This is a genomic window from Companilactobacillus sp. HBUAS59699 (genome assembly GCF_036913575.1).
Classification (GTDB): Bacteria; Bacillota; Bacilli; order Lactobacillales; family Lactobacillaceae; genus Companilactobacillus.
In genome coordinates this window covers 57,672-173,014 of record NZ_JAYKTV010000003.1, presented here as the reverse complement: position 1 = coordinate 173,014, position 115,343 = coordinate 57,672, and the positions used below count along the sequence as shown (strand labels likewise).

The following is a 115,343-nucleotide window of genomic DNA, read 5'->3' as shown; positions in this document are numbered from 1 at the left end:
TCCTTTACTTCAGCCTTACTATTCTTCAAGAACTTGATCGAGATCACATTCGATTCTCCCTGATCTTGGAACAAGTACCATGTCTTAGTCGTATCAACGACTTGGGCATTATCTTTTTTGCCACATCCAGCGATCATGATAAACAAAAACAATATTCCCAATATTGCAAAAAGTTTTTTCCTCATTGATGCATTCTCCTACAGACTCTGTATCCTATTTACGTATAATTATACAACGTGCAGTTATCTTTTAGGAAAAAAAGAAACTAGCTTGGGTGGTGAGGCTAGCGTTCGAATGCCACTGGCGGTGGTCAACAACTTCATCTGCCGTGGACCGGCCTCAGTCTTCGTCTTCGGCCTCGCTTTGAAGCCTGTAGTCTTCAAAGTCGTCCAGTGTTCTAAGCGATAAATCGCTAAGAACACTTTTACGGCGGATTCCGTTGCTGACCTCCACCAGCTGGGTTTGTTTTTCTTCTATATTAGTATTTACCTCTATTCACGTATCTACTTCCTATTAGCTTATTAATAATTCATTTTCAAATTTTATAAGCACATCTAAATACTAAAAAAGGTACGTCCGACAATCTTGTCGTAACGTACCTTCTCATAAGAATCACTAAATTAGCTGGAGGTCAGCAGTAATGGAATCCGTGGCGATTGTGGTGTTAATGCGGGTGGTTTTCCCGCATTTACACCACGGACGTCTTTCTTGATTTGCGGGTTTATGCAAAGCAAGAAAGCGAGATTTTAGACCGCCTTTTGGCTAAAATCGGTCCCGCCACAGATGGAATTACTGCTGACCGGAAGCGGAAAACAAAAAACTAAATAACATACTGTGTTGATACCCACTCGTTTGTTGCGACACGACGATATGTAATACCATTGTATTCTCTAGTCTTGTCTGTATACCAAGGAGTGTTGTTCATCAAAGCACGGTTTGTTACTGTCTTAACTGAACCGTCATTTTGGAATGCAACGATTGGAACATAACTACCATTTGAGTTGTTAACATTGATAGTATTGCTATCTGTAACACCAGTATCAGTATCTGGGGTGTTGTTTCCACCACCGTTAGTTACTGAACCGTTGTTCTTCATATTATTGTAGTAACTACCGATCAATTCATAGAATTGATCCATGCTGTAACCCCATTTAGCAAAGTAGCCGACTGGATCAGTATGATTAGTATCACCATAACGTTGTGAAACATCATTATGTGACAAAACAGTTGTACCAGCAGTAAATGGCAAGTTGTATTGGATCAACTTACTTGCAATGTAATATGCATCGTTAGATACTGAACGAGCAAATTGATCAGTTGTACTTACTTCACACAATTCGACTTGGATGTACTTAGAGTTAGCTGTTGGACCAGCACCCCATACACCGTAATCAGTATTATGAATATTGATGATTTCATTATTATCAACGAATGCGTGAACGTATGAATACATATTTGACCATTCACGGTTGAAATATGTAACTTCGTTTCTAGCTGTAGCACCAGGAGTAGCTGTCTCGTGGACTACGACACCTTCAGGTTTGCCGACCCCGTTTTCATAACCAAACCATTGGCTGAATGTACCTTCTTCATTTTGAATAGATACAGGTTGAATGTTGTTATTTGCAATATAATCATTGATTGCTGAAGCAGCTTGAACATTTTGAATTCCTACATTAGGAACTACATTTTGAACAGTCACATATCCAGCACCAGCTAGTGTAGCAGCTGTAGCCAAACTGACCATAAATTTCTTTTTTGATACCATAATAGATAATTCCTTCCCACCGTTAATTTTCTTAACTCTTAAATTATAACAAGATTTTTCATGAATTGAGTGAAAGTAACATATCTGTAACCAGATAGTAACCTTTATGCCGTTATACTCGCACGTAATTTTACCAAAAGCCTATTGCGATGGTATCTGAGATTACGTGTACTGTATCCATAACGCCGTGCCAATATTACTAAGCTTTTATTGTGAATGAAATGTTCCTGAAATATTTGCGTTTCTAAGACTGTCAAGTTCTTTAAATTCAGGCTTTCCAGCAAATTGTTAGTTTCCTGACCAATTGTCGTGAAATCAAATTCTTCCAGAGAATGTATCTCTGAATATTTCATTTCTTGACGCAATAAGTCTGTCATTCGCCAGCGTAATTTTTGGAAAATATAACTCTTAAATTTAGCTTCATCGTTATGCTCAGACATGAATTTCTCATAAGTCAGTGCATAGATGATGATTGCTTCCTGAAAATAATCCTCATATTCTGTACGACTTGGATAGACATGAATTTGCTTCAAAACACCATGGATCAGGCGTTGATTCTCAAGTGCGTGTGCGAAACCTTCTTCAATTAAATTCAATTACTAAACCCGTAATTCCTAATACTCATAAGCGCTTATGGCATCTACTACAATATCTGATTGAATAATTTTTGTTTAGTTGCCGTTTGATGTCAGAAAGTACCGGTATATCAAGGTTTTACTTTTTACACATAAACTAAAAAGCGCCCCACAGCAGTGAGGCGCACGCGATATCAGTAAAGTTTTTTTAGCCGATATATTTTTTGGTGATAGATTTCTTGCGTAATATTGGACTCGATCTCTCCCTTAGTTATCTCATTCAACAAATAACGTTCAAAACTATCAAACCTACTACTTACATCGGCCCACTTTACTGGTATCTCTTTATGGAACAGGCATCGGCAGTCATCGTACTTACGCAATAGACCAACGTATTTTGGCGGAAACATACACATATTACCCTTAGAAACGATTGAATTAAGTGTCTCTATCTGATGTTCACTCAAGAAACAAACATCATGAACTCGATCGTGCAGATTTCCGTTAGGAAAATCCATTTGTATAACCAATCCCGTGTCCGTTTTAAACTTGGCATGGGTTCCGTACTGACGAGCATCGTTCAGCCAATGAATTGCGATCCAGTCCGTGCAATTTCGGCTGCCTCCACTCATTGGCATGTACGAACAGTAACCAAATACCATCGGAATGTTACGTTTAAGATTAAAATACTTCATTAGCGATTTCGATAATAAGAATCCTACTTTGTTGAATTTTACAAACTCATTCATAAGCTGCTTCGTTGTTCGTTTAACAAAGAATATCCCGAATTCTTCATGGATCACAATAGTGTTGCCAGTAATCATTCGTGGCATCTTGCTCACATCTAACAAAGCGATGATCTCATTATCGACTTCGAAGTCGTCCTTACTAAATAATAAATTAATACCTTTGTTCAGCAGATAGCTGGATGTAATCACTACATCTTTGTATTTACTAGTGTTCAAACAACCGGTTCCTTTCGGGGTCATTAGTTCTTAGCACTGCTATTTACGATACAAAAAAAGACGCTTCTGCGTCCTTTAATTAGAGGTAAATATGCAATACTTGCCATTGACCCAACCAGAAGATACTCTATACCAGGTCTGTCCGTCAACTATTTGTTGCGAAGTAACTTGCCATGTTGTACCGTCCGCTAAACGAGTCCCGGTGAAGCGATTATTGGCGGCTGGACTATTGTATACATTGACACCATAGCCCGGAATATAGTTGATCTTAACTGATCCTTCGACGGTCTTAACGTAGTTAGAACCCTTGACTTGAACATCATTAGAGTTGACCCATTGGCCAGTTGCCACACGATACCAGACTGAACCGTCTGAGTGTGTCGACTTCTTGTCGATCTTCCAATCAGTATTGTTCAATAAGCTGACTGCTAGTGCCGTGTGCTTGTCATTGTAGACCTTGGCGCTAGGAGTAGCTGTAACGTGGATAATATCTGGATATGAGACGATTTGATCTTGTTTGTAATCTTCATTTGGTTGTTCTGACTTCAAAGTTACGTCGTCAGCAGAGATGTATGAATTAGTTCCAACGAAGTAGAATTTCTTGCCATTCTTGTCCAAGACGTACTTCGTTGTGATCCATTCTGACTGATAAGGCAAGACACGACTAGTTACTGCATTAGTATCTGCTTCACTGTATACCTTGGCACCAGTACCTTTAACAACTATCGCTGTATCAGAAATAGACACAGGCGGCTGTGTTGGTGTAGTAGTCTCTTGAGATTTAAGCTGTACATCTTCAGCCTTAACATACTCTGTTGATGAGACCTTGTAATATGTCTGACCATCATCAGTGACGACCTTTGCCGTTATTACCCAAGGAGTTTGATATCCAAGAGCACGATTGGCGGGTTTGTTTGGGTCAGCATTTAAATAGAGCATAGCACTCTTTTGATTAGTTACTGTAACAACATCGTTCATCTTAGTTACAGTACCATTGACTTGTTGGCTCGTATTATCACCTGAATTATTATTTGATCCACTATCAGTAGAGGCATTGCCATCGTATTGAGTCAAATTATACTGTTCAATAATACCGTTTAGAGTTTGAGCATAAATTGGACTTGTGGCGTATTTTCCCTGCAAGGCAGCTGTCGCATCACGATATGACGAAGCATTCTCCTTCCAAGTTCCACTGTAGTAGCTGGTATTAAATGATACACCATTACGTAGTTTATCTCCATTATCTGCGAACGATTCGTAGTAACTTGGATACTTTCTGAAGTTGGCATAGATCACATAGTAACCTTGGTCTTGGCTCCACTCTTGCGTGGGATAGTTAACGTAAGCCCCGTTGTAATCACCCTTGATCCCGAATAAGTTGTGAGCTTGTGTAGCTAGGTCAGATTGACCCCAGCCACTCTCAACGATCGATTGAGCCAACATGACCGAAGCAAACAAGCCATATTTAGAAGCGGCCTTTTGTGCCATCGGTACAGCTTCATTCAAGAATGCTTGTTGAGTTGTAGCACTAACAGCACTAGCGTTGGATTGAGTCAAAGCGGTGGCAGCACTTTTTGACATCACACTAGAAGATTTAGCAGAATCGATCGCATCGGCAGTTGATTCTGAAATTGGTGCACCAGAATCGTCCATTACACTGGCAACGGATGAATCTTTGGCAGTAGACATTTGATCAGTTTGATCTTGATTATCATTATTATCGTCATTACTAGTTACAGCAGCACGAACGTGTGTGTTATTGGAAGATATACCGACCGCTGCCAATACACTGGCTAGAGCGGTGGAAGCGACCCATTTTTTGTTCATAATCATACTCCCCCTTGGTTCTACGTCTAACTCCAAGCCTACTATGTATTGTCATTCTCTTCAATTAAATCTTAAGAAATCTAACGTTTTTTAAACATTTAATTACAAAAAAACAGACCCTCACAGGTCTGCCCATCTAATCATCCATCTTAATAAAGTCAACATATTCAGCTTCGATCCATTCGCCATCTTGGGCGATACGGTAGAATGACTTGCCGTCATCACCAGTACCCTTGGCATCAGTATACCAAGTAGATTCACCCTTAACGAACTTATCTTGAAGCATCTTGCGATCCATTTCGTATGAATCGAATAAGAACACAACATAGCGACTATTTTGATTTACTTTTACAATACCATTTACGTTTTCGAGCATCGAAAATACCACCTTTTAGATATTCTAGTTTAATTATACCCTACTTGAAGAAAGCCTCATAAGATTTGTTAAAATTAAAATACATTTTCATTTGATAAAAATGAATTACTGTATAATTTAAATAATAAAAACTACAAAGGAACTTACGCATGAGACGAAAGAGAATTATATACATAGATGTAATACGAGTGGTTGCTATGATAGCTGTCGTCTTTGCTCACACATGTAGCAGTGTGCTAATAAAGGGATCATCTGCTCCACTATGGACACCAGCAAATATACTTGTAACCATAACTGAAATAGCCGTGCCACTATTCTACATGATAAGTGGTGCAACGATACTCAATAGTAGCAACACCAAAGATTTGAATTATCTATTCAAACATAGATTGATCAGAATTCTGATTCCATTCCTGGCTTGGTCGATTATCTCCGCCTTTTTCTTCCAATTAATCAATAACGGACCGCACTTCCAACAAGCTGTTCATAATATCAGCTTGCTCTACCATCAACCGGTCCTAACCGCCTTCTGGTTCATTTACCCATTAATAGGATTCTATCTAGTATCCCCTGCATTGAAAGCGTTCGTCGATAATGTACCAGAATCTACTATTAATTATATTCTGATATTGTGGTTTATCACTAATATCTTCCTACCCAATTTGTCCAAGTCACTGCCACCACAATATGGACAATATTTTGAAGCTTATGGATTCGCCAGTCTGATATTCTTATCAAAGATGATTGGTTACTTCATTTTGGGGTACAAATTGTCGAATATAACAGCGGAAAAAATAAATTTAAAATTAAACTTAAGTATCTTCATTGTCGGCACATTGCTTGCCATCATAAACATGTATGTAATTAGTCGATATGCATTGCAAACCAAGCCCCTGGCTGGATTCTTAACCCCAGTATTATTGCCATTCTTAGCTGGAACTTCGTTCCTGTGTCTTAAAAAGTTTGAAAGTAACTATTCAATGAGATTCCAAAGCATTATCGAATCTATTGCCCCATTGACATATGGAATCTATCTGTCTCATGGAATAATTATTGAATTAGTAAGTCACGTTATTGATCCAATGAATTACTTCGGCGTGTTCTCTGTATCTATAGTAGTGTGCTTGGTATTGATGTGGGCTCTTAGTAATATACCGTTTGTTAATAAGTATTTGATGTAAAAAACAACACTTCACATAAACAAATTTCCGATATGGAACACGCTTATCACTCAAGAGGTCCTGTTCACTTACTCTAATCAAATCAACTTGATAATTTTAACTACCATTTATACATATAAACACCAGCGGATATTACTACAAACAATCAATCAGTTATACCCACAATTAAAGTAATCAAACTGATTAACTTAGGATGACTATAATCATACTAAGACCATTATTATAGATTGCTAGATATATCAACAAGAGCGTAGCTGTAGAAGCACAGTTTATGAAGCCCTCGTTCCAAGCCAATATATTGTTGATATGACCAGCCGACGACCATTACTGCTTCCGTAGTATATCAGATTGGTGCTAAAGGCATTAAATACTTGCCTTACCATCCAAGAATAATCATCTGCCGATGGTATTAAATAGTAAATGATATTAATCCTCTGAGAATTACTATTGGTAACACTCAGAAGATTAATAGTAAGTCATAATTATAAAATACCACTGAACAAAATAAAAAATCGGATGTGACTTAAAATGAATTTACTAAATAAAGATGTGCTAATGGAAGGATTCAAATTAACTACGGTAACTTTTATTTTCGCATGCTTTTTTCATGATATTTTTAATAAAATGTTATACAAATATTTTTTAAACAAATCAATTATACAAAGCTCTGTGTTAAAAAGAAGTGCAAAAAATTGATTTTATAAAAAAAGCTGACACTATAACAGTATCAGCATCAATCCTTGCATTATATTTTATTGTATTCTCTGTATCAAATAATCACAAAGAAAAAAGATCTAATAAACTCTATTGGGGAAAAAGTATCAACAGCAATTACTATAAGTTGATTTTATTAGAGGAATGGGAAAAGGAAATATTTTTCAAACTAATTCTATTCTACTCGTCCTTCTATTTTATAATATCAAAGCTTTTTCCCACAAATTTATGTGTTTATGGATTCTATCTATGGGAGACTTCAATAATATTCTTTATCCTAACAATATTATTGAATTTCATATGGAGACTTGAAGAAAAAAACTTTTTGAATAAAAATTACGAAGAAATATTCGAAGAAGATTTTAAAATCCTAATTAGGAATACCACATTCTTAAAAATGATATCTGACTTTCATTCTGATTTATTCTCGTATAAAGGTAAATTAACGAATTATTCACAAAATTTCCTTCGAAATATATCTCCTGAAGAGGATTTTGAAGATCTATTAATTAATATATACAGTGAAATAAGTTTAGAATTATGTAAAAAATATTCAATTCCGTCACAAAAAGACAACAAAAAAAATCTAAATATTCTAAGAGTAAAAATATGCACACTGAGATTGTGTTTTATGAACGGTCAATATATTAAGCATTTATACATTTCTTTGTGGAATTTATTAGAATCTAAAGTTAGATTTTCTTCATCGACTGATTATTATTGTCAATTGGAATTATATGAAAAGTCCATTCGTGTGCTATCAAAAATTTCTAGTAACAATTTACTAATTGATTACACTATATCGTTCGAAAAGGATAACTATTCTGCAGACAAAAAAAGCATATTGTTTCCAAATTTAATATTTAATAGTGCCATTACCAATATTGATTACTGGTTATCTATCAATTCAATCCTTAATCAGGATAATAAATATCTAAATATCAAAAATTCACTTTTCAATAATGATTTTTATTTTAGATAGAAAGCAATTAAGTACTCATTATACGTGCTTGAACAGGATGAAATAATTATTACTTCCTGGGAAAATAACATTTATAATTTTGTAGAACGCGAATTGAATCAAATTACACTTAACTCACTGAATTCAAGGAATACCAAAATATCTGAAGAAGAATATAAATATTTGATTTATACATTAATACAAATAGATGAAAAATATATAATCGATATGCTAAAAAAATCAAGATTGATGGATAAAGTTGGAGATAGAGAATCAATGATAATTAAAAGTGTCATATCAGAGTCTAATTAACATTAAAATTATGAAATTTATAATTCTATATAATTTAATCCCTTAAATTTTTCTTTAAATTTTTGTAAAAACATACAATTACTTTTTGTATTTATGTAGATGGCTAGATTTGATTTAGCTCTTGTTATACCCACATAAAACAAATAAAACATGATATCTGATTCTATATTTTTTTTATCATTTTCATTATGATTGAAATTAATGAAATCCCAATTTCTATCATGATAGAATCCATAATCAATATTTAAAATCACATCGTCAAATTCCCTTCCTTTTGCAGAAAAAATGGTCATATTATTAGTATTAATATCCTCTAATGAATCATAAAAATCGTACACTCTATTTGAATCACTATTTGTAAATTTCTTTATTAGTGATTTTATATTTTTCAATTCAGGATTTAATTTTAATCCAAGTTCCAAAAATTCATTTATATCAGATCGTTCTCTATCCTTTTGACTTTCTATAAGGTTTTTAATCGATATTAATGATACATTTTTTATGGAATCTTTAGAAAATATCGAAAATAAAGCACTTACAGTTTCATAATCACTACCATAAAATATAGTACTATAATTCCAAATAGTCTTAACATTACCATTCAATTGATCCAATCTTAACACTTGAGTCCAATCAAGTGGTCTCCTGCCAGAACCACAATTTCTAAGTTTATTAGCAATATCACTAAATCCAGCAATATCGGTGCGCAATCTATTTGTAAGCGAAAGAATAACCGGATTCTTAAAGTCTTTTTGATTAGCTATGGCCTTTACATTTCCTTCTAGCAATCGACCGTGTCTGATAAAAACACTTATATTACCAATGGTTTTATCAGATTCTTGCTGCCTTATACCATCAAAGCTCTCTCTTGTTTTATTAAATAAATCGACCAAGTTTTTTTTTGAACGAAAATTACTATTTAATTTTTTCTGAAATATATTATGTTTGTCTTTCTCTTCTTCAATATTTATGGGATCAATATTCTTATTAAGATATACTGATTGACAAGGATCTCCATATATACCAACAACTAGTGATTTTGAAAGATTATCAAATACCTCCCTAAGAAAATCACCATTTGTATCCTGATATTCATCAATAAGAATATAATCAAATGAACCAGCAATAATATTTGGAAAATTATGAATATTGTCCAAAGAAAAAATAAATAATTTTATGACATCATCATGTGATAACCACAGTTCACCACTATTTTTATTAAAATTAGCGTGTCCAATTTCACCATATTTAATTGTTGTGACATCATTCAGTGCACTTATCTCACAGTCTACTAATGCATCGGGTATAAACTCAGTTGATTTTTTCCATTCATTTAAAACACTCATAGAAATTGGTCTAAGTATCTTCCAACAAAAAGAATGTATAGTTGACAACAGTACATCAATATTACCAATTCTAGATCTTAGTTCATCAATCGCAGCGTTAGAGTAACTTATAACTGCGACATGTTTTTTTAATGAATTTAATTTTTTTATATCACCAACTAATTTAGTTGTTTTTCCTGCCCCTGCGGCGCCACGCACCTCATAAATTCCTTCCTTTAAATTTAAATAACTTACATCATTCTCCATCATCAAGCCATTCCAGACCTTTCAAAATATATTTAGGAACTGTATAACCATCTTCTGAAATCAAGTTTAAACTTTCTAGTGCAAAATCGGCTTTCCCTTTACCTGACTTTAGTAACTCTTTTTCAACAAGATTGATTTTATAAGGATTTTCTGACAAAGTAGTTTCAATATTTTCATTTACCAAGTCCGAATTTAAATACATTTTTTTATTTATATCACTATCTGCAACTAACGCACTTTCTAAAGTCCGTGGCCAAAAATTATATCTTGAATTAAAACCCTGAGTGGTAATCATGAATTTATTATTATTAATCGATTCATAATTGGTATCATCAGAAGTCAAAGTATAACTCTTGGTTATCGCATCAATTCTCTCTTTAAAGTAATCTGACAATGACTTATCATTTTCATTATCTCTTAGATATTTTAAATTGCCATTAGTAGTTTTAACTTTTAAAGAATCATTAGGTTCACCACTTTGTCCATCCATTTTAAAATCTATATCTGTTATAAGTAAGATTTTTTCATAATGGAGATCAACAAGTGCATCTTTTATAGAATTAAATGCTGTACCCACAGGTATAAATGCTATCTTTTCACTTAGAAGATTTGGAACACTATTTCTTATAATTGATATTAATATCAATCTTTCAGAGTTTCCCTCATAAGCAATCAACTTATCAGCAAATAACATTTCTGCATTGTAATTGATAATAAGCTTTTTCAATTTATCACGAGATTTGGAATTATTAGCACCTATAGAATCCCAATTAATAAAGTGAGTAGATTGATTCTCCCTACGTCCAATTATCAATTGAAATTTATTTTCAAACGCTGAAGTAGCAATTTCAGATGAATGTGATATTACTAATAATTGATAAGGTATTTTTAACTTAGTAGCCTCCTTTTTAATGAACCTAGATATCTGTTGAATAAATATATGTTGTAATTGTGGATGAGTAAAAGCCTCTGGCTCCTCGATGGCAAATAATGTTGGATTATGCATATCGTTCTTTTGCATTTTGGAAAACAGAGCCGAAATTCTCGCAACAATATTATAAATATTTTGATATCCTAATCCTTGTGATCTCAATGGTAATTCGAACCCTGCTAAATCATCAAATTTCTGTGCAATTCTAACTTTAGGATTACGCATCCATTCATCAACTGTTAGAATTGCTTCCAATGGATTCTTAGGATTTCGTGGATAGGCAAAATCTTTTAGTTCATCTTGAAAAGACTTCATTCTAGGTGCCACTTTGTCATCTATTTCTTTTTGTATCTTCTCGAATGTTTCCTTTACATCATCAACTTCAGAAATCATACTAGATATTTTTGTTGAAAATTGATTAGCCGTGGCCTCATCATTACTATTCTTTCCAGAATCTACATATCTAAATGCCATAATCGGACATAAAAGTAATTCCCCCTTTTGAACATAATCAATGTCAGATTTTGGCAATGGTAAATATTTTTTTAATGGAACTTTCGATGGAAGTGGTGTAAGTCTATTCTTCAATGCATCGTCTTCAGATCCAATCCAAGCTTGACGTTCAAATAGATTTATTAAATCATTAACATTATCAATTTCTTTTAACATCGAATAATTCTCACTAGGGATAGAATACTTTATTAAGACCACAGTCTTACCACTACTTGAGATTGAACTTAATAATGACCAATAATCAGAATTTAAATCCTTCCATTCGTAGGCAACCTTTAAACACATGCAATCATTTTTTTCGATTCTTTCAGGATTATTTTTATTTATCATGATTTTTTGCAAAAGTTCGATATTCACATCTGTTATTTTAAGATGATTATCAAATGCTGAAAACACATCTAATAAGCTAGTTTTACCAATATTATTCTTACCCAAAAGTACATTGTTATCTCCTAATTTGATCTTACTATTCTTTATTGCTCGAAAGTTTTCTATTTGAATTTCTGATATTTTAATTTTCATTATAATTCTTAAACTCCCAATTATTTTTTGTGAAATCCATCATTTTAATTATACATTATTTAACTCAAATCAGATTAATAAAAAGCGTTATATTACATAGAGATGAAATCATATGCCATAAGCTTACTAGTTTTAAACATTAAAAAACGTCATCAGAGGTATTCTTCTTTACGAATACTTCTGATGACGCCTATTATTATTTGATTCCTAAATTTAATCCCAAATAAGTAAACAATGATCTATGATTAATTTCAATTGAAGAGTTCTCACGAATAATTGCTTCATAATTGCCATCTTTACTAGATGGTCTAACTTCAATAATCAAAGAAACAGCTGGTTTCTTTGATGAAAAATCCAAATACTCTTTCAATTGTTTCATTCGATCAAATTCACCAATGGATTCTCCAACAAAATAATCCTCGTAGAAACTCACGATTTGATATTTGCCCCTAAAACCAATAACAAAATCAATACGGTTATTACGTAAAATTTTAATTTCTTCTAAAAATCCACCAAATTCCAACGTATCACCAATAAAATTATTGTCCAGATCACCTGGGAACTTATACTGCAATCTAATGGTTCGTTTCTGACCATTCATGTCAGATTCTGAGACTGACTTAATGTGCTTGTTTGTCGTAGGAGCAAGTTTAATTCTTTTACTCTTCTTAGTATTCTTGCCCCTAATTTTTTCAGTCTTATCTTTGTTAATATCTGGAGATGATTTTTGCGGCATTACACCGTTATTTTCGATCAGATCAAACATATGCCTATGTTTACTACGCTTCTCATTATCAGATAAATGATAATTTTCAGTCTCTCCGTTAACAATTTCAACTTCTTTTTCAACTCTTTTGAAATAGTCTTTGCAATTCTGTTTATGTGGCTCTCCACGATAAGTTCGCAAATATGCATGTGACTTGGATGTTTCACTACTAAATGTCAGTAAGCATCCACAAACGGGGCATTCTAAGTTTCCTTTAAAAGTGATACTAGGACCAGCTTTCACTAGCTCCTCTAACGTCATATCAACGTTTAAACTTCGTACATGTGCTTTTTTAATTTTCATTTAAAGCATTTCCTTTCTGGAAATGCAAAAAAATCAGTTAGGAATTTAAATCCCAAGAGTAATTTGTTATAATTGGTTTGTAGACAAGTATATTATCATATACTGAGGTCAATTCCTGTTGACTTCTGCATTTCCGAGTCAAGTAAGCTGCAACTTACTTGACTCTTTTTTTATATTCTTATTATACCATATGTTGTTGTTACAGTAATGCTACAAAACACACTTTTTGGACATATAAGACTTTTTTAGCCATTAACACCATTCCTACTAAATATGACTAAAAGTCCTTTAAAAAGCTTATAGAGTTAAAAATATGGTATTTATTTTGATTGATGTATTACGTTTTATATCAAATAAATTGCAAATACCATATATTGTGGTACAGATCTAGGCAGGACTAAATTTTCTGATGTTTGTTAGTAATTATCAATACACTTTTTATCACAATTTAAGAATTAAAAAGAAGCACATCAAAAGATGTGCTTCAGGTGTGATTTAGATCTACCAACACTATTTGACGTAGACTTTAATTAAAATCTACCAATATTATTTAACATTTTTAATCTTAACTTGATACTTCTTCAAACTAATCTTACCCTTGTACAACTTCTGACTCTTAGCATACTTAAAGGCCTTGTTGAAGTCAGACTTCTTAACCTTATGAACCTTCTTCATTGAAACATCTTCCTTACCCAAGTAACCACGGGCCTTATCAGATGTACCGAAGTCAGCTAAGATGTTGTAAGTCCAAGCGAAACCATTCTTATTGAACGCTTTGATACCTTGGTTAGCAGTGTCGATCAAGATTCTAGTTGAACTAGCATTCTTACTCAAGAAGTCCTTAGAGAAGATCAATACGTTTCCGTTATCCTTCTTCAAAGATTGCTTGTTAAGAATCTTAGCACCGTTAGCCTTAGCTTCACTGATCCATGGGTCAGCAGCAACAATAGCGTCAACTGATCCATCCTTCAAGTCACTCACACGAGTTGCTTCAGGATCAACGTACTTAAGCTTAACGTCCTTGAGCTTCATCTTGTTCTTCTTAAGAAGTTGCTTCAAATAATACTTACTACCATCATTCTTATTAACGGCAATGGTCTTACCCTTTAACTTCTTAACGTTCTTATACTTCTTGTTAGCAGCTAAACCGTAGTAACCAGGCATTGTACTACCGATCTTCCAGTTAGCCTTCTTGGCGAATGAAGCATAATTTACCAAATCTGTGACAGCAACGTTGACTTCGCCACCAGTAATGGCATTGTCTAAGTCTGCAGTTGAATCATACGACTTCAATTCAACTTCAATGTTATTTGTTTGGAACAAATTAGCTTGCTTAGCAATGTACAATGGCAATGCTGAAACATCCTTAGTTGTACCAATAACTATCTTGGTCTCACCTGCCGCATCAGCAGCTTGAGCAGTCTTAACATTCATCAATGATAATGAACCCAGAACCATGACAAGCGTTGCCAAAATCAATCCTATTTTTTTAATAATACGTGACATACAGATTATTCTCCTCTCGCATTCACTAGTATTTATCATACCAGTTTGCGAAAATATTGGCACCGTTGTTGAACAAAAATAATAATAAATAATCGCAGTTTTATTTTTTTAAACAATTACTTATCAATATTTCATGACGAGAACCATCTGGAGAAACAAATGCTGATTCTTCATTTTCTGGTGAAGCAGTTACCGGTAAACCATACTCTTTAGCCACTTCTAAAATTTTATCTCTATCATACATAAGTTTCACCTCCATAATAATTATATTGTACATATATTCTTAGCGAAATATGCCTGAAATGCTCAAAACAAATAAAAAATTTCTCAATATTAACTATCGAGAAATCCACATCAACTTTACATGAAATACTTATTAACCAGCGGTATCTTACTCATGATCCAAACTGAAATAATACATACTACTATCGAGATACCAAAGACCGCAATATAATTCATCGGATTGACAATACTCTGGGCTAGGGCAATCACGATCCCGTGTATCAAGTAAATACCATACGTCAATGGAGCAAGCCACTCTACAACTACTTGTACTTTAACCGGATACTTACCTTCAAACTTCTTCAAGATCAAGAACAATGAACTGGCCAAGATCGGCAACAAGATCGAAGTTGGAAATCCTGACAATGGCATCTGTTGTAACGAATATCTAGCAACGATGTACATATTGATGATAGCCACTAACATACCAATACTGAAGATACTTACGTGTAACTTCAAGTTGATCTTCTCTTTGGCAATATTAGATAATTTATAACCCAAGATGAAGTAACCACCCATATTAGATAGGAACATCAAGCCATTGCCGTAAGCATTGAAGTACGTACCCATTTCTGGAGGCAATGAATTGACCATACCTGACAGAACGATATTAGTGATATACCACAAGATCAAGATATAGTTGATCGTCGACTTATTAGCACCGTCCACGAATGTCTTGATAGCTGGCGAAAGCAAATAGAACCCTAACAATGGATACAGGAACCAATATGCCGTGATCACAGGCTGATTGTAGATCATCGCAATCTTCTTCAAGATCAGATCCAACTTGAAGCCGTCACCGACTATCTGGAAGAAGAATGCCGAAATAATCGTCCAAATCACAAATGGCACCCCGATCCTAACTAGACGATGCTTGAATAAATACTTCAGATCCTTAGTCCTAGAACTGTTCAGGATCGTTACCCCACTGATCATATAGAACAACGGTACCGCTACTTCCGAGACCGTCTCCAAAATATTAGCCGGTGCCCACAATCTAGAACCTTGCCCCGAAACTATCATATTAGTACACGTGTGAACAAAGACCACGGCCAACATAGCCACGTCCCTGATCACGTCAATATAAATAACCCTCTTATTTCTCATACTTTCTAAAAATTCCCCATGTTTAATATTAATAATTATACATGATATTCATGAAGAAAATCCAAGAAATTAAGGCAAAGCTGCCGATTTGTAAAAAAGTATTAGATTCTTCCACCGCTCGATTAACCAAAACCCAAATTACTGTATAATTGAATAATACTAAAAATATATCGAGGCTCTAATTTATGAAACGTAAAAGGATCATCTATATTGATATAATCAGAGTCGTTGCCATGTTGGCGGTCGTCTTCGCCCATTCATGTGCCAACATCCTGATTGCAGGACCGAGGGCAAGTCTGTGGGCGCCCGCGAATATCTTAGTAACAGTTACTGAAATAGCCGTGCCGCTCTTCTACATGATCAGCGGGGCAACAATTCTCAATAGTAACAGAACCAAAGACTTGAAGTATTTATTCAAACATCGATTAGTCAGGATCATCCTACCCTTCGTGATCTGGACGATTATCTCAGCTGTCTTCTTCCAGACGATCAACGAAGGCCTCAATCTCCACGCTATCGTAACAAAAGTAGCAATGATCTATCATCAACCAGTACTGATGGCATTCTGGTTCCTCTATCCATTGATTGGATTCTACCTAGTGTCACCTGCTATCAAAGCATTCATCGATAACACCAATAAGTCAACGATTAATTACATCTTGATCCTGTGGTACATCACCAATATCGTCTTACCGGGAATGGTCAATTCACTACCCGATACGACCGGTGCTTACTTCAGTGCCTATGGCAATGGCTTAATGTTCCTATCTAACAAGATCGGCTACTTCATCTTAGGTTATGTCTTGTCAAACCTTGCCAATGATAAGATCAAGTTAAAACTACACCTAAGCGTCTTCAGTATTGGCATGCTAGTGGCTATCATCAATATGTATGTGATCAGTCGATACTCCTTACAACAAAAACCACTGGCAGGATTCCCTACCGCAATTCTCTTACCAATTCTAGCAAGTTCACTCTTCTTGATCCTGAAGAAGTTCGAGAATAATTATCCAATGAAACTACAAAGCCCCATTGAATCAATTGCTCCATTGACTTACGGCGTCTACCTGTCACACGGAATCGTGATCGATCTCGTACAACGGATTATCGATCCACTGATTATCTACTAGTGTTCCCAATCGCAATCATTATCTGTCTAGCCTTAGTCTGGGCATTGAGTAACATACCATTTATTAACAAGTACTTCATATAGTAAAAGGAAGACCAAAATTTCTGATGTTGGTGAGTAATCATCAACATCTTTTTTGTTTTTTTAAATTAAATGTAAACAAAAAATCATAATTGCTTAATTAATTATTATATGCAATATAAGTGGTATTGGTAAAAGTGGAACAAATAAATAACAATTATAAATGGGAATATAACCATTTAAAAGACTATAAATCTAACAGAATATGTAAAAATCATTCAATTCATATTTATATCATAATATTAAAGAATTCAATTGATTCAAGAATAAAAAGAAGTACATCATTTGATGTACTTCTAGTGTGATTTAGATCTACCAACACTATTAATATAAACTACGAAAACAACATTGGATAATTTTTCACACAATTTCATATATTTAAAGAAAGCATTGAATACGCTAATTATCATTTTTCTTCTTTGAATTATCTTCAAGTTTCTTCAAACGTTTATTTCTATTAATGAGAGATATTTTCTCAGATCTTGTTAAATAATCTATAAGCTCATCATAACTTATATCTTGAATAACTTTAATAAGATAATCATGATCGGTATATCCTTGATTTCTTATCCATTTCTTAAATTCTCCAATATTCATTTCATCTAAACCATTCTTGACGTTCATTGCATTAAATTTTGGTCTCCAAAACTTATAAAGAAAGTTTGATGCTGAATATGGCAATTCTTTTACAAGCAATTCTTCAGGTACTATTAAATGAAATTCTTTTTTACCAGGGCATTTTGCGATTGTTATCAATATTTTATCCCATTTTTCTGTTTCGGAATTCCATGCCTTTGTCTCTTTTTGAAGAGTAGACAAACCATATTGGTTTGCAACTAATTCAGTATAATCACTAATTTGCTTTATCATCAACACAATCAGTAAATCCGAATTCATATCGGGACCATAACCATAAACAAAAACCGGTGAAAAAATATTTCCATGTAATAGTTTGATGATATCACCCTTATCCTTGAATAAATCTAGAATCTCAAAGAACTTATCGTCTGCAATTCCTCGACCATTACTACCATTTTTAGAATGTCCTAGACAAGGATAGTAGCTTTTCTCGGATAGATTAGAAAAATTATGGACAACCGTCTCTTTTTGATTTAATTCATATTTTCGGCCATTGTATTCCATAAAGTTATCAATATTCAATCGTGCGTCTTTACCATCAAAGCCATTACATGATAATACCAAATTGTAATCAACATATAGTAGATCATCTGAATTATCAGAATTAATATGATATTTATATTTATTCATTACGTTATCTCCTTATTACTAATTTATAATATGAAAATAAAAACGTAAAATTTAGGTAAAGGGCTTTAATTATCCTAATTTATCTAGTAGTATAATTATGTAAAAGTTAACTATACTATTTACTTGCGGAGTTCACTAGACTTCGCTTTTTTATTTTCATTTTTAATATGTTTTTAAATTTATTTAAAATTAATTACAGCATTAAACCACCCCCTAAAATCAATTAATTGAATCTTACTTATTCCAATCAACATCTAAGTCTTCATTTACGGTTTGGTAAATATTAACTCTTTGATCTACATCAATGCGATTGACCAACCAACCTTTTAGGCTGAATTTTTGTATAAAATCTTCAATCCTATTAGTGCCATTTATTTCCTTTAACGTAACTACAACTCCAAATTTTATATCTTCACCATCTCCAGCACGCAATCTTTCTTTGGTCTTAATACTCATGCCCCACATTTCATCGTTAGAATGATAAACTTTACGCGCCACTGGGGTATCTTTGATTACATCACTTATATGTTTAACATTATCCCATTTTTTAAACATCTTACGTGCGTCTTTCTCAGTTAAATACCCTAATTCATTATCAAGACTTTGCCGGTTCTTATCGACACTGTCAATATCCCCATTATTCTTTATTCTTCCGAAATAAATATCCAATTCAGTATTAGTATAGTCTACACCCTGGTTTCTTGAGCATTTTGGAAAGTAGCACATTGTAACTTTAGTCAGAAATGGATATTTATCTTTATAAGTTGGAATCGGAAAATTATAAGCATAGGTATTATATTTTTCTGACTTTCCAGATATGAAAAATTTTATCTCGTCACTTGGGGAATTCAATATGTTTTCAATTCTAACCGGTACAATTCCATGGCCCAGCAATATATTTGCTGAGTCTCTTTTTTTATTCCAGCCAATGGCCGCATCAACTATCAATGCTTTAGCAACTTCTCGATCAATTCCTATAACATCTATCATATAAGATAGTTTTCTAGCAATCCATGGTGCTGCAAATGATGTCCCACTCACTGGGCGAACTCTAGAATCATAGTATGCATAGAGTGGTTCATCTTCAGTACCTCCATAATAACTAACATCAGGCTTAACAAAGAACGACAAAACAGGACCTTTTCTTGAATAATCTGCTGGATTACCACTTCTATCAACCGAATTAACTACCAAAGAATTTATAGAATCAGCCGGTGCACCTATTCGTATGATATTAGTCGTAGCATCACTTAGATTAGTGCCGGATATAACAAAAATGACACCGTAATCAAACTGTATTTGATCTAATATTGCTCCCTCGGCAGATATAAAATCTCTTTCTATTTCCTTCTTATCTCCCAATGAAAAATTCCACACATTTATGTCAGGATTAGATGCGACTATTTCTTTAACACTTTGAATTATGCTGAAAGAAGAGAAAGATTTTCCAAGTGAAACTCCAAAATGCCTTACCTTGAATCTTCCACATCCATCATCTAAATCTGGGTTCAAGTTTGGTCCATCAACAATTATTGAGGTTACAGCGGTTCCATGGAAGTAATCGGAATCGGTTGTTGAAATATTTCTATTAATTTTTTTATCATATTGTACCCAATCCGCAAAATAGGAATTTGTATCAAACAACGTATCTATAACACCAATAGTAGGTTCATTATCAGGAACGGGTATATCAGGTATATCATTATTTGACATCTCAACGTCAAAATCACTAGGATCCAGCTTAGTTAAGTCTTCGGTCGCCATTGCAACTAAATAGGGAGCATTCTGTAACAGAATCCTTAAATTATTTTCATCCAAAAGTACAGTAGTTCCATTCATAATGTTATTATCTGAAATATTAATACCAATACTTTTCAGCATATCTATTACATTCGTATTAGTATCATAAAGCGAAATAATTGATTTTCCTTTCACATCTGATACATCTTTATCTAGATAAAATTTCTCCACAAAGTATGAGTCAACCACTATTTTTTGAAAATTTGATTTTGCTAAACCATATTTTTTAAAATCAATTTGTTCATGTGTTAATGGTGAATTAAAAGTATCATTGTCTACTTTTCCGTTAAACTCATTATCCATAATATCGATGGCTTTATTCAATTCCATCAACGAATTATTTAAGTTATCCAATTGAATATAGTGAGTAATGATATGTTTCATTTTCTTCTTATCGTTAAAATTGTTAAACTTTGCCCCAACAACCGTATCATTAGGAAGAATTTTACCTTTATTAGAGAATAACCTACTAATACGATTACTTTTTGCTGCAACTTTAATATACAAAATACTAATTAAGGCTCCTTGTATGATCTTATTATTATTCCAATATTTAAGTAGTCCATTTAACTCGTCAAGTAATTTTCTCATCTTTTCAGAAGATATGGTACTTCCGACAGGTAACTTAGGAGCTCCCGGACGACCACTATTTGCTTTTTGAGTAAATTGACCTTTTAACTCTAAAATATCGTTCATACTATTATCCCCTTAATTCTCTAGAGATTTGGCTTTTTGAAATCCCCGTTAGAATTTCCATTTCTCTAAGTGTAAATCCCAAATCATGCAATTCGTATAAATCAAAATCCCCATTTTTTTTAACGGCATCTTTTAATAATCTATTCAAATAGTCATACTTGTTAGAAGGATCACTAAATGCTAATGCAATTTTAATATCATTTTTTAATTCACCTGGACTTGGTATAGGATTAATCAATTTTACGATTTTCTTAAATAATTTCATATCCCTACCTGCATCTTTAAAAAATTTTAGTTGGTTCTCCAGTATACTTACTGCTATTGAAACCAAGTCATCCTCCGAATATCTATCAAAACTTATCACTTTATCAAAGCGTCTAGTAATTGCCCTGTCAAAATTTGAATATAAATTTGTCGTTCCCATAAGTAATATTTCCGGATTAAGAATATCTAACTCTTTTAGAACTGTTGATGTTACCCTCCCCATTTCCCTAGAGTCATTATCATTCATCCTATCCAATGCAATTGCATCGAATTCGTCAAATAACACAATTATTCGATCAGGTCTTGGAGCTTTATTTATCTCATTAAAGACTTCGACAATGTTTTTAGGTGTTTGTCCAAGCTTGCTATCCACTAACTGGCTAAGTTCAACGGTATAAAGTTGCCTTCTAAGTAACCTTGCTATCTGCTTAACTGTTTCTGTCTTGCCAGTACCAGGAGCTCCTTCCAATAAAAATTTATTCACTCCAACATGGTGATTGACGGCATTGATTACACCTTGTATATCTTCTGAAATAGATTTAGGCAGTGGTAATGGTGAGGGTTCTTCATCATCAACTTTTCTTAGAAATTTACTCTCAAATACAGTTCCTTGGGGAACAAAATTATTTGTTGTAGAAATTAATCCTATAATATATTGTGACAGCTGGCTATCACCAATAGAATCAAAATATCTTGCCATATTAATGGATGTATTTCTAAATTGAATGTCATTATTTTCAAAATGAAATCTTATTAAATCGATGATATCCTTCTTCTTCAATGTCATACTTACTCACCTCAGTTGCCATAATATCAAATTTTAAACACTATGTAAAGTTTTGGGACAAACTAAATTCATAATGGGACACATTACTAATAAAACACTCATGATTTAATCCTATCAACACCATTTGGCGTAGATCAAAAAAAGCATCTCCAGAAGGAGATGCCTTTAAGTTCAAAATCACTCATCAATACGATTTGACAAAGAGCAAAAAAAAAGAATCCACAAAAGTGGATTCTTTAAATCAAAAACTAACCATAGACTAGTTATTTGAGTAGTTAACACCTGTACCTTGTTGTAGCCATTCGTTTGTAGCTACACGGTAGTATGTATTACCTTCTGCATCTTTAGCAGTATTAATTACGTGCCATGCAGTACCAGGCATCAATGAACGGTTTGTAAGAACCTTACCATCCTTGTTGTATAGGAAGTATACATAGTTACCAGCATCTAATGTAGCAGTGCCGTCAACCTTTGTAATATCTGTTAATGCACCAGTTGATGTTGATGTGTCTCCATCTTTAACAAATGTTACACTATCAGCGTCGATCCATTCACCAGTAGCAACACGATATTGTTTGTTGCCGTTAGCATCTGTACGAACGGCATTTGTCTTCCATGCAGTATTTGGTTGTAATGCACGGTTTGTGATTGTCTTGTTATCATTGTTTTGTAGTGTATAGTATGAAGCATCATTCTTTGTTGTAACAACACCAGAAACTTTTTCTGTTGTCCAGCTTGCATTTTGTGAAACTTTAACTTCACGAACAAATGTTAATGTATTGTCATCAGTAGCATTCAATGAAGCTTCTGTTTGAGCTGACATTGTTGCACCATTAACTGTTACAGAGTAGTTGTCTTCACCAGCAAGGTAGTTATCAACGATACTCTTAGCAGTAACTACGTTACCTTCTGAATCGTTGCCTAACTTACCAGACTTAAGTGTGATTGTAACTGGTTGGTAATATGTAACATCAGCATTTCCAAATGTTGAGTCTGAATATACATCAGTTTTTTCGTCATTTGTGATAGCTGCTTTAAGGTTCTTGTACAATAGACCTGCTTTTGTAGTAGTTGCATCGTTATCTAATTCAATTGTGTTTCCATTTTGATCCTTAACAACACCATCAATTGTTGATGATAATTGTGTATCAACAGTCTTTGAACCATATGCAACATCAAGTGGGTTTGTGTATGAAACATTCAATGCCTTAACTTCTGAATAATTGTTATCATTTGTTAATGTGAATGTACCTGTTAGTGGTGTTTGAGCATCACCATCTTTGTCACCATACTTAATTGTGTATGCATACTTGATGCTACCATTATCTTTAGCAACAGCAGCAGCTAATGTTGTGTAATCATTTGAGTTGATCTTGTTGTTGTTTGAATCAACTGCATAAACTTTAACTTGTGCATCAACATTCTCGTCAGCCAAAACAGCTGAGTTTGATGCTGAAATACTACCATTTGTAATACCTAATGCTAAGAAGTCAGCAGCTGACATATATGTGTCATATTGAGCGTCTGTCAAAGCAGTTGGGTATGTACCGTTAGTACTGTTATCACCATAAGTTGTGTTAACCATAACACCCTTAAGTGCATTTACAGCAGTAGTAATATTATCGTTTGTGATTTCATTTGCAGTAGCAGCAGCAGTAGTAGTATCTTCTGTGCCTGCAGCTTGTGATACAACAGGAGCAGCAACTGGGGCAACAGTTAGAAGTGTTGCAGCAGCGATTCCTGCATATTTAATAGATTTTTTCAATGTTAATCCTCCCCTGGACTACAAGAATTTATTATTTAATTTGTTCAGTGGGCTATCCCACTGACAATCATTATATGAAACTCCGGCTCTTGAATCAACCATTAATTGAAAAAGGTTAGCATTTGTAATATTTCTGTATTATAACTAACAATTTTGTAACATTCCTGTATTAACAGGACTCACAAAGCGCAGAAACATTATTATGCTACTCTTCTTTATTAATGGCTTGTTCAAACTGCCTACTCTTATAATAGTCGATTCAGGACAATCCCTCAAGGTTAATCCATGAATTATTTAATTTTTTTTGGATTTATAAACATCATTTGGTATTACTAAGTAGATCCACGCTAACAGTGATATAACGGCAACACTCAAATAGACAGTTCTATTCGCATAATTTGTAGTTAGCGTCACGTTAGTATAGGCATGATCTGCCTGCCAGCGTAATCCTCCTCGACTGCTTCGACTAGCTGGGACTTTTTCACCGTTTATTTTTAGTATCGTTCCACGATAATAAGCTACTGGTAGATCGATAACTGTCTGTGATTTGATATTCTCGAATTGATACTGATTACCTTCAGGTGTAATAGCAGGCTTCATTGTCAGCTTCTTGCCATCGACAATTGCTACATGCTGTTCTATCTGGGCAATCGACTGTTGAGACTTCTTAGGAATGTATTGTTCCAAGTAAGAATCAGGAATCTCGCCTTTATTGATCATTTCATTAGTGATCACTAGATCATCCCTAGACAGCAGTGTCTGATCGATCGACTTATTAAATGACAGCGACCACAGACTGCAATTGATAACCACAAACATCCCTGCAACTATCCACCAAATTTTAAAACTATAATTCTGAACAGATAACTCGATCACCTTGGCAGCAATCACACTAGTGAACAAGGTCGTAAACATCAAGATCCTAAATGGGAATTGAATAGCGTGGATCGGGGTATGTTGCAATAAGCTCCACGGGAAGGTATTCGTTGCCAGCAAGAAACTCACGATCGAAATCCAATAGATTATTCGATATTTCTTCTCGAATTGCTTGTAGAACAATAATCCGATAACTAATGTTAATAACAAAATCGTTCCAATATTATATACATTACCCTCAATAGCTCGATAGCTAGTGTTCTGAAAACTAGCAGTCACAAGTGCGGTTATACTCTCACCCTTCAAGCGATAAGTACTGAAGTTGTACACTACTGCGAAGATGATCGCCTGCTTGGTAGAATGTGAGAATGACTTCATCGAATAATGACTGATCAAAAAAGAAATAAAAAAGAAAAACGCTAATCCTGCGTAATATATAGTAACGGGATCAGTTATCAAGAACGAGATCATTGCGAATGGCAGCAACGTGACCCACGGATAGAAGATGTTGATTCCATAGCCGATCAGACCAAAGTTGTTGATCGATATCGTAGGTATCGTATGCGCATCCCTGATCGAATAGATGATATTTTGCATTCGTTGAAATTGATAGTAAATATCGTCCCCATTCCAAACAAAGCTCCTCTTGATCGTTAGCAGCATAAAAAGCGTCAGCCCGAGATATAAAAGACCGAGCAAAACTATTGAAGTCCCCCGACTACGTGTTATTTTTTTCAAAATTGTTCCCCTAAGCATATTTGTTATCTTTAATTCTATATTACTTGTAAAGTGATTAATACTTTTTAATGAGAAAAAGCCCACAACTGGTTGGTTGTGGGCTTGGGGTTGGGTTGTGGTTCTATTCTGAAATGAATTGCACAAAACAACTTCTTCCGCTTACTACGGATAAGTGATGCACCAACTGTGTTGGCACCTCCCTTATCTTAGGCAGTGCTCAGAATCTCCCGGCTTTCTCCGCTCTCTAGCGTTTAAACAGCCAAATCTTCTGAAAACAAATGCGTTTCAGTACGTTCCACATATTTGGCAGCAGAGACTTTTGTATATAAGCCAATACCGTCTTTTTCAAATAATTGGCTAGCCACGATCTTGTCCATGGCCTTTCTAACTGTGGGTGTGTCGAGATCATCACGCACGTAGTTCAATACTAAGTTGCGCTTTTGACCTTTTGATGTCTTGAATGTTAGTTGTAGTTTCTTCATATAATATGTCCTCTTTTCTTATTTTGAATTAGTCAGTTGCAATGTCTGTGTGCTTAACGATTTCTGCTTTAACAAATGTATCTCCATCAGAGAGCATTGCTAAGGCATCAGAGAATAGTGCAATTTGTTCCTTAGTTGGCTCTTGGACTACATTGTTGAACGGCTTAACCTTCTTACCGCCAATATATTTGTCGTTCGCCATTGTTACATTAATAGAAGTTCTTTTCCAGCTCATTTGATTTACCTCGATTTTTTAATTTAGTAAGGAACTTATCGGCCGTTTAAGTTGCTTACATAAATAGTAACGAGTGAGAGTGGCAAAAACGGAAATGATTTTTGAATTTTTTTTAATTGTAGTTTGCGGATTCTGCTGTTAGAATGTGCGTGTATTAAAAATACGATAAAAAAGTGTGTCCTACCGTCACAGCTCCACATAAGTGGTGACAAAGATAAGCATCTAAAAAATATAGACCACGACCTCTGACAGTCTAGGTGGTCTATTTTTTTATATCTTTTTACACATTCCTATACTTAAAAGCAATCCTTACTTTAACAACCCCATTTAGCTGGAGGACAGCAGTAATGGAATCAGTAGCAAAAGTGGTGTTAATGCGGGTGGTTTCCCAGCATTTACAGCACTGGACGTCTTTCTTGATTTGCGGTCCATGCAAAGCAAGAAAGCAAAGTCTGAGACCGCTTTGTGGCTCAGACTGGTCCTGCTACAGATGGAATTACTGCTGTCCGGAAGCGGAATCCCTCCACCAACAAAACCGCCAGATATTTTTGAATAACAACTTAACATGGTATAATTCAGTCAGCATCTTTAGGAGGAATTATATGAAAAAAGCACTAGCACTACTCGCAACAACTGCTGTTGGTATCTTGCTCGTTGGTTGCAGCAACGGATCATCGTCTGCCTCATCATCAAGTTCTAACAACAATAATGAATACAAAACTGAGATGTCTAAGGGTAACAAGGCTGTAAATAAAAAAGATTATGAAACCGCAGCCGACCATTTCGAATCCGCAAATGAAGCTAAAAACACTAAAAAATCCAAGGCATCTAAGATCCAAGCCGACAAGTTAGCTGACGCTATCGAGGATATGAACGACCGTGAATTCTCTGATGCGAAGAAGTCATTAACTACCGCTAAGAATCAAACTAACGGTAACGAAAAAATGACTAGTCATTCTAAGAAGTTGTTATCACAAGTCAAGACTATTATGAGAAGACGTAGTGATTACAAGGCTAACATCAAGACCGCTAAGGAATTGATCAAGGCCAACAACAATGACCAAGCTCGTACATTACTTGAACAAGTAACTAAGGCTGATGGCATCAAAGGCAAGTATTACTCAGATCTTTACAAGAAGGCTAAGAAGTTACTAGATAACCTTCCAGCTAGTTCTGCTACTTCTGAGAATTCTACTGCTGATAGTAACAGTAACAACGATTCTGAGAACTCAGACGCTAGCGCTACTAACTCAAATGACAACAACACCGATGACAGCAACAACCCTGCTGCTAACGGTGACTTCGATGTTGAAAAACGTGAAGTTGACGGTAACAAGATCACTGACGCCGACATCGCTAAAGCTAGACAAGATCTAACTGATCAAGGTGTTAAGAACGTTGCAGCTTGGAGTGACAATGATATCGTTCGTGCAATCAAGAACGCTGCCGCTGACGGTAGATCAACTATCAAAGCTTCAGACGCACAAGTAAGATAATTTATAGATATTAAAGGAGCAAGCCAAATGACTTGCTCCTTTTGTGTTTAATAATGATCCATTATTGAAAAAATATATAATTGATTATCCTTTACAAGGTACACCAGTCGATGTTCCACAGTAATTCTTCTTGACCATTTACCTGTCAAACTATACTTCAATGGTTCCGGCTTACCTAATCCATCAAATAGATGTCTATCAATATCTTTTATCAAATTATTTATTTTTCGAATTAGTTTTTTATTACCTTGATCTAACAAATACATATATTGATTCCAGGCTTCATCTGACCACGTTTTTTTCATCTTTGTCCTCAATTAATTCGTGCTCTTTAAACTTACCCTCAGCAAATTGCTTATCTGCCTTACGTAATCTTTCCATTAATTTCGTATTAGACATAATTCTCATTGTCTCAGTCATAGAATCATAATCATCTTTTGACATAACTACAACATCATCCTCTTCTTTCTTATTAGTAACGATTAACGGCTCTGAATTCTGGTTTACTTGTTTAAAATACTTTTTTAAATTTTGACGAAAATTTGAATAAGATACGGCTTCCATATCATTTACCTCTTACACATATTTGTACAATTTTTAAAAACCATTTTCAACAATTGTAAATCAAAAGTCCCGTCTAAAAAATTACGAAATTTCTTGTAAAAAATATTCCAAAACCTTAAAGAATCATAAAGAAATCCCCGATTAATTGTTTAAATTTCAGCAAGGTAATACGATGAAGCTAGATATGCGCAATTAGGAGGGAATTTTATCATGAAGAAGAAATCGCTACTTCTTGGTACGGCAATGGCAGTCTTGCTGTCACCGGGAATATTAAATAACTTATCAGCTCAAAATACTGATGCAGCTTCCAACTTAGTCGGTGTCGTCAAACGTGGTGGCGGTACGCTCTATGATGCAAATGGTAAGGCCATCGGTCGCAGCCTTGATAACTTCACTTCTTGGCAACTTGGTCAATCAACCGTTGTTGGTGGAGTTACCTATTATAAGGTCGCAACTAACGAATGGCTGCGGGCTGATGCTATCGAGATCCAAGGTAGTACCGGTACTAATACCAATGCCAACACCACTACAACAGCAACTAAAACACCGGGATACATCGGACGTATCCTCAAGGGTGGAACTGTTTCCGTCGATGACAACGGCAAGTACACCGGACAAGTCTTCGCCAACTACACTGCTTGGCAATTGAGTGCTAAGAAGACTATCAACGGTGAAACTTACTACAAAGTTGCCACTAATCAATGGATCAACGCTTCGGCGATGACTGTTCGTGATGCTGGTGGCGTTCTGGTCAATGAGTCGATCAATTCAACCACGATCACTAAGACTCCAGGCTACATCGGAACTGTCAACAAAGGTGGAACTTTGTCGTATGACGACAACGGCAATCTGACAACTAACGCCTTTGGCAACTACACTTCTTGGAAGCTAGATGCCAAGAAAGTCGTCAACGGTATTACCTACTATCGTGTTGCCACTAATCAGTGGATCAACGCTTCGGCAATGACTGTCAATGATAGTACTGGCAAAGTTATCAACGCTACCGATACAACTGACCCAAGTGTTGACCCAAACGCCAATGCTTCTACTGGCATAACCAAGACAACTGGCTATATCGGCGCTGTGATCTCAGGAACTAATTCCTACGATGACAATGGTAACCCGACCGGCAAGTTCTACAATCAAAGTTCCAGATGGCAACTAACCGGCACTAAGTCGATCAACGGGGCACAATATTACCGTATCGCTACCCACGAATGGCTCTTAGCTTCATCGATCAACGTTTACGATGCTTCCGGCAATGCTGTTAACAATTCAACATCAACTTCATCTAATAAAGTCGGCAAAGTTATCAACTACGCTGAAATATTTAACGATCAAGGTGTCTCAACTCAGTACGTCCTAACTAAAGATACCGAATGGAACATTGTCGATTCGAAGACTATCAACGGCGTATTGTATTACAAAGTTGCTGACAACGAATGGATCAAATCCGACACCGTCACCGTTTCAAACGTCGACAACACAACATCGCCAACTGTTAAGTACACCATAACCACATTAGCCGGTGCTCAAATCTATGACACTTCAACTAATTCATTCTCATCAGATACCAATCCATCCGGAACAACTTACAACGTTCTAAACGTTACTTATAATAAGAACAAAGAATATTTCTTCCAGATCGGACCTAACACTTGGATCTCAGCCAAGTATGCTTCAGTCAAGGATAATGATATTTATCAAAACGCAAACTACGAACCAGAATTCTCATTGAGTGCTACTGGCGGTTCTACGAATACAAATACCAATACAACCGTTACAGCCAAAGTCGGTACTGTCATCAATGGCGGAACTTACTTCTACAACGATTCAACTAACGGCTACGAGACAACACCAGTAGCTGCGGGAACCAGCTGGCAGATCTTCCGGATCGTCAAGAATTCCAAAGGTGAACTATTCTTCAAAGTCGGCAGTCACGAATGGTTAGACGGTGCTCATTCCACTTTGAATTTCAATCTGAGTGACGTAACAATCGAAACAGACAGTAATTTTGGTATTACTAATAATTAATTTTTGATACTTCACAGATTCTTCACAGATGGGGTTTATATTATAAATATAAACAAACTACAAATAATAAAGTATTAAGGATTTCTCCCTGATATAGCAAGACACCTCTTTCATGTTGGAGGTGTCTTTTTTTATGCCGCCTCCGGGAAAAAACACGGAAGCCGCAATGTGGACCGAATCAAGCCAAGGTCTTGATTCTCGATTTTGAACTTTGCATAAACCGCAAATTTCAAAATACGTCCAGTTATGTAGGCGATAAATCGCCAACATAACTCTCACTGCGGGCTTCCGTGTTTTTTTCCTCCGGCTAGTTTGGCTGTTATTTCTATTTAAAAAAGATGCTTAAACCACTTAATTTGAGTTTAAGCATCTTTTTTAGATTTAAATCTTTTTCATCCAGTAAACTGCATAACCCTACCAAATCTAGTTCTAACCACAAAAAAACTATAAGAAAAAATCCGCCAACGGCGGATTTTAGAATTATAAAAGGTAAACACTACCTAGCCGAAGGGTGAAAATGATGAGGCCTGCAGTGGCAGTGGAGTTAGCGATTTATCGCTTACTCCACAAGACGTATTTTGAAATTCACGGTCTGCGTGAAGTTCAAAATCGAGGGACAAGACCTTGGCTTGTCCCGGTCTCACAGCAGCCTCATCGCTTTCACCCGTAGGCGGCATAGAAATAAACAATTAATTATCAATCCTCAACAACATCATCAACCTTACCAGCAGCCTCTTCCTTCTTAGCCTTCTTGCCAAGATAAGAATGACGCATACCATAAGAGAAGTAGATAACCAAACCAAGTGCAAACCAGATCCCAGCATATAGCTTAGCGTCGTAATCCAAACCCCAGAAAACGAATAAAGCGCCTAAGAACCCAAGAGCTGGCATAACTGGATAGAATGGCATCTTGAATGCAGGAACCGGCAAGTCCTTACCTTCACGTCTGCGCAAAGCGTAGATACCTAGAGAAACAAACATAAAGGCAATCAAAGTACCAGCTGAGATCAACTGTGCTAAGAATGCGAATGGACACAAAGCACCGATGATGATACCGATAATCGTTAAAGCAGATAGAGCGTGATTAGGAAGATTGTTCTTGTTCAACTTACCTAACCAGCCTGGTAACATACCATCACGTCCGAATGAATAGATCAAACGTGATCCAGCTAACATCATTCCGATCAAAGCAGTGAACATACCAATAACGGCAATCGCTTGAATCGTACTAGCAATAACTGGATGTCCGGCATGACGTAGTGCCCAGCCAACAGGTTCAGCATTGTTAGCGTAATCTGAATAATGGAACATCCCTACTAGAACCAAGGCAACAGCCACGAACAAGACAACGGCGATTGCAAGTGAACCTAGGATACCACGTGGCATTGTTTTGCCAGGATCCTTAGCTTCAGCGGAATTAGCGGCGATCGAATCAAATCCGATATATGATAAGAAGATCATTGAAACACCGGCATAAATTCCTTGCCAACCACCAAAGGCAGTTCCGTCAGCATTAACGTGATACTTAGGAATGAATGGAACGTAATTTTGAATATGAATGGCAGTCAAACCAACGACGATAAAAGTCAATACAGCTAAAACCTTTAGAACAACTAAGATATTCTCAACCTTAGCCGCACCAGAAACACCTTTTGACAACAACCAGGCAACGGCTGCTAGAACGATAACGGCAGTGATATCGAGGATCCCACCGTTGACACCCATTGTATTAGAGATGGCGTTCGGGAACTTGATTCCTAACGGCAACAACAGTCCTCTGAAGTTGGCCGATAATCCCGAGGCAACGAACGCCACGGCAATGAAGTACTCAGCTAACAGTGCCCAACCGGCGACCCAGCCGAAGAATTCACCAAACATAACATTGATCCACGAATACGCAGACCCTGCGAACGGCATGGCTGCAGCCATTTCCGCATAAGCGAAAGCAACAAGTCCGGCAACGATTGCGGCTACCAAGAATGAAATGGCAACGGCAGGACCGGCATGTTGTGCGGCAACAACTCCGGGCAGTGTGAAGATAGAAGTTGAAACAATTGTTCCGACACCTAAGGCTAAGAAATCCTTAACTGTTAAGACACGCACCAAATGTGAGTCCTTATCTTCGTAAATACTCGGATCTTCTTTTAATGTTAATCGTTTAAAAAAACCACTCATATAATTTCCTCCTAAAATTATCCTATTATATGTTTACCAGCCGACTTTTCCTGCTGGTACAACTACCTCATCATTTTCAGCAGCGGTGATGGCTGCTTCTAGAACGTCTAGGACTTTGTCCAGTTGCGCTCTTGTAATTACCAACGGTGGTTGGAATCTCAGAATGTTTCCTTTCAGAGTAATGATGACTACTCCGTGTTGGAAGGCGTAATAGATAACTTTGGTAGCAAAATCTGAATCGGGAGCCTTGGACTCTTTGTCCGTAACTAATTCAATTCCGCCATTCAAGCCATACATTCTGACATCGCCGATTTCTTCGAATTTTTGTTGCATATCTAAGAAACGCTTCTTAACATATTCCCCGTCTTCGGCTGATTTTTCAAGTAATTTTTTCTCATCTAGGACATTTAGTGTTGCCAGTGCCGCTGCACAACAGACAGGATTACCAGAAGTTGTGAAGAGATGGGCTGGAGAATCGAGACTCTCCATGACTTCCTTCTTACCGATAACGGCACTCAGTGGCATCCCTGAAGCAAGTGATTTACCAACAGACATCAAGTCGGGTTCGATGTCTTTGAATTGTTGAATACTCCACATTTTTCCAGTGCGTCCCATGCCTTGATTGATCTCATCAACGGCGAAGAGGATCCCATTCTCGTGGCAGAATTGATAAACCAACTGCATGAATTCTTCTGGAGCTTTGCGAATACCTCCATCCCCTTGAATCGGTTCGATCAGTACACAAGCTGTTTCATCAGCTGGCAAGAAAGTTTCGAATGGTTGTTTGAACTCTTCAAAATATCTCATTGCCACATCGTGAACTGTTTCGCCAGGTAAGCGACGATACAAATCTGGATAAGGAACGTGAACTACTCCGGGAAGTAGTGGTCCCATCTTGCGTGTCATATTCAAACTAACTCCGGAAAGTGTCATGGAGCCGTAAGTAGAACCATGATATGAGTCCATAAACGACACGATGTAAGGACGACCTGTGTAAGCACGGGCAAATTTGATAATAGCATCGTTAGCATCTGAACCTGAATTACCAAATGTGACTTGCTTAGGTGAGCCCGGCACGAGCTTAGACAGTCGTTCCGCCAACTCTTGTTCTGGTTGATGGTGGAAATAACCTGGAGTATAGTGAATCAGCTTTTGGGCTTGATCTTGAATCGCCTTGACGACTTCTTCATTTGTATGTCCGACGTTGATTGCTGAAGCACTCGCCAGGACATCAATATACTCATTTCCATCGACATCAACTAATGTTGCATCGTGTGCGTGGTCGATTACTAAATCGTAGTAATCCATCCGAGCTGATTTAGCGTAAAATTTATTTTCACGTTGAATCAATCGGTGAGCCTCCTCATGATCATGATCTACTTTTTGCGCATCCATAATGACACCCCCTGTATTGTTTGGTTGAAATATTGTTATTCTAATAGTTTTCTAATTTACTTGCAATAGTTTTTATTAATTTGTAATAATTCACTTGAATTTAGGGGAATAAAAAAGGGAAATCACATTAGATTGTGATTCCCCTTTTATTAGATTTAATTTAATTTAGCTTATAAGAAAGATCTGAGGATCTCTTTCATTGGTGGCAATTCTGGCATCGACTTCTGATCGATCAAGTGACCCATGCCGAACTTAGCGTAACCCTTGGCTTCGTCCATAACGATCTTACCAGGCAATGGTGCTTCATCAGTTACGGCGACATTTAGAACGACTGGACGATCAGTATTCTTATACTTCTCCAGTGCTTGTTCGTATTCTTCGTTAGTTGTGATGTTCTCACCGATTCCGCCACAAGCTTCAGCGAACTTAGCGAAGTCAATATCTGGCAGGCTAATACCATAATTCTGTTGTCCAGCTGATTGTTGTTCGTACTCGATGAAGGCCAACAACTTGTTATTCAAGACTGTGATCACCATTGGTAACTTGTATCTGACTGCTGTCGCAAAGTCTTGCATGACCATGGAGAAGGCACCGTCACCGGCGACAGCATAGACTGGGCGATCAGGCATCGTCATCTTAGCTGCGATCGCACCAGGTAAGGCGCAACCCATCGTTCCTAACCAAGCTGAGATAGTGTATTTTTGAGTTGGTTTGGCATCGATGAATCTGGCACCAAAGGCTGTTGAAGTTCCGACATCGATTGAGAAGACAGCATTGTCAGGAGCTACAGTTGATAAGTCGTGGAACATCTTAGATGGCAAGACACCCTTGTGTGACTTGCTGTAAACATCTTTCATCCATGAACGCCACTGTGCCATATGGCTGACAGCTGTGTTCAAGAAAGGACGTTCTTCAACTTCATCACCGAGTTCCAGCATCCGTTTGAGGACTTTTTGAGTCTCACCTTGAATGGCGACATTAACACGATGACGTTTACCGAGTTTATCACCATTGATATCGACTTGAATCGCATCGATCTTGTGATTTAAGTATGGTGCGTAAGGATAGTCAGTTCCAAGCATGATCAAGAGATCAGCTTTTTGCATCATCTCATAGGCGGCTTTGGTGCCCAGTTTACCTAATTGTCCCAAGTTATATGGGTGGTCATCAGCGACCATTCCTTTGGCAGGCATTGTTTGAATGATCGGCAGCTTGAACTTCTCAATGAATTCAAGTGTCTCCTTCTTGGCATTTCTAATACCAGTACCGGCTAGAACGATCGGGTTAGAGTGGATCTTCATTAGATCCAAGGCAGCTTTAATCTCCTTGTCATCTACTTGATAATCTTCCATCTTGAAGTTATCAACGTTGGCGGTGAAATTATCAGAGATCATATGATCTGGAATATCATCGGGAATCGTTAATACGGCAACTCCTTGCTTAGAATAGGCGGTACGGATAGCTTCATCCACTATACGTGGCAATGATTGTGGATCCATGATCAGCTTGTTGTAAACTGCCACATCATCGAATAAGACGTGAGTATCAACTTCTTGGAAGAAGTCAGTATTCAACATTTTGGATTGGACTTGTCCTAAGATGGCTAGAACTGGTGCGTGATCCATCTTGGCATCATACAAACCGTTGAGCAAGTGAATGGCACCCGGTCCACCAATCGAGAGACAAACTCCGATTTTACCAGTTAATTTAGCTTGGGCAGCTGCAGACAATGCCGCAACTTCCTCATGCAAAACATGTGTGAATTTGATCTTATCTTGCGCACGATACATGGCGTCGATCGTAGTATCGACCGAATCCCCTGGTAAACCAAAAATATTGTCAATCCCCCATTGACTCATTATGTCGATCATCTTATCTGAAGCACGAACTTTCATATATAGACACTCCCTTAATTTATAATCATGAATACCATACCACAATTATTTCACAATCAAAATAGATAGCTCAAACTATACAAAACGGGCAGTACCATACCATGACAGATATGATTGTGAATTTTTTGTTTTAACCTAACAATATATTTGTGGTAAAATTTTGTTATTATAGAGGTATAGACATTTGGGGGAAGTGAAAAAATGGTCAAACAGTTCCAACTTTATCGTTGGTTGCGTTTTGTTTTTTTGTTGGTGACGGGGATTTTGATCGTCATTGAACCGGTCAAGAGCTTGAATATTATTATTTATTTAGTCTCTGGATACATCGCTATTTATGGAATCCTTTCTATTATGGATGGGGTCAGTATCCGCAAAAAAACTGGCGAAACTAATATCGCCATTGGTCTGGGGGTCGGTGCGTTGGTCTTAGCGGTGGCGATCCCTATCGTTGCCAAGTTGATCGTGGTTTTGGTACCACCTGTCTTAGGGATCATCTTACTAGTCAATGGTATCAACCAGTTTCGAGATTCACACGAGACAAAAAAACAAGTCAAGATAACGCCTTGGCTTGATTATTTTTACTCTGCACTATTGATGCTTGCGGGAATCATGTTCATCCTGCAACCACCAAAGATGATTATTTTTATTTATCAACTATTCGGAATTAGCTTGATCATTCTGGCATTCTTTGAAATCGTCAATTCTCGTCTGTATCACCACTAATTCAACTTAGTTTTCTTCAGGGTTACCGTGCTCATACTATTGCTGATGGCACTGTCTTCCGGATGGGTGATGACTTGCCAAACTTGGATCGAATATCCAATTTTGATTGGTAGAGCTTCAGCAATTAGAGTACCGTTTTTGACCGTATTCAGATGATGTGTCGATATGTCTACTCCAACAGCTACTTCGTCGGCCTCTGATATGTTAAGATTAGCACCAATACTGGCAGCTGTTTCTGCCAAGACCGCGTTGATCCCGCCGTGCATGATCTTGTATGGCTGTAAATGTTTATCTTCTACTTTCATCTGTAAAGTAACACGATTCTTGTTTTGTTCAATTACTTCTATACCCAAATTTTCTAATAAATTCATTATTAACACCTCGGAGGTTATTTTTTATGAGTGAATGGAAAAACATTAAAGATTATCAAGAAATTATTTTTGAACGAATGGGCAAAATTGCCAAGATAACTATCAATCGTCCTGAAAAACGTAACGCCTTTACACCTGTCACTGTACAGGAAATGATTGAGGCTTTCAATATTTGCCGTGACGATGCGACGATCGGTGCCATTATTCTGACTGGACAAGGCGACCTTGCCTTCTGTTCCGGTGGCGATCAAAGTGTCCGCGGTAACGGTGGTTATGTCGGTCCTGATCACATCGCCAGATTGAACGTACTCGACTTGCAACACTTGATTCGTATCATCCCTAAGCCTGTCATCGCTATGGTTCGTGGCTGGTCAGTCGGTGGTGGTAACATCTTACAATTAGTTTGTGATTTGACCATCGCTGCTGACAACGCCAAGTTCATGCAAACAGGACCTAAAGTAGGAAGTTTCGATGCTGGATATGGTTCAGCTTATCTAGCACGCGTCATCGGACACAAACGTGCCAAAGAAGTTTGGTTCCTATGCAAACCATACACAGCCGATGAAGCCTTCCAAATGGGTTGGATCAACAAAGTAGTTCCCCTAGCTGACGTCGAAAAAGAAACCATCGAATGGTGTAACGAGATCCTAAAGAAGTCCCCTACCGCCATCCGCTTCATCAAAGCCGCAATGAATGCCGACACAGACGGAGTAGCCGGACTACAACAATTAGCAGGTGATTCAACCATGTTGTATTATACAACCGATGAAGGAAAAGAAGGCCGAGATGCCTTTTTAGAGAAACGTGATCCTGATTTTGATAAATTCCCGAAATTTCCATAGAGAGTGGAGAAAGGGCGGTTAAACCTTGAGCATTACCTAGGATAAGGAAGGTGCCAACGTAGTTGGTGCATTTCTTATCCGTAGTAAGCGCAGAGGTTTGCCCTTTCGCAACTCGTTTCAGAGAGTGGAACAAAACGGGAAACCCTGAGCACCATCTAAAAAGAAACCCCATCACACTAAACACATTTCAAATACCTGAATCAAAAATCTACCATAAGGAGTAAGAAAGTGGAGAACTGGCTAACTAAACGGGCAAAACTAGATCCAAATAAAACTGCATTGATCATTGAGCATTCAGATTTCACCTTTAGTGAACTTAATTCTACCGTCCAACTTTGCGCTAAAAAGCTGTACAATCACATTCATAAAGGCGAACGTGCAGCGCTTTTTATCAGCAACTCTTTCAACGGTTATATTGCTATTTTAGCGCTTCAACAGATCGGTGCCGAGATTGTTTTTTTGAATTCCAGATTGTCTAGTGATGAATTGAAATTTCAATTGAACGACTCTGGTGCAAAATTATGTTTAGTTGACGACTCCAGTGACTACCACCAAATCAACAAAGTTAATACTAACAAGATTTTCTTATCCGACATCTTGAGCATGCAGCCGAATCATGACTATCAGCCAGTTGCCGAATTCGATAATAATGATGTTACTTCTATTATGTACACTTCGGGCACTTCCGGTCGTCCAAAAGGCGTATTGCAGACATTCGGCAATCACTTTTATTCAGCCATCGGCACTTCATTAAATCTAGGAATAAACGACAAAGACTCATGGGTATTAACCGTGCCACTGTTTCATATTTCCGGATTCTCGATCATGATGCGATCATTGATCTATGGTATTCCCGTCTACTTAATCACTAACTTCAATGAAGAATATATCAACAAGGTTCTAGTGAACGAACGGGCAACCGTGATCTCACTAGTTCCCACGATGCTGAAACGGCTTTTGAATAACTTGCCAACAGACAAACACTACAACAAGTATTTTAAGTGTGTCTTCTTGGGCGGCGGTCCGATCGACAATTGGACTCTATTACGTTGCAACATGTTGCACATTCCCGTTATTCAATCGTACGGTATGACTGAGACGGCTTCGAACGTCGTTGCATTAAACTTCGCTGATGCCGAAAGAAAAGTCGGATCATCTGGCAAAGCCTTGTTCCCTGTTAATTTAAGAATCAATCACGCTGATAGTGATGGTATCGGTGATATCGAGATCAAAGCCCCCAACGTTGCTAAGGGTTACTTGAATAAACAGTCACTCTTCAATAAAAAAATAACTGATGACGGTTTTTATAAAACTGGCGACATCGGTTATTTGGACGATGAGAACTTCCTATACGTCAAAGGACGCAAAGACGATATGATAATTTCCGGTGGTGAAAATATTTATCCCGAAGAAGTGGAGAATATTTATAGCAAGTTGTCAGGATTAGAGAGTATCTTCGTCATCGGTGTTCAAAACGAAGAATGGGGAGAAATCCCCGTTGCCTACGTCACTTTAGATAAAGATGCTTTCCTATCCGGTGTTGATCTGATCGGCTTTGGACGTGAAAAAATGGCACATTACAAAGTTCCTAAGGAATTCCGCTTAATTAAAGAAGTCCCCAGAACTGCTAGTGGCAAAGTACTTCGTCGCAAATTCAAAGATATTGAATATGAAAAAATGTAGAAAAAGAGATTCCGCAATATATTTACGGAATCTCTTTTTCTAGTTACTCTTAAAAAATAGTAATATTCAAAATTAGACGGAGATTGAAAACAAAAAGTCTGCTGTAACAGTGGAGTTGGCGATTTATCGCTTACTCCACTAGACGTATTTTGAAATTCGCAACTTGTGCGAAGTTCAAAATCGAGAATCAAGACCGCTTTCCAGGCTTGATTCGGTCATCACAGCAACTTTTTGTTTTCAATCGGAGTCGGATACTTACTCACAAGATTCTTTTTAGCAACGAATTAATGGCTCTAATATCACTCTTTTTTAAATATGTAATTGGCACGTTTACTTTTAATTCTTCTTTTTCATTAGAGGCAATATTTAATGCCTTGACAAGATTCTTACTATCCCGTTCGTTAAAAACAAATTCTGTTTTAAAACTTTTAGTCGACATTCAAATCACCTCATTTTTATATCAATCATACAAATAATACTCAAAAAAATTAGCAATCTTATCCATCAAACGTGTTTCTACCAAATGCTTAGCCTTGTACCCAGTAATAAAGGCTACTTGCTGTGCGTATGGCTGACCTTGAATACTGTCGAAGAAATCCTTCGATTCTGAATAAGGAATTCGTTCATCGTCCGTTCCGTGCCAGAACAACAGTGGACGATTGTTGATAGTTTCCGGATAATTAGTCAGATCATAATCATCGATCCAGCTCGTCAGACTTTCCATATCAGAAGGAATGTACAAATTATGTTGCTTAGCCGAATCTCGAACCAGTTTAGCGTAAGCGTTCAAATTCGGCGTTCCCATAATAATCGTAGCTGCAGTTATCTCTGGATGTTGCGTCAGTAGCGCCCCAGTCGTCATGCCGCCCATGGAATAGCCACCGACACCGATTTTTTCGTCCAAGACCAATTCACGTTTCAAATAAAAATTCTTGATCAAATCGAATTCAGCGAGATTACCTTGGATGCTGTTCCAAAATGTAAACGAAGGAATCGACGATACATCGTGGCGACGTTGGCCATGATTCATCGCATCCGGCAACACCACCCGAATCTTCTTCTTAGCCAGCTTCCGCGCTTGAGTTAGCACTAATTCCTTATCTGATCTCCAACCATGATAAAAAATCACCAACGGAACCCTGCTATAGCGATATTCTTCTTCAACAACTTCCAGTACCGGCACATCCTGCAATGTCCTTTGATAAATTTTTACCATAATTATCACCTCAAACTTATCTTACTTGATTTGGCATATAAAAAAAAGATTAGGGCAAAAACCCCAATCCTAATATCTACTTGCACGATTGAACGATTGATTGATTTTGAAAATCAATTCGTCAACATCTCGTTCATTAATATGATCTGTTTGTTCATCGTATTTGATTAGATCTCTTCGAAAATCCAATAATGCCGGCTCGAAATCACTGTTTTCAAAGCGATCAAGGTATTGCATAACTAGGCCGATCAGATTTCTCTCGGAAAGCATGTTAAATTCTCCAACAGATTCTTCAATCGTCTGAATTACTTCCTTGCGGTCCATTCTAAGCTCTCTCATTTCCTCCAAGGTATTCCCCGCCTTTCTATTTAGAAATTTTGAACTCCCCTTGTATCTCATTGCGCAGAACTTGTTGTAAAGCTCATGAAGTCATTATCTAACATTTTTTATCACTTTGGAATTCACTTTTATATAATAAAATTATATTTAATTGACTTAAGCCCGTCCTGATAGGGTTTTCCAACCTCTTGACCGGCATCAAATTTTTTTTGGCATACTTTTAAACATTTTTCACCAATTATGAACATTTTTTTAGTAAAACTATTTGCCATTATTGAAATATTTATTAATTAATATAGATATTATAGTATCCGAGCTATATAATAAAGATGTTTATACGGGCGGGGATGTATAAACAAAATAACGAAAGTTATTGATCAAAAGTGGTACTCCTTCTCAACTGCTTAAAGGTTAGAGTTTGTGGTAGGCTCTGATCTTAATTCTCGCAAAGGGGGTAGAGACTCGTGGTAGGTCTCTGCCCTTTCTTTATTTTTAGTTAGATTTCTGTTCTGATTTTGTTTTTGTTTCTGTTTTCCGCTTCCGGCCAGCAGTAATTCCATCTGTGGCAGGACCGATCTGAGCCAAAAAGCGGTCTCAGATCTCGCTTGTCTGCTTTGCACAAACTGCAAATCAGTCAAGACGTCCAGTGCTGTAAATGCGAGAAAATCGCCCGCATTAACACCACTTTTGCCACGGATTCCATTACTGCTGACCTCCAGCTACATTTGATTATTACATCTGATTAATAGTAAAAAATAGCACATCACGACGATTTGGATAATACTTTTTATCCATAAGTCATGATGTGCTATTTAAATCTTATTAATTCAAGATAGATAATCGTGAAGTAGATACCATCAAACCAAAGCTTAGCTGGAGGGATTCAACAATAGAATCAGCCGTAAAAGCTTACTTAGCGACTTATCGCTTAGTAAGCTGGACGACTTTGAAGACTACAGGCTTCAAAGCGAGGTTGAAAACGAAGTTTGAAACCGGTCCTGCGGCAGATGGAATTGTTGAATCCCTTCAGCGGCATCCCCCACCCAAAAACAAAATTAATTATTAGAATCATCCATATCTCGTTCAACATCAATTCCGTATAGCTTATTAACCGGAGCATCTTCAGGAGCTGGGTGAACAACTAGAATTGTCGTTGCACCTTTGCTGCTGACATATCCTACAAAAGTTGTCACTTCTTCAACATAATATGGCAAACCATCGGTATGAATTATGTACTGACCCGCAACAGGCATATTTTCAACAAATACCTTATTCATCCGAATATAGTCATCCCCATCGTGAAGAACGATAAGTACTTTATACATTTTAATCTTCTCTCTCCTTTTTAATGCTTATACAAAAGTTGTAACATACACCAGACACAGATTGATAGTAAATTACTTATGCTTGATCAAACGAGCCCGATAAACTTCTGGTATCTGATCGATCTTTTGTAGTAATTCTGTGCTGTTATCAGCAGCTAAATTATCTACATCAATAATAGTATAAGCCGTATCTTTCTTGGCTGCATTAGACATGCTGGCGATATTGATACCGATATTGGCTAGGATGGTTGTGATCTGACCGACCATATTAGGAACATTCTTATGAATAATGGTAAATCGATATGGCGCTTCAAATGGAATTTTCATCCCTGGCAAATTAACTGACTGCACTGTATCTCCTGTCTCCAAATATCTCATGATCGTATTGGCCGCTTGAGTAGCACCGTTAGACTCAGCTTCAAGTGTTGATCCACCAATATGCGGCGTCACGATGACATTAGGCTGGTCAGCAATGATCGGTTCTCCAAAGTCAGTCACATAGTACTTGATCTTGTGATCCAAAACCGCTTCAAGGGCAACCTCGTTGTCAACGATCCCTAGACGTGAATAGTTGAATAAGATCACGCCTGGCTTCATCGCCGCAATGACATCTCGATCGATCAACTTATCGGTTTCATCATTCTTAGGAACGTGAATTGTTACGTAGTCTGCATCTTGGACCGCTTGCTTGATCGTTCGTGAACGGTCAACGTGATTATTGATGTTCCAAGCGGCATCGGTTGATAAATATGGATCGAAGCCGATGACATTCATGCCTAGTTCTAACGCCGCTTCGGCGACTAATGAACCAACATGACCCAGGCCGATGACCGCTAACTTCTTACCCAACAATTCTGTTCCATTGAATTTTGTCTTATCAGCTTCCGTTCGCTTAGAAACATCCGCACCGACGTGGTCGTTAGAATACTCATTAGCCGCAAAAATATTTCGTGAGGCTGAGATCATCAATGAAATGACTAATTCTTTGACCGCATTAGCGTTGCTTCCGGGAGTGTTGAAGACGGCGATACCAGCTTCAGTTGCGCGATGCAGCGGCACATTGTTGACACCGGCTCCTGCACGAACGATCGTCTTGAGTGTCTGTGGGAATTGAGCATCACGTAAATTAACTGAACGGATCAAGTATGCGTCTGCTGCATCCGTCTGATTGATTTGGAAGTTACTATTAAAAGCATCTAACCCACTTTGGGCGATGGCGTTGAATGTTTTGATTTGATAAGTCATTTTACTTTGCCTCCTGAGTTTGTTCGAATTCATCTAAGAAATCTGTCAATGCTGTAACACCAGCTAATGGCATGGCGTTGTATAAGCTGGCCCGCATGCCGCCTACCAGACGATGTCCTTTGAGATTAACTAGTCCTCTTTGAGCAGCTTGTTCGATGAAAGCCCGATCGATTTTTTTATCACCTGTCACAAAGGAAATATTAGTCAATGAGCGATCCGCTGGTTTGATCAAATTGTTAAAGAGTTTTGACTGATCTAAGAATTGATACAGCAGAGCTGACTTTTGACGATTGATCTTCTCCATTGCCGCAATTCCCCCAATTTCCTTGAGCCACTTCAAAGTCAAGCCAGCAGCGTAAATCGCAAATACAGGTGGGGTATTGAGCATTGAATTCTTGTTAGCTAACAGTTGGTAATCCAGCATACTAGGCAGTTTCTTCTTGCCGATCAGATCATCTCTAACAATGACCACTGTCAGTCCGGCAATTCCTAGATTCTTCTGTGCTCCCGCATAGATTGCTCCAAAATCTGCTACCTTATATTGTTGTGCCAAGAAGTTTGAAGACATATCCCCTACTAAAGTTTGATTAGTTTGAGGTAATTTAGTAAATGCAGTTCCTTCTATCGTGTTATTAGTGGTTAAATGAATATAGTCATATTGATTACCGTCATCAATATCTTCAGGCAATTGGTGGTAATGATATTGTTTAGAAGTCGCAATCGTTTCGACTTCAGTTCCAATTTTTTCAGCTTCTTCACCTGCACGAATTGACCAGTGTCCAGTGTCGATCAAGCCAATGCGATTGTATTGCGTCGCTAGATTCATCGGCATTGCTGTAAATTGCAGTGTAGCTCCGCCTTGCAGGAACAAGACCTTGTAGTTATCAGGAATCTGCATCAATTCTCTTAAGTCGTTTTCGGCATCCGCAATCACATTGTCGAACAGATTTGAGCGATGTGAGATCTCCATAACACTCATTCCTGAATTCTGGAATGAAGGAATATCCTCTTTGATTTGTGCTAAGACTGGCTTGGGCAACATGGCTGGACCAGCTGAAAAATTGTAAACTGTCATTTGTATTTCCACCTTTGTTTTAGATTAAAAAAATAAGAACCCTCACGAAGTTGTGAGAGTTCCCAAACAAAAGTCTGAATTATTGCCCTCACAGCTTCAAATAACTTGAATCCATGAGGGCTTAACTGAAAGTTTAATAGGCCTACATGGATAACCGTGTAGACAAGGAGGAGCTTATTAAGCTAAAATGTAATTGTTTAATCATAATTAAGATACCTCCAATAAACTTAAAGACACTTTAACAATTTAATCGGAGAAAGTCAATCAGAAGGAGAACAAAATGACAGAATTTTATTTCATCAGACATGGACAAACAGACGCAAACGCTGAAGGTATCAAGCAAGGAACCATCAATACCGAGATAAGTAATTTGAATGATACTGGTAAGAGCCAAATGAAAAAATTGCACGAAGTTTTTAATATTAGCTTCGCCGACGAATTAGTTCACAGCCCTCTTAACCGCACTTTAGAGTCTGCTCAAATACTAAATGAAGGCTATAACTTGCCGATGTCCACTGACGAACGTCTGCTCGAAATTTCTTATGGTGAGTGGGACGGAAAGAAAAATTCTGAACTACGTGAAAAATATCCTCGTTATTTTGACCAACATCTACATGACGTTCTACCAGATTACGTTGAAGTAGCAACTAAAGGCGAAACATTCCCACAAGTAGTTGCAAGAGTGAAATCATTCATGTTGGAGAAGACCCTCAATACACCTGATAAAAAATACATCGTAGTGACACACGGGTTCACAACCAAAGCCGCTGCTCTAGGAGTAGTAGAACCGCAAAACCCGATGACACTTCCCGAACCGAACAACGCTAGTGTTACAAAAATCGTAACATTGGCGAGAACACAGGAAATGTATTTGGAATACTATAATAGAGAGTTTAAGTTTTAGAGAGAGTGGAGAAAGCCGGGTAACTTCTGAGCATTACCTAGGATAAGAGAAGTGCCAACGCAGTTGGTGCATCACTTATCCGTAGTAAGCGCAGGAAGTTGTTTTGCGCAACTCGTTTCAGATCAGAGAGTGGAGAAAGGGCGGTTAAACCTTGAGCATTACCTAGGATAAGAGAGGTGCCAACGCAGTTGGTGCATTTCTTATCCGTAGTAAGCGCAGAGGTTTGCCCTTTCGCAACTCGTTTCAGATCAGAGAGTGAAGAAAGCCGGGAGATTCTGAGCACTGCCTAAGATAGTGGAGATAGCACGAAGTGATGCATTCACTATCTGTAGCAGGCGCAGGAATCTGGCTTTCGCAACTCGTTTCAGATCAGAGAGTGGAACAAAACGGGTAACTTCTGAGCATTACCTAGGATAAGAGAGGTGCCAACGCAGTTGGTGCATTTCTTATCCGTAGTAAGCGGAGGAAGTTGTTTTGTGCAACTCGTTTCAGCCCCCCTCCAAAACTCAAACTCCCAACAATCAGGGGAAAATCATGCAAAATAAACGTAATTTAATCGCAAATCGAATCGTCATCAAAGTCGGAACAAGTACTTTGATTCATCAAAACAGTAAAGTCCGTTTAACCGTGATCGACAAACTAGCTCACGTTATGAGTACCTTAAAAAAAGACGGCAAGGATGTCGTCTTAGTTTCATCCGGTGCCATCGGTGTCGGTATGGGTGTACTTCACCTCGATCGTCGTCCAGTGAAAATCTCACAACAACAAGCAGTCGCCGCTATCGGACAAGCTGAATTGATTCAAATTTACAACGAAGCCCTACACAAATATGGCATGTGCGCAGCACAAATGTTGATAACTAAGGACGTTATCGACTATCCTGAAAGTCATACTAACGTAATGAATAATTTTCAATCATTGTTGAATATGTCTAACGCTATTCCAATCGTTAACGAAAACGACGCCGTGACCGTGTCGGAATTGGATCATCTAACTAAATTCGGTGATAACGATCAACTATCCGCTATCGTTACTAACTTAGTCGACGCTGACCTACTGATCATGTTATCCGACATCGACGGATTCTATACTGCCAACCCACTAAAAGTTCCTGACGCCAAGTTGATCGACCGTGTCAATATGATCAGTCCTGACATTATCGCCGCTGCCGGCGGTCACGGAACTAAGTTTGGAACTGGCGGTATGACTACCAAATTAAAAGCCGCTGAAAGAATCCTCAAACACAATCAACAAATGGTGCTCGCTAATGGTAAGGATCCAGATATCATTTTCAATATCCTATCAGGGGACACGGTTGGAACATTATTCACAAAAATTTAGGAGGTATTATGATGATCGACTTAATTGAGATGGGTAAAAAAGCCCAGACTGCCTCATTTGACTTGGGACAACTGGGAACTAATGAAAAAAATAATGCACTATTAAAAATGTCAGAGGCACTGATTGCCAATGCAGATAAGATTATTGCTGAAAACAAAAAAGATATCGAAAATGCCAAGGAAAATGGCATTGCCAAGGCGATGATCGATCGTCTAATGCTTGATGTAGACCGCATCAACGGTATGGCCGATGGCTTGAAACAAGTCGTTACCCTACCCGATCCTATCGGTAAGATCGACCGTGGCTGGACCACTACCACTGGACTAGACATCGTTCAAGAGCGTGTCCCACTTGGAGTTATCGGCATGATCTACGAGGCTCGTCCTAACGTGACCGTTGACGCTGCCGGACTATGCTTCAAAGCTGGTAATGCTGTCATTTTGCGTGGTGGTAAGGAAGCTATCAATTCAAATATTGTTTTGGCAGATACCTTACGCACTGCTCTCAAAGAAATTGGTATAACTGAAGATGCTGTCCAATTAGTCTCTGACACTAGTCATGCCATTGCTGACGAAATGATGCAATTGACTGATTACATCGATGTTTTAATTCCTAGAGGATCTGGCAAATTTATCAAGATGGTCGTGAATAAAGCCAAAGTCCCTATCATCGAAACCGGTGCTGGTAATTGCCATATCTACGTTGACAAAGACGCCGACCTAGACAAGGCTCTGCCAATTATTATCAATGCCAAGGTTCAACGTCCATCCGTCTGCAACGCAGCTGAAAAAGTAGTTTTGCACAAAGATATCGCTGAAAAATTCTTACCAAAACTCTATCAAACATTGAAAGAGAACAATGTTGAAGTACGTGGTGATGAACATGCTGTTAAGATCATTCCTGACATCATCCCCGCTACCGAAGATGATTGGTATACCGAATACAATGACTATATAATCGCCGTCAAGATCGTTGATGATTTGAACCAAGCAATCAAGCATATCAACAAATACAACACCAAACACAGCGAGTCGATCATCACTGAAGATTATTCTGCTAGCCGCAAATTCCAGAAACAAATCGATGCCGCAGTTGTCTACGTGAATGCCTCAACAAGATTCACTGATGGTAATGAATTCGGCTTCGGTGCCGAAATTGGCATCAGTACTCAGAAGCTACACGCCAGAGGACCTATGGGCGCCAACGAGTTGACAACGACTAAGTACTTGGTTCAAGGCGATGGACAGATCAGAAAGTAATCAATAGTATGTATTTTTCCTAAAAAAAGTTGTCACGATAATTGGGTTTTCATCCATTTGTCGTGACAACTTTTTCGTACAAGATAAAATAATACTAAATTTCTTGCCATATCGATTTAGATTTCTTTTCGAACACATATTGATAAACCAACAATAATACCGCACCAATGACGATTCCTATTCCATTAGCGACAACGTCACTGATGTCACTAGTCCGGTTGATCAAGAACACATGTGACAAATAATACTGCATCGTTTCAATCCCTGCACCAGTCATAAGGCCGATGGGAATCATTGAAGATAGCGAAATATTTGAGAAAGCTTGCTTGATCAAGAATCCTAATGGCATCGTCAAGACGATATTCTCCACAAAACCAAGATCATAATTAATATGATGTAAATTGACCTGACCAATTCCGGCTGGCATAATGTAAACTCCCGTGCCATCAAACGACATCGGTGTAAACAATATCATTCCTAAAAAAGTAACATAAGCTAAACTGACCAACGCCATCCGACGTCTAGTGAATTCCTTAATATTATTCAAAATATAAATTCCATTCACAAACGACAGAATCAATATCACATACAGAGGCATCCAACGCATTAACACCACTCCTTTTAAGATTTATTTTTAAGTTTTATTATTTTGATTTGATAGTTACACCTTACTATCTCTATATTTAAGCCAACTTAAAAAAATAAGTCTTTTGTGTGATAAATGTGAACAATTTTCTGTCAGCTAAATTCGTGTTAAATATAATCTGACAAATTAGCCGGTCCCATTGCAGGTTTTAATGCTGGTGACTGGAGGCAAAAAAATTTTGCCAACTCTGAAACGACCTGTTAAAATCCACTTCTCAAAAAATTCTCCGCATAAACTAAAAAACACGCTACAACATATTTGCTGTAACGTGCTCTATTTATATAATTAATAAAACTTAGCTGAAGGACAGCAGTAATGGAATCCGTGGCAAAAGTGGTGTTAATGCGGGCGGTTTTCCCACATTTACAGCACTGGACGTCTTTATTCAAACGAGATCTGAGACCGCTTTTCGGTTCAGATTGGTCCTGCCACAGATGGAATTACTGCTGTCCGGAAGCGGAATCAAAACAGCATCAAACTATCTAATAACCCTCATGATAGTTAACTACATTCTCAACAACTTCGCCATTTTCCACGTATGACTTCAAATTACGCTTGAAAATATCAAAAGCACGCTCAGCGTAATGAACACTCATCCCCGCATCATGTGGTGTGATGATAACATTCTTCATGTCCCATAGTGGACTGTCATCATTCAAAGGTTCTGGCGTTACAACATCAAGTGCCGCACCAGCAATCTTCTTCTCTTGCAAAGCATCAACCAAATCATTCATATTAGTTGTTTTACCGCGACCAATATTGATGTAGAAGGCCTTCTTAGACATTTCTTCAAATAATTCAGCATTGAAGATACCACTTGTCTCATCAGTATCAGGTAGTGCGTTAATTACAAAGTTAGCGTGTTTAACACCATCTTTGAATTCTGACATTGGAATCATCTCGTCGATATTGACATCAGGTTGATTTGAACGACGTACACCGACAGTTCTCATTCCTAATGCCTTAGCATATTGGGCGATCTTACTGCCGATGTGTCCAACACCAACGATCATAACTGTCTTGCCATATACTTCGTCATAAGGTTCATCATGCTTCCATTCTTTATCCGCTTGATGTAGAACTGACAAATGCATATTTCTCATCAACATCAACATATATGCCAATGTTTGCTCTGCAATATTGATTGCATTAGCACCAGAACCGTTTGTCAAAGTAATACCTTTTTCAGATAATTCACGTAATGGCAATGATTCTACCCCTGCACGAACTACTTGGATCCAATTCAAATTAGAGCTCTTTAAGATGTCATCTTTCAATGAATTAGACCAGTTGTACAATACTTCAACATCATCTAAATCAGCTGCTGTAACATTCTCTGGTGAGGCCACTGTTAGGTCGACACTAGGGATTCTTTCAATTCTTTCTCTCTGGTGATCTGTCAAATTTACCAAGCTAAGAACTTTCATATCCACTACCTCTTATTTAAAATTTATCTTCAATTATAATCATATCGTACGAAACTATCCAGTTTTCTAATTAATATCATAGAAAAAAGGATTTATATGGTACACTAATAAATGTTGTTCGTAAAATTTGATTTATTTAAATAAATATGTTAAATAATTGCTCCATCTTCTGGGGGCAATTTTTTATTGTCTAAATCACTTTTACAAATAAAAAAATTTATTAGGGGTATAAATGATGCACTATACGTTATTAACGCGCTGCATTGCGGAATTCATCGGAACCGCAATTATGGTAGCTCTAGGTAATGGTTCAGTTGCCAACGTTGAATTAAAGGGTACTAAGGGATTCCACGGTGGGTGGATCTTGATTGGTTTTGGTTATGGTATTGGTGTTATGATTCCAGCCATGATGTTCGGACCTGTTTCAGGCGGCCAGATCAATCCAGCTATGACGCTCGCCTTAGCCTTCAATAATGAATTTCCATGGGCAGAAGTTGGCCCATATATCTTAGCTCAAATGTTAGGAGCTATCTTTGGTCAGATCCTAGTTGTAGCAGCTTACAAGCCTTACTACAATAAGACAGAAAACGTTGAATCGATCTTAGGTACTTTCTCAACAATTGATGCAGAAAACAGCCGTTTAAACGGATTTATTAACGAATTTATTGGTACTTTTATTCTTGTTTTCGGTGCCGTTTCACTTACTTCAGATCACATTGATCCACGTGCCGACTTTATCGGTCTAGGATTCTTAGTTATGTGTCTAGTTGTTTCCTTCGGTGGTCCTACTGGTCCAGCGCTTAATCCAGCTCGTGACTTGGGTCCTCGTCTATTACATGCTATGTTGCCTTTCCCACATAAAGGAAGTTGCCAATGGAAATACGCCTGGGTCCCAGTCGTTGCTCCGATCTGTGGCGCTATCGTAGCCGTTCAATTGTACAGTTTGATATTCTAATTATCAAAAATGCTTCTCGAAAAATTTCGAGAAGCATTTTTTTATTTGTTATAAGCAATTCCTCGTTTGAGTCGTTTCCAAAAACTAGAATCATCTGTCTGTAACATCAAGCCTTGATATATCTTACCAATATAAAACGCCATTAAGAAGATCGTTGCAATTAAGATTATCAATGATATCGCCATCTCAACTGGTGTCGCTTCATTATTGATCACACGCATCGGCATGAAGTAAGATGAGAAGAATGGTACATATGAGAGAATCTTAACTGCTAGAGCATCCATATTGTTCTGGAATGGGAAGGTAATGAAAAACGCCAGCATACTCAACATTGTTACTGGTTGAGCGGCCTTGGCAGCGTCTTCTGATTTGGCTACTAAAGCACCACACAAAGCTGCTAAGATCGTATAAATCACCACTCCTAATAGTAAATAAACCAAGTTGATACTCAATAAGTTATGCAAGACTGAACTGATCAGATCTTCATTCTGCGCAATTGCATCTTTGGTCAATGAGGAAGTCTTAGCGAATTCGAACATTCCCCAGCCACCGAGTAGATAAATCAAGATCTGTGTCACTATGACTAGCAGCACACCGAGAACCTTACCGACGAAGTACTTAGTTGCGGTGGTACTGGAGAAGATAACTTCCATGATCTTCGTACCCTTTTCGGAAGCAATCTCTTGCGCTGTGATCGAAGTGTAAGTTACCAAAATCGTATAAACCAAAACAACCATGATCCAAAATGAGATCATCTTAGCCAAATTGGCTGTTCCGGTTTTTTTAGTAACAACTTCTTTGAACTTAGGCTGTTGCTGCAATGACTTAGCCTGAGTTGGTGATAGCTTGGCGGTAGCGTAATTTAATTGCTGCTGAACCGTTGTATTGAAGATTAATAACCTGTTCTTCAAACTACTATCCATCGAGTTTGACCCATGATAGACGGCTGAGACTTGATTGTTGTTTGTTTTCAAGACCAGATAACCAGCCAATTTATTATCCTTGATCCGCTTATTGGCTGACTTGATCGATTTAATACTCGTATCAACGTCATCCTTATTTTGTTTAACAAACTCCTGCTTCAATTCAGTTTGACCAAAGACCGCAATGTCATCACTGTTGCCGGTACTGCTGGCGCCTATGTAACCAGCACCGATACTGATACCAAAGATCATAAACGGACCTAAGACTAGTGCAACAAAGCCCCAAGACTTAACCTGTCTCAAGAAGGTTTCAAAAGTTACGATCCACAATTTATTCATTACGGTCACCTGCTTTCATCCGAAAGATCTCATTAAGAGTCGGTGGTTGTTGACTGAATTCCTCGATATATTGCCCTTTAGTCAAAATATCAAAAATATCCTTACCAGCGATTTCATCATCGAGATCTAATAAGTAACGATTCTTTTCTCGTTGAGTCACAGAAATAACATGTGGCAGTTCTGATAGTTTATCAGCACTCCAGTCCGTTGTAACAAATAACCGTGTCTTACCGAATGAATCACGCACATCTCCGACCGTACCGTTAAGAACGATCTGGCCGTTGCGCAACATGACCAAACTGTCGCAGACCTCTTCGACGTTCTCCATATCATGACTGGAAAAAATAATCGACGCTCCATTATTCTTAGCTTCGATGATCGCCTGTTTCAATAGATCAGAATTAACCGGATCCAAGCCACTAAAGGGCTCGTCCAAGATTATTAATTTGGGATCATGAATCAAAGTACAGATCAATTGCACCTTCTGCTGATTACCCTTAGACAGTGACTTGATCTTATCTTTCTTAGTCCCCTTCACGGCGAATTTTTTCAACCACGTATCGATCTGCGGGCGAATTTCTTTAGCAGACTTGTCCTTCAATCTGGCTAAATAAATAATCTGCTGTTCAATCGTTAGTTTAGGCATCAGACTGCGCTCTTCTGGTAAATAACCGATCTGGTCGAATACTGATTCAGTCACCGGCTGATCTTGCCAGGTTATTTTGCCATCATATTGCAAAAAATTTAGAATACTGTGAAATGTTGTAGATTTACCAGCACCATTTTGACCGATCAATCCCAAGATGTGACCGTTAGGTATCGAAAAACTAATGTCATCAAGTGCCTTTAATGTGCCAAAATTCTTACTCACATGTTCCACATTAAGCATTTTTTATCCCCCTATATTTTATTCTCTAAGTGTACCGTAGATTCATTTTAAATGATAATAATGTGATAGCATATGAGTTGATGACTAGAGGGGAGATACTTATGACAGATCAACAAAAAGGATTATTTTATGCGATTGCTGGTCCAGTGCTATGGGGATTTTCCGGCAGTATCGCGCAATATTTATTTAGCTTCGAAAATATTCCTACACAGTGGTTAGTTGGGTTACGACTAATTCTAGCTGGAATTTTATTGATTATTTGGTGTGGCATTGCTATGCCAAAGGAATTATTTAGCATACTAAAGAAGCCCAGATATATTTTTCAATTATTATGTTTCGGCCTGTTAGGAATGTTGCCCGCCCAGTATACATACTTTATGGCGATCAAATACGGCAACGCACCAACCGCCACCGTCCTGCAATTCTTAGGACCACTATTTATTATTTTATATTTATCATTACGCAATCTTAAAATGCCACGCAGGATCGATATGATCTCGATTGTTTTGGCTCTGATCGGCACTTTCTTATTAGTAACCCACGGACATTGGAACACCTTAGCTTTGTCACCATTGGCGGTTTTGTGGGGCGTTGGTTCTGGTTTGAGTCAAGCTTCATATACCTTATTACCGCGAGAACTATTGAAAAATTTCGACGCCCGCATCGTGACCGGTTGGTCAATGTTACTCGGTGGCATCGTCTTCGCACCGATAGCACACTTGAATCAAGTTCCTCACTTGACTGTTAAAGCTTGGTTACTGATCATCTTCATTATTATTGGCGGAACCATGTTCTCTTACTTATTCTATCTTCAAAGTCTAAATTACTTATCAGCAACCACTACCGGCATGTTGAGTGCCTTCGAGCCACTGACAGCCACGATCCTGTCCGTTACCTTACTTAGTACACATGTCGGACCAGCTGAAATTGCTGGAGCCTTATTGATACTAGGAATAACCTTCTTACAAGCACTACCGCCAAAGTTACTTATTGGCAAACGGCGCATCTGAGCTTTTTTAAAGTCAAATCGAGCTGATACTCACTCATGTATACCGACTGACCATTTCATGACATATATTTTTTTATATAATGATATACTTTTTATTAATAATGGTGTAATAATAAGTGGAATAAATATTATTTGTCAAATGTAAAGGTGAGGATTTACATGAGGGAAAAATTTAATAGATATTTACTGTCGATTTTGACTATTACTATAACTTTTTTGTGTTTGATCAAAATCACTAATGCAACCACACAAAATCAATTTCATACACAATACAATGTTGAAGCAGCAACCGCAATGACGCCTTCTGCTCCGCCAATCAAGATCATTGGTATTTGGCTGACGTCTGGATACGATGTGCAACCTGATGAGGATAATTACACGACGGTCAATAAGCCGATCACCTTATACGCCGACGCTGGTCGTTCAATTTTTGCGGCGCTATTCAGTCTCACCGCCAGTGCCCACTATCAATGGTATTCATCAGATGACGGTTTAGTTTATTCCAAAGTCTCGTCAAGAGATGGCGGGACCAGCCAGAATCTGACGGTCAATCCTTCTGCAGTCGGTACCAAATACTACCAATTGTGGACCGACTGGTACACCCTTATTTCTTGGGGACCAATAATTGATACTATGGCGTATACCAACATCGTTAAGGTCCATACACTGCCTGATCCCATCAACGCTGAAAGTTTAAAAGTCACATCCGATAGTGATTACTTGTACAACAACTTGAACACTAGCATTTTAGGTATTCTGAATTACAACGTCGCTGATACTACCCAAATGCACGCAACTGTCAAACCGGATGAAGCCACTGGTACCGTTAAGTGGTATAGCAGTGATCCTAGCATCGCTTCTGTTGACGAAAATACCGGTGCTGTTACTGGTAATACTAATAAAAAAGACGGTACCGTCACAATAACTGGTATTTATACCAACCCTGACGGTACAACGATAACTGACACTCATCAAATTGAAGTCGGTGGTGGTTTGAAAGATCAAACCGTTGGCGTTGGTCAACAAGCTACATTTACACTTCAGGGAAATTTGGCCGCAGCCGATGGTGTCGATATATCAGTTGAATGGCACAAAGTATCTCCAGATGGCAAGACCGATACGATCGTGCAAACCGGCAGCAAGACCTCATATACTACGCCAACCACTACCCTAGCTGACGACGGTTCTCACTACTATGCTAATATCGTGGTTTCCCAAACGACGGATGGTTCTACCAAAACTGAAAATGGTACTACTAATAAAGCCAAACTGAATGTATTGACCAAAGGTGATCCCGATATTTCGCAAACAATAGAAATGGCAACAACCAATAGTAATCAAATCAATGGTTCCTACCTCGATAACATTATGTCTGGGGATAGTATTACATTCAAAGATACATTAACAAATAACAGCAGTACCGGTACTTTATCCAATGGTAAAGTCGTTATTCCACTAGTAAAAGGTGCTATGGTTTACAGTATTTTTGTTGATAATAATATACCAAGTTACACAATGAATACTGACAATCCCAATTATGACGAATTGATTATTTCCAATACTGGTAATGGAAATAAATTGGATTTTGACTTGAATCAAACGCATACCGTTTTATTTTCTTACCTTGTTCCAGAAATAACAAAAAACCAAATCTTAACCACAGCACCAACCGTTAGCGGTAATAATTCTGACGGAAGTGCCTACAGTTCTGAAGGTCCCACCAATACAATCCACTTCACCACTGGTGGAATCACATTAACTCCAAGTAATATCTCGTTCGGATCACTCATTCAACAACCAGAATCAAAGTTGTTGAATAGAACTGATGCCACGAATACCCCAAACAACGTTCTAACAGTCGACGACAACCGCAGAGATCTTGAAGCAAGTCAAATCGAGCTTTCTGCAACACCACTGTACAAAGAAACTACCGATGACAGTGGCAATTCCGTAACCGATACTAATGATGTTCTCAATGGTGACTTAAGGTACTACAATGCGGACGGAACTTACACCAGTCTCGCGGATGGGGAAACTGCCACCGTAGAAACTTCAATCGAAGGTAGTCCGCTGAGTTCAGTTGCTTGGGCTCCGCAAGAGGGATTAAGATTATATCTCAACAATGGTGCGCAATCTGGTATTTACCAAGGGACCGTGACCTGGACTGCAGTTACGTCAGTGTGACGGGGTATTGCCGCTGATGGTGGAAAACAATTCCATCTACCGTGGACCGGTCTCAGCCTTCGTCTTCGACCTCGCTTTGAAGCCTGTAGTCTTCAAAGTCGTCCAGTGTTCTAAGCGATAAATCGCTAAGAACACTTTTACGGCGGATTCCATTGTTTTCCACCCTCAGCTAATTAGTATATTTTCTAGATTAGTTGTTACTTCGCAACAATTAGTCTTGTTGATTTTGATACTATTACAAATCAAATAGCACGTACGATAATTTGAATATATTATCGTACGTGCTATTTTCATATAACTTATAATATTTAGCTGGAGGTCAGCAGTAATGGAATCAGTGGCGATTGTGGTGTTAATGCGGGCGGTCTTCCCACATTTACAGCACGGATGTCTTTCTTGATTTGCGATTTGTGCAAAGCAAGAAAGCAAAGTTCGAGACCGCTTTTTGGCTCGGACTGGTCCCGCCACAGACGGAATTACTGCTGACCGGAAGCAGAACCCTAACCCCCACTATTAAGCTTGTTTTGTAGGATAGATAGTAAACTCGTTAACATTGACCTCTTCAGGTTGATCGATGGCAAAGTTGACCACTCGGGCAATAGAGATCGGTGCGATCCCGACTTGATCATACAAGGCATCCATCCCCTTCTTAGCGTCATCATCAGTAATCGTGTTCAACAATTCCGTATTGATAGCAGCTGGATAAAGAGTAGAAGTTCTAATATTTGTACCCTCTTGAGCACTCTCAGTTCGAATAACTTCCATCAAATTTCTAACCGCAAACTTAGTTGCCCCATAAACACCAGCGCCTGGAAAACTCTTGATTCCGGCAACTGACGAGGTTGTAATGATATGACCATGTTTTTGTTTGGTGAATTCAGGCATAACCGCAGCAACGCCATTTAGAACACCCTTCAAGTTGATATCGATCATATCGTTCCATTCATCGGTGTGCAAAGCACTGATCGGTGAAGTTGGCATAATACCAGCGTTATTAAAGATAACATCCAAAGCACCGTATTTGTCATTGGCTAATTGTACCAAGTCTTTGACTTCTTGCGGATCACGGACATCAGTGACTTTGTATGCGGCTGTACCGCCGTCCTTTTCAATATCGGCGACGATCTTAGCTAATCTCTCTTCACGACGAGCACCGAGAACGACCTTGGCACCGTTACTAGCAAGAAGTTTGGCAGTAGCTTCACCTATACCTGATGATGCTCCTGTAATTACTACTACTTTATTTTTTACTGACATATAATTTCTCCTTATTTACCTAACTTATCGTATTCTTCGTCTGTAACTTTTTCTAACCATTCTGATGTACCTTTAGTAATGGCAACGTGGCTGAACCAACTGTCCTTTGTTGCACCGTGCCAATGCTTAACACCATCATGAATAGCGACCACATCGCCCTTCTTTAATAGTTGAGCTGGTTTGCCGGCTTCTTGATACCAACCTTCACCACCAGTTACTAAAAGAATTTGGAAGCCATCATGATGAATGTGCCAATCATTACGGCATCCTGGTTCAAATGTGACATTTCCGACATTGACATCGATATTGTCATCGGCGGCTACTAAATTTTGTAAGTAGCTTTGACCAATGAAATATTTAGCGTAGGCTTCGTTCTTATCTCCAACTGGGAATACTCCATCGTTTTTTAATTCTTCATATTTTGCCATTTTATCTACTTCCTTTTCCTATCAAATAATTTCTCTAATTGATTACAGGGATTATTAAACTCCTTAAAGTTAACTTTAAGTCAAGCAATTATTTTGAACTTTTTTGAGATTGGAAAAGGATTCCGCTTCCGGTCAGCAGTAATTCCATCTGTGGTGGGACCAGTCCGAGCCAAAAAGCGGTCTCGAACTTTGCTTTCTTGCTTTGCATAAACCCGCAAATCAAGAAAGGCATCCGTGCCGTAAATGTGGGAAAATCACCCGCATTAACACCACAATCGCCACGGATTCCATTACTGATGACCTCCAGCTAAACTACCAACTAAAAAAGCAGTATGACATGTCAACGTGGATAAACTAACTTATCCACACTTTCATGTCATACTGCCTTAATTTAAAAAAACAAAAATATTCTAACTAAGTCACTACCAAATAGATGATCAACAAATATTCAGAAAGTATCACAAAACCAGCTGACGGTGGTCATCCACCACAAACAAAAGCAAAAAACATTACTCCTCATGATTCAACCGCTTCAAATAAGAAGCAAAATCCTCACTATCTTCAATATGCCCGTTGACCTTACCTTTATACCAATCTAACTTATCATTTAGAATCGTCCAACTGTGTTGCAATTCCGCAAACTGCTTCTCGAAATCATCATGGACCTCTTGCAATAGTGCGATCCGCTTATCAATTGTTGAATCACCTTCAGCACGCCATTTCACATATTGCTTCAATTGCTCGATCGTCATACCTGTACTCTTCAAATGTAATAAGAACTTGATCCAATTAGCATCTTGCTTAGTATAATAGCGCAAACCATTTTCAGTTCGATGTGGTTTGATCAATCCTTCCTTCTCATAATATCTAAGCGTTGGACTGCTCAAACCCGTTACTTGTGCGAAATCACCAATTCGATATTTTACTTCAGTTGTATTTGTATCCATTATTGTTGCCTCTTTGTATTAAAGTTGACTTTAAGTCTAACACTGATTACAGATCAACTCCACCATCAACTCGTAGAACTTGTCCCGTTACAAAATCATTTTGCATCAAATAAAGATAGGCACTAGCTACTTCTTCAACCGTGGCAACTCGCTTTAAAGGTACATCTTCGGAAAATTTGGACTCCTGATCTTTGATCTCTTTTGCGGACATACCACGCCACAGTCCAGTGGGTGTCCAAGTTGGCGAAACAGAGTTTACACGAATATTAGGAGCCAGTTCCACTCCTAATCCTTCGACCATCGTATTGATTGCCTGATTACCAACAATTGCTCCGGATGCGTCATAAGGATGACCACCGGATCCCGATGTAAAGATCAATGAACCGCCGTCATTGATATGTTTAGCGGCAATTTTTGCCAGCTGCAAATTAACGAAGAACTTATCCTCGATTGCCTTACGAATCAGTGCCATTGAACTGTCCAAAAAACCTCCGCCCATGGCTCCACCTAAGGTTGAAATAATGTGATCGTATTTGTCATGGCCAAAGAAAATCGTTAATTCATCTAAATTCTGAGCATTGATGGCATTTCCCGCAATCCCCGTCTCTTTAGTAAATGACAACAACCGCTTGGAATCATGGCCGATAACGATCACCTTAGCTCCAAGATTCTGAGCATCGATTGCTACTTGTTTACCAAAGCCTGATGTTCCGCCGACTACCAAAACTTTTTTATTCTTTAATTTCATATTTGCCTCCGTACCAAAAAAGAATCGAAAATTTCGATTCTCTTCTGCTTTATTATTCGTTTGACTTCAAAGCACCGATCATATCGATACCTTTTAGTTTTTGATGTGTTATTAACATGACGATCACTGTGAAGACGATCATCAGAACTGTGGCCACGATATATCCAAACATGCTTATCGTTAATGGGAAGATCACTAACGCCGTCGAAGCTTGATTCAGAATATATGCTGTCAGTAGATTACCTACTCCATAGCCCACGATAATTCCCAAAATCGTCAGAATGATATTTTCACGCACAATATACATCGTTACCTCATTATTATAGAACCCTAAAACTTTAATAGTTGATAATTCACGAATTCTTTCTGAAACATTGATATTCGTAAGATTGTAGAGCACTACAAATGACAAGACTCCTGATAACAAGATGAAGATCAAGACGATCGGCTTCAGAGAAGAAGTCATCTTGGCAATGGTTGATTCTTGATCGTAAGTGTAGCTGGTCCCCATTACTCCACCGTGCTTCAACAATTTATTAGCCAGACTGTTTCTCTGACTACTTGTTTGAGGCTTCAGATTGACTAATAACGTGTTAGTCTGTGCCTGAGTACCGAATAATTTCTTGTACGTTGATTTATTCAAATACATAAAGTGGCTGATAAAATTCTGTGTTACGGCAGAAACTTCGATCTGACCACCCTTACCACTGGCAGTTTTAACGTTTATCACATCGCCAGCTTTAACATCGAGAATGTTGGCCATCTTCTTTGTTAAAACGACTTGGTCATCTTTTAAGTTAAGTTTCTTACCGGTCTTAGAATCCTTCAGATGAATGTATTTAGAAAAGTTTTTACTTTCAGGTGTGTAAATATTCACATCATCAACTTGTTCACCATTAGCTTTGACTTTTCCAGTTGTGGCACTGATCTTGGTACTGCTACGATACTGATCATTATCATTGAGGATCTTCAAGGCTTTGGAACTCTCATTGTTCTTAGATAGTCTCACTACCGCTTGATAATCGAATATTTCACCGTACTGACGATCACCACTAGCACCGATCGAATTCTGAATACCGAATCCAGTTAGAATCAAGGCTGTTCCACCAGCAATACCAATAATTGTCATGAACATTCGTGATTTAAACCGGAACAAGTTACGATAGCTGACCTTGCGATTAAAGCTGAGATGATTCCACAATGGTTTGATCCGTTCCAATAGAATCTTCTTAGCTGACTTAGGAGCCTTAGGACGCATCAAAGCAGATGGTCCTTCTGAAAGTTCACGGCGAACAACGATCATCGCGGCACCAACAGTTGCTAATAGTGCAAACACTAATGCCAGCAGAACTATTAGCCATTGGAACTTAATATCCCACGTCAACGGGATGTACTGCTTGTACAATGCCAAAACAATCCGCGGCAAACTTTCATTACCGATCACAGCACCTAAGATTGTTCCGATCAACCCAGCGGCTAAAGCATAATAGAAGTAATTCTTAGCTATCTCCCACTTAGTATAACCGAGGGCCTTGAAGGTACCGATCTGACCACGAGCTTCTTCGATCATTCTGGTAATTGTTGTAAAAGTGATCAAAGCTGCAATCAAGAAGAAGAAGACAGGAAAGACGTTCGCAATTGCGGCGATTCGATCAGAACTTTCACCATAAGCTGAGAAGCCCGGCAAGTCTTCTCTAGTTTGCCAAGTATAATTTGTCTTAGTCTGTTTCTGTAACTTAGCATAGCCTGAAGTTAATTGTATCTGTTTAGAATTCAATTCCGCTAACTTATCACCAACATCAGTTCCAGCTGAACTAGCCAGCATTAACTGTGACTTAGCATCATTTAGTTGCTTCTGTTGCTCATCCAGAGTTTGTAAGTTATTTCCAACCAAACTGTCGGAACGCTCTTTAGCACGTCCCTTAAAGGCTGCTTTTAATTTTTTTACTTTAGAATCGACAGCATCTTTGTAGCTGTCACTAAAGGTATTTTTTGATTGTAGTTTATTAAATCTAACATTTAATTGAGTTGCGAACGGCAAGTTCATCTGGCTGTCATAAATATAGGCAAACATTCGAACTGTTCCGTCACCGACATTACTAGCACCACGGGATTCATTATCGATGTATTGCGGCGAACTGGCGAAACCAACGATTTTGTAAGTTCTAGCTTTCAAATCAGCTGACTTGTCAAAAGTAAAACGGTCACCAAGTTTATAATTGTATTTGGTCTTCGCCACCTGATCTAGGACAATCTCATCCTTAGACTGCGGTTTGCGGCCACTTCTCATTATCAATTGATTTTGCTTATTAGATTTTTTATATCCATACAATGCCATCGCTACATGACTCTTGCTGCCGACTACTTGTTTGTATTTGACAGTTTCCGCCTGGGCACCATTTACTTTCTCAGCCAGATCGATATCTTTATCAGTAAATCCCGTCGTCGAGATCAATTGAACGTCTGACAGTTTCTTATTTGTCACTGTTGTATTCAAAGAATCATTCAAACTCGGACCTGCGGCCTTGACCCCAACAAAAATCAAAACACCTAGCATAATGATCAAAATAATAGCGATGAAGCGGCCCTTCGACTTGGCAATATCCCTAAACATATTCTTAGTCAGTGGTTTCAATGTTTTCACCTACCATTCGATATATTGAACTGGCATTGGATTAGGGTTGTCTTCGATCGAGCGCACACGGGCGTCATTGATTCTGATAATACGATCAGCCATTGCTGCCAGCGCTGAGTTATGCGTAATAATGACAACTGTCTTATTATTCATGTGACTAGCATTCTGCAACAACATCAAGACTTGCTTACCAGTTTCGTAATCAAGCGCACCAGTCGGTTCATCACACAACAGTAACTTGGGATTCTTTGCCAAAGCACGTGCAATTGCCACACGCTGCTGTTCACCACCGGATAGTTGTGAAGGAAAATTATCAATTCGATCACTTAATCCAACTTGATTCAAAGTCTGTGTGGCATCCAGCGCATCACCAACGATTGCCGAAGCCAGTTCAACATTTTCCTTGGTAGTTAGATTAGGAATCAAATTATAAAATTGAAACACAAATCCAACATCGTTGCGACGATATTCTGTTAGTTGACGTTCTGAAAATCTGGCAATATCTGTTCCGTCAATAATCACCTGTCCATCACTGGGCGTATCCATTCCTCCTAGAATGTTAAGCACAGTTGACTTACCTGCACCACTAGGTCCGAGAATTACCGTTAATTTTCCACGCTCAATATCAAACGACAAATCATTATTAGCAATGATCTGCGTTTCCCCCATCTGATACCGTTTGAACTCATGTCTAACCTCGATATATGCCATTAAATCACCTTCACCTATTAAAAAGAGGCTGGACAAAAGTCGCGGCCTCTTTAATTTTTAAAATTCCATAATAATTATAGCATTTTTTAGGTAAATAATTTTATTATGTAAATTTCAAAAAATTATATTGTTGGATCATAATGTTTTTTGTAATTCTTTGTCATAATTTCTTGTTACTGGTACTAATAAGACGAACAAACCGCAGAGCAACGTTCCCACACCTGCGATGATAAACAGACTATGAACGCCGATCTTGTCAGCCAATGGTCCGGCAAATATCAAGCCCACGGGACCAGAAATACTCATCAATGAATTCAATATTCCTAGAACTCGTCCAAGATTCTCTGGCGGATAGCTCTGTTGAATCATTGCCATCAGCAACGTATTAAAGAATGGTGTCGCTAGTCCAGCAATCGTGTTGAGCACCGCAAACCATAAGAATCCCACATGATTACCGGGCAAGATTCCACTGATAGCAAAGGCAATTCCCATGACCCACATGGAATCAAGAATGGGTTTCATCCGATCAGACCAGTTACCTAAGAAACCGATAATTGCTCCACCAGCCAGCATTCCCACAGAATAGACCACTTCAATGATACCTGCCTGTGCTACTGTTCCATGGAAATATGACATCGTCATCAACGGATACATACTTGCAGCTGGCATGAATAATAATGTGAAAACTGTCCCCATCAGAGTGATATACCACAGTCCTTTGTTACTACGCAGCTGATCGAGTCCGAATTTTACATCAGATAAGACATGAACTCTCTCGTCATATACTGGATTCTCCGGAATGATCACGAAGAGAATAATAGCTACACCAACAACGGCTCCCACGACATCTAGCAATATCAAGTAGGCAATTGGTACGATTGAGAATAAAAACGCTCCTAAAGCTGGTGCAATGATCATATTAGCCGATTGCACCATCCCTAATTGTCCATTCATCTTAGTGATTTGTTCCTTTGGCACCATAGTAGGCATGATCGATTGAATCGTTGGCATCTGGAAAGTCTGTGCGATCGATCTCATCAATAATGAAACAAAAATCAACCAGAGTGGAAAGTCCTTGTTGATAATTCCTACGATCGACAAAATAATCGCTAAAATTGCGGCAATAATATCCGGAACTATCAGTAAGAACTTCTTGTTAGTCCGATCTACGAATGGACCAATAAACGGACTCAATAAGACCATCGGTAACATTCCTAATAGAGTCGCAAAACTCAAAATAGTTGCCGATCCGGTCTCCTTAGTTAAGTACCAAATAATGGCGTACTGCACCACCATGCTGGTGATACCTGACATGAATTGTCCGAATAAGAACAAGTAAATATTTCGTCGCCAATTTGGTATCGAAAATGTATTATCTGACATAAAATCCCCCCTTTAATTGAATTACGCAGAAATTGAATTATCGCATGATAATAATATCAAGTCAAGGCCATTTATACTAGTGGGTAATAAAAAAACCTCAATGAAATTATAATTTCATTGAGGTATATATTATGTTAAACGTTTTGCTTCACTAACCTAGGTAATGCTCAAGAGTTAAACGTTTTGTTCCACTCTCTACCAGATATTTACTCTTTTATCTTCATCTAACCACATGCCATCATCTTTTGTAACACCAAAGGCGTCATAAAATTCGTCCATGTTTTGTGCTTGGACGTTAGCACGTAGTGGACCTGGGGCATGGACATCGGTTGATAGTAGTAATTCATTGAATTCTTTAGTTGCCTTTAGTCTCCAGACACGAGCCCAATTAATGAAGAATTTCTTCACATCGTAATCGTTCTCTGTCTTGGCTGCTTCTAAGGCACAGCGTAGTCCACCGACATCGGCGACATTTTCACTGACAACTAACTTACCGTTAACTTTTCCACCAGCATATGGGATGCCGTCGAATTCATCGATCATGCTTTGAGTCAACTTGGTGAACTTAGCGTAATCTTCTTTAGTCCACCAGTTGTTCATGTTACCAAACTCATCGAATTGGGCACCGTTGTTATCAAATGCATGAGAAATTTCATGGGCAATAACAGCACCGATACCACCGAAGTTCTCACTGCTTGTTTGTTCCAAACTATAAAATGGAGCTTGCAAAATAGCAGCTGGGAATGTGATGTCATTTCTTGATGGATCATAACAAGCATTGACCATATGTCCTGGCATCAACCACTTAGTACGGTCAACTGGTTTGTGATATTGATCCAGTGAATCTTGAATGAAGATCTTTCTGATCTCACGCAAGTTGTCATACAATGAATCATTCTCATTGATCTTGATCTTACTGTAGATATGATCGATCTTATCAGGATAACCAACTTTAACCTCGATCTTATCCAACTTAACAATGGCCTTTTTCTTAGTATCTTCACTCAACCAAGTATTATCACTGATACGTTGTTCATAAATCGAAATCATCTTTTTGATCATGCCACGAACATCATTCTTAGCATCTTCACCGAAGTACTTCTTACCATAATAGACACCGACTACTTGACTGAAGATCCCTGCAGCACGATGATATGCGAATTTAGTCCGGTTTTGAAGTTCTTTAGCACCACTCAAAGCAAGATTGTATTCACCGATAACTTGACGGAATTCTTCATCTAAACTCGAAGCATTGCCAGTTAAGAAGTTGACCATCATCCAAGCCTTGATATCCTCAAAGGTATCGGCGTTGATAATTTTATTTAGATTGTCCAAATAACGAGGTTCAGTAATAATGACTTTGTCAGGTGTATCGTTGATCTGCTCAGTAACTTGCGACTTCAAGTCAAGAACATCTGACTTAGTGATGTATTCAGAAAATGGCATTGGATTATAGATCTTAGTATAATCGGCCCACTCTTCTGAACCCTTAACGATCGGAACCAATAGCTTATCGAACTTCAAAGCCTTCTCAACAATCTTCTTAGCGTCATCAAGATTATAGCCGATCATTGATAGTAAGCGAGTTGATACTTCTGCAAACTTCTTTAACAATTGTTCACCCGACTTATTACCTTCAGCGTAATAAGTCTTATCAGGTAGGATCAAACTAGCTCCACCAATGTAGACAACATTCTTAGAAGTATCCTTCATGTCAGCATCGATTGAAATATCAATTGGCAATGGGAAACCTGCCTTTGATAATTCAGCCAACTTATCACTAAATTCTTGCAAACTAGTGATATCGTTGATCTTCTGGATATCTTTCAAAATTGGTTGATGATGAAACTTATTCAAATGTTCAGCATTGTTAGCTAAGCGGTATAGCTTAACAGCTTGAGACATCAAATCATCATTGAGTTTTTCCTCATTATTTGCAAATTCATGGAATTCCTTCATTAAGGTCTTTTCAACACCCTCATCAAGATCCATAAATCCACCAGTACGCGGCTTATCTGAAGGAATCTCAGCATGTTCTTGCCAATCTCCATTAACAGCTAAGTACAAATTTTCTTTATAATCAGCGGGTTGAGCATTTACCATATCCCCTGCGCCACCGATAATTTTACTAGTAAACATATATTCACCACCATGCGATATTTACCTAATACTATATCACTCTTTGTTTTTCATTAAAAAAATTATGGTTCTTTACAAGGCTTAGTTGCTATTAAGCTACCATAATAATTTGACCAATGACGAGAAAAGGAGTGTCACGACAAATTGTCGTAACGCTCCTTTTTAAATATGCAATAATCTAAAAATCCAATTGCCAGCAGAACTCTTCACAGCCTAATTTTTATCTAATAACACTAACTGAAACTCTAGAATTATTTACGATCTTAGCTGCTTGAGAACCGATAGTATTACGGTGACGGTTCTTCTCTTCAACTCCGACAATAATTAAGTCAGGTTGGAACTTAGGTACCACTTGTTCAACAATAACTGAACCAGGGCTACCTTCTGTAACCATCAAGTGAACATCTTTAACACCATAAGTCTTGGCCTTTTGACCATATGTTTCTAGCAACTCTTTAATTTCATTACGACGTTGTTTTAAGACATCTGGATCAAGTGATTGAAAGATATTCAAGTCACCAGTTTCCAAAACTGAAGCTATTCCTAATTCAGCACCATAATGTTTTGCCAATGAGCAGGCATAATTAAAGGCATTTTTCGATGATAAGAAATCGTCTGAATCTACACAAATCAAAATCTTAGAATACTCAATTTTCTTTACCTTGTATTCTTTTAATTCATCCATCTAATAAAAACCTCCTATTTTTTGAAGTCGCGTCCTTTGTTAGCTTGGAAATATTGATCGAATCGTTTTACATAATTGTGGAACATGTAAGTCATCAATAACCAACGCTTGAAGGACTTGTCTTTGTCATAGAAAACCGTTGTTCCTGTACGATCTTGCTTGATCAACTCTTCAGCATACTTACTTGCTTCATTATCAGCAGCGTATTTTCTGAAGACCTTAACAGGAATTCCCAACCACAATTTGTGTTGAGCCTTGTTCTTGTTAGCATATACAGTTGGTTCATTCTCTAGACTACCTTCAATATAATCTTCGACTACATATTTGGCAAGATTATAGCCATTCAAGGTTACGAAGAAACTACTTCTTCCTTGACGCAAGTTGATTTCGAAGAACTTGAATGTCTTATCACGAGAATCATACTTCATATCGAAGTTAGCATAGCCAGTAAATTCAATATCTTCCAAGAATTTTTGAACTAGATCGTACACATCTTGGTTGAATTCTGGCACGATTGCTACATAGTTACCGATTGATTGAGGTGTTGGATCTTCCAAAATTGGATGTCCTAAACACATCATCTTCACATGGTGATTTTGGTCAACATAGGCGTTCAACACACGCATATTTGAGTCATCACCGGGAATGAAGTCTTGTAAGATCAAGTCAGATTTATAACCATTATCATAAATCTTACCAACGATATCCATATATTCTTCATTTGAGTGAATAGTGAAAGCCTTTTTCCTACCCTCAAAATGAATATCTAACCATTCGACACTATTAGCCGGTTTCAAAGCAACTGGAAAATCAAATGGGACTTCAAGTCCTGACTTGTCTTCATCCTCATAAGCTGCTTTGGTGATGATCTTTGTTAAGGGATGTGGAAGTCCATGTTTGTCAGCCACATTATAGAAGCTCTCTTTGTTATTTAATGATTTCAATAAATCATAATCAACGTATGGACAAATAAATGTCTTGGAAAGTTCTTCCTTATGTTGACTAATCAATTCAGCATAACCATCCCCGCAACCAATCAAAATAACTGGCTCGTCATGTTTTTCATACTTTTTGGCGATTTCGCGCATTTTTTCGATAAAAACAGGATCTTCAGCAAATCCAGGATAAATAGTTAAATTTATAATTTTTGTATAGCGAGTAGGTGCTAGTTGAGCACCGGCATATGCATCAACTACTCCACCATAAAGTTCGTGGAACGCACGCGCCATACCATATACATTCATATCACTACCTAGTAATACCGGTGTGAATTTTTTTCCTGATTCAGTTTCGATAGGGATCAACCTCTTACTTTATTTAATTCATAATTTTATAATTACACACATTTCAAACAAAATTATACCATATTACGAATTGCACAACGATACCTTAACGGTAATTAACTCATTAAGCCCACCAGATTGCCGATCTAAGGACATTTTAAATCAATAATTTGTGTGAACAAATTCGTAAGCTAACAATTATCTATAACACAGTTTATTGATTTACTGAGGCGTTATAGCGGTAAAAAAAAGAACGCGATCGCGTTCTTTTTGTTTGATTATTTAACTTGAGGATCAACTGCTGGTTTTTCACCATTATTGATGAAGAATACTTTGTACCAAATCAAGAAAGTATAAACCGTCCAGATTTTACGACGGTCATCATTATCACCTTTGTAGAATCCATCGAGCATTTCCAAAATCTTATCTTGATCAAAGAATTCATTTACATAGTCTTCACTGAATAGTTCATGGAACTTGTGATAAACATCTTCGGTACGGATCCAATCACGAATTGGAACTGGGAAACCTAGTTTTTCACGTTTTGCCCATGCGGCTGGCAAGGCACGTTCGGCAGCTACACGTAAAGCATACTTGCTGTCCTTACTATTCAATAAATACTTAGTTGGAATACCAGAAGCCACCTTGGCAACTTCTTTGTCTAGGAATGGCACACGTAATTCCATAGAGTTAGCCATACTCATACGGTCAGCCTTAAGTAAAATATCATTTGACATGAACTGGTGAAGATCAAGATATTGCATCTTCTTAACTTCATCGTCATAGTCAGCCACTTTGCTGTAACTTCTCATAACAATATCTTTGACTGAACGTGATTTTTCAAAATCAGGTTTAACCAAGTCTGCGGCTTCTTGTTCGGTAAAGATCTTAGCTTGACCGATGAAGAACTCTTCTGCCTTGGCAGTTGACTCGTACAAGTGCAATCTTCCTGGGAAGTTTGGCATCTTCTTCAAACCACGAGCCAATTTGTAACGTGCGCCTTTAGGTAGTTTCTTCAAGTCTTCAGCGAAAACACGAATTGCCTTTGAGTGTGAATGGTAACCATAGTTGGCATAACCAGCGAACAATTCATCGGCACCTTCACCAGATAGAATAACCGTTACATCCTTACTTGCTAGCTTAGTTAAAAAGTACAACGGCACACAAGATGGATTGGAATCTGGTTCATCCATGTAGTATTGAATCAAAGGCATAGCCTTGATAGCTTCATCCTTAGTCACAATACCACGAGTGTTTTGTAAGCCTAATTGATCAGCTAAATCTTTAGCGGCACTACCTTCTTCGTAAGTACTTGTATCAAAGTCGATCGAATACGTATGCTCTGGTTTGAGAATAGCCGTTACATAACTTGAGTCAACACCACTGGATAGTAATGAACCAACTGGCACATCACTGATTGCGTGTTCTTTAACTGAGTTACGTAAGGATTCATCGATCTTTTTAACAGTATCTTCAAAGCTCAAATGATTTTCTTTGAAGTTCATGTCCCAATACTTCTTGATACTCAACTTACCATTCTTGTAAGTAAAGTAATGTCCTTCGGGAATGCGGAAAACATTCTTAAAGAATGTTTCGTTCAAAGCTGAATATTGGAAAGTAAGATAAGGTTTTAATGCGGCCTTATTCAATTCCTTCTTGAAATTAGGCTGCTTCAAGAAAGATTTGATCTCTGAACCAAAGATAAATGTTCCTTGACGATTGTAATAATACAATGGCTTAATACCGAAGAAGTCTCTCGCTCCGGTAATATCGCCTGTTTCTAAATCATAGATCACAAAAGCAAACATTCCACGAATCTTCTTCAACAGGTCAACAATGCCCCACTCTTCGAATCCGTGTAATAGAACTTCTGTATCAGTATCAGTGCTGAACACATGTCCAGCCTTCAATAAATCTTTTCTAACATCTTGATAGTTGTAGATTTCACCATTGAAGATAATAGCCTTGCTTCTATCTTCGTTATAAATTGGTTGCATACCACTTTGGATATCGATGATACTTAAACGACGGAAACCTAATGCGGTATTTCCATCGATCAATTCTCCAGAGCTATTAGGACCACGATGTTTGATCGTATCCATCATGGCTTCAATAACTGGCTTCTTGTCAGCAATATTCTTGTCTACAAATCCGACAATTCCACACATAATAATTCTCCCTTATATCTCAAAACTTACATATCTTGTTGCTGCTCCGTAACCAAAAATCTGCAACCGTAACTTATCAGGATCAATATTGATGAAATATCCAGCTAATTCAGAAATTTCATTATATCGGCGATCCCATTTTTTATTATAATCCGTAGTTAATCCATGCTTCTTCCCCATCAAAGCCGAACAATTTAATATTATATGATTAATTCCTGAAACTTTATAGTATTTTTCATAATGCATGTGTCCACAAATGTAATTAGACACTTTAGAGATTCCCGTTGATGAAAAGTCATAACGCAAATTCACCCCAAAATCACCTGTAAGTTCATTTTTGATCTGCCCACGATTCTTATTATTGAAACTTACAAATAATTGTTGAACCAAATCTCCATTGAAATTCAATGCACTGCGACCACTAGGGCTTATTATGTTGGCATGTCCAAAAACTATAACATGCTTATCAATCGTATCTTCTAGAACAGTAATCAAGTCTTCCAATTGCTGCTCTCTGATACCTCTGACTTTTTTAAAGTCATATTTCTTTGAACCGTTGTTCAATACATATGGTATATCGCTGGTATCCAAAAAAATAAGGCGCACATTGCCCTTGTCGTACCATCCGACTTTTGAAACAGCATTTAAGCGCAAAATACTAGACTGTTCAAAGTCGTGTTTTGTTACCAAGTTGTAGTAATCATCCCGATCAAACGATGCGGTACTGACGAAACGATGTTCATCATACTTATCGTTCTCATCGTGATTACCTTCAGCTAAGTAAAATGGTTTTGTACTCTTTTGATAGTTTTCAACAGCAAATCTTAATAAACCGCGACTAATTTCTGGCTTGTCACTTCCGTCAATTAGGTCACCTAAGTGAACATTCAAATCAAGATTCAAATTATCACTCGCGCTGTTAGCCTCTATTATATGACGCATTCCATTGATTCCATAATAAGACGCACTAGCAACCGCCTTGGCGTGAGTATCAGTCAGAACAGAAAGAGTCACCGTATTATCGGACACATTCGGTCTAACATTATTATTATAAACACCGGTAATATAATCCGTCACAAAGCGTCTCGGTTTCAACCTTCTCATGAAATTATCAGTTTGTGCTGAAATAAATTCTGAAGGCCTTGGATTTAAAACTTTTTTAGCAAAATTTTTAATATTCAATTTTTCTGTTCTCCCAATATCTCAATACTATCATTTTTTTTATGAAAAAATAGTAAAAAAGCCATCGAATTCGGATGGCTTTTCAAATCCGCTCATAGTCATGTTGGGAAACATTCCTACGAGACTCTATTTTCACACACTACCTTACGATAACGCAATGATTTTCTATTTTAATAATATCTGATATGCCTTACGAACACCGTCATCCACATTCAGAGTGATAATGCCCCTCTCTACGAAGCCAGTGTCAGTAATGACATGTTGCATAACTAAATTATCCGGATGTGTATCGATCCTGACATCAGGATACCCTAAATGGTAAGACATCGTCAGCAATTGTTGTAACAAAGCGGTATACAATTCTTTACTCTTATGACCGGATTCAACCGCTATTCGGTGAATTATTGAATAAGTAACCTCTGAATCCTCACTCCACCTACCATCACTAATATCTTGATAATCCCGATCATATCCTTGTTGTAACGCGGCTGTGCCGACAATATTGCCATCTTGTATCAATACATAATTAATACCTTCTTCAATGTCACGTTTAAGTATATCTTCATCAGGATATCCCTTTTGCCACTGATTGACTCCACGATCAAATAAAGTTTTCTTAGCATCTTTGATTATAGCGACAACCCGTTCATAATCATCAGGATGGGCCTGGCGTAAGTAGATGTTGCTCATTCAATTACCTCCTTAGTCTAATTGGATAACTTCTTCTCATTAAAAGTTCCACTCAAGACAATTAGTACAATCGCATACACAAATTGTTGAATAACGATCGGTACCAAGGCCTTAATGGAAGACTGCTCTTGAAAAACCATAATCATCTTAGATACTGGCGGTAAAAACCAGCTGACATAATGTAGCAAGTCGATACTGCTACCCGCCAATGCGATGTATACAAGTATTATTATACCCATTTGACCAGCGTATGGGTGCTTATTCCATTGAGGTTTACACAAAAAGGCTATACCTGTACCAACGAAGCCAGTTGTAGCTAATGACAATATGGCAACTATATCGACTAATACATTCGTACTCAGCATGAAGCTGAACAAAAAGACCACTATGGCGCTAAACAGAGTGATCAAAAACATCGTCAAAGCTTGCGAGACAAAATACAGCCAGTAATTGCTGATTTTTTGCATGAAATTCTCATTATAATAAGCGTCATTTTTCAGAAAATTCATCGTTGTCAACAGTGACATCAAGAACATGCCGACAATTAAAAAACCGAATTTATCATTAGTGCTCAACTTTAATAATGAACTCATCGTTAATTCAAACGCCAAAAATGACAGTAATAACGTTGGGTACAAGAAGTTTTGTAATACTGAATTAATAAAATTACCTAATAAAATTCTAAGCTTCAAGAATTCTTGCCCCCTCGAATTGATAATTAAGATCGATCATCTCTTTGATGATTGCATCTTTCATCCCTAATGGGATCTTCAGTTCCACTAGATTACTGACATTAGCCGCTAAATATTGACTGATTGCTGTCGTCAATGCCATGGAATTAGATTTGACGGTAAATATCAACATACACTTGATTTCTTTGTCTTTATCTTTGACTAATTCGATGGTTTTGTCTTTCATGATGTAATTAGTGTCAAAGTAATTCGTCATACTGCCGTCTTGCATTGAACTGGCTACGATCACACCTGATCCGTTCTCAGACAAATCTTTGATTATTTCCAACATATTAGAAGTGTATTTGCTGTTTTGAAATGAAAATGGTTCATCCAACAACAGAACATTGGGATGACCAGAAACAGCAGCCAAAAAATTCACTCGTTGTTTCAATCCCCACGACAATTGTCTTACTTGTCTATCAAGATATGGACTCATACCCAAAAAGGCCACCAGTCCTTTGAGCTGCTCTCTTGATACTGCCAATTTGCCGCTCAATTGTCTGATCTCTTCCAAATAAGTACGTACACTCTTGTTTATGATCTGTGGGTCAAATTGCGGTAGATAACCGATCCTTACCCCTGGAGTAAATTCGATCTTCCCACTATCAGCAGTTTTTAATTTGGACAGTGCTAATAACAACTGTGTCTTACCACTGCCACTGTCGCCAACAATACTAATAATTTCATTTTGAGTTAAAGAAAAGGTTACATGCTTAAATGCAAAGTAACCTTCGTTTTGTAAAGATAAATCTTTAACAGTTATTAATTCCACTATTGCCATTCCTCGATTGCATGTGCAGCCAATCCGATAGACAAGATGGCGTCCTTTGAAATTGAGTTTCTAACATCAGCGACAATTGTATTGTTGTAAACAGCACCAATAACTACGAATGAATAAGTTACTAGATTCAAATCAGTCTTAGCCTTGTATTCACCTTCAGCGTATGGATCTTCATGATTGTATGTGAAGTTGATGTCATGTTCAGATAGTGATCCGTCGACATGATTAACTTGAACACGGTCATGTAGTTCGCCTAGTTTGTGTGTAGGATTTTGCAATGTAAGTCTGTGATCAGACTCGTTTTGATAATAGTCATCCTCAGTCATATCAAAGTAATCCTTGATCGGTTTTCTCAATACTTCCAAAGAATCGATGATCTCATATACCTTTTGCGCATCAAACTTCTCGGACTTTTTTTCGATGTCCTTATCGTTCTTATCTAGCCATTCAGCTAATTTACTAATAGTTTCAGAATCCATAATTTTCCTCCGTTAACTCTATTATACTGAAAAATTTTCTTATTTAAAATCGCAACTGTCCAAATGATCATTGAGCACACCGACTGCTTGCAAAAATGAATAAATAATCGTGGGTCCTACAAAACGAAAACCACGCTTCTTTAGATCTTTACTGATATTCTGCGATAGTTCAGTCTGAGCCGGCACTTCACTCATGTCACTATAATGATTAATTATCGGCTTATTATCAACAAAATTCCAAATATAATCTGAAAACTTTTCACCTTTATCGTGCATTTGCTTGATAAGTCTGGCATTATTGATCGTCGCATTAACTTTTAACTTATTTCGAATTATTTGAGGATTCTCTAATATTTTAGCCTTTTTTGCATCATCAAACTGTGACACTTTGTCTACATCAAAGTTATCAAAAGCTTCCTTATATCCCTCGCGACGCTTGATGATTGTCGCCCACGATAATCCTGCCTGTGATAATTCCAGTGTCAGCATCTCAAAAAAATAACGTTCATCATGGCTGACTTTGCACCACTCATTATCATGGTAATATTGCATTTCTAGTGAACTATTGGCCCATGGACATCTCATATTTTTTTGTCCTTTCGCATAAAAAAGACCGCGACAATAGTCACGATCTCTTGATTTGTTTAGTTATTCAAAAAACGTATCTTATAGCTTGCCATTATCAATATCTGTACGAACGATAATAACATCAGTGCGAGCATTACGTGTAACGAACTCTGATACTGATCCTACTAACAAACGTGTAACAGCGTTCATACCAGTTGAACCGATCATAATAAGGTCATTCTTATATTCTTCAACGAATTCGTCTGAAATAACCGTCTTAGGTTCACCGAAACGAACGTGAATATCAATATTATCTGCTGCAAATCCATCTTTGACAGCTTCATCTTTTAATTCATTTAGATATTTTTGAGCATCTTCTGAAAGTTGGTAAATTACATCTCCGTTTAACATTCCACCATGCAATCCGATAAATTGCTTAGTATCTAGAACTGTTAAAACGTCTAAGTGACCACCATTCATTTGGGCAACTCTAACAGCTTTTCTAAAAGCCATCTCAGCTTCCTTTGATCCATCTACGGGTACTAAAATTTTCTTGTAGTCTTGTTCCATAATGTAATCCTCCTAAGCGAGTTGCAAAGTGTCAATCACTCCACACTCTTTTCAATGCGTTTATTGAAAACTTCTTAATGTAAGATTAATGCATTAATATAGAATATTCAATCTTTTGTATTACACATATTTAATTATATCAGTGAAAGGACATTAATGTGCGTGCTAATTGATTATCGACCGCCTCATAATTATCAAAAATGGTTTTTTCATCCAGTTTATCTATCTTATATTCTGACATCTGGGTCGAAAATATTCCAGTAAACAGCTGCTCATAGTCCTCAAAATTATCAATAAAATTATTGCACAATACAAATGTTGGAATCTTATTAGTTCCAGCAATTTTACTCAAATGATAAAGCAGTTCATCGTGCATCGATTCTGCTGAAATATCATCCGTTGCAGTAACTAATACATCCGCTGACCGGATAGTTTGATCCATCCCCGTAACATTAGCTATCCATTCAAACGATGACCGAAAAATCCGTGCATTGATCATCGCGAACGCCCCTGCCAAAGTCTTGATAGCATCAGAGTGCGGCATTGGATGTATATCTAAATTATACTTCTGATTGACTTTTTCGGTAACATAAACCAGATTATCTTCCAAAAAACTTTCTTGAGCTTCATTCAAATAATCGATATCGTTTCTAATCTCATACGAACTGGAATAATTCAAAAGAATGGTAATTCTAACTCGTGAAGGTAATAAATCTTTTACACCATCTAAATCAACTGTATAACCGTTTATAAGCGGGTTTTCACCTTCCGGTATAAGTAGTCCTTGTTCATCATAAATCTTTGCCCCAAGTGCTTGTAATGCCCCTAAACCACCATCTGCCACGGCGGTCCTACCCAGACAGACCACAATATTCCTGTGACCACCAGAAATGGCATCCACAATAAATTCACCTAAGCCGTGACTTGTCGCATGAAATAACTCATCTCTAGTTTTACCGATCGCCAAATCCAAGCCGACGATCTGTTCTGAATCCATGATCACCGTATCTTGACCGTCGATTTTAGTGATCAAATAACGTCCTAATTTATTGTGCCAAAAAGCATCAAAAAAAGGCAATTCAGACCAATTGCCACCGATCGTATGTTTAACAAGCGCTGGCATGCCGTCACGACTGTCGGTTACTGGCATAGTGACGATTTCAGCATTAGGTAACGCTCGTGAAATACCACTATATATAGCCTGACCAATTTTACTAGAACTAATATGATCAGAATATTTTCCAGGAGCGATGATAAATTTCATGAATATTCTTCCTTTTTGTTATAATGGATTAAGAACTTTTATCGAGGATAGAGAGGTATGACAATGGACAATGCTACAAGAAAAACACATCGTATTTTAGATCTTGAAAAAGGTCGTAATTTCCGTGAACTCGGTGGATACAAAACCATCGATGGACAAACGATCAAGTACCATAAAGTTTTACGCTCAGCCGGATTAGGTGACCTCACAGATAAGGATGTCAGTTTCTTAGGTGATTATGGACTAAAGACAGATATCGACTTTCGTTCTAAAGACGAAGCTGAGAAAAAGCCCGATCGTATTCCTGAAGGTACTAAATATCTTTCACTTCCTGTATTCAAGGAAGATGAAACTGAAGCCTCAAAGATCCAAGGCACTTCGATTCCAGACTTAGATTACGTGCCTATCGATGGCTACAACCACATGTTGGAAGCATACCTCGATATGATCAATGGCGAACAAGCCAAAAAAGCCTATCAGAACTTTTTCGGAGAATTACTGGCCAATGACACTGACAATGAAGTCCTACTCTTCCATTGTAGTGCTGGAAAAGACCGGACTGGTATGGGAGCCTTCTTCTTGATGTCTGCCTTGGGCGTTCCCATGACGACTATCAAGGACGACTATCTGCTAACAAATAAGGCAAGCAAAGCCTATACTGACAAGCTATTCAATGAAGTTCTCGAACACGAACCATCATTAGTCGATACGATCAAAGCCCTAATGACAGTCAACATCAATTATCTAGAAACTGCCGAAAAAGCTATCAAGCAAACTTCTGGGAGTATAGACAATTATATCAAAGATGAACTTAGAGTCAGTGATAGTGACATCAAGGATCTGAAAAAAATATACTTAGCTTAATTTTTATTTCAAAAAAGATTCTTTTTTATATAACAGTTGAGTCATACTTTCTTCACATTTACTAGTTATTATATAACCATAAGCTAAAGGAAAGCGAAATACACTTTAACTTATAACCCTCCCTAATATAATAATAATAATCTTCATATAAAATAGATATTAATTCTCATAATTACAAGTTGGTAACCCACCTCCCCCCTGATATAGGGTTACTACAAAATAAAAAAAGACTCCGAAGTTTTTCAACTTCGAAGTCTTTTTTAGTATGGCTGTCTAAATCGTATACTTTACATCGTGTTTCTTTGTAAAGCTGTTTTCAGAATATACTGCCATGATTACAGCAGCAATTGCAACTGCAGGTATGGAATATCGGCTTTGCAACACGAATAGTAACATTAAAAATACCACTACCACTGCCATGATTGATGTTTTTGCTAATTGACGTACGATTTGCATTGTCATAATAATCCACCCCTTGTTTGATGTTAATATGAGCTCTCGGATTTCCGTTTATTGTTTCCTTTCGCTCTCTCCAGTAGCTAAACTACCATGTTTAAAAGTTATTTACAAGCATCTTGAGTGCCTTGTTTTCAGGATTTGTGCAAGCGGTTACGTACTTTCTAATAAAGGGTTTAAATATCTTAGACAGCATTAAAGAATAAATGTAAGTGCGAGTAGCTTTTTCAAAATATCTCAAATTATTATCTTGTATTTCTTAGTTTTTATTAGAACCAAACTTATAGAATTATTTTTTAACTTATTTATGATCGGCGGTGTGATAGTGTTTGTTAGCTGTACACTTGTATATTTCAGCTAAACATTTCATTTTGTTTGATGATGAATTGATGAATTTAGGATTGAGGATCGATGTCGCTGACGATGGTCAACAATTCCATCTGCCCTGGGACCGTCTTAAGTCTTCGTCTTAAGACTCGCTTGGAAGCCTGTAGTCTTCTCCAGTGTACTAAGCGATAAATCGCTAAGTACACTATCACGGCGGATTCCATTGTTGACCATCGTCAGCTGGATTTGTATTACTTTCAAATTAGCTTCACATCAATCTAATAGCATAGTAATAAGTAGTTACCAACTTTTATCTAATCAAACAAAAAAATGCGTATCACAGTTAATTTAGTGATACGCATTTTTATATACAAATATATTGAGCTGGAGGTCAGAAGTAATGGAATCAGTAGCGATTGTGGTGTTAATGCGGGTGACTTTTCCGCATTTACAGCACGGACGTCTTGGATGATTTGCGGTTCACGCAAAGCATACAAGCGAGATTTGAGACCGCTTTGTGGTTCAAATCGGTCCCGCCACTGATGGAATTACTTCTGACCGGAAGCGGCAGTGAAAGCATAACCCTCACAACCATCTCAACTAAAAAAGGACCGTCATAATTACATGACGATCCTTTTTGAAAAGCCCTAGGGGTGACTTTTCGTTTGAATATTATGTTTGATGTGCATTTTCTGAAACTGGTTATGCAAGGTCAGATACTTGAATTATCTTTTCTCTTTATAGATCCCATTTCCAGTTTTCAACTTCTGGCAAGTCCTCACCGTTTTCACGGATATACTTGTTGTGCTTGTCAACTTCTGCTTCCATCTTGTCAGCGAAGTCATTAGCCTTGTCACCTTCAACAGCAACAGCAGCTTCTTCTGCTAAGTGGAAACGATCCATTTCGTTTACAACACGCATGTCGAATGGTGTTGTGATATCACCATTTTCACGGTAGCCGTGAACAAATAGGTTGTGGTTGTCACGATCGAAGAAGATATCCTTGATGATGTCTTCGAAACCGTGGAATGCGAACAAGACTGGCTTGTCTGCTGTAAAGATTTCGTTGAATTCTTCATCAGTTAAACCACGAGGGTCAACTTCTGGTGATCTCAACTTCAATAGGTCAACAACGTTGACGAATCTAATCTTGAGTTCAGGTTTTTCTTTACGCAAAATGCTGATAGCAGCAAGTGATTCAAGGTTAGGTTCTGTACCGGCAGCGGCGAAGACGATATCTGGATCACCGTTGTCATTTGATGCCCAATCAATAACTTTGAGACCTTTATCAGCTAGTTCTTGACCTTCTTCAATTGAGTAAAATTGAGGACGGAGTTGTTTTGAAGTAACTAATAAGTTGATCTTCTCTTGATCATCCAAGATCTTAGGCATGATTGGCAACAATGAGTTTGTATCAGCTGGGAAATATTCACGAATGAAGGCAGGCTTCTTCTCAGCTAAGTGAGTAATGATACCTGGGTCTTGGTGAGTATAACCATTGTGATCTTGTTGGAAAGCAGTTGAAGTAGCGATGACGTTTAGTGATGGATACTTGTTTCTCCATGACAATTCATCGGCTTTTCTCAACCACTTGAAGTGTTGTGTCAACATTGAGTCGACAACTCTCAAGAAGGCTTCGTAACTGGCAAAGATACCATGACGACCTGTTAGGGCGTAACCTTCAAGGAATCCTTCAGCTTGATGTTCTGAAAGTTGTGAATCGATAATACGACCAGCTGGTGCTTCATATTGATCGTTTGGTTCTTTAACTTTTTCCATCCATTGACGTGATGATGCGTCAAAAATGTCATATAGACGGTTTGACATTGTTTCATCAGGTCCGAATAGTCTGAAGTTATCAGGGTTGTTTTCGATAACAGCCTTGAGATACTTACCTAATTCGATCATATCTTGGGCGTTCTTTTCACCCGGCTTGTCGATCTTCAAAGCATAGTTCTTGTAATCTGGCAACTTAAGAGCTTTAGGATCAACACCACCGTTAACGATAGGGTTCATTGCCATTCTCTTAGTACCTTTTGGTGTAATTGCTGCAATTTCAGACTTCAAACTACCGTCTTCATTGAACAATTCTTCTGGCTTGTATGATTTCAACCAGTCAACTAAGGCATCAACATGTTCCATGTCGTTTTGGTCTACAGGAATTGGAATTTGGTGAGCTCTAAATGAACCTTCGATAGGAACACCGTCCCAAGTCTTAGGACCAGTCCAACCTTTAGGTGCACGGAAGATAATAACTGGCCAGTGTGGCATTGTAGCATCTTCTGCTGAGTGCTTTCTAGCTTCTGTTTGGATGTTTTGAATCTTTTCGATTGCTTCATCCATAACTTTGGCCATTTCTGGATGCATCTTTTCAGGATCGTCACCTTCAACGAACATTGGATCCCAGCCAAGTCCCTTGAAGTATTCTGTTAATTCTTCATCGGTCTTACGTGAAAGGATAGTAGGGTTAGAAATCTTAAATCCGTTAAGATTCAAGATTGGTAATACAGCACCATCATTTACAGGGTTGATGAAAACATTTGAGAACCATGATGTAGCTAGTGGGCCTGTTTCTGATTCACCATCACCAACAACAACTGCGGCAATTTGGTCTGGGTTATCTAAGATAGCACCAACACCGTGTGAAATTGAGTAGCCAAGTTCTCCACCTTCATGCATTGAACCAGGTGTTTCAGGAGCAGCATGTGAAGCTACACCGCCTGGGAATGAGAATTGTTTGAATAATTTTTGCATACCTTTTTCATCTTGTGTGATCTCTGGGTATGTTTCAGTATAACTTCCGTCAAGATATGAGTTAGAAACCATAACTTGCCCACCATGTCCTGGTCCTTCAATGTAGAACATGTTAACACCGTACTTGTTAATAGCACGATTTAAATGAGCGTAAATAAAGTTTTGTCCTGCAATAGTACCCCAGTGTCCGATTGGGTGAACTTTTACATCGTCGGCTTTAATATCACGCTTCAATAATGGATTATCTTTTAAGTAAAGTTGACCTACAGAAATATAGTTAGCTGCACGCCAATATTTATCAACTAAGTTTAAGTATTCTTTTGATGAGTAATCTGTCATTTCAGTACACTCCTTATTTGTTTACAAACATATAATAACCAGTTCATTGATAAAAGTCAACCATTTATTATATTGGGTCGGTCCAATTTCTGAAAACACTTACTATCTATCTAGATCAACGAATGAATCATATTTAAAATACTTGTAATGCAATTTCATGGTCGAGAATTCAAACGGTGTTCCATCATTTAAGAAGAAAATACCTTCCATTAGACCCACGGGTTCATTGGGCTTGAGGCTCAATAGTTTTTGCCCTTCTTCATCTGAAGGCTTAGCCGAGATAGTCAAATAAGTCTTATTTACTTCTTTGCCTAGTTCTGATTCTACATAGTTAAAAATCGACTCTGAAGCGATCTGCTCTGATAATTCGGGAGCTAATTTAATCGGAATATAACCAGTCTCGATCATAAATGGAATATCGTCTAGTAATCGCAGACGCTTGAATGCATAGACGAACTCACCTTTGTTGAGGAACAAATTATCACGCATTTCTTCGTCTGGACGAATAACATCAAAACTCAAAACTTTGATTCCGGGTTTTTGACCGTTAGCCTTAAAGCTATCAGTGATCCCCAAATTCTTTCCACTGTAATTAAAATAAGAATCTTGTTTCAAGTACAACGGATTAACAAAGGTTCCCGAACCGCGCTTCTTAAAGATGATTCCTTGTTCCGACATGTTACTCAATGCTCGTTTGATCGAACTGCGACTAACTTTATAGTTTTCGGCCAAAGAGCGTTCATCAGGTAAACGCATATTGGGAAAGGCTCCATCATCAATTTCTTTTTTTAGTGAATCAATTATTTTTTGATATATTAAATCTGCCATGAGTTCTCCTTTGGAACGCACCAATTTTTATTGTGGTTCTTATCTTTCGAAAACATTATATCTCATTTAGCAAATAAAACACATACCAAAATATTTCTGGATACGAAAAAAGAGCAGTCCACGGGCTGCTCTTTTATTCTACTTAGCTTCTTCGACTTGTTCATCAAGTGAAGCAAAACTTTGTTTCATTGGTAAACCAAACTCCTTAGGTGTTGTTTGATTCTTGATCAAATCATCTGTCATAGTTACTTCAAAGACGGTTTGATTAGAGTATGGAATGTAATACATCTTCTTATTAGTTAAATCGAAAATAGCTTGATATTGTGTATAGCTAGGACCACGATCACCAATATTAACACCCTTAGGGACAACTACACTATCCAATATGTGCAAGACCGTTGTAACTGCTTCGTCAGCGTTTTTAGCTTTTTCAATATGAGTGCGATTGAAGGCAGTTCTAACAAAACGGTCAACAGCCGTGTAGCCACCAGGAAGTCTAAAGGTACCGTTCTGGCCTAATCGAGTGATCTCTTCATCACCGAATTGAGCTGAATTAAAGTTATTGACTGATGCTCCCAAATAATTAGCCAAATTAGTTCTGTGCCAATCAAAATCAGGTGTATTAGTCATAACACCGATCTTATCTTCTTCAAGAACCAGACCATCACCTTCTGGTTCGATAATATAAGTTGCTCCCGACAAATCGCTGAAGATCCAGTGCAATGGTTGGTTGGCACCCATAACACCTTTATCAGATTCGATTACTCGAACTTTTTTCAAGTTTTCACGTAACTCATCAATTGTCTTGTTGTTACCTAATGCCCAAAGAATAAATTCTTCTGAAACCAAGTTAATGGCGCCGTCAGTTGGTTCTGCGTCATAAACATATTGATGAGGGAAATATAATTCAGCGGCAGAAAGGCCATATTCATTGAAACCGTCAGCTACCATGTAGTTTTTGCCATACTTAGCTCCAGTACCCATAATTGCATAATTGGTTTGATAAGTTCTGTCGTCAAATGATGAAACCCAATCATAGTCTCTAGGCAGGAAGGTAGGTTGACCATTCAGCTCAAAGGCAAAGTCCATCGTTCTTGCTAAAAACTTTGATCCATCGAGCGCTTCATAACTAATACTTGTACACATATTTAATTGCTTCCCTTCAAATTCTATTACTTTATTTATTATCGCTCATTATTATGCAAATTGTTGACAAATTCAACAATTTTATTTTATGAAATTTAACTTTTCCACAAAAAAAGCCTGACAATCGTCAGACTTAATTGAATAATTACAATTTGGCTATTAGTTCAGCGTGATCAACCTTACCACTTGCGGCTAGTGAAACTTGCCAGTTATTTTCCGCTGAATTAGTTACAGCAACAATAATAGTTGTCTCTTTACCAGCAGCTTTGACTTCATCAAGATCCATTTCAGCAATCTTTTGTCCAGCTGAAATCGTATCTCCCTTAGCTACCAATATATTAAATGGTTTACCTTTCAACTCAACTGTATCAATCCCCATATGGAGCAACAACTCTTCACCATCACTAGTGGAGATGCCAATACCATGTTTGGTACCTGCAACCATCGTAACTGTACCAGAGACTGGACTGAAAATATCGTTCGATGTTGGTATCAAACCGAAGCCATCCCCCATTGCCTTTTGAGAGAAGACGGGGTCATTGATTTTTTCGATCTCGATCAACTCACCATCAGCTGGTGACAAGAAAGTTTTGGCATCCCAAGCTGGTAAATCCTTATGCTTTTTAAAAATATTAAACATTATTTTGTGCCCCTTTATGAAAAATTTCATCCACTAAGTTGTGTGACTCTTTGAGTTTTTGTACATTACTATCATAATCACGTTGTAAATAACAATAATAGATCAAATCAACTGCATACAGTTGACTCATCAACGATGTGGTTGCGGCCGAACGAATCTGATCACGCGGCATTGAATCACTCGTCGGTAATAATATGTCCGATATCTTTGCCAGACTACTCTCGACATTAGACGTGACGCCAACGATCGGTACTTTATTAGCGACAGCTAGATTTCCTATTTTGATGGTTTCTTTAGATTCACCAGAATCAGAGAACAAGATCAATATCTGGGAGGATGTTTGTGTCAATAAATTCACCGCAAATTGGTGCGTATCGTCAGTATTAATAACGGTCTTGCCAATTCGAGAGAATTTTTGTGTAAAATCTTGTGCTACTAATCCTGAAGCTCCTAAACCATAGGCTTGGATCACTGCGTATCTTTGTAATTCATCGACTGTTTGATTGACCAGATCGGTCTTCAAGCCCTTGTTAGTAACGTCTATCGCATGCTGGACTCTCAGAGACATTTTTTGCTTCAATTCATCCAATGTGTCCGTCGGTGAAATTTCACTCGATAAACTCGTACTATTGTTACTGGTGCCTCTCGCCAATTCGACTTTTAATTCTTTGAATCCATTTAATCCTAGGTTTTTAGCAAACCTCACAACCGTTGCTTGGCTAACACCACTCTTATCGGCCAACTCGGCCACGCTCAATTGCGGGATCACTTGAGCATTGTTCAAGATGTACTCACCCAAGATGTTCTCAGCTTTGCTATTGATATTTTGTTGCGCCCGAATCGACAATAAGATCGTGTTATCCATCTACTACACCTACTTTACTTGATAGCCTTGCGTACGAAGCCTGCTGCTTTTTTTAGATCTGCCGCTGCTTCAGTACTATCTTCTGCATTCATAATCATAACTATCGCCATTTTAACTGAGTAATTCGCTGCCTTCAAAGCATCCCCAGCCGTTTTTTCGTCAACTTTGGTAATATCCATAATTATATTCTTAGATCTTTGAATCAACTTGTCGTTGGTAGGTTTGACGTCAACCATTAAATTACCATACGTCTTACCAATACCAACCATAGAAGCTGTCGACAACATGTTCAAAATCATCTTCTGAGCCGTACCTGACTTCAAACGAGTTGATCCGGATAAGATCTCAGGACCGGGAACAACTTCAATGGCAATCGCAGCATGCTTACTGATTTCAGCATCATTGTTACATGACAGTGCTACTGTTCCTGCTCCGATTTCTTGAGCATAATCCAGTGCTCCGATCACATACGGCGTTCTGCCACTGGCAGCGATCCCTACAACAACGTCAGCATCAGTCAACTTCTTATCTACCAAATCTTGCTTGCCTAGTTCAACATTATCTTCGGCACCTTCAACGGCCAGAGTCATTGCGTCCATACCACCAGCGATCAATCCTTGAACCATCTCTGGTTCAGTCCCAAAAGTTGGTACACATTCAGCGGCATCTAAGACACCTAATCTACCGCTAGTACCAGCGCCTATATAGAATAATCGGCCACCTTTTTTGAAAGCTTTCGTGATCAATTCAACCGCTTGAGCAACTTGTGGCAGTGTCTTTTCAACTGCTTCAGAAACCTTCTTGTCTTCCGAATTCATAACCGTAACAATTTCTAACGGGCTCATCAAGTCCAGATTAGTTGTCATAGAGTTACGACTCTCAGTGGATAACTTATCAATATCCATACTAATTCACTCCATCCTCTATCTTACATAACTTAACAGCTTGATTTGCGCCACAATTGTCCAGTAGATCAATATCTTCCGCTACTATCTGACCGATCACGTTGACCGTTTTATCTGCTGGCAAGTCTCGCTTTAATAATTGCAATTCGCCTTGATAGCGACCAGCAATCGAATTATCCAGTGTAATCGCACCAGCTTCACGGACAACTTGATTCTTTGGTGGAATCATCACCGTATTCCAAGGACGACCTTCGCGTAATCTGACTACATCACGGGCCACATCGGCTCTTTGATGCATGATCTTGGTAATATAATCTGGTGCATTCTCTAGGATCTGTGCATGCAACAAGATAACTTGGTTACGGTAGTATTCTTCAAATTGCCGTAAAGTCCCATCTTTAATGATCGGATCACCTAGAAATACTTTGTCGACATCTAACTGAGCTAGTTTGATTGCTGAGGACAGTGGATTCTTGCCACGATCATCTTCTAGAGTCGGTAACCCAGCATGAACTGGTCCACGCAACTTAGTATCACCAGGAACAAATGCCATCACGGTGAAGCCATTTTCTTTCAGCCAATGATTCTTCTGATAGAACCAATCCACGCTTAAACCAGTATTAGTTCTCGGATAATAATTGTGCCAGGCTTCTAGATTATCAAAATCAGCTTGCGCAGCTTTCAATTCTTTCACATCCGCGTCTACGATCGTGCTAGCATTCAAAGCCAATTTCAGATTTTTAGAAGCTGCGGCTATTTGTTGGTTAGTAATCCCATCATCGATCCGTAACATTTCGACATTTAAGTCCGTCAATGTTTTGAATCCATCGGCATCTAACGCTAAGTTCAAACGTTCCATGGAGGCTGAAGAAATATCTAAGGTTAAATGTAAATTGTTTTTCAAACAAATTTGACCTAAGGTATTCAAATTTTTCAACAAATTATTAGGATCATCTTCAGGCAGATTTATGGAAGTAAATACTCCGGTAAATCCTGCTTGAGTGTATTTTTCAATTCTATTAAGTTCTTCTTTGGTTAATTCGTTATTTAGATAAACTGAAAATCCTAGCATCGCTTACTCCTTATTCTGGATAAATTTCGTTGATACGATCTTCATTGAATCCGAAGAACCAAGTAACGATGAATCCACCAAGATAGGCGATGAACAAAGCAATCAAGAATTGGATCTGTTGACCAGGTTGCATGATCAATAAGCCGAACAATCCTGAGACACCTTGTGAGACAGCACCTAAGTGGAATAATGATGCGGCGACACCACCGAAACCGGCACCGATACAGGCAGTAACGAAGGCACGTCCCAATGGTAGAGTAACAGCGTACATCAATGGTTCACCAACACCCAAGATAGCAACAGGAATTGAGCTCATTACCATTTTCTTAAAGCGTTTGTTCTTTGATTTGAAGTATAGTGCAAATCCAGCACCAACTTGACCACCACCGGCCATCATCAAAATAGGCAACAAGTAATTGATACCTTTTGTTGGACCTGTAGGATCATTCAAAAGAACATGGATCGGTGTCAAAGCTTGATGCAATCCAACTGAAACCAAAGCCAAGAAAGTTGATGACAGAATAAATCCACCAAAGACGCTTAGTTTGGTATATGTGAAGTCCATGACAACGTAAATGGCATTTGTTAGCCATGCGCCAACTGGTTGTAAGAAGACAACCGCTAGTAGTGAACCGATTATAACTGTCAATAGCGGTGTAAAGAATGTATCCAAAACACTAGGCATGAACTTTCTGATACTGCGTTCTAGCCAAGCAAAGAAAATACCCATGAATAAAGCTGTGATCAAACCACCGACACCAACGGTATATGGAGCGTTAGTGAACGGCATAGCAATCGCTTGAGAACTGAGTGGTGACCCTGTGATCGTAACACCTAGGCACAAAGTACCACCGATACCACCAAGAATGGCGCTACCTTTGAACTCACGAGCAGCATTCATACCAACAAAGATTGGTAAGAATGTAAATAGTCCCCAGCCTAGGGTCTTGATTGTCATGTACCACCAGTCAGTAACAAAAGCTTGTCCCGTCTGATAATCGATAACATTGGCTAACCCATTGATAAGTCCAGCAGCGATAATACCTGGAAGTAACGGAATGAAGACGTTAGCGATGTGTTGCAGACCACGTTGTAATGGTTTGTCGTGCTTAGCCTTGTTGGCTTTTTTATTTTCGCTAGCAATATTTTTAACATTATTTAATTCAGCAGCTTTGCTGTCAGATGCGACCGTAGCTTCATCATCTTCATCGCTACCTAGAGCAACGCCAGTCATTTCTGCGAATGGTTCCGCAATTTTGTTGACCTTACCTGGTCCCAGAACAACTTGTAGCGTATCAGCTTCAACGACTGCCAATACCCCATCGATTCTCTTCAAGCCATCTATATTGACCTTGTCATTATCCTTAATGCCTAATCTCAAACGTGTCATACAAGCGACGTTTGCTGTGACATTGTCCTTGCCACCAACATTTTTCAGGATCTCACTTGCGATATCTTTATTACTCATTTCAAGTTTCCCCCCTTATTAAAATTGGTTCATGACCCAGTTGTAGCCCTTTGGTGTTGCCTTAGTCCAGTAAGCCCAATTGTGGTTATCCCCAGTATCTTTAACATATTTAACAGACACTTTGTCTTTTTTCATTTCTTTAACAAACTTATTAACATCCTTGATCGGAACTGTTGTATCATCTGATGTTGATTCAACGTAGAACTTAACTGATCTTGATTTGTTATTTACGTAGTTAGTTGGGAACAACCCATCATAAACCTTATCTGACCAGTTAGTCTTACCGTCAGTGAAGGCGTGCATACCTTTTCTGATTGGATTGTCCTTTGGTAATTTATACCAAACAGATGGTGAGATCAGTACTGCCTTTGAGAAGTAATTAGGATACTTTAGAGCTAGTCTAGCTGCACCATATCCACCCATTGAAATACCACCAACAGCATGATCCTTCTTTGACTTAGATACTTTGTAAGTCTTATCGATCGTCGGTACTAGGTCTTTCATGATGGCACTCTCCATCTTGAGACCGCCTTTTTGATTAACGTAGAAACTGTTAAAACCATCGACAAAGACAACGATTGCCTTTTGATGCTCACGATTCATAGTTCCATCAAGCATTTGTTGTGAATTGAATCGCTCTAATAAATTACGATGATTGCCGTATAATCCGTGCATCATATACAAAACTGGATATCTTTTATTACCATTAGGGTTGTAACCTGCAGGTAAGTAGACATCATAATTCCAATCTAAGTGCATTTGTTTCGAGTAAACCGTTGTAGTTACGACTTTACTAATTGGTGACACTGCATCAGCAGCTTTTACTTCTGTTTCTGAATAACCGATCAGTAATGCCCATAATCCTACAAAGCTTGCCATAATCGCCAAAAACTTTGTAACACGTGACTTCATTTGAATCCCCTCCAAGCTTGTATTTAAAACATTGGTATCGTTTACAAAAAAATAATACTTCATGTGAAATTTTATTTCAATATATCTTTAAAATTACGTTAAAAATTAAAATAAAGTTTCAAAAACTACAAATTCTTATTGCTATATTTAATAACTTATTATGATAAGCTTAAACTGGATTCATTATTAAACCTCGGAGGTAATCATATGACCGTTGATATTAAACGCGCCCAAGATGTTTATAAGGACGCCGGAGAAAGTGTTATTTTTACTACCCTCATGCTCAAGCGTGAGAATCAAACCGAAGTGAAGGATGCCATTGCCGAATTCGCTGATATGTCGAACTCGATCATCAATAGTATGCGAGTTCGTGCACCAGAAGCTCAAGCACACATTGCCTGGGGCTTCGGCTCAGATGCTTGGGATTACTTATTCCCTGATGCACCGAAACCTAAGCAATTAGCTCCTTTTAAAGAAATCAAAGGACCAAAATACACCGCTGTTTCTACACCTGGTGATATTTTCATCCACGTTCGTGCCAGCAAAATGGCCGTCTGTTATGAACTGATGGATCAGTTCATGGGTATTCTTCGCCCTATCACTACCGTTGAAGATGAAACTCACGGCTTCCGCTACTTCGAAGGTCGCGCCATCATTGGCTTCATCGATGGAACAGAGAACCCTGCCGGTATCGAATCAATGGACTACACCTTGATCGATGAGAATGAAGATCCCGAATTTGTGAATGGTTCATATGCATTCGCACAAAAGTACACTCATAATATGGAAGCTTGGGATACTTTGAAGACTGAAGATCAAGAAAAATCGATCGGACGTCACAAGTTCAATGATCGTGAATTAGATGATGATCAAAAACTTCCTAATGCTCATAATGTGGCTTCAAAAGATGAAGAAGGCGGCGTTGAACACAAAATTGTTCGTATGAACGTACCTTATTCAGAACCAGCTAAAGATATTAAGGGAACTTACTTCATTGGTTATTCGAAGGACTTCTCAATTACAAATCGTATGCTAACAAACATGTTCACTAAGAGTGATCGTCTACTTGATTTCAGTACACCGATCACGGGCAATTTATTCTTCATCCCTTCCAAGGATACTTTAGAGAAAATTGCTGATGGGGATTATTGATTTATGCCGCTGAGGGTGGTCAACAATTCCATCTGCCGTGGACCGGCCTCAGCCTTCGTCTTCGGCCTCGCTTTGAAGCCTGTAGTCTTCAAAGTCGTCCAGTGTTCTAAGCGATAAATCGCTAAGAACACTTTTACGGCGGATTCCATTGTTGTCCATCCTCAACTAATCTTGTATTAATTTTAGATTAGTAGTTACACAACTGTAATATAGCTCGAATTATACATTCTACAAATTTAAAAAAGTCGCCACGACTAATGGGGAAAATACCCAAATTGTCGTGGCGACTTATTTATATAATTGATAAATTAGCTGGAGGTCAGCAGTAATGGAATCAGTGGCGAAAGTGGTGTTAATGCGGGCGGTTTTCCCACATTTACAGCACGGACGTCTTGGATGATTTGCGGTTTTTGCAAAGCATCCAAGCGAGATTTGAGACCACTTTTTGGCTAAAATCGGTCCCGCTACAGATGGAATTACTGCTGACCGGAAGCGGCATTGCCCCCTCGTTTATACCATTCAACAACCTCATCGATCTGATGTTGAGGCAAATATTTAATTTTCAAAATCCGCTCGCCGACTCCTGAACGACAGCTCAACAATATATGTGCAAATCTTTTTTTACTCAACCAGATACTCTGGCGACGCTCTAGTAACTGAATACTATTCTTTGGTACAAAATATGAATTCTTCGATGTAACTTGATTGTTTTGTAAGAACATATAGTTCTCACTAATCAAAGAAATTTGGGCCCTGCGGGCATTAAGATAAGCTTCTGGCAACCAAAACATTGCGGAAACAATGATTACTCCTACTACCCACCAAATCGACGCTTTAAATAACATCACGCCAAAAATCAGATCAGTTAACAAACTAAAAATAAGTGCATTGCGCAGATCATAATAATATGTCCGAGAATTAGCATTAGCAGTCTCTAAATCATCAATAGGAATATGTGGAAAAAACTTCTTAAAAAAATCATTCAAATTTCTAGTCTCAATTACTGGCATTATAATAATATCTTTTTCAGTCTCTTCTTTTTGGGAATTAGATATAATTACCAATTTGACTGAAGCAATGTGCATCATTCTGCGCAGCAAGGTTTGCTTAACGACCACCGCTTGAATTCTATTCTGAGAAATACTAGTCTTCTTAGTTTTGAAAAATCCATATTGCATCTGAAACTGACTGCCTTCTTTTTCCAATTGGAAATGATAGTACTTAGCAATCAAGACTACGACCGAAATAACATAAAATATCAATAGGACCAATAGTAAGCCGATTATGACCAACAGTAATCCCAAGTGGGTGAATTCCTGAGCAGCAACTTTGTAAAATTGCTTACTGATTGAATGTTGAATCTTTCCATAGAAAGCTAGAACGACCAACAATCCTGATAAAAAGGCTGGTGATGTTAAGGAAAATTTTAGCAACTCACCCCAAGTTATGACATATGATTGAATATTTCTTTGGTCAGATACTTGTTCTGTCAACGTTGATTCAGAAAAAGTTTCCTGTGAAACATTTTGCGTAACGTCTGCCGAATTGAATTTTTTACGATGACGATTTAGTTCGTTCTTAAGTTCCACGGATACGGCCGCTAAGGTAACTTCCGGTCCCTCTGAATGGCCCGCCGTTTCTATTTCTAGTTCTTCTAATTTAAATGGCTTTAAAAAGAACCATTGATTAGTGGTCACATTCTGAATTCGATCATACGGGATGTGATTAACTTTTTTGACCAAAATACCACTCTTAACCAGAATTTCATCATCAAAGAACTGATAACTAAATGTAAAATATTTCAATAGATCACTAGCAATTATTAAGACAATTACTGCAAATAAGCCCAACAATGACCAAACTTTGGATTGATTGTACGTACTAAAGACAAAGATTGCTACTGGTATTATCCAATTTTTTATATCTTTATACAGGAAAAATAATAAGGTCGCCGGATGCAATCTCTTCGGTTTAGATATCATTTTTAGCCTCCTGCGCCAATTTCATAATCGTTTCTTTCAACTGATCAGCTTGATTACTTTCGATCCCATCAATTTCACTCTTACCAGCAGCTGTGACAATTATGACTTTTTGCAAATTTTTCCAACGCAAAATCGGTCCCTGTTTCAAAGTAACGTTTTGTACTCTGGCAATTGGAATTATTATTTGTTTCCTAAAAAAATATCCACTATGAAGTTGTACTTGCCGATCATCGATATAATAAGTCCAAAAATTCCACAAATATACTACGTAAAAGAAACTAGCCAGCAAAACTATGATTCCTATCGCAATGACGCTCCATTCACCAATATTAAAGTAAAATTGAGCATCTTTAGGCAAAACCAGTTTAATTAAACCCACAGCTTGAACAATAACCAAAAAAACAACGAATTCAATAATTGCATGAATTCTCCAAATTGCCTTAATACTTTCAGGTAACCTCTCTACTTTATCCATACATCCCCCTCTGATATTTTCTTAAAGTATATCAAAGGTAAAAAGTACAACACAATTCAAAAAAAAATAAGCCTAACATTTACCGTGTAAATGTCAGACCCACTAAAATTCAAAAATTTAAAGTCCAAAGTCGATCAAGAAGTATCCTATCGTTCCAATGATTATCAACATAGTAAAATTAATACCACTGAAGACTGCTAGATACTTACCAGGATTTTCTTTGAAGAAGAACCGATATTGTTTAAAGGCTAATAAGTTAGCCAGTGAAGCCACTACTGAACCTAGTCCACCGATATTTGTACCTAAGAAAATAGCGTGAACATATTTAGAAAACTTGGAAACTAAGATGGTTGTAGGAACATTACTGATGAATTGACTGGTAATGATCGATGTTAAATATGTGCTACCTCTTGTTTGAATGAAGTCATGCAAGTGATTGACGATCGATGGTTCTCGATTAATATTTCCAACTGCAATGAAGAAGCACATGAATATTAATACAATCGAATAATCCACTGATTCCAAAATATGAGGATTAATGAAGATCACTAATAAAATTGCGGCAATCAGTGAACCCCACATTGGGATAACTGAGAAAATTCCTAAGAAGATCACGATCGTGACAAAAACTGTCAAACTCAAACTAGGAATGTTCAGCTCGACCGTTGGCAGAGCACTCAATTCAACTTTGTCTTTGGGAAAGAACCTAGTTAATAGGAAGATCGCCAAAAAGTTTATAATCGTTATTGGTGCTGACATGATGAAGAATTGTTTAATACCTAGATCAAAATGTGTCAGCAAGAACAAATTATGCGTATTACCAAACGGTGTAAAAATACTACCTAAATTCGCTGCCATTGCAATTATAATAACAGGAAAAATCGGATTTATTTTTAAGTGTTTCGAAAGCTGGTAATATAAAGGAACCAACGTCAGAATTGCTACATCATTCGTTAAGAACATAGCACCAAAAAATGCTATACTAGCTAACATCAGCATCATCTGTCGTGTGGTCTTTGCCTTATGTGTTAAGTATGCCGCATAATATTTCAAAAAATCTAGATAATCATATATTTGAATGATGATCATCATCGATGTTAGTGAAGCAATTGTTTTCCAATTGATATCCATTAACTGCGGTGGACTTATAAAAATGGAAGTGAGGATTGCTGCTGCCCCAGCAATCCACAGAACCTTATCTGAAAAAACTCGTTTTAATACAGCCATTTACGTTTCCCCTAAAAAAAGAAGTACCCCTACTAGTATAAGGATATTTCGTGTAATGAAAAAGATATTTATGGAAATTTGCTATTTTAATTTTGACTTCTTAATTTTTTAAAAATAATTTGTTACAAAAAGCCTTATACATTTTAACTTAGATATAATTAAAATGAAAGACTACCAAATCAAGGAGATGATAATATGCAAGTATTTTTTGCTATTTTAGTATTCATAATCGGTATTGCGATCGCAACTGTATCATTCAAGGCTAAGAAGGAGTCCGTATATTATCTTCTCCTATCTATTGGTACAGCAATTTTCTTTTTAGGGATATTTATAATTTTTCCTAAATAAACGATGATATTTTGCTTCCCTCTTTAAAATGTTTTCTGTTATAATTCTTTTACCAAAAAAGTTTAAGAGGGGGTCGACGTCTAATGATTTTAAAAAGAACATCTATCTTACTATTAGTATCGATAATACTCACTGCTTTGGAAATGACTGTGAATCCTGGATTTCATCTGGGCAGAATTTTCTTAGTTGTATCGGGTATTTTATTAGTCGCCGCTGCATTGTGGTTTGTTAAAGATAATTATCAATTCACACCAAAAGCAGAAAAAATCAAAAAATAACTATTTGTGGTTTTATTGCCGCTGATGGCGGCAAACTCATATTAATTTCTAAATTAATAAATATTTCGCAACAATTAATTTTATTAGTTTTGATACTGTTACAAATCAAATAGCACGTACGATAATTTGAATATATTATCGTACGTGCTATTTTTATATAACTCATAATATCTAGCTGGAGGTCAGCAGTAATAGAATCCGTGGCGATTGTGGTGTTAATGCGGTGGTTTTCCGTATTTACAGCACGGATATCTTTCTTGATTTGCGATTTATGCAAAGCAAGATTTTAGACCGCCTTTTGGCTAAAATCGGTCCCGCCACTGATGGAATTACTGCTGACCGGAAGCGGAAACGGAAGCAAAAACAAAATCCTTATTATTGATCAGCCAATTTAGCTTCAGTAACTTGTGCTCTTAGTTTTTTATTACCATAATGTAAGTCTACAACTGTCCATACCAACAAAGCCAGCACAGCAAAGATCAATACATATGCGATCACATTTGAAGCTGTTACATCAGCTGCACTTGGATTGTCACCATAGAATGCCAAGATTTGATCTGGCAAACTGATCAAGTTTAAGACCGTCAAGCCAATAACTGAGAACCATCCCAGTACTTTGACCCAAAGACTGTTCTTAAATCTATGACCCATTTCAACTTCACTGTCAGTCATCATCAATAATGGCAACATTGAGAATGGCAAGGCGAAAGCTAAGAAGACCTGCGAGTTATTCATTAAGTTATTCAAAGCTGTATGTTCGTCAACGGCACTCTTACCGCTAGTTAACATAACACAGATAAGAACTGGAATAACTGAGATCAAACGTGTAACTAATCTTCTCAACCAGAGAGGCATCTTCATATGAACGAAACCTTCCATGATAACTTGACCAGTTAAGGTACCAGTAATAGTTGAGTTTTGACCCGATGCCAACAAGGCAACGGCAAATAATGTTGAAAGAATTCCTGATTTAGCAACACCAATCAAAATACCATTACTTAAAGTAGAAGTATCTGACAAGGCTTCATATAAACCGAAGAATGATGGATCTTTTACGGCACCTGTCTTAAAGACCGCAACACCCATGATCAATAGCAATGCATTAACAAAGAATGCGGCTGTCAATTGGATATTTGAATCCCAAGCTGAGAACTTAACGTTTCTAGCAACTGATTCTTCATCGTTATGATCCACTTTACGTGTTTGAGAAATAGCTGAGTGCAAGTACAAATTATGTGGCATAACTGTCGCACCGATAATACCTAAAGCACCACTCAATGGTGTCATACCGGCGACCTTTTCACTAGTTGAAAAAGTTCTAGCATTTGGTACTAAACCACTGAAGACACCAGCCCAATCAGGGTTTGACAATGCTACTTGATAAACAAAGACGAATAAAATAACCAAAATCAAGCAAACAACGATTGCTTCGATTTTTCTGAAACCGATTTTTGTTAATAATAGCAATACTAAAACATCTAGAACGGTAATGAATACCGCAATGACTAATGGAATATGGAACAACAGATACAAGGCAATCGCGGCACCGATAACTTCGGCGATATCTGTTGCCATAATGGCGAACTCTGTTAAGATCCACAAAACAATTCCTAATGCCTTACTCGTTCTGGCTCTAATGGCTTGCGCCAAGTCCATACTGCTTACAATCCCTAGTTTAGCTGCCATATATTGTAATAACATGGCAATTAAACTAGAAATTAGAATAACTGACATTAGTAAGTACTGAAAATTTTGACCACCGGTAATTGATGTTGACCAGTTACCTGGATCCATATAACCAACCGCAACTAATGCACCTGGTCCTGAATAAGCTAATAATGTCTTAATAAATCCCTTATCCTTAGGAACTTCAACTGTTCCATTGATCTCTTCTAGTGAAGGACCATTCGCATATTGGATAAGTTTATGCTTGCGTGGAGTTTCATTTTCCTTTGCCATAAATAATCTCCCTATTTAAATTTTAACGAACAATCATTATAGATATCGGTGAATACTTTGCCATATAAGCTGCTTGTGAGCCAAAGTATTTGCGTATTCCTCGTTTTGATAATGAACCGATAACCAAGAGATCAGCTTCTGCACTAGGAATAACTTTTTTAACAATTGTTTCACCTGGATCCCCTTCAGCGACGATGGCTTCTACTTTCTTCACCCCAGCTTTCAAAGCTACATCGCGATATTCTAAGATGTGTTTCTCAAGTTCCTCTCGTTCACCATGGACATAGTCCTTAGTTAAAGCTTGATAAACATTCATTTCATCGTTTTCCAAAATCGAGGTAATGATCATCGTGGAATTATCTTTGATACAACGTCTCATTGCATAGCGGAACGCTAATTGTGCATCTTCGGAATCATCAACACCGACTAAAACTCTATCGAAAGTCTTTTTTTCTTCTGACATTCAAATCACTCCTTTCTACGAACTCAATTCTATAACAAATTAACAATCTGTAAAGATTTTTTTAGGAGTATCTAACAAAAAAGTACATATTTTTTAATTTTGTTATCACAATTGAAAGCGATAACTTACTTAATATAATAACATTTAAAATTCATCTTTGACTTGCTGAAAAAAATCATGAAAGCTCTATATATCAGGAATATAGTTGACGCTTTGACAAATAAAAAAGTTATTTTATACAAAATTATTTATTTTATTAAATATTTTAGTTAGTCTAACCTAATTTATATTTGACAACTAGGCTATTCAAAAATATGATTAAAGTATCAAAAAATATTCTGGTGATTAAAAATGAGCGATTTGAACTTTTTAAAATTAATATACGAACTAGGCGGCTATCTACACAATGTCAGTAATGGTGATATTGCCAAAAAGGCTCACCTTAGTAACGCCTCTGTTACTGAACGAACTAGGAACCTTTCAAAGAATACTGACTTGCTCTCATATACGCGCTACTATGGATCCAAGTTGACTGCAAATGGTATTACGATCTTGAATCCTTATATTCAGCAACAACGATTGATCGAAGTTTGGTTAGTGAATGACTTAGGGTTCTCCTTAGAAGCGGCTCACAAAGAGTCAGACATCTTAACTAATCAGATCAATCAGCATTTTATAGATCGATTGAACGATCGTCTCAATTATCCCAAGTTCTGTCCGCACGGCAACATCATTCCTAACAATTCACCAATGATAACAACTGATCAATTGACACTAACTGATGAATTGATCCCTGATCAAGAATACGTCGTTAAGAGTTTCGCTGAAGATAGCTATGTCTTCAGTATTTTAGAAACCATCGATATCAAACTTCAAGATACTGTTCGTCTATTGAGTTCAGCTGAAGACAATATCATTATTTTTAATCTCAGAACAGGTACCAAACAACTACTACCCAAAACATTAGCCGAATCTATTCGCATCCAAAAAAAGAGTCCAGTCGTCATTGACTGAACTCTTTATTTTATTTCCTGGATCAATTGATAAACTGCCCCAAGCATCTTGGCATCCCCGCAATCTAGTTCTGCAGCGACGAGATTAGGAATACTCATTGATGCAATACTGCTACGCGACTTCTGGATACGCAATACCTCTTGATTCAACTTATCCATAAACTTATTGTTCTTCGTAATATTTCCGGTCACAACGACTGCTTCGGGATCGAAGGCAACGTTGAGATTGATGATCTCTTTGGCCAGGCTGTGGCAGTAGCTATTCAACACTCTATTAGCTAATGGTTCCCCGCCAATAGCTCGGCTAAGGATCATTTCCGGACTGTCAGCACCATAATCAGTGAACTGATTATAACGGCGTAGAAGTCCCAAGACAGGCGCCCCACGATAATTCAGTGAGCCCATTTCGGTATCTATATCGTCCTCATCCGTCAGCATCCAGCCGAATTCACCGGCTCTAGCATGAGCGCCATGATAGATCTGATCGTTGATGATGATAGCACCGCCGGCACCAACGTCCAAGAGCAGACCGACATAGTTATGATAGTGCTTAGCCACTCCTAACCACTTCTCTGCTAGAGCGACTGCATTAGCGTTGTTCTCAATATAAACTGGCAATTCAGTCTTCTCTTCCAAGATATCCTTTAAGTTAACATCATAAAGTGGCTTCACGATCCCGGCAGTCGTTAATAGACCATTGTGCTGCACAATACCCGAGACACTGACACCAACGCCTTCAAAGATTCCTGCTTTTTCGTCCAGGTCAAACAAGGCATTCTGAAGGTTTACCAATACTTCTTCCTTGTCACCCGTTGCAGAAAGTTCACTGCGATTCGATATGTTCCCTGATTCATCAATACCGGCGTACTTGATTGATTTACCACCCAGATCGACTCCAATATACCTACTCATATTTTCTCCAATTTACTTTTAATTATCTATAATACATTTATAATTATTATACCAGTTATAGTTGTCCAAATTGTCCAGTTTAGTAAACACTAAGCCGATAATTACACAACCGAAAATTCATGCTAAATTACCAATTAGAGGAAACATCATGACAAATATACCAATCAACCGATCTACTATTGAGAATAAGATCGATCAACCAATAAAGATTCTGACTTTTAAAAAGATAAATTCTACTAATACATTTGCTAAAGAATACCTACTCGACCATCCCAACCAGACTGTCGCTATTATTGCCGACGCTCAAACTGCCGGATACGGTCGCTTCAAGCGTGATTTTTATTCTCCTCAACAAACTGGGATCTATCTCAGTATCATTATTCCCACCACTATCACTAATCCCGGATTATTAACGACTATGGCTGGCCTAGCTTCCATAACAGCTCTTAAAAAAAACTTTCCTGAAGAGAATCTCAAATTAAAATGGATCAACGACCTTCTATTAAATAATAAAAAAGTCGGTGGTATCCTTGCTGAGAATATTAACAACTCCAATGGTAATCATCTAGTGCTTGGCATTGGCATCAACTTGAATACGGCAGATTTTCCTAAAGAACTGCAGACTATCGCCACTTCTATTTCTAGTAATGATTCTATCGATCGAAATATTGTGATTGCGGACATACTCAATCAATTTTTCTCAAGATTTCCAACATACCAAACTGGTGATTTTTTACCAGAATATCGCAAGCTTTGCGATACATTAAACAAGACGGTCAGAATAGTTAATGGAAACACTGAGCTAACTGGTACTGCTGTGGATATAAATTCTAACGGTGCACTGATCCTAGAGGATACAAAAAAACTCCGCCATATCATCAATAGTGGCGAAGTTACGAAAGTTTTTCTAAAATAACTTAATTAAAGTTTCCACACTGGCAAAAGTCATGAACGCCACGACGATCCAACCAGTTACTGTCAAAATCATTGGGTGATGATAATTCCCAATGATTTTTTGTTTGTACGCTGCTAACAATAAGATTGCTAGTGAGATTGGCAGAATAAAGCCATTGATCGCTCCAACTACGACCAGCACCTTAGCCGGATTACCTACGAAGTAAAAGATTGCTGCAGAGATAATAATAAATGCCATGACAAAAACTCGATTGTACTTAGCTAATTTATTAGCTGCCTTTTCACTTCTCGTATAATTCAAGAACGAGATCGAAGTAAAGGTCGAACCTAGAGTCGAAGTCATCCCAGCCGCAAATAACAAGATACCGAAGAACTTATAACCGAATTCTCCGGCCGCATATTTAAAAATCGAAGCAGCAGGATTAGTTGGATCTAACTTATATCCGGTTGTCACAACTGCTAAACCGGCCAAGAAGAGCAAGATACGAATAAATGATGCCACACCGATACCAGTTATGGCTCCCTCATTAACATACTTCAATTCTTTTTCACCCTTTAATCCACCTTCGATCAATCGATGTCCGCCAGAGAATGAAATATATCCTCCAACAGTTCCACCAACGATCGTCACAATTGAATAGAAATCAATATGACTAGGCACAAAGGTGTGTATCACAGCGGTTTGATAAGGTACTGCCATGACAAAGATTATATAAATTAAAATAGCAATTTTTACAACTGCTAGCAATTGAACCGTTCGGTCCATCACCGTCATCGCATTATTTGCGACGAAGATGGCGATCGCAATACAGGCTGCAATCACGGCCCCATTTTCAGGAGAAATTCCAAATAAGACATTCAAGCCTAAACCTGCACCACCGATATTACCAATATTGAAGAGTAATCCTCCGGCGGCTACTAAAAACGATAAGACATATCCTAAACCAGGCAAAATTTCATTAGCGATAACTTGAGCTCTCTTACCACTAACCACAATAATTCGCCAAACATTCATCTGTACGATGAAGTCAACAATGATACACAATAGAATCGCAAAGCCAAAGTCTGCTCCCATTTGTCCTGTAAAAGTGGCAGTTTGTGTCAAAAATCCTGGTCCCACAGCTGCCATCGCCATCAAGAAGGCTGCCCCCATGGCAATACTTCTTGGGGAACGAGTGGTAGTTACTTTATCATCTATAATTTGATCTTTATCTTTCATAAGATCTTTCACCACACATATTATTTAATTTTTTTAAAATGTTTGAATATTAATTCCAGCCTCAGCTAAGCCAACATGTAGTTGCTTAACAATGTCCAAGGCAGCTTGATTATCGCCATGAACACAGATGGAGTCAGGTTGTAACGGAATCTTAGTTCCATCCAGCGCAACTATTTCTTGATCATTGATCATCTTAGCCACTCGCTTGGCAATGACTACTGGATCCTTGATCACAGCGTTGGGCAAACTACGACTCACTAATGTACCATCAGCGTTGTAATTACGATCGCCAAAAGCTTCTTGTGCATACGGTAAGCCGACTTCCCTAGCAGCAGAAATAAGTTCACTGTTAGCCAGTCCATAAATCGGCAAAGTTGGATCAACTCGATAGATGCCCTGGCAAATCGCAACTGCTAATTCATGATCTTTGGCAGCTGCATTGTATATTGCCCCGTGCGGTTTGACGTGATGAAGTTTCTTCGCCGAAGTGAATGCCTGTAAAGCACCGACTTGGTAGGTCACCATATTAGCAACTTGTTCTGGTTTCATATCCATCTTGCGACGGCCGAATCCTTGTAAGTCCGGAAAACCTGGATGAGCTCCAATGCCTACTCCGGACTGTTCCGCTAATTTAACAGTTTCTGACATCACATCAGGATCCCCAGCATGATAGCCGCAAGCCACATTGACTGAACTTACTAGTGGAATAACTTCAGAATCTCTGCCCAAACTGTATCTTCCAAATGATTCTCCTAAATCACTATTCAAATCTATTTTTTTCATCGATTATTACCTCTTATTTATTCTGTTAACTTGTCTAACCAGCCAATATCAGTGTGGTTGATCAAATAATCTGGTTCTTGCAAAACCTGTGTTAAGAAATCTAAATTAGTATCGATTCCACTGATGACTGTCTCGTCCAAAGCACCTTCCATTTGTTTAATAGCGGTTTCTCTGTCATGACCGAATGAAATTATCTTGGCGATCATTGAATCATAATTAGGCGGGATCAAATATCCTTGATATAACGCGCTGTCAGTTCTGATGCCGTGACCAGCCGGCAAATGTAAGGCTGTCACTTTTCCAGCAGTTCTAGCATTGATCCGACATTCCAAAGCAAAATTATGACGTGAGATCTCTGCAAAAGGAATCGGTTCTCCCTGAGCGATCTTTATTTGTAAGTCAACTAGATCAACATCGGTCGTCAATTCAGTTATTGGATGTTCTACTTGAACTCTGGTATTCATTTCCATGAAATAAAACTGCTCTGGACCATCAAACAAGAATTCCATCGTACCTAGACCCTCATAATGAATATCCTTGGCTGCCTTAACCGAAACATTAAACATCTGTTGTCGTGTAACTTCATCCAAAGTACTTGCTGGAGCTTCTTCGATCACTTTTTGGTGGCGTTGTTGCAAACTACAATCACGTTCACCGATGGCAATCGCATTGCCAAACTGGTCAGCAGCAATTTGCACTTCAATGTGTCGAGGATGCGCCAAATATTTTTCAAGGTACATGTGATCATCACCGAAGTCATTCTTCGATTCAGCTTGTGCTAAGTCGAACTGATTCTGAAAATCTTCAGCTGATTCAATCACACGCATCCCTTTACCGCCACCACCAGAACTAGCTTTCAACATGACCGGATAGCCGATCTCTTCAGCTGATTTCTTCGCTTCAGCAAAAGTCGTAAAGTCGGTCTTACTGCCGGGAATAACTGGTACCCCAGCTTTGATCATCGTCTTACGGGCAGCGGATTTTTCTCCCATGATCGAGATAACTTTGGAGCTGGGACCAATGAACTTGATACCTTGTTTTTCACAAAGCTTGGCAAAGTCAGCATTCTCTGATAAGAATCCGTAGCCGGGATGAATTGCATCCGCGTGCGTTATTTGTGCGGCAGCGATGATGCTCTGCTGATTCAAATAACTATCTTCAGGATTAGGACCACCGATACAAATTGCTTCATCAGCCATGGCAACATGCATTGCCGAAGCATCAGCGGTCGAATAAACTGCCACACTCCAAATATTCAGTAATTTGCATGCTCGAATAATACGAACAGCGATTTCCCCACGGTTCGCAATCAATATTTTTTTCAATGGTTACACCTTCAATCCTTCAGAGTAAATAGTGGTTGATCGTATTCAACTGTATCGCCATTTGAAACTAATATTTGATCGATCGTGCCGGCTGTTTCAGCCTTGACCTCATTCATCATTTTCATTGCTTCAATAATACCGATCAATTGACCAGCTTCTACTTTATCTCCAGCTTTAACTAAAGGTGCTTTACCAGGTTGCTCTGAGGCGTAGAAAGTTCCTACAAAAGGAGCATTGATTGAATTCTTCGGAGCATCTTTTTGGCCCTGTTCACTAGATGGCTGCTGTTCTACTACCTGTTCTGGAGCAACTGTTACGTTCTTATCCAAAACCACATGTCCCTGATCATCTTTCACTTCGAGATGACTTAGATTCGCATCCTGTAACATTTTTACCAACTTTTCAACTCTTTCTAAATCCATTTCAACATTCTCCTTTTACAAATTATTTTTGATCAATCTTTCGATCTTGATCGAATTTCTTCTTAACGGACCGATCGGTTCGCGGTACCTGCTTTGATACCATTTTTCATAAGTGTCATTTAAGATTTTTTGGTGAGCTACCAATGCATTCATCGCTGTATCCATAGTAACTTCCATAAAGTGAAAATCAGTATTAACTCGCATCTGTACCAACTTGCTCCAGTCAGCTTTGATGACTGTTCCAATAACCGGATAACCACCAGTCGTCTGACGGTCAGCTAACAGAACAATCGGGCTGCCATCACGAGTTATCTGGATATTGCCAAAGACTGTTCCTTCAGACAACAAATTCTTACTAGGAACTTCGAGCGGATCACCATTGAGGCGATAACCCATGCGATCCATCTGCTCCGAAACACGGTAACTCTGTTGAACAAATTGTTTCTGAGCTTTATCAGAAAACATCTGCCAATGTGGCCCTTTGACGAAGCGGATCACATTCGAAGTTTCCACATCCCAGTTTATCTTTCGTGACTGCAAACTAGGCATGATCACACTGTCACGAATCGGCAAATTATCTCCAGCTATCAATGCACGGCCTTGAATACCCCCCATCTGTGTTCTCAAGGTAGTTGATCGACTATCGAGTACCGGTTGAGTAACTACGCCACCATTTGAAAAAGCCAGATAACCGTAGTTTCCAGTTGCCATTGGTCCACATTCTAGAATCGATCCTGTATTCACTTGAATTGCCTGATTCTTAGGGATAGGTTTGCCGTCCAACAAAGCATGCAGCTGACCACCAGTTAGTGCGATAAATGAATCACACTCAAATTTCAAAGTTGGACCGGTCATTACGAATTCCAAGGAAGCATCATTCTTATGATTGTTGACTAATAGATTAGCCAATTGATATTCAAATCTATCCATAGCTCCAGATTCAGGGAAGCCTTCGATTTGATGACTAGTTCGACCTAGATCTTGAATCGTCGTGGACAGTCCTGGTTTAATAACTTTAACGATATTAGTCATTGTCAGCTCCACCTTCCGTAATGATATTCAGATCGTATTGACCAGCCTGATCTTGTTTTTGGATATCATAATATTCTGACTTAGTAATAGCCTTGAAGCGGACGTAGTCCCCTGACTTGTATTTCAAAACTGGATTATTGCGGTCATACAATTGTACTGGTGTCCGACCGATCAAGCGCCAACCTCCGGGAGACTCTACCGGATACATGCCTGTTTGAGCACCGGCGATACCAACACTTCCAGGAGCAATCGACTTACGTGGAACTTTTAATCTTGGCATTGCTATCTGTTCAGGAACTGACCCCATGTAAGCAAAACCTGGCAAAAAACCCATCATAAAAATAAAATAGTCTGTTCCGGTGTGCAATTTGATTAATTTCTCAACGCTAACAGAAGCAAATTCTGCGACATCTTCGAGATCCGGACCAAATTCCTCATCGTAACAGACTGGTAATTCAACAATTCTTTTGACTGACATAGATTCGCCGCTTGACGACGCAATCAGCGAATCTATCTGACCTTCTAGTAATTTAAAACTGGTCAAATCGTAATCAAAATTTACTGTCAAAGTATGATATGCGGGAATAACACCTGTGACCCCAGTTGTCTCTTCTTCGATTAACTTCTGAGATACCTGCTGGACTAACTTGTTCTCTTCAACATTGATCTGCTCTGGGAAGATAACTTCCAAAGCCTGTTCATTAATTTGAAAATAAGAGTAATCCATAAGTTTAACCTCCGCATTATTAGAAATAAATTAAATTAATTGTAATAGTATTTTGGGAATCATTCAATGATAATTTAAAAAATAATCGTCTTTCAAAGCTACAAATCAACTTAAACGGGCATTTTTGGTTGATAAAAAAATATTTATTTAAGGCGTTTTATTAATGTTTTTATAATAATTAGTGGGTATTCTATTAGATATTTTGATAATAAAACTAGGGTGTGGTGGGTGAGTGGATGGATGCCGCTGATGGTAGACAGCAATTCCATCTGCCGTGGACCGGCCTCAGTCTTCGTCTTCGGCCTCGCTTTGAAGCCTGTAGTCTTCAAAGTCGTCAAATGTTCTAAGCGATAAATCGCTAAGAACACTTTTACGGCGGATTCCATTGTTGTCCACCATCAGCTGATTTTGTTCTACTAATCGATTAACTCCTCTAAATAATAATGTGACTGTTTTTGTACTTCTTCATAAGAATCACTAGATAAGGAAACTTAATACTTCAGTGCTAGTCTTGAGTGACCGTCTTTCTTGATATTCATATCAAATAGATACCAAAAAAGAGTTTCATGACAAACTGTCATAAAACTCTTTTTCTTGTGATCATCTTATTTAGCTGGAGGTCAGCAGTAATGTAATCAGTTGCGAAAGTGGTGTAAATGTGGGCGGTTTTCCCGCATTTACACCACTGGATGTCTTTCTTGATTTGCGGTTTTGGCAAAGCAAGAAAGCAAGATTTGAGACCGCCTTTTGGCTCAAATCGGTCCCGCCACTGATGGAATTACTGCTGACCGGAAGCGGAATTCAATCGAGTCTTAAATATACTAAGCTCTCTGTCTCAAATTAAAGTTCTTCCACTTCTTGACCTGACGGCTGTAATTTGTAAATGGCGATATAGCATTGATCCTGATCCACTTGGACACTGGCCACATAGCCTTAGTTGTTGCCCACTTTCTTTCACCGGGCTTGAATAGTTCATCATGCGACATTTGATCGATCCAGTCGATCAATTCCTCAACTACTCGTTTTAATTCATCTTTTTCATTGTCCAAGCCTTGAGCACCATATTTGACATTAAAATCATCGTACAACTGTCGAATCTGATCCCACTTATAGCCTGGAGTTGGTGTGGTAATATCTTGGCCGCCCTCTTCTGCCTTTTCCCATGATAAGATCATGTGAATCCAACCAACTTGATATGAAAGCATCTCACGCGGTGTCTTCTCGACTTGCTCGATTCTCTCATCTGCGACATTATCCGTAATACCTTCATATTGATCAATGAATAAATGATAACTCTTTCTAATTTGGTCTACTAATTCTGACGAATTCTTATATACCTGCATACATTCGCTACCTTTCATTGATTTTTAAGATTCCACACGGGACCTCTCCAATATCTATTATAGACGCTTCCTTGTCACAATTGTTGTAAATGCCCTTATAATTAAATTTATTCTTATTATTAGTATTAATTCTGACTAATTATTTAGAAAATAACGTCAAAAAAGCATAATTATTTGTTAATATTTTTTATTCTTGATTATTGCCGCTGATGGTGGGCAACAATTCCATCATCAGCTAATTTTGTATTACTTCTAATTCCGTTTACAATTGTGACCCTGTAATTATCGAATACTTATCATTTATCAAAGCAAAAACAGCAAATCACATATCGTGACTCACTGTTTTTGTTAATACTATTCTAAATCAGCTGGAGGTCAGCAGTAATGGAATCCATGGCAATTGTGGTGTTAATGTGGGCGGTTTTCCCACATTTACACCACGGACGTCTTTCTTGATTTGCGGTTTGTGCAAAGCAAGAAAGCGAGATTTTAGACCGCCTTTTGGCTCAAATCGGTCCCGCCACAGATGGAGTTACTGCTGACCGGAAGCGAAAACCCTCTATTCATCACCAAAAATCTGATCTTTTAATTTCAAAGCAGTTGGAGTTGTGGCCAAACCACCTTCGGCTGTTTCTTTAAAGATCGATGGCATTTGTTGTCCGACACGATGCATTGCTTCGACTACTTCATCAACTGGAATAACATTTTTCACTCCAGCTAATGCCATGTCAGCTGAGATCATTGCTTGTGAAGATCCCATTGCATTACGTTTTACACATGGAACTTCAACTAATCCAGCAACAGGATCACAGATCAGGCCCATCAGATTCTGTAGTGTCATCGCAATGGCATAACCTGCTTGTTCAGCCGTTCCTCCTTTGGCAATTACTAGTGAAGCTGCTGCCATAGCACTAGCTGAACCTACTTCAGCTTGACAGCCACCTTCAGCACCAGCAATTGAAGAATTATTGGCAATCGCCAAGCCAAAGGCTCCGGCAGTGAATAAGAAATTAACTTGGTCTTCGTGAGACAAGTTTAATCTATCTCGCACTGCCATTAAGACACCGGCCAAAACACCGGCACTACCAGCTGTTGGTGTTGCACAGATCAAGCCCATTTTGGCATTCACTTCATTGACCGCCACGGCATTTCTGGCGGCTTCGAGGATCGGCTGACCACTCAAGAAGTCACCTTTTTTGATGTACTCGTCCATCTTCTTAGCATCACCACCAGTTAGGCCTGTGACTGACTTTACACCAGCGATACCTTGCTTGACAGAACCTTCCATAGCTTCTAGGTTACGTTCCATCAAGGCAAAAATCTGTTCACGAGTACGACCAGTATTTTCCATTTCAGTTGCAATCATTAATTCAGCAACTGATGGATAATCTTGACTTTGTTTTATTAAATCACTAACTGTATAGAACATAATCTTCTCCTATTCAAAGAACGTAACGTTGTCCATATATTGCAGCGAACGCAATTCTTTTAAAATTTCTTTTTGATCTTGTTTATCATCAACTTCGATGATCATAATGGCTTTTTCGCCCTTGGATTCACGTGTAACGGTCATTGTACCGATATTGATATTGCGCTTAGTGAAGGCTTGGGTAACCTTGGTGATCATCCCTGCAACATCTTGATGAACAGTAATATAAGTAGGTGTGCCCATACTCAAGGAGATCTTGAAACCATTGATCTCAGAAATTTGAATATTCCCTCCACCAATCGAGACACCGGTAACTGTCAATTTATGATCACCTTTGATCATGGTTATCTTAGTTGTATTAGGATGGTCGACCTTGTCACTCTTAGGAACAAAGGCAACCGTAATGCCATCTTCATAAGCAATCTTCAAAGAATCTGATAGACGTGGATCATCAGGTTTCATTCCCAATAAACCGGCCACAATTGCTACATCAGTTCCATGTCCACGATATGTCTTTGCGAAAGATTCATATAGATCAATAGTTATTTTTTCTGGTTTCTCACCAAAGATATCATGCACGACTTTACCGATTCTAGCAGCTCCCGCTGTATGCGAACTGCTGGGACCAACCATTACTGGTCCAATTATGTCAAAAACACTGTTAAAACGTAAATCTCCCATAATGTGTACCCCTCTTAATTATCTAATTTGAATACTACACGACTTTAGTAAACAAATCATTTAATTATCAAAAATAAATTCAAGAATAACAGCTCTCACCGATCAGTGAGAGCTGTTAATTTAGCTTTAATTGTTTAACAAGTCCAAAGTGGCTGCACCTACAGCTTTTGCTGTTAAACCTAAGGCTTTTTCGTTCGCAATAAACTTAGGACTGTGATGTGGATAGAAGACTCCATCATCTGGCATCTCTCCAACAAACATATAAGTCCCCGGAATCTTCTGCGTGAAGTAGGCAAAATCTTCGGATGCTGATTCTCGACCTTCAAAATCTAGATGTTTGATCTCTTTAATGCCGCCATTTTCCAAACTCTTTTGAACTTTTTCGGTTAATTCCTTATCGTTATTCAAGACTGGATAATCATTGTTATAGAAGAGATCGATTTTAACATCGAACATGATCTCCATACCTTTGACTAAGTTCTTGAAATTCTTCTCTACTACGGCACAAGTTTCGTCCTTCATGAAGCGAACATCACCTTCTAAGAAGACTGAATCCTTGATGACATTGAATGAACCACGTCCGTCAAAATTACCGATCGTTAAAGTAGCCATATCGAACGGATTGACGCGACGAGAAACAATTGTCTGCGCTGCCGTAACAAAGAAGGATGCAGCAACGTTCGCATCATTTGCCAAATGAGGAGCAGAGCCATGTCCACCCTTACCATGAATTGTCATCTTAAAACTGGAACGGCCCGCCATAACTGGTCCCGTTGTACATTCAACTGTTCCGTAAGGAATCGGGGCCCACATGTGAACACCCAAAATTGCATCGACACCATCAAGTACTCCAGCTTTGATCATCCCTTGAGCTCCACCAGGAGGAGTCTCCTCTGCTGGTTGGTGTACGATTTTGATCTTACCAGTTAAGTCTGAGCGCATCTCATACAAAGATTCCGCCAAGATCAACATGTAAGCTGTATGACCATCATGTCCACAAGCATGCATTGCACCCGGATTTACTGATGCATATGGCAAGCCAGTCTCTTCTTGAACTGGCAGAGCATCAAAATCAGCACGTAAAGCAATTGTCTTACCAGGATTACCTGAATCGATCGTAACGACCACTCCGTATCCATCGCCATAATTAGCTTCAACCTTTACATCCATATCTTTGTAGAAATCAGCAATATATTTGCCCGTTTCTTTTTCCTCAAAAGAAACCTCTGGATGTTGATGCAAGTAGTGTCTGATTTCAATCATTTTGTCATGTTTTTCATCGATCAATTTATAAAGCTTGTCTTTTAACGCCTGATCTTCTAATACGTAATCTGTCATAGATATCGCTCCTTTTAATCTTTAACTAATAAGGTTCCAAATCCACCAATCAAAATAGATACTGCTAGAAAAATAAATCCGATAGAAAAACTGCCACTGGCGGCTTCAACCAAGGCACCAATAATCATTGGTGCTAGAAATCCTCCCAAAGTACCACCGGTGTTGATGATACCGACTGATGAACCGATGATCTCCTTGGGGAAAATATACTGTGGCCAAGTAAAAGTTGCTGTAAAGGCTGAGATGGTGAACATCCCGATCAAGGCAACTAGTACTAACGAGATTGCCACACTATTTATGTGAACTAGAGTATAGATCGAAGTAGCTGAAACAATCGAACAAATAATAATAAAGGCCTTTTGTTTACCGACAAACCACTTCGACAAAATAACTCCCGTCAAAAAACTACCGATAACCTGTGATACTGAATTAACCGCCAAAATAGCTCCAGCGGCTCCCAAAGATAATGAGTACGTTCTTGTCAAATAACTGGGTAACCAAGACATCGATCCATAATAGGTGATGTTTAATAACAACATGATCACAAACAGCTTGAGAACATTGACGTTCTTAACAACTTCCATAAACGAGATCTTCTTAGGATCTTGTTTGACTGCCTTAGTATCCTTTGGTAACAAGAACAAAATACAAAAGAATGCTATTAAAAATAACGTTCCTAACATAAAATATCCATAGCGCCAATTCATCGCAATAACATTGGCACCTAAAGTAAAGGCCAAAATACCACCAATACCTGAAGTGGTTAAAATACCCGACTGGACCATAACCCGCTTCTTCTTATCAAAGTTCTCCGCAACCGCCTTAGAGCAAGATGAAGGATAACCACCATGCCCCAAGCCTGCACCGAACCTGATCATTACAAACAACATTAGACTGCTGACAAAACCAAACATATACGAAAAAAATGAAATAATTGCTAAAGAAATCAATAGAACCTTTTTGGCTCCGATCTTATCAGCCAACCAACCACCAGGAATCTGTAGACACGAGTATGCCAAGAAAAAAGCACTCATGATCAATCCAGTTTGCGAGGTCGAAAAATCAAACTGCTTTGCAATGGGAATAATTGCCGTGGATACCATGTTCTTGTCCATGTAAACCATGGAATAACCAGCCATTAGGGCAATTATTACCTTAAAGTCCTTTGCGGAAAAACTACTAGTTTTTTCCTCCATAACATCACCTACACTTATTTATTGAACCGCTTACAAAAATTATGCTACCACAAACGTTTTTAAAAAAATATATTTAGTTCATTTTTTCACAACAATCTAGTGAAATCCCTATATTTTTACGATACAAAGCTTGATATATAAAGGATCATAAGATTTTTTATATACAGTACTTGACAATATGTCTTTGCCAAAATAAATACCCTGTGATGTGTATTAAGCCCATGCATTATGGACAATTAATGCTAAAATAAATATATTAATAAATTAGAAAGTAAGTAGACGTATGGCAAATTTTATCAAAAATTATTTGACCACAACGGACCTGGTAGTGATACTGATTACTGTTGGTCTAATAACAGTAATTACTCTGGTCGCATATACACTGGAGAAAAAGGTCAGCAAGGCCTCGCCTTTCTTCATTAGATTAGGCGAGCACATTATTGAGAGTGGCTTATTGGTTATTAGTATCCTGCTACTACGACAAGTCTTTACAACAATTAATCATGGTTATTTCATGACCGATGCGTGGTTGTACGCCAATGCTCAAATTGCAGTCGCCTTCTTTGGAATACTGATCCTGAATAATCGACTGGTAGAATTACTCACACTGGCCTTTCCATTTTTGTATAATCCCGCTCTTAACGCGACACGCTTCAGCGGACCTCATATGATACTTTTCTTTGCGGTCTACGTTGTCATGTTGATAACTGTGGATTACGCATACAGTCACAAAGACGAAATGTTGATATCTAGTTATAAATACACCATTGCCCAATCGGTCTTTGCTTTATGCTGGTGGTCGATCTTGTGGATCGATTATCACTTTGATCCTTACAAAATCATCATTTCAATGGTCTTCTTCGAACTATTCATGATGATTATCAGAATAACTGAGAATCGATTACGACTTTCATTTGCCGACTTCAAGGATTTGGAGATCAAGGCCAACTATGATGCACTGACCGGTGTTAGAAACCGTTCTTCATTGAATACCGCAGCCAAAGAACTCTTCCAAAAATATTCAGGTGATTCTGAAAAAGACGAAACCATTACTATTGCAATGTTTGACATCGATCATTTCAAAAAGTTCAACGATACTTATGGACACGAGATTGGCGATGAAGTTCTTCGCCACGTTGCCCATTTGGCAGAAAGAGAACTGATGACTGATACTAGCGATGGTCAGACTGGCCAGTTGTTCCGTTACGGCGGTGAAGAGTTTATTATAATTTTTAAGGGTAAAAATGCTGATGAAGCCGCTAAGGTTGTTTACGACATTCGGAAGACTTTAAAAGACATTCCCTTGTTCATCAATGGTTCAAAACTCAACGTAACACTCTGTTTTGGTATAACAGCTGCTCAAAAAACTGATAAATCAACCAAAGAGATTCTTGAACGGGTCGACAGTTACCTTTATCAATCAAAGAATAATGGACGCAATCGTGTCACTATTGAGGGTGACACATACACTTACGACAATCTAAAAGTTGTCTTCAATGCACTAAAGAACGCTTGATCATAATTGATCAGGTGTTTTTTTGATGGGTGGATGTGTGATAGATGATAGATGCCGCTGAGGGTGGGCAACAATTCCATCTGCCGTGGACCGGTTTCAAACTTCGTTTTCAACCTCGCTTTGAAGCCTGTAGTCTTCAAAGTCGTCCAGTGTTCTAAGCGATAAATCGCTAAGAACACTTTTACGGCGGATTCCATTGTTGTCCACCCTCAGCTAAATTAATACTATTTCTATATTTGTTTCTATTTAACTGCAACAAAGTAACTGAATTTTATATTTAAAAAATAAAAACCGTATGTCACAACAAATGGATAAACATTATATCCAAATTGCCGCGATATACGGTTTCTTTAATAATTAATATATTTAGCTGGAGGCCAGCAGTAATGGAATCAGTAGTAAAAGTGGTGTAAATACGGGTGTTCTTCTCGCATTTACACCACTGGATGTCTTTCTTGATTTGCGGTTTATGCAAAGCAAGAAAGCAAGGTATGAGACCGCTTTTCGGCTCAGGCCGGTCCTGCTACAGATGGAATTACTGCTGACCGGAAGCGGCACAGAATCCCAAACCTACAAATTAGGATCCATCTTAAAAGTCAGCTTCGATAATTCGGCACCTTGAGTGACTAATTCAGCTAATAGTTTCTTAGTAGCATCATTGTAATGTGTGGCAATCTCGTGATTTTGAGTTGTTAAGTAATCTGTTAGTTCAGCTCCAGACATTGTCACAGCCTTCTTATCAACTGCTTCGACCTTTCTTCTAGCCCACTCTGACAAATCCTTTTGATAGTCAATATCAGCTTGGATGAAGTCAGCGTAATGTGACTCTACGATCATTGCCAGTGCTTCATACATCCAGTAAGCACTCTTTAGATCCATCTTATCTGGTAACTCACGGTACGATTCATCAGTATCGTTAGCGTTAGTAAAGAATGGAACGTGTGGACAAAATGTTGGAATACCAAAGCCGATCCATTGAACACCTGCAGCTCCATTCTTATCCGAATCACGCATTTGTAAAATATGCGAATTAGCAGTACGTGACAAAGAAATAGCACGGTAAGTCTTCTTATCATGTTCACTGCCGCTGCCTAGTGGATCATATTTAGTCTCATTGTAATGAGACTTCAAAATATATTGAATATCCTCAATAGCAATCTTACGCTCTGGTTTACGAATAAATGGTAATTCTGGAGACTCAGGGTCTTGTTCGGTACTTGGATTCAAGTACTTTTGAGCGAACCAAACACGTGGTGTGTTGTAATGGTGATCTTTTTCAGTATCTGTACCAAAGATATGTCTGAAATCCCAACGATCTTCATCAGGATTCAAACCGTGGCTTGTAACGAATTCTTGAATACCATCGGCCCACATGTAGTTATCAGGATCATTGAAATCTATATCTTCAATGGCAATTTGATTGGCAGCAACGGCATAGCAATCGTCTGGAATTCTAACGGCGACCCATTGATGTCCCGTAACGATTTCCATATACCAGACTTCATTATGATCGTTGAATTGGATTCCGTTACCTTCGGCTGAACCGTATTTTTTGACCAATTCACCCAAATAACGAACCCCGTCACGAGCTGACTTGATGAATGGCAAAACCAAAGTTGTCAAAGAATCTTCTGCCAAACCGTCCTTGATGTAAGGATCAAATGCTAGTACACGTTCATTAGCGTAAACACTCTCAGTGGCACTTTCACCGACATTCAATTCATTAAAGCCATCTTCCTCATTAGGTCCTTCACTTTGATCACCATTTGGTGTTGAAGTATAGCGATAGCCACTTTCAGGAAGT

106 protein-coding genes (2 of these 106 cut by a window edge) are annotated in these 115,343 nt (G+C 38.2%); 21 read left to right on the top strand and 85 right to left on the bottom strand.

The features are described from left to right. From U8519_RS07375 to U8519_RS07350, 6 genes are all read right to left on the bottom strand, one after another. Positions 1-185: the beginning of a hypothetical protein gene (locus U8519_RS07375; protein WP_334329676.1), read on the bottom strand. The gene continues 1,231 nt to the left of window position 1, outside the view; the window shows 185 of its 1,416 coding nt (coding positions 1-185); its start codon is at positions 183-185; its stop codon lies beyond the left edge, outside the window. 635 nt (positions 186-820) lie between these two features. After that, positions 821-1,768, bottom strand: a complete 948-nt coding sequence (locus U8519_RS07370) for a peptidoglycan recognition protein family protein (RefSeq protein WP_334329675.1) — start codon at positions 1,766-1,768, stop codon at positions 821-823. A gap of 104 nt (positions 1,769-1,872) precedes the next feature. Then, positions 1,873-2,364, bottom strand: coding sequence for a sigma-70 family RNA polymerase sigma factor (locus U8519_RS07365; protein ID WP_334329674.1), 492 nt, complete (start codon positions 2,362-2,364; stop codon positions 1,873-1,875). Between the two features lie 173 nt (positions 2,365-2,537). Further along, positions 2,538-3,308, bottom strand: coding sequence for a hypothetical protein (locus tag U8519_RS07360; protein WP_334329673.1), 771 nt, complete (start codon positions 3,306-3,308; stop codon positions 2,538-2,540). A 75-nt stretch (positions 3,309-3,383) separates the two neighbouring features. Next, positions 3,384-5,135 carry a glycoside hydrolase family 73 protein gene (locus tag U8519_RS07355; protein ID WP_334329672.1) on the bottom strand — a complete coding sequence of 584 codons (1,752 nt, stop codon included), beginning with the start codon at positions 5,133-5,135 and terminating at the stop codon, positions 3,384-3,386. Positions 5,136-5,271: 136 nt separating this feature from the next. Continuing rightward, complete coding sequence (locus U8519_RS07350) at positions 5,272-5,511, bottom strand: hypothetical protein (protein ID WP_334329671.1); 240 nt, start codon at positions 5,509-5,511, stop codon at positions 5,272-5,274. Positions 5,512-5,660: 149 nt separating this feature from the next. Here U8519_RS07350 and U8519_RS07345 point away from each other — a divergent pair, with 149 nt between their 5' ends. Next, a complete protein-coding gene (locus U8519_RS07345; protein ID WP_334329670.1) occupies positions 5,661-6,692 on the top strand; it encodes an acyltransferase in 1,032 nt (343 codons plus the stop codon). 2,004 nt (positions 6,693-8,696) lie between these two features. On the opposite strand, the gene U8519_RS07340 is transcribed toward U8519_RS07345, so the two are convergent. The 6 genes from U8519_RS07340 to U8519_RS07315 all read right to left on the bottom strand — a co-directional run bounded on the left by U8519_RS07340 (position 8,697) and on the right by U8519_RS07315 (position 16,201). After that, positions 8,697-10,274, bottom strand: coding sequence for a UvrD-helicase domain-containing protein (locus tag U8519_RS07340; RefSeq protein WP_334329669.1), 1,578 nt, complete (start codon positions 10,272-10,274; stop codon positions 8,697-8,699). Continuing rightward, a complete protein-coding gene (locus tag U8519_RS07335; protein WP_334329668.1) occupies positions 10,261-12,237 on the bottom strand; it encodes an ATP-dependent nuclease in 1,977 nt (658 codons plus the stop codon). The genes U8519_RS07340 and U8519_RS07335 overlap by 14 nt, the downstream gene beginning before the upstream one ends. Positions 12,238-12,433: 196 nt before the next feature. Continuing rightward, on the bottom strand, positions 12,434-13,306 hold the full coding sequence (locus U8519_RS07330) for a hypothetical protein (RefSeq protein ID WP_334329667.1): 873 nt from the start codon (positions 13,304-13,306) through the stop codon (positions 12,434-12,436). A gap of 546 nt (positions 13,307-13,852) precedes the next feature. Then, positions 13,853-14,812 carry an ABC transporter substrate-binding protein gene (locus U8519_RS07325; RefSeq protein ID WP_334329666.1) on the bottom strand — a complete coding sequence of 320 codons (960 nt, stop codon included), beginning with the start codon at positions 14,810-14,812 and terminating at the stop codon, positions 13,853-13,855. 100 nt (positions 14,813-14,912) lie between these two features. Continuing rightward, positions 14,913-15,056, bottom strand: a complete 144-nt coding sequence (locus U8519_RS07320; RefSeq protein WP_334329665.1) for a hypothetical protein — start codon at positions 15,054-15,056, stop codon at positions 14,913-14,915. 116 nt (positions 15,057-15,172) lie between these two features. After that, on the bottom strand, positions 15,173-16,201 hold the full coding sequence (locus tag U8519_RS07315) for an acyltransferase (protein ID WP_334329664.1): 1,029 nt from the start codon (positions 16,199-16,201) through the stop codon (positions 15,173-15,175). A 185-nt stretch (positions 16,202-16,386) separates the two neighbouring features. On the opposite strand from U8519_RS07315, the gene U8519_RS07310 reads away from it, so the two are divergent. After that, positions 16,387-17,331, top strand: coding sequence for an acyltransferase (locus U8519_RS07310; protein WP_334329663.1), 945 nt, complete (start codon positions 16,387-16,389; stop codon positions 17,329-17,331). Positions 17,332-17,810: 479 nt separating this feature from the next. Here the strand turns inward: U8519_RS07310 and U8519_RS07305 are convergent, their stop codons facing one another. From U8519_RS07305 to U8519_RS07275, 7 genes are all read right to left on the bottom strand, one after another. Beyond that, entirely contained in the window at positions 17,811-18,680 is an 870-nt protein-coding gene (locus U8519_RS07305; protein ID WP_334329662.1) for a hypothetical protein, read from the bottom strand. A 234-nt stretch (positions 18,681-18,914) separates the two neighbouring features. Further along, on the bottom strand, positions 18,915-21,176 hold the full coding sequence (locus U8519_RS07300) for a S8 family peptidase (protein ID WP_334329661.1): 2,262 nt from the start codon (positions 21,174-21,176) through the stop codon (positions 18,915-18,917). A gap of 4 nt (positions 21,177-21,180) precedes the next feature. Beyond that, positions 21,181-22,221 carry an AAA family ATPase gene (locus U8519_RS07295; protein WP_334329889.1) on the bottom strand — a complete coding sequence of 347 codons (1,041 nt, stop codon included), beginning with the start codon at positions 22,219-22,221 and terminating at the stop codon, positions 21,181-21,183. A gap of 265 nt (positions 22,222-22,486) precedes the next feature. Beyond that, entirely contained in the window at positions 22,487-23,992 is a 1,506-nt protein-coding gene (locus tag U8519_RS07290; RefSeq protein WP_334329660.1) for an SLAP domain-containing protein, read from the bottom strand. A gap of 294 nt (positions 23,993-24,286) precedes the next feature. Then, entirely contained in the window at positions 24,287-25,606 is a 1,320-nt protein-coding gene (locus tag U8519_RS07285; protein ID WP_334329659.1) for a hypothetical protein, read from the bottom strand. A 251-nt stretch (positions 25,607-25,857) separates the two neighbouring features. Next, complete coding sequence (locus U8519_RS07280) at positions 25,858-26,088, bottom strand: DUF2922 domain-containing protein (protein WP_334329658.1); 231 nt, start codon at positions 26,086-26,088, stop codon at positions 25,858-25,860. A gap of 28 nt (positions 26,089-26,116) precedes the next feature. Continuing rightward, a complete protein-coding gene (locus U8519_RS07275) occupies positions 26,117-26,323 on the bottom strand; it encodes a hypothetical protein (protein WP_334329657.1) in 207 nt (68 codons plus the stop codon). Between the two features lie 602 nt (positions 26,324-26,925). On the opposite strand from U8519_RS07275, the gene U8519_RS07270 reads away from it, so the two are divergent. Beyond that, positions 26,926-27,819: a hypothetical protein gene (locus tag U8519_RS07270; protein WP_334329656.1), complete on the top strand. Its 894-nt coding sequence runs from the start codon at positions 26,926-26,928 to the stop codon at positions 27,817-27,819. Positions 27,820-27,866: 47 nt separating this feature from the next. On the opposite strand, the gene U8519_RS07265 is transcribed toward U8519_RS07270, so the two are convergent. Both U8519_RS07265 and U8519_RS07260 read right to left on the bottom strand, forming a co-directional pair. Continuing rightward, positions 27,867-28,124, bottom strand: coding sequence for a Txe/YoeB family addiction module toxin (locus U8519_RS07265; RefSeq protein ID WP_334329655.1), 258 nt, complete (start codon positions 28,122-28,124; stop codon positions 27,867-27,869). Further along, positions 28,102-28,383 carry a type II toxin-antitoxin system Phd/YefM family antitoxin gene (locus U8519_RS07260; protein ID WP_334329654.1) on the bottom strand — a complete coding sequence of 94 codons (282 nt, stop codon included), beginning with the start codon at positions 28,381-28,383 and terminating at the stop codon, positions 28,102-28,104. The genes U8519_RS07265 and U8519_RS07260 overlap by 23 nt, the downstream gene beginning before the upstream one ends. Before the next feature lie 210 nt (positions 28,384-28,593). Here U8519_RS07260 and U8519_RS07255 point away from each other — a divergent pair, with 210 nt between their 5' ends. Then, positions 28,594-30,417, top strand: coding sequence for an SLAP domain-containing protein (locus U8519_RS07255; RefSeq protein WP_334329653.1), 1,824 nt, complete (start codon positions 28,594-28,596; stop codon positions 30,415-30,417). A gap of 696 nt (positions 30,418-31,113) precedes the next feature. On the opposite strand, the gene U8519_RS07250 is transcribed toward U8519_RS07255, so the two are convergent. From U8519_RS07250 to U8519_RS07240, 3 genes are all read right to left on the bottom strand, one after another. Next, positions 31,114-32,592, bottom strand: a complete 1,479-nt coding sequence (locus U8519_RS07250) for an APC family permease (RefSeq protein WP_334329652.1) — start codon at positions 32,590-32,592, stop codon at positions 31,114-31,116. Between the two features lie 33 nt (positions 32,593-32,625). Further along, the gene (locus U8519_RS07245) at positions 32,626-33,987 is read right to left on the bottom strand and encodes an aspartate aminotransferase family protein (protein WP_334329651.1); all 1,362 of its coding nucleotides are present in this window, start codon (positions 33,985-33,987) and stop codon (positions 32,626-32,628) included. Positions 33,988-34,157: 170 nt separating this feature from the next. Next, a complete protein-coding gene (locus tag U8519_RS07240) occupies positions 34,158-35,882 on the bottom strand; it encodes a pyruvate oxidase (RefSeq protein ID WP_334329650.1) in 1,725 nt (574 codons plus the stop codon). Positions 35,883-36,083: 201 nt separating this feature from the next. Here U8519_RS07240 and U8519_RS07235 point away from each other — a divergent pair, with 201 nt between their 5' ends. Continuing rightward, positions 36,084-36,605 carry a DUF308 domain-containing protein gene (locus U8519_RS07235; protein WP_334329649.1) on the top strand — a complete coding sequence of 174 codons (522 nt, stop codon included), beginning with the start codon at positions 36,084-36,086 and terminating at the stop codon, positions 36,603-36,605. On the opposite strand, the gene U8519_RS07230 is transcribed toward U8519_RS07235, so the two are convergent. Next, positions 36,602-36,976 (bottom strand): PaaI family thioesterase, encoded by a 375-nt coding sequence (locus U8519_RS07230; RefSeq protein WP_334329648.1) that lies wholly within the window; start codon positions 36,974-36,976, stop codon positions 36,602-36,604. The two genes, U8519_RS07235 and U8519_RS07230, sit on opposite strands and share 4 nt — an antisense overlap. Positions 36,977-37,002: 26 nt before the next feature. On the opposite strand from U8519_RS07230, the gene menB reads away from it, so the two are divergent. Beyond that, entirely contained in the window at positions 37,003-37,818 is an 816-nt protein-coding gene (gene menB, locus U8519_RS07225; RefSeq protein ID WP_334329647.1) for a 1,4-dihydroxy-2-naphthoyl-CoA synthase, read from the top strand. A 228-nt stretch (positions 37,819-38,046) separates the two neighbouring features. Beyond that, a complete protein-coding gene (locus tag U8519_RS07220; protein ID WP_334329646.1) occupies positions 38,047-39,501 on the top strand; it encodes an o-succinylbenzoate--CoA ligase in 1,455 nt (484 codons plus the stop codon). 259 nt (positions 39,502-39,760) lie between these two features. On the opposite strand, the gene U8519_RS07215 is transcribed toward U8519_RS07220, so the two are convergent. From U8519_RS07215 to serC, 6 genes are all read right to left on the bottom strand, one after another. Next, positions 39,761-39,940 (bottom strand): hypothetical protein, encoded by a 180-nt coding sequence (locus U8519_RS07215; RefSeq protein ID WP_334329645.1) that lies wholly within the window; start codon positions 39,938-39,940, stop codon positions 39,761-39,763. Between the two features lie 21 nt (positions 39,941-39,961). Beyond that, the gene (locus tag U8519_RS07210) at positions 39,962-40,717 is read right to left on the bottom strand and encodes an alpha/beta fold hydrolase (RefSeq protein ID WP_334329644.1); all 756 of its coding nucleotides are present in this window, start codon (positions 40,715-40,717) and stop codon (positions 39,962-39,964) included. Between the two features lie 69 nt (positions 40,718-40,786). Next, positions 40,787-41,056, bottom strand: coding sequence for a hypothetical protein (locus U8519_RS07205; protein WP_334329643.1), 270 nt, complete (start codon positions 41,054-41,056; stop codon positions 40,787-40,789). 1,055 nt (positions 41,057-42,111) lie between these two features. Next, on the bottom strand, positions 42,112-42,381 hold the full coding sequence (locus U8519_RS07200; protein WP_334329642.1) for a LysR family transcriptional regulator: 270 nt from the start codon (positions 42,379-42,381) through the stop codon (positions 42,112-42,114). Between the two features lie 72 nt (positions 42,382-42,453). Then, positions 42,454-43,626 (bottom strand): phosphoglycerate dehydrogenase, encoded by a 1,173-nt coding sequence (locus tag U8519_RS07195; protein WP_334329641.1) that lies wholly within the window; start codon positions 43,624-43,626, stop codon positions 42,454-42,456. 1 nt (position 43,627) lies between these two features. Then, positions 43,628-44,701 (bottom strand): 3-phosphoserine/phosphohydroxythreonine transaminase, encoded by a 1,074-nt coding sequence (gene serC / locus U8519_RS07190; protein ID WP_334329640.1) that lies wholly within the window; start codon positions 44,699-44,701, stop codon positions 43,628-43,630. A 280-nt stretch (positions 44,702-44,981) separates the two neighbouring features. On the opposite strand from serC, the gene U8519_RS07185 reads away from it, so the two are divergent. The 3 genes from U8519_RS07185 (at position 44,982) to U8519_RS07175 (ending at position 48,205) form a co-directional block, all read left to right on the top strand. Beyond that, positions 44,982-45,605, top strand: coding sequence for a histidine phosphatase family protein (locus U8519_RS07185; RefSeq protein WP_334329639.1), 624 nt, complete (start codon positions 44,982-44,984; stop codon positions 45,603-45,605). Between the two features lie 534 nt (positions 45,606-46,139). Beyond that, positions 46,140-46,946: a glutamate 5-kinase gene (gene proB / locus U8519_RS07180; RefSeq protein ID WP_334329638.1), complete on the top strand. Its 807-nt coding sequence runs from the start codon at positions 46,140-46,142 to the stop codon at positions 46,944-46,946. An 11-nt stretch (positions 46,947-46,957) separates the two neighbouring features. After that, positions 46,958-48,205 carry a glutamate-5-semialdehyde dehydrogenase gene (locus U8519_RS07175; protein ID WP_334329888.1) on the top strand — a complete coding sequence of 416 codons (1,248 nt, stop codon included), beginning with the start codon at positions 46,958-46,960 and terminating at the stop codon, positions 48,203-48,205. A 94-nt stretch (positions 48,206-48,299) separates the two neighbouring features. Here the strand turns inward: U8519_RS07175 and U8519_RS07170 are convergent, their stop codons facing one another. Both U8519_RS07170 and U8519_RS07165 read right to left on the bottom strand, forming a co-directional pair. Continuing rightward, entirely contained in the window at positions 48,300-48,812 is a 513-nt protein-coding gene (locus tag U8519_RS07170) for a VanZ family protein (RefSeq protein ID WP_334329637.1), read from the bottom strand. Positions 48,813-49,333: 521 nt separating this feature from the next. Next, the gene (locus tag U8519_RS07165) at positions 49,334-50,278 is read right to left on the bottom strand and encodes a D-2-hydroxyacid dehydrogenase (RefSeq protein WP_334329636.1); all 945 of its coding nucleotides are present in this window, start codon (positions 50,276-50,278) and stop codon (positions 49,334-49,336) included. A gap of 235 nt (positions 50,279-50,513) precedes the next feature. Here U8519_RS07165 and U8519_RS07160 point away from each other — a divergent pair, with 235 nt between their 5' ends. Continuing rightward, on the top strand, positions 50,514-51,233 hold the full coding sequence (locus U8519_RS07160; protein ID WP_334329887.1) for an MIP/aquaporin family protein: 720 nt from the start codon (positions 50,514-50,516) through the stop codon (positions 51,231-51,233). 41 nt (positions 51,234-51,274) lie between these two features. Here the strand turns inward: U8519_RS07160 and U8519_RS07155 are convergent, their stop codons facing one another. Beyond that, positions 51,275-52,495 (bottom strand): ABC transporter permease, encoded by a 1,221-nt coding sequence (locus tag U8519_RS07155; protein ID WP_334329635.1) that lies wholly within the window; start codon positions 52,493-52,495, stop codon positions 51,275-51,277. After that, positions 52,488-53,384, bottom strand: a complete 897-nt coding sequence (locus U8519_RS07150; RefSeq protein WP_334329634.1) for an ABC transporter ATP-binding protein — start codon at positions 53,382-53,384, stop codon at positions 52,488-52,490. Before U8519_RS07150 ends, U8519_RS07155 begins: the two co-directional genes overlap by 8 nt. 101 nt (positions 53,385-53,485) lie before the next feature. Here U8519_RS07150 and U8519_RS07145 point away from each other — a divergent pair, with 101 nt between their 5' ends. Next, positions 53,486-54,394, top strand: coding sequence for a DMT family transporter (locus tag U8519_RS07145; RefSeq protein ID WP_334329633.1), 909 nt, complete (start codon positions 53,486-53,488; stop codon positions 54,392-54,394). Positions 54,395-54,552: 158 nt separating this feature from the next. Beyond that, positions 54,553-56,577: an Ig-like domain-containing protein gene (locus tag U8519_RS07140; RefSeq protein WP_334329632.1), complete on the top strand. Its 2,025-nt coding sequence runs from the start codon at positions 54,553-54,555 to the stop codon at positions 56,575-56,577. Positions 56,578-57,090: 513 nt separating this feature from the next. On the opposite strand, the gene U8519_RS07135 is transcribed toward U8519_RS07140, so the two are convergent. From U8519_RS07135 to U8519_RS07045, 19 genes are all read right to left on the bottom strand, one after another. Continuing rightward, positions 57,091-57,834 carry an SDR family oxidoreductase gene (locus U8519_RS07135; RefSeq protein ID WP_334329631.1) on the bottom strand — a complete coding sequence of 248 codons (744 nt, stop codon included), beginning with the start codon at positions 57,832-57,834 and terminating at the stop codon, positions 57,091-57,093. Positions 57,835-57,845: 11 nt separating this feature from the next. Continuing rightward, complete coding sequence (locus U8519_RS07130; RefSeq protein WP_334329630.1) at positions 57,846-58,262, bottom strand: cupin domain-containing protein; 417 nt, start codon at positions 58,260-58,262, stop codon at positions 57,846-57,848. Between the two features lie 509 nt (positions 58,263-58,771). Continuing rightward, positions 58,772-59,209, bottom strand: coding sequence for a MerR family transcriptional regulator (locus U8519_RS07125; protein WP_334329629.1), 438 nt, complete (start codon positions 59,207-59,209; stop codon positions 58,772-58,774). 46 nt (positions 59,210-59,255) lie between these two features. Then, a complete protein-coding gene (locus tag U8519_RS07120) occupies positions 59,256-59,957 on the bottom strand; it encodes an SDR family oxidoreductase (RefSeq protein ID WP_334329628.1) in 702 nt (233 codons plus the stop codon). Between the two features lie 52 nt (positions 59,958-60,009). Beyond that, entirely contained in the window at positions 60,010-62,592 is a 2,583-nt protein-coding gene (locus tag U8519_RS07115; protein ID WP_334329627.1) for an FtsX-like permease family protein, read from the bottom strand. A gap of 9 nt (positions 62,593-62,601) precedes the next feature. After that, positions 62,602-63,303 carry an ABC transporter ATP-binding protein gene (locus U8519_RS07110; RefSeq protein ID WP_334329626.1) on the bottom strand — a complete coding sequence of 234 codons (702 nt, stop codon included), beginning with the start codon at positions 63,301-63,303 and terminating at the stop codon, positions 62,602-62,604. A 135-nt stretch (positions 63,304-63,438) separates the two neighbouring features. Further along, a complete protein-coding gene (locus U8519_RS07105) occupies positions 63,439-64,686 on the bottom strand; it encodes an MFS transporter (protein ID WP_334329625.1) in 1,248 nt (415 codons plus the stop codon). 195 nt (positions 64,687-64,881) lie between these two features. Next, the gene (locus tag U8519_RS07100) at positions 64,882-66,825 is read right to left on the bottom strand and encodes a M13 family metallopeptidase (RefSeq protein ID WP_442892134.1); all 1,944 of its coding nucleotides are present in this window, start codon (positions 66,823-66,825) and stop codon (positions 64,882-64,884) included. 220 nt (positions 66,826-67,045) lie between these two features. Beyond that, positions 67,046-67,510, bottom strand: a complete 465-nt coding sequence (locus tag U8519_RS07095; RefSeq protein ID WP_334329624.1) for a universal stress protein — start codon at positions 67,508-67,510, stop codon at positions 67,046-67,048. 14 nt (positions 67,511-67,524) lie between these two features. After that, entirely contained in the window at positions 67,525-68,754 is a 1,230-nt protein-coding gene (locus U8519_RS07090; RefSeq protein WP_334329885.1) for a carboxylate--amine ligase, read from the bottom strand. A gap of 317 nt (positions 68,755-69,071) precedes the next feature. Continuing rightward, positions 69,072-70,961, bottom strand: coding sequence for an asparagine synthase (glutamine-hydrolyzing) (asnB, locus tag U8519_RS07085; protein ID WP_334329623.1), 1,890 nt, complete (start codon positions 70,959-70,961; stop codon positions 69,072-69,074). Between the two features lie 12 nt (positions 70,962-70,973). Continuing rightward, a complete protein-coding gene (locus tag U8519_RS07080) occupies positions 70,974-72,143 on the bottom strand; it encodes a metallophosphoesterase family protein (protein ID WP_334329622.1) in 1,170 nt (389 codons plus the stop codon). A 165-nt stretch (positions 72,144-72,308) separates the two neighbouring features. Beyond that, the gene (locus U8519_RS07075) at positions 72,309-72,833 is read right to left on the bottom strand and encodes a GNAT family N-acetyltransferase (RefSeq protein WP_334329621.1); all 525 of its coding nucleotides are present in this window, start codon (positions 72,831-72,833) and stop codon (positions 72,309-72,311) included. Positions 72,834-72,850: 17 nt separating this feature from the next. Further along, positions 72,851-73,525, bottom strand: coding sequence for a hypothetical protein (locus U8519_RS07070; protein WP_334329620.1), 675 nt, complete (start codon positions 73,523-73,525; stop codon positions 72,851-72,853). Next, positions 73,515-74,339, bottom strand: coding sequence for an ATP-binding cassette domain-containing protein (locus U8519_RS07065; RefSeq protein ID WP_334329619.1), 825 nt, complete (start codon positions 74,337-74,339; stop codon positions 73,515-73,517). The genes U8519_RS07070 and U8519_RS07065 overlap by 11 nt, the downstream gene beginning before the upstream one ends. Next, positions 74,339-74,827, bottom strand: a complete 489-nt coding sequence (locus U8519_RS07060; protein WP_334329618.1) for a hypothetical protein — start codon at positions 74,825-74,827, stop codon at positions 74,339-74,341. Before U8519_RS07060 ends, U8519_RS07065 begins: the two co-directional genes overlap by 1 nt. Positions 74,828-74,866: 39 nt before the next feature. After that, positions 74,867-75,412, bottom strand: coding sequence for a DNA-3-methyladenine glycosylase I (locus U8519_RS07055; RefSeq protein WP_334329617.1), 546 nt, complete (start codon positions 75,410-75,412; stop codon positions 74,867-74,869). Positions 75,413-75,493: 81 nt separating this feature from the next. Continuing rightward, entirely contained in the window at positions 75,494-75,964 is a 471-nt protein-coding gene (locus U8519_RS07050) for a universal stress protein (protein ID WP_334329616.1), read from the bottom strand. A gap of 139 nt (positions 75,965-76,103) precedes the next feature. Next, entirely contained in the window at positions 76,104-77,228 is a 1,125-nt protein-coding gene (locus tag U8519_RS07045; protein ID WP_334329615.1) for a glycerate kinase, read from the bottom strand. Positions 77,229-77,291: 63 nt separating this feature from the next. On the opposite strand from U8519_RS07045, the gene U8519_RS07040 reads away from it, so the two are divergent. Continuing rightward, entirely contained in the window at positions 77,292-78,092 is an 801-nt protein-coding gene (locus tag U8519_RS07040; protein WP_334329614.1) for a tyrosine-protein phosphatase, read from the top strand. A 273-nt stretch (positions 78,093-78,365) separates the two neighbouring features. Here the strand turns inward: U8519_RS07040 and U8519_RS07035 are convergent, their stop codons facing one another. After that, positions 78,366-78,554: a hypothetical protein gene (locus U8519_RS07035; protein ID WP_334329613.1), complete on the bottom strand. Its 189-nt coding sequence runs from the start codon at positions 78,552-78,554 to the stop codon at positions 78,366-78,368. A 323-nt stretch (positions 78,555-78,877) separates the two neighbouring features. On the opposite strand from U8519_RS07035, the gene U8519_RS07030 reads away from it, so the two are divergent. Next, positions 78,878-79,021, top strand: coding sequence for a hypothetical protein (locus U8519_RS07030; protein WP_334329612.1), 144 nt, complete (start codon positions 78,878-78,880; stop codon positions 79,019-79,021). A gap of 592 nt (positions 79,022-79,613) precedes the next feature. On the opposite strand, the gene U8519_RS07025 is transcribed toward U8519_RS07030, so the two are convergent. The 9 genes from U8519_RS07025 to U8519_RS06985 all read right to left on the bottom strand — a co-directional run bounded on the left by U8519_RS07025 (position 79,614) and on the right by U8519_RS06985 (position 89,804). Further along, a complete protein-coding gene (locus U8519_RS07025) occupies positions 79,614-81,968 on the bottom strand; it encodes a phosphoketolase family protein (RefSeq protein ID WP_334329611.1) in 2,355 nt (784 codons plus the stop codon). A 102-nt stretch (positions 81,969-82,070) separates the two neighbouring features. Continuing rightward, positions 82,071-82,796: a GntR family transcriptional regulator gene (locus U8519_RS07020; RefSeq protein WP_334329610.1), complete on the bottom strand. Its 726-nt coding sequence runs from the start codon at positions 82,794-82,796 to the stop codon at positions 82,071-82,073. 138 nt (positions 82,797-82,934) lie between these two features. After that, positions 82,935-83,942, bottom strand: coding sequence for a choloylglycine hydrolase family protein (locus U8519_RS07015; protein WP_334329609.1), 1,008 nt, complete (start codon positions 83,940-83,942; stop codon positions 82,935-82,937). A gap of 145 nt (positions 83,943-84,087) precedes the next feature. Then, positions 84,088-84,582: a PTS sugar transporter subunit IIA gene (locus U8519_RS07010; RefSeq protein WP_334329608.1), complete on the bottom strand. Its 495-nt coding sequence runs from the start codon at positions 84,580-84,582 to the stop codon at positions 84,088-84,090. Further along, positions 84,575-85,447, bottom strand: coding sequence for a MurR/RpiR family transcriptional regulator (locus tag U8519_RS07005; RefSeq protein WP_334329607.1), 873 nt, complete (start codon positions 85,445-85,447; stop codon positions 84,575-84,577). Before U8519_RS07005 ends, U8519_RS07010 begins: the two co-directional genes overlap by 8 nt. Before the next feature lie 14 nt (positions 85,448-85,461). Then, complete coding sequence (gene murQ, locus U8519_RS07000; RefSeq protein ID WP_334329606.1) at positions 85,462-86,352, bottom strand: N-acetylmuramic acid 6-phosphate etherase; 891 nt, start codon at positions 86,350-86,352, stop codon at positions 85,462-85,464. Between the two features lies 1 nt (position 86,353). Then, positions 86,354-87,424, bottom strand: a complete 1,071-nt coding sequence (locus U8519_RS06995; protein ID WP_334329605.1) for a MupG family TIM beta-alpha barrel fold protein — start codon at positions 87,422-87,424, stop codon at positions 86,354-86,356. A gap of 10 nt (positions 87,425-87,434) precedes the next feature. Beyond that, on the bottom strand, positions 87,435-88,892 hold the full coding sequence (locus U8519_RS06990) for a PTS transporter subunit EIIC (RefSeq protein ID WP_334329604.1): 1,458 nt from the start codon (positions 88,890-88,892) through the stop codon (positions 87,435-87,437). An 18-nt stretch (positions 88,893-88,910) separates the two neighbouring features. After that, positions 88,911-89,804 (bottom strand): alpha/beta hydrolase, encoded by an 894-nt coding sequence (locus tag U8519_RS06985; RefSeq protein WP_334329603.1) that lies wholly within the window; start codon positions 89,802-89,804, stop codon positions 88,911-88,913. A 207-nt stretch (positions 89,805-90,011) separates the two neighbouring features. Here U8519_RS06985 and U8519_RS06980 point away from each other — a divergent pair, with 207 nt between their 5' ends. After that, on the top strand, positions 90,012-90,956 hold the full coding sequence (locus U8519_RS06980) for a Dyp-type peroxidase (protein ID WP_334329602.1): 945 nt from the start codon (positions 90,012-90,014) through the stop codon (positions 90,954-90,956). Here the strand turns inward: U8519_RS06980 and U8519_RS06975 are convergent. The 4 genes from U8519_RS06975 to U8519_RS06960 all read right to left on the bottom strand — a co-directional run bounded on the left by U8519_RS06975 (position 90,950) and on the right by U8519_RS06960 (position 94,640). Continuing rightward, positions 90,950-91,105, bottom strand: a complete 156-nt coding sequence (locus U8519_RS06975; RefSeq protein WP_334329601.1) for a hypothetical protein — start codon at positions 91,103-91,105, stop codon at positions 90,950-90,952. The two genes, U8519_RS06980 and U8519_RS06975, sit on opposite strands and share 7 nt — an antisense overlap. Positions 91,106-91,432: 327 nt before the next feature. Further along, complete coding sequence (locus U8519_RS06970) at positions 91,433-92,938, bottom strand: PH domain-containing protein (protein ID WP_334329600.1); 1,506 nt, start codon at positions 92,936-92,938, stop codon at positions 91,433-91,435. Continuing rightward, entirely contained in the window at positions 92,928-93,413 is a 486-nt protein-coding gene (locus U8519_RS06965) for a PH domain-containing protein (RefSeq protein WP_334329599.1), read from the bottom strand. The genes U8519_RS06970 and U8519_RS06965 overlap by 11 nt, the downstream gene beginning before the upstream one ends. 117 nt (positions 93,414-93,530) lie before the next feature. After that, a complete protein-coding gene (locus U8519_RS06960; RefSeq protein ID WP_334329598.1) occupies positions 93,531-94,640 on the bottom strand; it encodes an SLC13 family permease in 1,110 nt (369 codons plus the stop codon). A 195-nt stretch (positions 94,641-94,835) separates the two neighbouring features. Here U8519_RS06960 and U8519_RS11930 point away from each other — a divergent pair, with 195 nt between their 5' ends. Both U8519_RS11930 and U8519_RS06955 read left to right on the top strand, forming a co-directional pair. Beyond that, positions 94,836-94,988 carry a DUF6095 family protein gene (locus tag U8519_RS11930; RefSeq protein ID WP_442892132.1) on the top strand — a complete coding sequence of 51 codons (153 nt, stop codon included), beginning with the start codon at positions 94,836-94,838 and terminating at the stop codon, positions 94,986-94,988. Positions 94,989-95,071: 83 nt separating this feature from the next. After that, a complete protein-coding gene (locus U8519_RS06955) occupies positions 95,072-95,266 on the top strand; it encodes a hypothetical protein (protein WP_334329597.1) in 195 nt (64 codons plus the stop codon). A 375-nt stretch (positions 95,267-95,641) separates the two neighbouring features. On the opposite strand, the gene U8519_RS06950 is transcribed toward U8519_RS06955, so the two are convergent. Further along, entirely contained in the window at positions 95,642-97,225 is a 1,584-nt protein-coding gene (locus U8519_RS06950) for an Nramp family divalent metal transporter (RefSeq protein WP_334329596.1), read from the bottom strand. 22 nt (positions 97,226-97,247) lie between these two features. Continuing rightward, on the bottom strand, positions 97,248-97,688 hold the full coding sequence (locus U8519_RS06945; RefSeq protein ID WP_334329595.1) for a universal stress protein: 441 nt from the start codon (positions 97,686-97,688) through the stop codon (positions 97,248-97,250). 351 nt (positions 97,689-98,039) lie between these two features. On the opposite strand from U8519_RS06945, the gene U8519_RS06940 reads away from it, so the two are divergent. Continuing rightward, positions 98,040-98,702, top strand: a complete 663-nt coding sequence (locus tag U8519_RS06940) for a metal-dependent transcriptional regulator (protein WP_334329594.1) — start codon at positions 98,040-98,042, stop codon at positions 98,700-98,702. Between the two features lie 5 nt (positions 98,703-98,707). Here U8519_RS06940 and U8519_RS06935 read toward each other — a convergent pair whose 3' ends face one another. Beyond that, on the bottom strand, positions 98,708-99,613 hold the full coding sequence (locus tag U8519_RS06935) for an ROK family protein (RefSeq protein WP_334329593.1): 906 nt from the start codon (positions 99,611-99,613) through the stop codon (positions 98,708-98,710). Between the two features lie 148 nt (positions 99,614-99,761). Between U8519_RS06935 and U8519_RS06930 the strand changes: the two genes are divergently transcribed. After that, the gene (locus U8519_RS06930; protein ID WP_334329592.1) at positions 99,762-100,529 is read left to right on the top strand and encodes a biotin--[acetyl-CoA-carboxylase] ligase; all 768 of its coding nucleotides are present in this window, start codon (positions 99,762-99,764) and stop codon (positions 100,527-100,529) included. On the opposite strand, the gene U8519_RS06925 is transcribed toward U8519_RS06930, so the two are convergent. The 12 genes from U8519_RS06925 to U8519_RS06870 all read right to left on the bottom strand — a co-directional run bounded on the left by U8519_RS06925 (position 100,521) and on the right by U8519_RS06870 (position 112,023). Beyond that, positions 100,521-101,747 (bottom strand): NRAMP family divalent metal transporter, encoded by a 1,227-nt coding sequence (locus U8519_RS06925; RefSeq protein WP_334329591.1) that lies wholly within the window; start codon positions 101,745-101,747, stop codon positions 100,521-100,523. The two genes, U8519_RS06930 and U8519_RS06925, sit on opposite strands and share 9 nt — an antisense overlap. A gap of 33 nt (positions 101,748-101,780) precedes the next feature. Then, positions 101,781-102,530, bottom strand: a complete 750-nt coding sequence (locus U8519_RS06920; RefSeq protein ID WP_334329590.1) for a LamB/YcsF family protein — start codon at positions 102,528-102,530, stop codon at positions 101,781-101,783. Positions 102,531-102,547: 17 nt separating this feature from the next. After that, positions 102,548-103,855, bottom strand: coding sequence for an acetyl-CoA carboxylase biotin carboxylase subunit (locus tag U8519_RS06915; protein WP_334329589.1), 1,308 nt, complete (start codon positions 103,853-103,855; stop codon positions 102,548-102,550). Between the two features lie 11 nt (positions 103,856-103,866). Then, positions 103,867-104,277 carry an acetyl-CoA carboxylase biotin carboxyl carrier protein gene (locus U8519_RS06910; protein WP_334329588.1) on the bottom strand — a complete coding sequence of 137 codons (411 nt, stop codon included), beginning with the start codon at positions 104,275-104,277 and terminating at the stop codon, positions 103,867-103,869. Positions 104,278-104,292: 15 nt separating this feature from the next. Beyond that, a complete protein-coding gene (locus tag U8519_RS06905; RefSeq protein WP_334329587.1) occupies positions 104,293-105,309 on the bottom strand; it encodes a biotin-dependent carboxyltransferase family protein in 1,017 nt (338 codons plus the stop codon). Continuing rightward, the gene (gene pxpB, locus U8519_RS06900) at positions 105,302-106,036 is read right to left on the bottom strand and encodes a 5-oxoprolinase subunit PxpB (RefSeq protein ID WP_334329586.1); all 735 of its coding nucleotides are present in this window, start codon (positions 106,034-106,036) and stop codon (positions 105,302-105,304) included. The genes U8519_RS06905 and pxpB overlap by 8 nt, the downstream gene beginning before the upstream one ends. Before the next feature lie 143 nt (positions 106,037-106,179). Continuing rightward, a complete protein-coding gene (locus U8519_RS06895; protein ID WP_334329585.1) occupies positions 106,180-106,422 on the bottom strand; it encodes a hypothetical protein in 243 nt (80 codons plus the stop codon). 435 nt (positions 106,423-106,857) lie between these two features. Beyond that, a complete protein-coding gene (locus U8519_RS06890) occupies positions 106,858-107,379 on the bottom strand; it encodes a ClbS/DfsB family four-helix bundle protein (protein ID WP_334329584.1) in 522 nt (173 codons plus the stop codon). Between the two features lie 559 nt (positions 107,380-107,938). Then, positions 107,939-108,808 (bottom strand): L-serine ammonia-lyase, iron-sulfur-dependent, subunit alpha, encoded by an 870-nt coding sequence (gene sdaAA / locus U8519_RS06885; RefSeq protein WP_334329583.1) that lies wholly within the window; start codon positions 108,806-108,808, stop codon positions 107,939-107,941. A gap of 9 nt (positions 108,809-108,817) precedes the next feature. Then, positions 108,818-109,489, bottom strand: a complete 672-nt coding sequence (gene sdaAB / locus U8519_RS06880) for an L-serine ammonia-lyase, iron-sulfur-dependent subunit beta (protein ID WP_334329582.1) — start codon at positions 109,487-109,489, stop codon at positions 108,818-108,820. Positions 109,490-109,615: 126 nt separating this feature from the next. After that, the gene (locus U8519_RS06875; RefSeq protein ID WP_334329581.1) at positions 109,616-110,827 is read right to left on the bottom strand and encodes an amidohydrolase; all 1,212 of its coding nucleotides are present in this window, start codon (positions 110,825-110,827) and stop codon (positions 109,616-109,618) included. 14 nt (positions 110,828-110,841) lie between these two features. Next, complete coding sequence (locus tag U8519_RS06870; protein ID WP_334329580.1) at positions 110,842-112,023, bottom strand: MFS transporter; 1,182 nt, start codon at positions 112,021-112,023, stop codon at positions 110,842-110,844. Between the two features lie 283 nt (positions 112,024-112,306). Here U8519_RS06870 and U8519_RS06865 point away from each other — a divergent pair, with 283 nt between their 5' ends. After that, the gene (locus U8519_RS06865) at positions 112,307-113,539 is read left to right on the top strand and encodes a GGDEF domain-containing protein (RefSeq protein ID WP_334329579.1); all 1,233 of its coding nucleotides are present in this window, start codon (positions 112,307-112,309) and stop codon (positions 113,537-113,539) included. On the opposite strand, the gene U8519_RS06860 is transcribed toward U8519_RS06865, so the two are convergent. Beyond that, positions 113,494-113,736 (bottom strand): hypothetical protein, encoded by a 243-nt coding sequence (locus U8519_RS06860; RefSeq protein WP_334329578.1) that lies wholly within the window; start codon positions 113,734-113,736, stop codon positions 113,494-113,496. The genes U8519_RS06865 and U8519_RS06860 overlap by 46 nt on opposite strands. A 373-nt stretch (positions 113,737-114,109) precedes the next feature. Further along, a protein-coding gene (locus U8519_RS06855) for a C69 family dipeptidase (RefSeq protein WP_334329577.1) crosses the window boundary here: on the bottom strand, positions 114,110-115,343 show its 3' portion. 194 nt of this gene lie beyond the right edge of the window; the window shows 1,234 of its 1,428 coding nt (coding positions 195-1,428); the start codon falls outside the window, past its right edge; its stop codon occupies positions 114,110-114,112.

Bases quoted from the DNA above. Each gene is read 5' to 3' on its own strand.
- U8519_RS07370 (WP_334329675.1), bottom strand. From the start codon at position 1,768: ATGGTATCAAAAAAGAAATTTATGGTCAGTTTGGCTACAGCTGCTACA.
- U8519_RS07355 (WP_334329672.1), bottom strand. From the start codon at position 5,135: ATGAACAAAAAATGGGTCGCTTCCACCGCTCTAGCCAGTGTATTGGCA.
- U8519_RS07350 (WP_334329671.1), bottom strand. From the start codon at position 5,511: ATGCTCGAAAACGTAAATGGTATTGTAAAAGTAAATCAAAATAGTCGC.
- U8519_RS07345 (WP_334329670.1), top strand. From the start codon at position 5,661: ATGAGACGAAAGAGAATTATATACATAGATGTAATACGAGTGGTTGCT.
- U8519_RS07340 (WP_334329669.1), bottom strand. From the start codon at position 10,274: ATGATGGAGAATGATGTAAGTTATTTAAATTTAAAGGAAGGAATTTAT.
- U8519_RS07335 (WP_334329668.1), bottom strand. From the start codon at position 12,237: ATGAAAATTAAAATATCAGAAATTCAAATAGAAAACTTTCGAGCAATA.
- U8519_RS07330 (WP_334329667.1), bottom strand. From the start codon at position 13,306: ATGAAAATTAAAAAAGCACATGTACGAAGTTTAAACGTTGATATGACG.
- U8519_RS07325 (WP_334329666.1), bottom strand. From the start codon at position 14,812: ATGTCACGTATTATTAAAAAAATAGGATTGATTTTGGCAACGCTTGTC.
- U8519_RS07320 (WP_334329665.1), bottom strand. From the start codon at position 15,056: ATGTATGATAGAGATAAAATTTTAGAAGTGGCTAAAGAGTATGGTTTA.
- U8519_RS07315 (WP_334329664.1), bottom strand. From the start codon at position 16,201: ATGAGAAATAAGAGGGTTATTTATATTGACGTGATCAGGGACGTGGCT.
- U8519_RS07310 (WP_334329663.1), top strand. From the start codon at position 16,387: ATGAAACGTAAAAGGATCATCTATATTGATATAATCAGAGTCGTTGCC.
- U8519_RS07305 (WP_334329662.1), bottom strand. From the start codon at position 18,680: ATGAATAAATATAAATATCATATTAATTCTGATAATTCAGATGATCTA.
- U8519_RS07300 (WP_334329661.1), bottom strand. From the start codon at position 21,176: ATGAACGATATTTTAGAGTTAAAAGGTCAATTTACTCAAAAAGCAAAT.
- U8519_RS07280 (WP_334329658.1), bottom strand. From the start codon at position 26,088: ATGAAGAAACTACAACTAACATTCAAGACATCAAAAGGTCAAAAGCGC.
- U8519_RS07275 (WP_334329657.1), bottom strand. From the start codon at position 26,323: ATGAGCTGGAAAAGAACTTCTATTAATGTAACAATGGCGAACGACAAA.
- U8519_RS07270 (WP_334329656.1), top strand. From the start codon at position 26,926: ATGAAAAAAGCACTAGCACTACTCGCAACAACTGCTGTTGGTATCTTG.
- U8519_RS07265 (WP_334329655.1), bottom strand. From the start codon at position 28,124: ATGAAAAAAACGTGGTCAGATGAAGCCTGGAATCAATATATGTATTTG.
- U8519_RS07260 (WP_334329654.1), bottom strand. From the start codon at position 28,383: ATGGAAGCCGTATCTTATTCAAATTTTCGTCAAAATTTAAAAAAGTAT.
- U8519_RS07255 (WP_334329653.1), top strand. From the start codon at position 28,594: ATGAAGAAGAAATCGCTACTTCTTGGTACGGCAATGGCAGTCTTGCTG.
- U8519_RS07250 (WP_334329652.1), bottom strand. From the start codon at position 32,592: ATGAGTGGTTTTTTTAAACGATTAACATTAAAAGAAGATCCGAGTATT.
- U8519_RS07245 (WP_334329651.1), bottom strand. From the start codon at position 33,987: ATGGATGCGCAAAAAGTAGATCATGATCATGAGGAGGCTCACCGATTG.
- U8519_RS07240 (WP_334329650.1), bottom strand. From the start codon at position 35,882: ATGAAAGTTCGTGCTTCAGATAAGATGATCGACATAATGAGTCAATGG.
- U8519_RS07235 (WP_334329649.1), top strand. From the start codon at position 36,084: ATGGTCAAACAGTTCCAACTTTATCGTTGGTTGCGTTTTGTTTTTTTG.
- U8519_RS07230 (WP_334329648.1), bottom strand. From the start codon at position 36,976: ATGAATTTATTAGAAAATTTGGGTATAGAAGTAATTGAACAAAACAAG.
- menB (WP_334329647.1), top strand. From the start codon at position 37,003: ATGAGTGAATGGAAAAACATTAAAGATTATCAAGAAATTATTTTTGAA.
- U8519_RS07215 (WP_334329645.1), bottom strand. From the start codon at position 39,940: ATGTCGACTAAAAGTTTTAAAACAGAATTTGTTTTTAACGAACGGGAT.
- U8519_RS07210 (WP_334329644.1), bottom strand. From the start codon at position 40,717: ATGGTAAAAATTTATCAAAGGACATTGCAGGATGTGCCGGTACTGGAA.
- U8519_RS07205 (WP_334329643.1), bottom strand. From the start codon at position 41,056: ATGAGAGAGCTTAGAATGGACCGCAAGGAAGTAATTCAGACGATTGAA.
- U8519_RS07200 (WP_334329642.1), bottom strand. From the start codon at position 42,381: ATGTATAAAGTACTTATCGTTCTTCACGATGGGGATGACTATATTCGG.
- U8519_RS07195 (WP_334329641.1), bottom strand. From the start codon at position 43,626: ATGACTTATCAAATCAAAACATTCAACGCCATCGCCCAAAGTGGGTTA.
- serC (WP_334329640.1), bottom strand. From the start codon at position 44,701: ATGACAGTTTACAATTTTTCAGCTGGTCCAGCCATGTTGCCCAAGCCA.
- U8519_RS07185 (WP_334329639.1), top strand. From the start codon at position 44,982: ATGACAGAATTTTATTTCATCAGACATGGACAAACAGACGCAAACGCT.
- proB (WP_334329638.1), top strand. From the start codon at position 46,140: ATGCAAAATAAACGTAATTTAATCGCAAATCGAATCGTCATCAAAGTC.
- U8519_RS07175 (WP_334329888.1), top strand. From the start codon at position 46,958: ATGATCGACTTAATTGAGATGGGTAAAAAAGCCCAGACTGCCTCATTT.
- U8519_RS07170 (WP_334329637.1), bottom strand. From the start codon at position 48,812: ATGCGTTGGATGCCTCTGTATGTGATATTGATTCTGTCGTTTGTGAAT.
- U8519_RS07165 (WP_334329636.1), bottom strand. From the start codon at position 50,278: ATGAAAGTTCTTAGCTTGGTAAATTTGACAGATCACCAGAGAGAAAGA.
- U8519_RS07160 (WP_334329887.1), top strand. From the start codon at position 50,514: ATGCACTATACGTTATTAACGCGCTGCATTGCGGAATTCATCGGAACC.
- U8519_RS07155 (WP_334329635.1), bottom strand. From the start codon at position 52,495: ATGAATAAATTGTGGATCGTAACTTTTGAAACCTTCTTGAGACAGGTT.
- U8519_RS07150 (WP_334329634.1), bottom strand. From the start codon at position 53,384: ATGCTTAATGTGGAACATGTGAGTAAGAATTTTGGCACATTAAAGGCA.
- U8519_RS07145 (WP_334329633.1), top strand. From the start codon at position 53,486: ATGACAGATCAACAAAAAGGATTATTTTATGCGATTGCTGGTCCAGTG.
- U8519_RS07140 (WP_334329632.1), top strand. From the start codon at position 54,553: ATGAGGGAAAAATTTAATAGATATTTACTGTCGATTTTGACTATTACT.
- U8519_RS07135 (WP_334329631.1), bottom strand. From the start codon at position 57,834: ATGTCAGTAAAAAATAAAGTAGTAGTAATTACAGGAGCATCATCAGGT.
- U8519_RS07130 (WP_334329630.1), bottom strand. From the start codon at position 58,262: ATGGCAAAATATGAAGAATTAAAAAACGATGGAGTATTCCCAGTTGGA.
- U8519_RS07125 (WP_334329629.1), bottom strand. From the start codon at position 59,209: ATGGATACAAATACAACTGAAGTAAAATATCGAATTGGTGATTTCGCA.
- U8519_RS07120 (WP_334329628.1), bottom strand. From the start codon at position 59,957: ATGAAATTAAAGAATAAAAAAGTTTTGGTAGTCGGCGGAACATCAGGC.
- U8519_RS07110 (WP_334329626.1), bottom strand. From the start codon at position 63,303: ATGGCATATATCGAGGTTAGACATGAGTTCAAACGGTATCAGATGGGG.
- U8519_RS07105 (WP_334329625.1), bottom strand. From the start codon at position 64,686: ATGTCAGATAATACATTTTCGATACCAAATTGGCGACGAAATATTTAC.
- U8519_RS07100 (WP_442892134.1), bottom strand. From the start codon at position 66,825: ATGTTTACTAGTAAAATTATCGGTGGCGCAGGGGATATGGTAAATGCT.
- U8519_RS07095 (WP_334329624.1), bottom strand. From the start codon at position 67,510: ATGGATGAATTAAAAGAATACAAGGTAAAGAAAATTGAGTATTCTAAG.
- U8519_RS07090 (WP_334329885.1), bottom strand. From the start codon at position 68,754: ATGAATGTATATGGTATGGCGCGTGCGTTCCACGAACTTTATGGTGGA.
- asnB (WP_334329623.1), bottom strand. From the start codon at position 70,961: ATGTGTGGAATTGTCGGATTTGTAGACAAGAATATTGCTGACAAGAAG.
- U8519_RS07075 (WP_334329621.1), bottom strand. From the start codon at position 72,833: ATGAGCAACATCTACTTACGCCAGGCCCATCCTGATGATTATGAACGG.
- U8519_RS07060 (WP_334329618.1), bottom strand. From the start codon at position 74,827: ATGGATTCTGAAACTATTAGTAAATTAGCTGAATGGCTAGATAAGAAC.
- U8519_RS07055 (WP_334329617.1), bottom strand. From the start codon at position 75,412: ATGAGATGTCCATGGGCCAATAGTTCACTAGAAATGCAATATTACCAT.
- U8519_RS07050 (WP_334329616.1), bottom strand. From the start codon at position 75,964: ATGGAACAAGACTACAAGAAAATTTTAGTACCCGTAGATGGATCAAAG.
- U8519_RS07045 (WP_334329615.1), bottom strand. From the start codon at position 77,228: ATGAAATTTATCATCGCTCCTGGAAAATATTCTGATCATATTAGTTCT.
- U8519_RS07040 (WP_334329614.1), top strand. From the start codon at position 77,292: ATGGACAATGCTACAAGAAAAACACATCGTATTTTAGATCTTGAAAAA.
- U8519_RS07035 (WP_334329613.1), bottom strand. From the start codon at position 78,554: ATGACAATGCAAATCGTACGTCAATTAGCAAAAACATCAATCATGGCA.
- U8519_RS07025 (WP_334329611.1), bottom strand. From the start codon at position 81,968: ATGACAGATTACTCATCAAAAGAATACTTAAACTTAGTTGATAAATAT.
- U8519_RS07020 (WP_334329610.1), bottom strand. From the start codon at position 82,796: ATGGCAGATTTAATATATCAAAAAATAATTGATTCACTAAAAAAAGAA.
- U8519_RS07015 (WP_334329609.1), bottom strand. From the start codon at position 83,942: ATGTGTACAAGTATTAGTTATGAAGCGCTCGATGGATCAAAGTTTTTA.
- U8519_RS07010 (WP_334329608.1), bottom strand. From the start codon at position 84,582: ATGTTTAATATTTTTAAAAAGCATAAGGATTTACCAGCTTGGGATGCC.
- U8519_RS07005 (WP_334329607.1), bottom strand. From the start codon at position 85,447: ATGGATAACACGATCTTATTGTCGATTCGGGCGCAACAAAATATCAAT.
- murQ (WP_334329606.1), bottom strand. From the start codon at position 86,352: ATGGATATTGATAAGTTATCCACTGAGAGTCGTAACTCTATGACAACT.
- U8519_RS06995 (WP_334329605.1), bottom strand. From the start codon at position 87,424: ATGCTAGGATTTTCAGTTTATCTAAATAACGAATTAACCAAAGAAGAA.
- U8519_RS06990 (WP_334329604.1), bottom strand. From the start codon at position 88,892: ATGAGTAATAAAGATATCGCAAGTGAGATCCTGAAAAATGTTGGTGGC.
- U8519_RS06985 (WP_334329603.1), bottom strand. From the start codon at position 89,804: ATGAAGTCACGTGTTACAAAGTTTTTGGCGATTATGGCAAGCTTTGTA.
- U8519_RS06980 (WP_334329602.1), top strand. From the start codon at position 90,012: ATGACCGTTGATATTAAACGCGCCCAAGATGTTTATAAGGACGCCGGA.
- U8519_RS06975 (WP_334329601.1), bottom strand. From the start codon at position 91,105: ATGGAATCCGCCGTAAAAGTGTTCTTAGCGATTTATCGCTTAGAACAC.
- U8519_RS06970 (WP_334329600.1), bottom strand. From the start codon at position 92,938: ATGATATCTAAACCGAAGAGATTGCATCCGGCGACCTTATTATTTTTC.
- U8519_RS06965 (WP_334329599.1), bottom strand. From the start codon at position 93,413: ATGGATAAAGTAGAGAGGTTACCTGAAAGTATTAAGGCAATTTGGAGA.
- U8519_RS06960 (WP_334329598.1), bottom strand. From the start codon at position 94,640: ATGGCTGTATTAAAACGAGTTTTTTCAGATAAGGTTCTGTGGATTGCT.
- U8519_RS11930 (WP_442892132.1), top strand. From the start codon at position 94,836: ATGCAAGTATTTTTTGCTATTTTAGTATTCATAATCGGTATTGCGATC.
- U8519_RS06955 (WP_334329597.1), top strand. From the start codon at position 95,072: ATGATTTTAAAAAGAACATCTATCTTACTATTAGTATCGATAATACTC.
- U8519_RS06950 (WP_334329596.1), bottom strand. From the start codon at position 97,225: ATGGCAAAGGAAAATGAAACTCCACGCAAGCATAAACTTATCCAATAT.
- U8519_RS06945 (WP_334329595.1), bottom strand. From the start codon at position 97,688: ATGTCAGAAGAAAAAAAGACTTTCGATAGAGTTTTAGTCGGTGTTGAT.
- U8519_RS06940 (WP_334329594.1), top strand. From the start codon at position 98,040: ATGAGCGATTTGAACTTTTTAAAATTAATATACGAACTAGGCGGCTAT.
- U8519_RS06935 (WP_334329593.1), bottom strand. From the start codon at position 99,613: ATGAGTAGGTATATTGGAGTCGATCTGGGTGGTAAATCAATCAAGTAC.
- U8519_RS06930 (WP_334329592.1), top strand. From the start codon at position 99,762: ATGACAAATATACCAATCAACCGATCTACTATTGAGAATAAGATCGAT.
- U8519_RS06925 (WP_334329591.1), bottom strand. From the start codon at position 101,747: ATGAAAGATAAAGATCAAATTATAGATGATAAAGTAACTACCACTCGT.
- U8519_RS06920 (WP_334329590.1), bottom strand. From the start codon at position 102,530: ATGAAAAAAATAGATTTGAATAGTGATTTAGGAGAATCATTTGGAAGA.
- U8519_RS06910 (WP_334329588.1), bottom strand. From the start codon at position 104,277: ATGGATTTAGAAAGAGTTGAAAAGTTGGTAAAAATGTTACAGGATGCG.
- U8519_RS06905 (WP_334329587.1), bottom strand. From the start codon at position 105,309: ATGACTAATATCGTTAAAGTTATTAAACCAGGACTGTCCACGACGATT.
- pxpB (WP_334329586.1), bottom strand. From the start codon at position 106,036: ATGGATTACTCTTATTTTCAAATTAATGAACAGGCTTTGGAAGTTATC.
- U8519_RS06895 (WP_334329585.1), bottom strand. From the start codon at position 106,422: ATGGAATCCGCCGTAAAAGTGTTCTTAGCGATTTATCGCTTAGAACAT.
- U8519_RS06890 (WP_334329584.1), bottom strand. From the start codon at position 107,379: ATGCAGGTATATAAGAATTCGTCAGAATTAGTAGACCAAATTAGAAAG.
- sdaAA (WP_334329583.1), bottom strand. From the start codon at position 108,808: ATGTTCTATACAGTTAGTGATTTAATAAAACAAAGTCAAGATTATCCA.
- sdaAB (WP_334329582.1), bottom strand. From the start codon at position 109,489: ATGGGAGATTTACGTTTTAACAGTGTTTTTGACATAATTGGACCAGTA.
- U8519_RS06875 (WP_334329581.1), bottom strand. From the start codon at position 110,827: ATGACAGATTACGTATTAGAAGATCAGGCGTTAAAAGACAAGCTTTAT.
- U8519_RS06870 (WP_334329580.1), bottom strand. From the start codon at position 112,023: ATGGAGGAAAAAACTAGTAGTTTTTCCGCAAAGGACTTTAAGGTAATA.
- U8519_RS06865 (WP_334329579.1), top strand. From the start codon at position 112,307: ATGGCAAATTTTATCAAAAATTATTTGACCACAACGGACCTGGTAGTG.
- U8519_RS06860 (WP_334329578.1), bottom strand. From the start codon at position 113,736: ATGGAATCCGCCGTAAAAGTGTTCTTAGCGATTTATCGCTTAGAACAC.